Source organism: Capnocytophaga gingivalis ATCC 33624 (genome assembly GCF_000174755.1).
Lineage (GTDB): Bacteria > Bacteroidota > Bacteroidia > Flavobacteriales > Flavobacteriaceae > Capnocytophaga > Capnocytophaga gingivalis.
This window is the reverse complement of record NZ_ACLQ01000035.1, coordinates 115,344-230,686: the sequence shown is the minus strand read 5'-3', so window position 1 is coordinate 230,686 and position 115,343 is coordinate 115,344. Positions and strand designations below refer to the sequence as shown.

At 39.5% G+C, this 115,343-nt stretch carries 111 protein-coding genes (2 of these 111 cut by a window edge); 53 read left to right on the top strand and 58 right to left on the bottom strand.

The genetic code is table 11. The features are described from left to right. From CAPGI0001_RS12395 to CAPGI0001_RS12365, 7 genes are all read left to right on the top strand, one after another. On the top strand, positions 1-577 hold the final stretch of the coding sequence (locus CAPGI0001_RS12395) for an NADH:ubiquinone reductase (Na(+)-transporting) subunit B (protein ID WP_002670331.1). 650 nt of this gene lie to the left of the window's left edge; 577 of the gene's 1,227 nt are visible here — the last part of the coding sequence; its start codon lies beyond the left edge, outside the window; its stop codon occupies positions 575-577. A 2-nt stretch (positions 578-579) separates the two neighbouring features. Further along, on the top strand, positions 580-1,323 hold the full coding sequence (locus CAPGI0001_RS12390) for a Na(+)-translocating NADH-quinone reductase subunit C (RefSeq protein WP_002670601.1): 744 nt from the start codon (positions 580-582) through the stop codon (positions 1,321-1,323). 4 nt (positions 1,324-1,327) lie between these two features. Continuing rightward, positions 1,328-1,975 (top strand): NADH:ubiquinone reductase (Na(+)-transporting) subunit D, encoded by a 648-nt coding sequence (locus CAPGI0001_RS12385; RefSeq protein ID WP_002670338.1) that lies wholly within the window; start codon positions 1,328-1,330, stop codon positions 1,973-1,975. A 20-nt stretch (positions 1,976-1,995) separates the two neighbouring features. Continuing rightward, positions 1,996-2,730 (top strand): NADH:ubiquinone reductase (Na(+)-transporting) subunit E, encoded by a 735-nt coding sequence (nqrE, locus tag CAPGI0001_RS12380; protein WP_002670669.1) that lies wholly within the window; start codon positions 1,996-1,998, stop codon positions 2,728-2,730. After that, positions 2,714-4,027, top strand: coding sequence for an NADH:ubiquinone reductase (Na(+)-transporting) subunit F (gene nqrF, locus CAPGI0001_RS12375; RefSeq protein WP_002670687.1), 1,314 nt, complete (start codon positions 2,714-2,716; stop codon positions 4,025-4,027). Before nqrE ends, nqrF begins: the two co-directional genes overlap by 17 nt. Before the next feature lie 138 nt (positions 4,028-4,165). Then, complete coding sequence (locus tag CAPGI0001_RS12370) at positions 4,166-4,534, top strand: CidA/LrgA family protein (protein WP_002670568.1); 369 nt, start codon at positions 4,166-4,168, stop codon at positions 4,532-4,534. Then, positions 4,521-5,213, top strand: coding sequence for an LrgB family protein (locus tag CAPGI0001_RS12365; protein WP_002670673.1), 693 nt, complete (start codon positions 4,521-4,523; stop codon positions 5,211-5,213). The genes CAPGI0001_RS12370 and CAPGI0001_RS12365 overlap by 14 nt, the downstream gene beginning before the upstream one ends. Here the strand turns inward: CAPGI0001_RS12365 and lpxB are convergent. Continuing rightward, positions 5,181-6,317, bottom strand: coding sequence for a lipid-A-disaccharide synthase (gene lpxB, locus CAPGI0001_RS12360; RefSeq protein WP_002670695.1), 1,137 nt, complete (start codon positions 6,315-6,317; stop codon positions 5,181-5,183). The two genes, CAPGI0001_RS12365 and lpxB, sit on opposite strands and share 33 nt — an antisense overlap. 76 nt (positions 6,318-6,393) lie before the next feature. Here lpxB and CAPGI0001_RS12355 point away from each other — a divergent pair, with 76 nt between their 5' ends. From CAPGI0001_RS12355 to CAPGI0001_RS12340, 4 genes are all read left to right on the top strand, one after another. After that, positions 6,394-7,146, top strand: a complete 753-nt coding sequence (locus CAPGI0001_RS12355) for a TrmH family RNA methyltransferase (protein ID WP_002670706.1) — start codon at positions 6,394-6,396, stop codon at positions 7,144-7,146. Positions 7,147-7,155: 9 nt separating this feature from the next. Continuing rightward, positions 7,156-7,437 (top strand): hypothetical protein, encoded by a 282-nt coding sequence (locus CAPGI0001_RS12350; protein WP_002670506.1) that lies wholly within the window; start codon positions 7,156-7,158, stop codon positions 7,435-7,437. A 105-nt stretch (positions 7,438-7,542) separates the two neighbouring features. Continuing rightward, the gene (locus CAPGI0001_RS12345; protein WP_248601324.1) at positions 7,543-7,914 is read left to right on the top strand and encodes a DUF6911 family protein; all 372 of its coding nucleotides are present in this window, start codon (positions 7,543-7,545) and stop codon (positions 7,912-7,914) included. 114 nt (positions 7,915-8,028) lie between these two features. Beyond that, positions 8,029-8,355 (top strand): immunity protein, encoded by a 327-nt coding sequence (locus CAPGI0001_RS12340; RefSeq protein ID WP_248601323.1) that lies wholly within the window; start codon positions 8,029-8,031, stop codon positions 8,353-8,355. A 94-nt stretch (positions 8,356-8,449) separates the two neighbouring features. On the opposite strand, the gene CAPGI0001_RS12335 is transcribed toward CAPGI0001_RS12340, so the two are convergent. Genes CAPGI0001_RS12335 through CAPGI0001_RS12305 form a run of 7 tightly spaced genes read right to left on the bottom strand, consistent with a single transcriptional unit; the run spans position 8,450 to position 14,457 of the window. After that, positions 8,450-9,022 carry a phosphatase PAP2 family protein gene (locus CAPGI0001_RS12335; RefSeq protein ID WP_002670524.1) on the bottom strand — a complete coding sequence of 191 codons (573 nt, stop codon included), beginning with the start codon at positions 9,020-9,022 and terminating at the stop codon, positions 8,450-8,452. Next, the gene (locus tag CAPGI0001_RS12330) at positions 9,015-9,242 is read right to left on the bottom strand and encodes a hypothetical protein (protein ID WP_002670689.1); all 228 of its coding nucleotides are present in this window, start codon (positions 9,240-9,242) and stop codon (positions 9,015-9,017) included. The genes CAPGI0001_RS12335 and CAPGI0001_RS12330 overlap by 8 nt, the downstream gene beginning before the upstream one ends. A gap of 16 nt (positions 9,243-9,258) precedes the next feature. After that, positions 9,259-10,635 carry an MATE family efflux transporter gene (locus tag CAPGI0001_RS12325; protein ID WP_002670406.1) on the bottom strand — a complete coding sequence of 459 codons (1,377 nt, stop codon included), beginning with the start codon at positions 10,633-10,635 and terminating at the stop codon, positions 9,259-9,261. Then, entirely contained in the window at positions 10,632-12,287 is a 1,656-nt protein-coding gene (locus CAPGI0001_RS12320) for an Ig-like domain-containing domain (protein ID WP_002670598.1), read from the bottom strand. Before CAPGI0001_RS12320 ends, CAPGI0001_RS12325 begins: the two co-directional genes overlap by 4 nt. 3 nt (positions 12,288-12,290) lie before the next feature. After that, positions 12,291-13,133 (bottom strand): aminotransferase class IV, encoded by an 843-nt coding sequence (locus CAPGI0001_RS12315; RefSeq protein ID WP_002670657.1) that lies wholly within the window; start codon positions 13,131-13,133, stop codon positions 12,291-12,293. 51 nt (positions 13,134-13,184) lie between these two features. Continuing rightward, entirely contained in the window at positions 13,185-13,712 is a 528-nt protein-coding gene (locus CAPGI0001_RS12310; RefSeq protein WP_002670514.1) for a KdsC family phosphatase, read from the bottom strand. Then, positions 13,702-14,457, bottom strand: coding sequence for a Rossmann-like and DUF2520 domain-containing protein (locus tag CAPGI0001_RS12305; protein WP_002670655.1), 756 nt, complete (start codon positions 14,455-14,457; stop codon positions 13,702-13,704). The genes CAPGI0001_RS12310 and CAPGI0001_RS12305 overlap by 11 nt, the downstream gene beginning before the upstream one ends. A 113-nt stretch (positions 14,458-14,570) precedes the next feature. On the opposite strand from CAPGI0001_RS12305, the gene CAPGI0001_RS12300 reads away from it, so the two are divergent. The 5 genes from CAPGI0001_RS12300 (at position 14,571) to CAPGI0001_RS12280 (ending at position 19,297) form a co-directional block, all read left to right on the top strand. Beyond that, positions 14,571-14,960 (top strand): lipocalin-like domain-containing protein, encoded by a 390-nt coding sequence (locus CAPGI0001_RS12300; RefSeq protein WP_002670458.1) that lies wholly within the window; start codon positions 14,571-14,573, stop codon positions 14,958-14,960. 75 nt (positions 14,961-15,035) lie between these two features. Further along, positions 15,036-15,695, top strand: a complete 660-nt coding sequence (locus CAPGI0001_RS12295) for a hypothetical protein (RefSeq protein WP_002670562.1) — start codon at positions 15,036-15,038, stop codon at positions 15,693-15,695. 71 nt (positions 15,696-15,766) lie between these two features. After that, positions 15,767-16,393, top strand: coding sequence for an acyl carrier protein phosphodiesterase (locus CAPGI0001_RS12290; protein ID WP_002670745.1), 627 nt, complete (start codon positions 15,767-15,769; stop codon positions 16,391-16,393). Next, positions 16,393-18,561, top strand: a complete 2,169-nt coding sequence (locus tag CAPGI0001_RS12285; RefSeq protein WP_002670538.1) for a PepSY domain-containing protein — start codon at positions 16,393-16,395, stop codon at positions 18,559-18,561. Before CAPGI0001_RS12290 ends, CAPGI0001_RS12285 begins: the two co-directional genes overlap by 1 nt. A 1-nt stretch (position 18,562) precedes the next feature. Further along, entirely contained in the window at positions 18,563-19,297 is a 735-nt protein-coding gene (locus CAPGI0001_RS12280) for a polysaccharide deacetylase family protein (protein WP_002670741.1), read from the top strand. A 41-nt stretch (positions 19,298-19,338) separates the two neighbouring features. Here the strand turns inward: CAPGI0001_RS12280 and CAPGI0001_RS12275 are convergent, their stop codons facing one another. The 7 genes from CAPGI0001_RS12275 to CAPGI0001_RS12245 form a co-directional block, all read right to left on the bottom strand. Further along, positions 19,339-20,904, bottom strand: coding sequence for a DUF4270 family protein (locus CAPGI0001_RS12275; protein ID WP_002670340.1), 1,566 nt, complete (start codon positions 20,902-20,904; stop codon positions 19,339-19,341). A 15-nt stretch (positions 20,905-20,919) separates the two neighbouring features. Continuing rightward, the gene (locus CAPGI0001_RS12270) at positions 20,920-22,191 is read right to left on the bottom strand and encodes an adenylosuccinate synthase (protein ID WP_002670671.1); all 1,272 of its coding nucleotides are present in this window, start codon (positions 22,189-22,191) and stop codon (positions 20,920-20,922) included. Between the two features lie 2 nt (positions 22,192-22,193). After that, positions 22,194-22,664 carry a Fur family transcriptional regulator gene (locus CAPGI0001_RS12265; RefSeq protein WP_002670702.1) on the bottom strand — a complete coding sequence of 157 codons (471 nt, stop codon included), beginning with the start codon at positions 22,662-22,664 and terminating at the stop codon, positions 22,194-22,196. An 85-nt stretch (positions 22,665-22,749) separates the two neighbouring features. Then, entirely contained in the window at positions 22,750-24,687 is a 1,938-nt protein-coding gene (locus CAPGI0001_RS12260; protein ID WP_002670453.1) for an LTA synthase family protein, read from the bottom strand. An 88-nt stretch (positions 24,688-24,775) separates the two neighbouring features. Next, the gene (gene rpsA / locus CAPGI0001_RS12255) at positions 24,776-26,533 is read right to left on the bottom strand and encodes a 30S ribosomal protein S1 (protein WP_002670473.1); all 1,758 of its coding nucleotides are present in this window, start codon (positions 26,531-26,533) and stop codon (positions 24,776-24,778) included. 180 nt (positions 26,534-26,713) lie between these two features. Further along, a complete protein-coding gene (locus CAPGI0001_RS12250; RefSeq protein ID WP_002670415.1) occupies positions 26,714-27,031 on the bottom strand; it encodes a rhodanese-like domain-containing protein in 318 nt (105 codons plus the stop codon). A gap of 8 nt (positions 27,032-27,039) precedes the next feature. Next, positions 27,040-28,230: a pyridoxal phosphate-dependent aminotransferase gene (locus tag CAPGI0001_RS12245; protein WP_002670659.1), complete on the bottom strand. Its 1,191-nt coding sequence runs from the start codon at positions 28,228-28,230 to the stop codon at positions 27,040-27,042. A gap of 136 nt (positions 28,231-28,366) precedes the next feature. On the opposite strand from CAPGI0001_RS12245, the gene CAPGI0001_RS12240 reads away from it, so the two are divergent. The 8 genes from CAPGI0001_RS12240 to CAPGI0001_RS12205 all read left to right on the top strand — a co-directional run bounded on the left by CAPGI0001_RS12240 (position 28,367) and on the right by CAPGI0001_RS12205 (position 37,572). After that, the gene (locus CAPGI0001_RS12240; RefSeq protein WP_002670376.1) at positions 28,367-29,164 is read left to right on the top strand and encodes an SDR family oxidoreductase; all 798 of its coding nucleotides are present in this window, start codon (positions 28,367-28,369) and stop codon (positions 29,162-29,164) included. A gap of 98 nt (positions 29,165-29,262) precedes the next feature. Beyond that, positions 29,263-29,580 carry a hypothetical protein gene (locus tag CAPGI0001_RS12235; RefSeq protein ID WP_002670642.1) on the top strand — a complete coding sequence of 106 codons (318 nt, stop codon included), beginning with the start codon at positions 29,263-29,265 and terminating at the stop codon, positions 29,578-29,580. Then, entirely contained in the window at positions 29,577-30,560 is a 984-nt protein-coding gene (locus tag CAPGI0001_RS12230; RefSeq protein ID WP_002670602.1) for an NAD-dependent epimerase/dehydratase family protein, read from the top strand. The genes CAPGI0001_RS12235 and CAPGI0001_RS12230 overlap by 4 nt, the downstream gene beginning before the upstream one ends. Positions 30,561-30,604: 44 nt before the next feature. Further along, positions 30,605-33,136, top strand: a complete 2,532-nt coding sequence (locus CAPGI0001_RS12225) for a DUF5686 and carboxypeptidase-like regulatory domain-containing protein (RefSeq protein ID WP_002670515.1) — start codon at positions 30,605-30,607, stop codon at positions 33,134-33,136. Positions 33,137-33,214: 78 nt separating this feature from the next. After that, positions 33,215-34,702: an ankyrin repeat domain-containing protein gene (locus CAPGI0001_RS12220; RefSeq protein WP_002670508.1), complete on the top strand. Its 1,488-nt coding sequence runs from the start codon at positions 33,215-33,217 to the stop codon at positions 34,700-34,702. A 56-nt stretch (positions 34,703-34,758) separates the two neighbouring features. Further along, positions 34,759-35,319 carry a Crp/Fnr family transcriptional regulator gene (locus tag CAPGI0001_RS12215; protein ID WP_002670604.1) on the top strand — a complete coding sequence of 187 codons (561 nt, stop codon included), beginning with the start codon at positions 34,759-34,761 and terminating at the stop codon, positions 35,317-35,319. A 116-nt stretch (positions 35,320-35,435) separates the two neighbouring features. After that, positions 35,436-36,857, top strand: a complete 1,422-nt coding sequence (locus tag CAPGI0001_RS12210) for a TolC family protein (protein WP_002670409.1) — start codon at positions 35,436-35,438, stop codon at positions 36,855-36,857. 85 nt (positions 36,858-36,942) lie between these two features. Continuing rightward, entirely contained in the window at positions 36,943-37,572 is a 630-nt protein-coding gene (locus CAPGI0001_RS12205) for a murein L,D-transpeptidase catalytic domain-containing protein (RefSeq protein WP_002670704.1), read from the top strand. A 63-nt stretch (positions 37,573-37,635) separates the two neighbouring features. Here CAPGI0001_RS12205 and CAPGI0001_RS12200 read toward each other — a convergent pair whose 3' ends face one another. From CAPGI0001_RS12200 to CAPGI0001_RS12185, 4 genes are all read right to left on the bottom strand, one after another. After that, complete coding sequence (locus tag CAPGI0001_RS12200) at positions 37,636-38,205, bottom strand: DUF4291 domain-containing protein (protein ID WP_002670495.1); 570 nt, start codon at positions 38,203-38,205, stop codon at positions 37,636-37,638. Positions 38,206-38,242: 37 nt separating this feature from the next. Next, complete coding sequence (locus tag CAPGI0001_RS12195) at positions 38,243-40,561, bottom strand: ATP-dependent helicase (RefSeq protein WP_002670718.1); 2,319 nt, start codon at positions 40,559-40,561, stop codon at positions 38,243-38,245. Between the two features lie 115 nt (positions 40,562-40,676). Continuing rightward, on the bottom strand, positions 40,677-41,339 hold the full coding sequence (folE, locus tag CAPGI0001_RS12190) for a GTP cyclohydrolase I FolE (RefSeq protein ID WP_002670425.1): 663 nt from the start codon (positions 41,337-41,339) through the stop codon (positions 40,677-40,679). Between the two features lie 112 nt (positions 41,340-41,451). Beyond that, a complete protein-coding gene (locus CAPGI0001_RS12185) occupies positions 41,452-42,672 on the bottom strand; it encodes an HD domain-containing protein (RefSeq protein ID WP_002670612.1) in 1,221 nt (406 codons plus the stop codon). A gap of 208 nt (positions 42,673-42,880) precedes the next feature. On the opposite strand from CAPGI0001_RS12185, the gene CAPGI0001_RS12180 reads away from it, so the two are divergent. The 4 genes from CAPGI0001_RS12180 (at position 42,881) to CAPGI0001_RS12165 (ending at position 50,043) form a co-directional block, all read left to right on the top strand. Beyond that, a complete protein-coding gene (locus CAPGI0001_RS12180; protein WP_040360386.1) occupies positions 42,881-44,218 on the top strand; it encodes a dihydroorotase in 1,338 nt (445 codons plus the stop codon). A gap of 63 nt (positions 44,219-44,281) precedes the next feature. Then, positions 44,282-45,310 carry a ferredoxin--NADP reductase gene (locus tag CAPGI0001_RS12175; protein WP_002670342.1) on the top strand — a complete coding sequence of 343 codons (1,029 nt, stop codon included), beginning with the start codon at positions 44,282-44,284 and terminating at the stop codon, positions 45,308-45,310. Positions 45,311-45,321: 11 nt separating this feature from the next. After that, positions 45,322-48,312 carry a tetratricopeptide repeat protein gene (locus tag CAPGI0001_RS12170; RefSeq protein WP_002670613.1) on the top strand — a complete coding sequence of 997 codons (2,991 nt, stop codon included), beginning with the start codon at positions 45,322-45,324 and terminating at the stop codon, positions 48,310-48,312. Positions 48,313-48,318: 6 nt separating this feature from the next. Beyond that, complete coding sequence (locus tag CAPGI0001_RS12165; RefSeq protein ID WP_002670760.1) at positions 48,319-50,043, top strand: TonB-dependent receptor; 1,725 nt, start codon at positions 48,319-48,321, stop codon at positions 50,041-50,043. A gap of 76 nt (positions 50,044-50,119) precedes the next feature. Here the strand turns inward: CAPGI0001_RS12165 and CAPGI0001_RS12160 are convergent, their stop codons facing one another. Together CAPGI0001_RS12160 and CAPGI0001_RS12155 are read right to left on the bottom strand one after the other, a co-directional pair. Continuing rightward, positions 50,120-51,037: a metallophosphatase gene (locus CAPGI0001_RS12160; protein WP_002670707.1), complete on the bottom strand. Its 918-nt coding sequence runs from the start codon at positions 51,035-51,037 to the stop codon at positions 50,120-50,122. Positions 51,038-51,041: 4 nt separating this feature from the next. Continuing rightward, on the bottom strand, positions 51,042-51,809 hold the full coding sequence (locus CAPGI0001_RS12155) for a 5'-nucleotidase C-terminal domain-containing protein (protein WP_002670420.1): 768 nt from the start codon (positions 51,807-51,809) through the stop codon (positions 51,042-51,044). A 77-nt stretch (positions 51,810-51,886) separates the two neighbouring features. On the opposite strand from CAPGI0001_RS12155, the gene CAPGI0001_RS12150 reads away from it, so the two are divergent. After that, positions 51,887-52,399 carry a DUF6913 domain-containing protein gene (locus CAPGI0001_RS12150; RefSeq protein WP_002670633.1) on the top strand — a complete coding sequence of 171 codons (513 nt, stop codon included), beginning with the start codon at positions 51,887-51,889 and terminating at the stop codon, positions 52,397-52,399. A gap of 5 nt (positions 52,400-52,404) precedes the next feature. Further along, a complete protein-coding gene (gene dapA / locus CAPGI0001_RS12145; protein ID WP_040360410.1) occupies positions 52,405-53,277 on the top strand; it encodes a 4-hydroxy-tetrahydrodipicolinate synthase in 873 nt (290 codons plus the stop codon). 5 nt (positions 53,278-53,282) lie between these two features. Here dapA and CAPGI0001_RS12140 read toward each other — a convergent pair whose 3' ends face one another. The 9 genes from CAPGI0001_RS12140 to CAPGI0001_RS12100 all read right to left on the bottom strand — a co-directional run bounded on the left by CAPGI0001_RS12140 (position 53,283) and on the right by CAPGI0001_RS12100 (position 63,564). Continuing rightward, positions 53,283-54,215, bottom strand: a complete 933-nt coding sequence (locus CAPGI0001_RS12140) for an aspartate carbamoyltransferase catalytic subunit (protein WP_002670459.1) — start codon at positions 54,213-54,215, stop codon at positions 53,283-53,285. Positions 54,216-54,247: 32 nt separating this feature from the next. After that, positions 54,248-54,790, bottom strand: a complete 543-nt coding sequence (gene pyrR, locus CAPGI0001_RS12135) for a bifunctional pyr operon transcriptional regulator/uracil phosphoribosyltransferase PyrR (protein ID WP_002670603.1) — start codon at positions 54,788-54,790, stop codon at positions 54,248-54,250. Positions 54,791-54,950: 160 nt separating this feature from the next. Beyond that, entirely contained in the window at positions 54,951-55,466 is a 516-nt protein-coding gene (locus tag CAPGI0001_RS12130; protein WP_002670391.1) for a hypothetical protein, read from the bottom strand. Further along, complete coding sequence (locus CAPGI0001_RS12125) at positions 55,466-57,091, bottom strand: OstA-like protein (RefSeq protein ID WP_002670579.1); 1,626 nt, start codon at positions 57,089-57,091, stop codon at positions 55,466-55,468. The genes CAPGI0001_RS12130 and CAPGI0001_RS12125 overlap by 1 nt, the downstream gene beginning before the upstream one ends. Before the next feature lie 252 nt (positions 57,092-57,343). After that, on the bottom strand, positions 57,344-59,740 hold the full coding sequence (locus CAPGI0001_RS12120; protein WP_002670705.1) for a TonB-dependent receptor: 2,397 nt from the start codon (positions 59,738-59,740) through the stop codon (positions 57,344-57,346). Positions 59,741-59,973: 233 nt separating this feature from the next. Then, complete coding sequence (gene purD / locus CAPGI0001_RS12115) at positions 59,974-61,245, bottom strand: phosphoribosylamine--glycine ligase (RefSeq protein WP_002670697.1); 1,272 nt, start codon at positions 61,243-61,245, stop codon at positions 59,974-59,976. A gap of 34 nt (positions 61,246-61,279) precedes the next feature. Continuing rightward, entirely contained in the window at positions 61,280-62,233 is a 954-nt protein-coding gene (locus CAPGI0001_RS12110) for a phosphoribosylaminoimidazolesuccinocarboxamide synthase (protein WP_002670684.1), read from the bottom strand. 128 nt (positions 62,234-62,361) lie between these two features. After that, positions 62,362-63,057: a YiaD family glycine zipper/OmpA-like lipoprotein gene (locus CAPGI0001_RS12105; protein WP_002670772.1), complete on the bottom strand. Its 696-nt coding sequence runs from the start codon at positions 63,055-63,057 to the stop codon at positions 62,362-62,364. 12 nt (positions 63,058-63,069) lie between these two features. Beyond that, positions 63,070-63,564, bottom strand: a complete 495-nt coding sequence (locus CAPGI0001_RS12100; protein WP_040360384.1) for a lipocalin family protein — start codon at positions 63,562-63,564, stop codon at positions 63,070-63,072. A 655-nt stretch (positions 63,565-64,219) separates the two neighbouring features. On the opposite strand from CAPGI0001_RS12100, the gene CAPGI0001_RS12095 reads away from it, so the two are divergent. The 4 genes from CAPGI0001_RS12095 (at position 64,220) to CAPGI0001_RS12080 (ending at position 71,185) form a co-directional block, all read left to right on the top strand. Next, entirely contained in the window at positions 64,220-64,540 is a 321-nt protein-coding gene (locus tag CAPGI0001_RS12095; protein WP_002670389.1) for an HU family DNA-binding protein, read from the top strand. Positions 64,541-64,759: 219 nt separating this feature from the next. Continuing rightward, complete coding sequence (locus CAPGI0001_RS12090) at positions 64,760-66,301, top strand: Rne/Rng family ribonuclease (protein ID WP_002670550.1); 1,542 nt, start codon at positions 64,760-64,762, stop codon at positions 66,299-66,301. Positions 66,302-66,668: 367 nt separating this feature from the next. Continuing rightward, positions 66,669-69,746, top strand: a complete 3,078-nt coding sequence (locus tag CAPGI0001_RS12085; protein ID WP_002670475.1) for a SusC/RagA family TonB-linked outer membrane protein — start codon at positions 66,669-66,671, stop codon at positions 69,744-69,746. 11 nt (positions 69,747-69,757) lie between these two features. After that, on the top strand, positions 69,758-71,185 hold the full coding sequence (locus tag CAPGI0001_RS12080; protein WP_002670714.1) for a RagB/SusD family nutrient uptake outer membrane protein: 1,428 nt from the start codon (positions 69,758-69,760) through the stop codon (positions 71,183-71,185). Positions 71,186-71,255: 70 nt separating this feature from the next. Here CAPGI0001_RS12080 and CAPGI0001_RS12075 read toward each other — a convergent pair whose 3' ends face one another. The 9 genes from CAPGI0001_RS12075 to CAPGI0001_RS12035 form a co-directional block, all read right to left on the bottom strand. Next, the gene (locus tag CAPGI0001_RS12075) at positions 71,256-72,131 is read right to left on the bottom strand and encodes a DMT family transporter (RefSeq protein ID WP_002670491.1); all 876 of its coding nucleotides are present in this window, start codon (positions 72,129-72,131) and stop codon (positions 71,256-71,258) included. 18 nt (positions 72,132-72,149) lie between these two features. Continuing rightward, entirely contained in the window at positions 72,150-73,172 is a 1,023-nt protein-coding gene (gene rfbB / locus CAPGI0001_RS12070) for a dTDP-glucose 4,6-dehydratase (protein ID WP_002670773.1), read from the bottom strand. A gap of 2 nt (positions 73,173-73,174) precedes the next feature. Continuing rightward, on the bottom strand, positions 73,175-74,044 hold the full coding sequence (gene rfbD, locus CAPGI0001_RS12065) for a dTDP-4-dehydrorhamnose reductase (RefSeq protein WP_002670682.1): 870 nt from the start codon (positions 74,042-74,044) through the stop codon (positions 73,175-73,177). Between the two features lie 12 nt (positions 74,045-74,056). Further along, positions 74,057-74,623, bottom strand: a complete 567-nt coding sequence (gene rfbC, locus CAPGI0001_RS12060; protein WP_002670525.1) for a dTDP-4-dehydrorhamnose 3,5-epimerase — start codon at positions 74,621-74,623, stop codon at positions 74,057-74,059. A gap of 12 nt (positions 74,624-74,635) precedes the next feature. After that, positions 74,636-75,508 (bottom strand): glucose-1-phosphate thymidylyltransferase RfbA, encoded by an 873-nt coding sequence (gene rfbA, locus CAPGI0001_RS12055; protein WP_002670763.1) that lies wholly within the window; start codon positions 75,506-75,508, stop codon positions 74,636-74,638. Between the two features lie 158 nt (positions 75,509-75,666). Further along, positions 75,667-76,590 (bottom strand): hypothetical protein, encoded by a 924-nt coding sequence (locus CAPGI0001_RS12050; protein ID WP_002670635.1) that lies wholly within the window; start codon positions 76,588-76,590, stop codon positions 75,667-75,669. A gap of 13 nt (positions 76,591-76,603) precedes the next feature. Continuing rightward, the gene (locus CAPGI0001_RS12045; protein WP_050769257.1) at positions 76,604-77,680 is read right to left on the bottom strand and encodes a DUF4625 domain-containing protein; all 1,077 of its coding nucleotides are present in this window, start codon (positions 77,678-77,680) and stop codon (positions 76,604-76,606) included. 31 nt (positions 77,681-77,711) lie between these two features. Further along, positions 77,712-80,018 (bottom strand): TonB-dependent receptor, encoded by a 2,307-nt coding sequence (locus CAPGI0001_RS12040; protein WP_002670637.1) that lies wholly within the window; start codon positions 80,016-80,018, stop codon positions 77,712-77,714. Positions 80,019-80,130: 112 nt separating this feature from the next. After that, positions 80,131-80,481 (bottom strand): hypothetical protein, encoded by a 351-nt coding sequence (locus CAPGI0001_RS12035; protein ID WP_155813492.1) that lies wholly within the window; start codon positions 80,479-80,481, stop codon positions 80,131-80,133. 152 nt (positions 80,482-80,633) lie between these two features. Here CAPGI0001_RS12035 and CAPGI0001_RS12030 point away from each other — a divergent pair, with 152 nt between their 5' ends. The 3 genes from CAPGI0001_RS12030 to CAPGI0001_RS12020 are packed head-to-tail and all read left to right on the top strand — an operon-like array spanning position 80,634 to position 83,291. After that, complete coding sequence (locus CAPGI0001_RS12030) at positions 80,634-81,182, top strand: hypothetical protein (protein WP_002670591.1); 549 nt, start codon at positions 80,634-80,636, stop codon at positions 81,180-81,182. Continuing rightward, positions 81,172-82,356 (top strand): DNA ligase-like domain-containing protein, encoded by a 1,185-nt coding sequence (locus tag CAPGI0001_RS12025; protein ID WP_002670451.1) that lies wholly within the window; start codon positions 81,172-81,174, stop codon positions 82,354-82,356. The genes CAPGI0001_RS12030 and CAPGI0001_RS12025 overlap by 11 nt, the downstream gene beginning before the upstream one ends. Continuing rightward, the gene (locus CAPGI0001_RS12020) at positions 82,353-83,291 is read left to right on the top strand and encodes a phosphatase domain-containing protein (RefSeq protein WP_002670750.1); all 939 of its coding nucleotides are present in this window, start codon (positions 82,353-82,355) and stop codon (positions 83,289-83,291) included. Before CAPGI0001_RS12025 ends, CAPGI0001_RS12020 begins: the two co-directional genes overlap by 4 nt. Here CAPGI0001_RS12020 and mreD read toward each other — a convergent pair. From mreD to CAPGI0001_RS11995, 5 genes are all read right to left on the bottom strand, one after another. Beyond that, on the bottom strand, positions 83,288-83,797 hold the full coding sequence (mreD, locus tag CAPGI0001_RS12015) for a rod shape-determining protein MreD (RefSeq protein ID WP_040360381.1): 510 nt from the start codon (positions 83,795-83,797) through the stop codon (positions 83,288-83,290). The two genes, CAPGI0001_RS12020 and mreD, sit on opposite strands and share 4 nt — an antisense overlap. Next, positions 83,790-84,632, bottom strand: a complete 843-nt coding sequence (gene mreC / locus CAPGI0001_RS12010; protein ID WP_002670477.1) for a rod shape-determining protein MreC — start codon at positions 84,630-84,632, stop codon at positions 83,790-83,792. Before mreC ends, mreD begins: the two co-directional genes overlap by 8 nt. Further along, positions 84,633-85,661, bottom strand: a complete 1,029-nt coding sequence (locus tag CAPGI0001_RS12005; protein WP_002670762.1) for a rod shape-determining protein — start codon at positions 85,659-85,661, stop codon at positions 84,633-84,635. Between the two features lie 200 nt (positions 85,662-85,861). Then, positions 85,862-87,433 (bottom strand): NAD(P)H-hydrate dehydratase, encoded by a 1,572-nt coding sequence (locus tag CAPGI0001_RS12000; protein WP_002670739.1) that lies wholly within the window; start codon positions 87,431-87,433, stop codon positions 85,862-85,864. A 20-nt stretch (positions 87,434-87,453) separates the two neighbouring features. Beyond that, a complete protein-coding gene (locus tag CAPGI0001_RS11995; RefSeq protein WP_248601322.1) occupies positions 87,454-87,801 on the bottom strand; it encodes a hypothetical protein in 348 nt (115 codons plus the stop codon). Between the two features lie 221 nt (positions 87,802-88,022). Between CAPGI0001_RS11995 and CAPGI0001_RS11990 the strand changes: the two genes are divergently transcribed. From CAPGI0001_RS11990 to CAPGI0001_RS11955, 8 genes are all read left to right on the top strand, one after another. Further along, positions 88,023-89,396, top strand: coding sequence for a TlpA family protein disulfide reductase (locus CAPGI0001_RS11990; protein ID WP_002670587.1), 1,374 nt, complete (start codon positions 88,023-88,025; stop codon positions 89,394-89,396). A 423-nt stretch (positions 89,397-89,819) separates the two neighbouring features. Next, a complete protein-coding gene (locus CAPGI0001_RS11985) occupies positions 89,820-90,263 on the top strand; it encodes an SMI1/KNR4 family protein (RefSeq protein WP_002670589.1) in 444 nt (147 codons plus the stop codon). Between the two features lie 194 nt (positions 90,264-90,457). Continuing rightward, positions 90,458-90,949 carry a dihydrofolate reductase gene (locus CAPGI0001_RS11980; protein WP_002670343.1) on the top strand — a complete coding sequence of 164 codons (492 nt, stop codon included), beginning with the start codon at positions 90,458-90,460 and terminating at the stop codon, positions 90,947-90,949. Between the two features lies 1 nt (position 90,950). Beyond that, on the top strand, positions 90,951-92,195 hold the full coding sequence (locus CAPGI0001_RS11975) for an alpha/beta hydrolase (RefSeq protein ID WP_002670387.1): 1,245 nt from the start codon (positions 90,951-90,953) through the stop codon (positions 92,193-92,195). Between the two features lie 110 nt (positions 92,196-92,305). Then, complete coding sequence (rpsF, locus tag CAPGI0001_RS11970; protein WP_002670395.1) at positions 92,306-92,647, top strand: 30S ribosomal protein S6; 342 nt, start codon at positions 92,306-92,308, stop codon at positions 92,645-92,647. Between the two features lie 3 nt (positions 92,648-92,650). Continuing rightward, complete coding sequence (gene rpsR, locus CAPGI0001_RS11965; RefSeq protein ID WP_002670530.1) at positions 92,651-92,944, top strand: 30S ribosomal protein S18; 294 nt, start codon at positions 92,651-92,653, stop codon at positions 92,942-92,944. A 16-nt stretch (positions 92,945-92,960) separates the two neighbouring features. Continuing rightward, the gene (gene rplI, locus CAPGI0001_RS11960) at positions 92,961-93,410 is read left to right on the top strand and encodes a 50S ribosomal protein L9 (protein ID WP_002670708.1); all 450 of its coding nucleotides are present in this window, start codon (positions 92,961-92,963) and stop codon (positions 93,408-93,410) included. A 105-nt stretch (positions 93,411-93,515) separates the two neighbouring features. Next, on the top strand, positions 93,516-94,190 hold the full coding sequence (locus CAPGI0001_RS11955; RefSeq protein ID WP_248601321.1) for a ComF family protein: 675 nt from the start codon (positions 93,516-93,518) through the stop codon (positions 94,188-94,190). Positions 94,191-94,194: 4 nt separating this feature from the next. Here CAPGI0001_RS11955 and thrC read toward each other — a convergent pair whose 3' ends face one another. The 6 genes from thrC to CAPGI0001_RS11925 form a co-directional block, all read right to left on the bottom strand. After that, entirely contained in the window at positions 94,195-95,472 is a 1,278-nt protein-coding gene (gene thrC, locus CAPGI0001_RS11950) for a threonine synthase (RefSeq protein ID WP_002670352.1), read from the bottom strand. A gap of 77 nt (positions 95,473-95,549) precedes the next feature. After that, the gene (locus CAPGI0001_RS11945) at positions 95,550-96,482 is read right to left on the bottom strand and encodes a Dyp-type peroxidase (RefSeq protein ID WP_002670575.1); all 933 of its coding nucleotides are present in this window, start codon (positions 96,480-96,482) and stop codon (positions 95,550-95,552) included. Between the two features lie 91 nt (positions 96,483-96,573). Continuing rightward, positions 96,574-97,221, bottom strand: coding sequence for a hypothetical protein (locus CAPGI0001_RS11940; RefSeq protein ID WP_002670332.1), 648 nt, complete (start codon positions 97,219-97,221; stop codon positions 96,574-96,576). Between the two features lie 105 nt (positions 97,222-97,326). Beyond that, a complete protein-coding gene (locus CAPGI0001_RS11935; RefSeq protein ID WP_155813488.1) occupies positions 97,327-98,091 on the bottom strand; it encodes a hypothetical protein in 765 nt (254 codons plus the stop codon). Between the two features lie 130 nt (positions 98,092-98,221). Then, positions 98,222-98,707: a hypothetical protein gene (locus tag CAPGI0001_RS11930; protein ID WP_002670737.1), complete on the bottom strand. Its 486-nt coding sequence runs from the start codon at positions 98,705-98,707 to the stop codon at positions 98,222-98,224. Positions 98,708-98,756: 49 nt separating this feature from the next. Then, complete coding sequence (locus tag CAPGI0001_RS11925; protein WP_002670478.1) at positions 98,757-100,286, bottom strand: GH3 auxin-responsive promoter family protein; 1,530 nt, start codon at positions 100,284-100,286, stop codon at positions 98,757-98,759. A gap of 83 nt (positions 100,287-100,369) precedes the next feature. Between CAPGI0001_RS11925 and CAPGI0001_RS11920 the strand changes: the two genes are divergently transcribed. Further along, positions 100,370-101,167, top strand: coding sequence for a DUF2797 domain-containing protein (locus tag CAPGI0001_RS11920; RefSeq protein ID WP_040360378.1), 798 nt, complete (start codon positions 100,370-100,372; stop codon positions 101,165-101,167). Position 101,168: 1 nt separating this feature from the next. Here the strand turns inward: CAPGI0001_RS11920 and CAPGI0001_RS11915 are convergent, their stop codons facing one another. Then, positions 101,169-103,490: a TonB-dependent receptor domain-containing protein gene (locus tag CAPGI0001_RS11915; RefSeq protein ID WP_002670639.1), complete on the bottom strand. Its 2,322-nt coding sequence runs from the start codon at positions 103,488-103,490 to the stop codon at positions 101,169-101,171. Between the two features lie 430 nt (positions 103,491-103,920). Here CAPGI0001_RS11915 and CAPGI0001_RS11910 point away from each other — a divergent pair, with 430 nt between their 5' ends. The 5 genes from CAPGI0001_RS11910 (at position 103,921) to CAPGI0001_RS11895 (ending at position 106,299) form a co-directional block, all read left to right on the top strand. After that, complete coding sequence (locus CAPGI0001_RS11910) at positions 103,921-104,358, top strand: SMI1/KNR4 family protein (RefSeq protein ID WP_002670590.1); 438 nt, start codon at positions 103,921-103,923, stop codon at positions 104,356-104,358. A 47-nt stretch (positions 104,359-104,405) separates the two neighbouring features. Then, complete coding sequence (locus tag CAPGI0001_RS11905) at positions 104,406-104,924, top strand: DUF4303 domain-containing protein (RefSeq protein ID WP_002670455.1); 519 nt, start codon at positions 104,406-104,408, stop codon at positions 104,922-104,924. Between the two features lie 287 nt (positions 104,925-105,211). Further along, complete coding sequence (locus CAPGI0001_RS11900) at positions 105,212-105,457, top strand: hypothetical protein (protein ID WP_002670645.1); 246 nt, start codon at positions 105,212-105,214, stop codon at positions 105,455-105,457. A gap of 97 nt (positions 105,458-105,554) precedes the next feature. Further along, the gene (imm9, locus tag CAPGI0001_RS13555; RefSeq protein ID WP_002670411.1) at positions 105,555-105,791 is read left to right on the top strand and encodes an Imm9 family immunity protein; all 237 of its coding nucleotides are present in this window, start codon (positions 105,555-105,557) and stop codon (positions 105,789-105,791) included. A gap of 19 nt (positions 105,792-105,810) precedes the next feature. Next, positions 105,811-106,299 (top strand): SMI1/KNR4 family protein, encoded by a 489-nt coding sequence (locus CAPGI0001_RS11895; protein WP_002670445.1) that lies wholly within the window; start codon positions 105,811-105,813, stop codon positions 106,297-106,299. 86 nt (positions 106,300-106,385) lie between these two features. On the opposite strand, the gene lysS is transcribed toward CAPGI0001_RS11895, so the two are convergent. From lysS to CAPGI0001_RS11865, 7 genes are all read right to left on the bottom strand, one after another. Continuing rightward, positions 106,386-108,071, bottom strand: a complete 1,686-nt coding sequence (lysS, locus tag CAPGI0001_RS11890) for a lysine--tRNA ligase (protein WP_002670712.1) — start codon at positions 108,069-108,071, stop codon at positions 106,386-106,388. An 85-nt stretch (positions 108,072-108,156) separates the two neighbouring features. After that, the gene (locus CAPGI0001_RS13020; protein WP_002670532.1) at positions 108,157-108,294 is read right to left on the bottom strand and encodes a hypothetical protein; all 138 of its coding nucleotides are present in this window, start codon (positions 108,292-108,294) and stop codon (positions 108,157-108,159) included. A 23-nt stretch (positions 108,295-108,317) separates the two neighbouring features. Continuing rightward, positions 108,318-109,343: a Holliday junction branch migration DNA helicase RuvB gene (ruvB, locus tag CAPGI0001_RS11885; protein WP_002670759.1), complete on the bottom strand. Its 1,026-nt coding sequence runs from the start codon at positions 109,341-109,343 to the stop codon at positions 108,318-108,320. Between the two features lie 63 nt (positions 109,344-109,406). After that, positions 109,407-110,117, bottom strand: coding sequence for a DNA repair protein RecO (recO, locus tag CAPGI0001_RS11880; RefSeq protein WP_002670540.1), 711 nt, complete (start codon positions 110,115-110,117; stop codon positions 109,407-109,409). Further along, complete coding sequence (locus tag CAPGI0001_RS11875) at positions 110,114-111,256, bottom strand: hypothetical protein (protein WP_002670372.1); 1,143 nt, start codon at positions 111,254-111,256, stop codon at positions 110,114-110,116. The genes recO and CAPGI0001_RS11875 overlap by 4 nt, the downstream gene beginning before the upstream one ends. A gap of 69 nt (positions 111,257-111,325) precedes the next feature. Further along, positions 111,326-111,673 carry a DUF2853 family protein gene (locus tag CAPGI0001_RS11870; protein ID WP_002670565.1) on the bottom strand — a complete coding sequence of 116 codons (348 nt, stop codon included), beginning with the start codon at positions 111,671-111,673 and terminating at the stop codon, positions 111,326-111,328. A 96-nt stretch (positions 111,674-111,769) separates the two neighbouring features. Beyond that, positions 111,770-112,348 carry a PhnA domain-containing protein gene (locus tag CAPGI0001_RS11865; RefSeq protein ID WP_040360376.1) on the bottom strand — a complete coding sequence of 193 codons (579 nt, stop codon included), beginning with the start codon at positions 112,346-112,348 and terminating at the stop codon, positions 111,770-111,772. 399 nt (positions 112,349-112,747) lie between these two features. Here CAPGI0001_RS11865 and CAPGI0001_RS11860 point away from each other — a divergent pair, with 399 nt between their 5' ends. Together CAPGI0001_RS11860 and CAPGI0001_RS11855 are read left to right on the top strand one after the other, a co-directional pair. Continuing rightward, positions 112,748-114,514 carry an outer membrane beta-barrel protein gene (locus CAPGI0001_RS11860; protein ID WP_002670569.1) on the top strand — a complete coding sequence of 589 codons (1,767 nt, stop codon included), beginning with the start codon at positions 112,748-112,750 and terminating at the stop codon, positions 114,512-114,514. A 13-nt stretch (positions 114,515-114,527) separates the two neighbouring features. Beyond that, on the top strand, positions 114,528-115,343 hold the 5' portion of the coding sequence (locus CAPGI0001_RS11855) for an OmpA family protein (protein WP_002670383.1). It continues 351 nt past the right edge of the window; 816 of the gene's 1,167 nt are visible here — the first part of the coding sequence; its start codon is at positions 114,528-114,530; the stop codon falls past the right edge of the window.

Below are 115,343 nucleotides of genomic sequence, written 5' to 3'. Positions count from 1 at the left end.
AGGTGGAGCACAGCTTGATGCCGTATCTGGAGAGACCATCTTAGGAAACTTAGCTCAGGGGCAGACAGGTACTTACCAACTATCTGACCTTTTCTATGGGTTTATCCCAGGTTCAGTAGGGGAGACCTCTACCTTGCTTATCCTCTTAGGGGCTTTGTTCCTTATCTACACCAAGATTGCTTCTTGGCGTATTATCCTCAGCACCTTTGTAGGAGCTTTTGTAATGGGAAGTATCTTTAACTGCTTGGCACCAAGTATGGAAGGTACCCAGTTCTACGCCTTGTGGAGCCTACCAGCCTATGAGCATCTGCTTATCGGAGGTTTGGCTTTTGGAGCTGTCTTCATGGCTACCGATCCAGTAACTGCAGCACAAACCAATACAGGGAAATATATTTACGGTTTCTTGGCAGGATTTATCGCGATTATGATACGTTGCTTCAACCCAGCTTATCCAGAAGGGGTGATGCTTGCTATCTTGCTGATGAATGTGTTGGCACCAACCATAGACCACTTTGTGGTACAGGCCAATGTGTCTCGCCGTAAAAAACGCTTAAAACTAACTACTAAAACCGCATAATTATGGCAATCAAGACAGAAAGTAATTCGTATACCGTGATTTTCGCCATTGTGATGGTGGTAATCGTAGGGGCTTTGCTTGCGGGGGTTTCTTCCGCACTTAGCGGCCAAATCAGTGAAAATAAGAAATTGGAGAAGAAGCAAAATATCCTTTATGCCATGGGAGTGAGCCATAACGAAGGTGCTCTTGGTGAAGGGGAAGTAGCTTTCCTCACTACCAATGAGGCCAATGCTGAGTTTGATAAATATGTAAAGGCACAATACCTAATAAATCCAGCAGATAACTCAGCTAAGGAAGTAAAGGGAGCAGAAGACCTTATCAACTTCAATGGACATCGCGCCGGACTTCCCCTCTATGTAGGAGAGAAAGATGGTAAGACTCTCTATATCATTCCTGTAAACGGACGTGGATTGTGGGATGCCATTTGGGGTTATATTGCTGTAGACAAAGACCTTATCGTACAAGGAGTATTCTTTGACCACAAAGGAGAAACTGCCGGTTTAGGGGCTAATATTAAGGAACGCTTCTTTATGGACGATTTCATAGGAGAGCACTTATTAGACGCAGCTGGAAACTTCCAAAGTATCCAAATCTCTAAAAGTAATGGAGACCCTGAAAATACACGTAAAGAAGACGGAAAAGTAGATGCTATCGCAGGAGCCACTCTTACCGGAAATGGAGTAGCCGAAATGATTCAGCATGGACTTTCTCCTTATGTATCCTATATTAAAAGTTTAAACCAATAAGACTATGGGACTAACAAAAAAAGATATCAAATTAGTAACTGATCCCCTATGGGATAATAACCCCGTAACGGTACAGGTATTGGGGATATGCTCTGCTTTGGCTATCACAGCACAGCTCAAAGCGGCTATCGTAATGAGTCTTTCCTTTACCTTCGTATTGGCCATGGGGAACGTAGCCATTTCTCTACTTAGAAATGTGATACCCCCCAAGATTCGTATCATCGCCCAGCTGATTGTAGCAGCAGCTTTGGTAATTGTAGTGGATTTCGTGCTTAAAGCCTTTGTATATGATCTGAGCAAACAGCTATCAGTATATGTGGGGCTTATCATCACCAACTGTATCCTGATGGGACGCTTTGAAGCATTTGCCTTGGGGAATCCTCCAGGAAAATCCTTCCTTGATGCTCTTGGAAATGCTGGAGGGTACTCTATTGCCTTGTTGATTGTAGCATTCTTCCGTGAACTTTTGGGTTCAGGAACCTTACTTGGCTTCCAAGTATTGGGAGATCCTATCAAGAAAACAGGTGTGTATGCTTTAGGTTATGAAAACAACGGCTTTATGCTTTTGGCTCCTATGGCATTGGTAACCTATGGTATTGTAGTATGGGTACAGCGTTCACGCAACAAAGCCCTTATAGAAGAAGGTCATTAATCACTTAAAACGAAAAGAACATGTTAGAATATTTAACACTGATATTTAAATCTGTATTCTCAGAGAATATGATTTTCGCTACCTTCTTGGGTATGTGTTCGTACTTGGCGGTATCCAAAAAGGTATCTACCGCTATAGGTTTGGGAGCAGCCGTTATATTCGTGCAAACCCTTACAGTACCTATGAACTGGTTGCTTAACCAATATATCCTTAAAGAAGGTGCTTTGGCTTGGTTGGGAGAGGAATACGCTTCTTATGACTTGAGCTTCCTTACCTATATCCTCTTTATCGCCACAGTAGCTACCATGGTACAGTTGGTTGAGATTATTGTAGAGAAGTTTTCTCCCTCCTTGTACAACTCCTTGGGGATTTTCTTGCCTTTGATAGCGGTGAACTGTGCGATCTTAGGAGGTTCCCTATTTATGCAATCTCGAGAAGAGACCATCCACACCTTCGGGCTTTCCGTAGCCTACGGAGTAAGTTCAGGTTTGGGTTGGGCTATTGCTATCTTGGCTTTAGCTGCCATTCGTGAGAAAATACGTTACTCACATGTACCTGCACCTTTGCGAGGCTTAGGGATTACCTTCATTACCACAGGGCTTATGGCTATTGGCTTTATGAGCTTTGGAGGTATGCTCACTGGTGGTAGCAGCAAAAAGGAAGAACCTAAGAAGGAGACAACCGTTCAACAAGAAGTTAAAACAGATAAATTGGCTAATAATACAAAAGACTTAAGTAATGATTTTAGCAAGTGAAATATTAACAACTATTACGGTAACGGTGGTAGGATTATTAGTAGTAATCCTCTTGTTAGTAGCGATTTTGCTTTATGTAAAACAAAAACTAACCCCATCGGGGCCAGTGAAGATTACCATCAATAATGATAAGGTAATAGAAGTACCTCTTGGAGGGAGCTTGCTTTCTACCTTGGGTAATGAGAAGATATTCTTGCCATCGGCTTGTGGTGGTAAGGGATCCTGCTTGCAGTGCGAATGCCACGTGTACGAGGGTGGGGGAGAAGCACTTCCTACCGAAACCCCTCACTTTACCAAAAAGGAACTCAAAGAGGGTGTACGCTTGGCCTGCCAAGTAAAGGTAAAACAAGATATGAAAATCGGGGTACCTGAGCAAGTATTTGGTATCAAGAAATGGCAAGCTACCGTAGTGAGAAACTACAATGTGGCTTCCTTCATCAAAGAGTTTGTAGTGGAAATTCCAGAAGATATGGATTACAAACCAGGAGGATATATCCAGATAGAAATCCCTCCTTGTGAGGTTAAATACTCCGATATCGATATTACTGCTCACCCTGTAGAACACCCAGGTGAGCCAGAGAAATTCAAGATGGAATGGGATAAGTTCAAGCTATGGCCGCTAGTGATGAAGAATCCAGAGCCTGCAGAGCGTGCTTACTCTATGGCCTCTTACCCAGCTGAAGGACGTGAGATTATGCTTAACGTACGTATCGCCACCCCTCCTTTTGACCGAGCTAAAGGCGGCTGGATGGATGTAAATCCAGGGGTAGCCTCCTCTTACATCTTCTCTCGCAAACCAGGAGACAAGGTAACCATCTCAGGACCTTATGGAGAGTTCTTTATCAACGAATCCAACGCCGAGATGTTGTACGTAGGTGGGGGAGCAGGTATGGCACCTATGCGTTCGCACCTATACCACCTCTTCAAAACATTGAAGACAGGACGTACTGTAACTTACTGGTACGGAGGTCGTTCTAAGCGTGAGTTGTTCTACGTAGAGCACTTCCGTGAACTAGAACGAGAGTTCCCTAACTTCAAGTTCTTTATCGTGCTTTCTGAACCACTACCAGAAGACAATTGGAAAGTGAAGAAAGACATACATGACACTGAAGGTGATGGTTTCTTAGGCTTCGTACACAATGCGGTAATAGAACAATACCTAAGCAAGCACGAAGCACCAGAAGATATTGAATTGTACTTCTGTGGTCCTCCGATGATGAACAAGGCTGTTCAGAAAATGGGACAAGACTTCGGTATGCCAGACGAAAACATTCGTTTCGACGACTTTGGAGGTTAAAACAACTTTTTCCATAATATTAAAAATCCGACTCAGCAATGGGTCGGATTTTTTGTTGATAGTGAAAAAGATTTGTTATTTATCATTGGTCATTTGTCATTAAAGTTGTAATTTTGCGCCCGTTTTAATCACTATCCTATGTTAATCAGATATTGTGCTATTATTTTTGGCTGTTTGGCCTTAGGAGAATTGATCGTTTATCTTACAGGGATTCACTTTCCTTCCAGTATTATAGGAATGATACTACTGACCCTTTTTCTACACTTAGGCTGGATCAAGCTGCATTGGGTCAAGGCTTTTTCAGATATGTTGATCTCTCATTTGGGACTGTTTTTCGTACCGCCCAGCGTGGCTATATTGGCTTATTTTGATCTTATAGCTAAAAATTTTTGGTCTATCAGTGTGGCTATTGTTGTCAGTACCATTATTGTGATGGTGGTAACAGGCCATGTATATCAGTTTATCCGCAAAAGAACCAAACATCACCATGACCATGAAAATATTTGAAAATCCTTTAGTCCTTTTAGCCATCACCTTTGGTGTATATTACGGAGTTCTTATGCTCCAACAGAAATACAAATCCGTATTCCTAAATCCTGTCATGCTTGCCGTTTCGGTTCTCATAGGGTATCTGATGATCTTCAATATTTCCTATGAGACCTATGAGCAGAATGCAGGAATGTATATTGATTTTTGGCTTAAACCTTCTATTGTAGCCATGGGAGTGCCTTTATACCAACAACTCTCCAAAATCAAGAAACAACTTTTGCCGCTGTTGGTATCCCAGTTTGTGGGCAGTTTGATAGGGATTCTCTCGGTATGCTATATTGCTAAGGGATTAGGTGCGGATGAGCATATCATTCGATCTTTAGCACCTAAATCGGTAACTACCCCTATTGCGCTTGAAGTGTCCAAGACCCTACACGGAATTACCTCCCTTACGGTAGCCGCTGTGATTGTTACAGGGATATTGGGATCTATTTTAGGCTTCAAGGTACTCCAATGGACAGGTATCAAAAGCCCAATGGGGAGAGGTATTTCTTTGGGAACGGCTTCCCATGCCTTGGGGATTATGGCCGCCTTTAACCTTAGCGAAAAACACGCTATCTATGCCAGCTTAGGAATGATTTTCAATGGTATCTTTACGGCTGTTTTAGCTCCTATTGTAATGCCTTTTATTTTGTAATGAAGTATAGATAGCCTGAGCAGTCCTTTCGCTTGCGCCTTCTTTGCCTAGCTTTTCTCGCAAGGCTTCGTAATTGTTAAGAAGTTTTTCTCTATAATCAGGATTAAGGAGTTTGTTTAGTTCTGTTTTGAGGTTTCGGGTATTGAGGTCTCCCTGAATGAGTTCGGTCACTACAGGAGCATCCATGATCAGATTCACCAAAGAAATATACTTGAGGCTGATTACTCGCTTGGCTATCTGGTAAGAAATCCAATTGCCACGATAACAAACCACTTCAGGAACACGGAATAAAGCCGTTTCCAAGGTAGCTGTACCACTGGTAACCAACGCTGCATGTCCATGAGAGAGCAGGTCGTAGGTTTTCCCACTGACAAAATGTACATTTTCTTCCTTGATAAACTGTTTGTAGAAATCATATCCTAAAGAAGGCGCCCCTGCAATGACAAACTGATACTGATGGTAGCTTCCTACCACTGAGAGCATCACAGAGAGCATCTTGGCAATTTCTTGCTTACGACTACCAGGTAGCAAGGCAATAATAGGACGCTCATCTAAGCCGTTTTCTCTTTTGAATACTTCCTCACTAACCTCCTTACGAGCTGCAATAGCATCTAACAGAGGATGTCCTACAAAGTGTACAGGATATTGGTGCTTCTCTTCATAGAAATCTTTTTCAAAAGGTAAGATTACATACATGGCATCTACATCCCTTTTGATTGCTTTGATACGGTTTTCTTTCCAAGCCCATATCTGTGGAGAAATGTAATAATGGGTAGGAATCCCTCGCTGCTTAGCCCACTTAGCGATACGCATATTGAACCCAGGATAATCGATGAAGATAATCGCATCGGGCTGAAATTGTATGATATCTCGTTTGCAAAAATCAATATTTCGAAGAATTGTTCGAAGATTGGTAACCACTTCCCAAAATCCCATAAAAGCCAAATCGCGGTAATGCTTAATGAGTTTTCCCCCAACAGCCTCCATGCGATCCCCTCCCCAGAAGCAAAACTCTGCCTTGGGGTCTATCTGCTGTAGGGCGCGCATAAGGTTAGCCCCATGTAAGTCGCCAGAGGCTTCCCCTGCGATAAGGTAGTATTTCATAGTGATGAATATTTTTGCAAAGATACTATATTTTCCGAAAATAATTGTATATTTGCCTTGCAATTATTTATCCTATATGCTAAGCAAAAACCAACTCAAGTTAGTACAAAAACTCTCTCAAAAGAAGCATCGTAGCGAAACAGGCCTCTTTGTGGTAGAGGGGAAGAAGAGTATAGTAGAGTTTGTCGAAGCAGGCTACAAAGCTGAGGTAATTTATGCTACAGATACCTTCTCTGCAAGTCTTGGGCAGCAACCCTTAACCCTTGTTAGCAAGGAGGAACTCTCTAAGCTAAGTACTCTAAAGCATCCTGATGAGGGGGTGGCTATCTTTCGCCAGCCCAAGAGAAAGGGGATACTTCAAGAAGGGCTTATCTTGGCCTTAGATAATATTCAAGACCCAGGTAATTTGGGAACGCTTATTCGTCTGTGTGATTGGTTTGGGATAGAAACTCTTCTATGTAGTGAGCAGACAGTGGATTGCTATAATCCGAAAGTAGTGCAAGCCTCTATGGGGTCGCTTTCACGGGTGGAGGTGCATTACCTGCCCTTGGCGGGTTTCTTGGTTACTTGTGACTTACCTGTATATGTGGCTACCTTGGCGGGGGAAGACCTCTATACGACTACTTTTCCAGAGGATTGTGTGATTGTTCTTGGTAATGAAGCCAATGGGGTAAGCCCAGAGGTGGCCGCCTTGGCCAATGGAGCTATTACTATACCACGCTTTGGCAAACGCCAACAAGCAGAAAGCCTTAATGTAGCTATGGCGGGAGCGATTATAGTGAGCCAGATAAAAGGTAAAGCCAGCGAGGGCTCACAGCTGGGTATGTGATAAAGTAAGATGGCAGTAGAGAGCTTTTTTGTGATAGAGACTTCTTTTAGTGACTTAAAAGAAAAGCTCAGGGAAGAAATAGTGCGAGTAGATAAGGAATATGATGAAAAGACTATTTGTTATGAAGGCTTTTTCTCCTGGATGTATTTTTATAAGGAAGGAGAAGCCTATATAGATGAAGAAGAACAAGCGCAGTTATTCGTAAATATCAAGCACGAATCGGCAACACCACCTAGTGTTATTACAGCTTTTAGGGAAAAACTTTTATCTTTAGGATTTTGTGAGATATAAAAATATTTGATAACAAAATAACAGTATAGATGGTTTTTACGCCAATGATGAACTTACTCCTAAAGGAAAAATATTGGAACTGCTTATAGATATTTTGAAAAATATATGATGCTAACAATTGATAATCAGGTGTATATGGTTGATTCTGTAGAAGAATTAGTGCATCACCTTATTCCCCTTTCTAATAAGATAGAAGCAATGCTTCGGTTATCTTTGGAGGATAGTTGGGATTCGGATGCACTCTCTTGTCAAATAGATAAGGGCAAATATTTGTTGCTTTATTATACTACAGATCTTGATAACCCTACTGAGAAATATCCTCGCAGCTATCATAGAGGACTTCAAACTCATAAAAAAGTAGAGATAAGGGGAAACTTTTATGATGAAAATACCATTTGCTATGACTATGGATTGGTATTGATGTTGTTCAAAGAGTTTTTTCAGCAAAAACAAATTCCTTTGTATATCTTATCTTAATTATAAGAGGGGAAATCGGTGAATCGCATAGCTATTGTAGCCTTTTTTAAATATTGAAAATTAGTAAGAATGATGTACTTAAATGATTTTAGTCAAGAATACCTTGTAGATTCTTTGGAAGAATTAGAAATATTACTAAAAAAACGTTTTTTAGAGGAGGTTAATTTTTTTATTTTAACTTTTAAGGAAAATGGATTCCCCCAATTATCTGCATTTGTCAGGGGAAATAAATGTGTTATCTACTATTTAGAAGAAGAGGTACAATACATTAGTAAAGGAAAAGCAAGTGAAGGGATAGAGGTATTTGTTGAGGATATACACGGGACAGAGGTGTTCCTTAGCAAGGACAAAGTGTTGACCATTGATAAGTTTTACAAAGTAGCCCAATCCTTTTTCGAGATACAGGCAAGGCCTGATTTTATTGAATGGGAAAAGATATAAAAACAATCGGATGTAAAAAATGCGAGATTGTCCTAAAATCTCGCATTTTTTTTTATTTTTATTTCAGAAGTAAACCAATTGGAATAATAGCCAATTATTTCACTCTCTTGACAATTATTTTCTGGTAAAAAAAGTACATACCATAGCCTATAGCAAGTCCTATACTCAGACCTGTAAGCACATCGAAGGGGTAGTGTACCCCTAAGTAGATACGACTATAGGAGACCACTGCAGCCCATAGCAAAAGTATTATAAGAAGCCTTGGGTAGAGAGGTCTTAGCACCTGACCTAAGAACATGGCCAAGGCAAAGGTATTGGCGGCATGGGCAGAGAAATAACCGAATTGGCCTCCACAGCGAGTAAAACGCAGTTGTCCATTAATCAATGGATTATGGCAGGGACGCAGACGGTGAAACTGAACCTTGAAGAGATTGGAGAGCTGGTCAGTTAGGGCAATCATCACCGCCACACACAGAAGAATAAAGAAAAATCTCTTGAGAGAATGATGCTTATAACACAGCCAACACAGCCATGCATACAAGGGAATAGCCGCCCATTTGTTGGTGACAAAGAGCCAGAATCCATCCCATAGGGGGGTGCCTAAGCCATTGAGAAAGAGAATCATCTCTTGGTCAAGGCTATTTAGAGTATCTATAAAGCTATTCATAACGGCTTATTTCTCGGTCATAGAAAGCGATAGCCTCCTGAATAAGACTCTCAGCAGAGGCTTCGAGTTCTTCTTCATCCTCCTTGTCGAACTCCTCCAACCATTCTACCTCATCGTCAGCAAGGTTGAGGATAAAGCGAGGAAATTCTGTGTGAATGATAAAAATAGCGTCGGGATAATCGGTATTATCACCGAGCAAAAATTTAGGGAATGATGCCATAATTAGTTCTTAGTTTTTAGTTCTTAGTTTGATTATTCCTTATCAGTCTGCTTGATAGTATTAGAAAACGAGTGGTTTGTAATAGTGCTGAGAAAGTCAGTCCTACCAGAAGCCCTATCCAGATACCAGTAGTCTTCAGTGAGGTATGCAGTCCTAAGTAGTAGCAAATAGGAAAAGCAATTACCCAATAAGAAATAAAAGAGAGGATCATAGGTATCTTGGCGTCTTGTAAGCCACGAAGCGCTCCCAAGGCAACTGTCTGCAAGCCATCTACTATTTGGAAAAGAGCGGCTATCAGGAGCAGATGAGCAGATTCTTCTATCACAAGAGCAATATTGTCCACGGTGTCGAGCTTCTCTGTATTGAGGAAAAATTCTGGTAGCTGGTAGCGCAATAGCCCTATAAGCCCCCCTAAGACCACTTGTGTCAGGAGTATGAAAAGGAAAATAGAGATGGCTACACGGCGCAGGGAGATATAATCCTCCATGCCTTTGTAGTTACCTACTCGTATCATAGCTACTACACTCATTCCATTGGCAATCATAAAGGTCAAGGTAGCTATACTCAGGGCAATTTGATTGGCCGCTTGATAGATCTGTCCCAGTACCCCACTAAGCCAAGTGGCAGCAATGAATACTCCTGCTTCGAAAACCACTTGCAGACCGGAGGGTACCCCTATATGAATGAATTTTTTGATCACGGTACTATCTATCTTGGGCATAAGATTTTTCATATATTGGGTCATACGAGTATCCTTGTATAAGATGCCCCATAGTAGGATAGGCATCACCACTCGTGAGGCCAAAGTACCGACCGCAGCTCCCAATACCCCCATACGAGGACAGCCCCAATTCCCATAAATAAAGAGATAATTGAGGAAAATATTGAGCAAATTGGCGGTAATAGTTACATAGAGTGAATACTGAGTGATAGAGAAACCATCCGCAAACTGCTTGAGTGCTTGAAAGAACATCAAGGGGATAATCGAGACAGCTACCATATGTACATAAGGAACCGCCAAGGCGATAACTTCCTCCTTCTGCTGGGTGTAGACCATTAAGGGCTTAGAGAGAAAGAGCCCAGCAAAGATAATTACTCCTAACAAGGTATTGATTAGTAATCCATGAGTAAGTATGGATTTTGTCTCGGCTGTATTATGTTTTTTAACCGATTCGGCAGTAAGGGTAGTAATCACTGTGGAGAAACCAATACCAAAGGACATCAGTAGGAACACATAGCTATTGCCCAGCGAAGCTGCTGCCAGTTCTAGGGTGCCAACCTTTCCCACCATAGCCGTATCAATCACTCCTACTAAGGTATGTCCTAGCATGGAGAGTATAATAGGGAGCGCTAAGCGAAGATTGTAACCAAATTCGTTGATGTATTGTTTCATTCTTTCACAGATTTTTCTTTGGGTTGTTTGGGCTTTTCTTCAGCCTGTTTGGCAAAGGAAATATCCTGTTCTACTTCCCAATTGGCACGTAATTCTATTTCTTTAGCAAAGTAGCGAATGATTTCTGGTTGTTTTCTTTGGAGAAAGTTTCCAGTATCCCATTTTTTGTTGTGGTTCTTGTCCTCTACAATGCGCAAGAGATAGTTCCCTGCCTTCAGGTAAGGGAAATGATAAGTAGGACTGCTTTTTTCTATGTATTGACTGTATAGCACATTCTTTCCGTCCTTATCTGTAAGTTCTATAATAAAAGGTAAGGATAAAGAATCCTTGAAAGAGACTTTTAGAGAAGCAAAATCCTCAGCCCGCTTGGCAGAAAAAGATTCTTTGAGGGTGTCACTCTTCTGGTGATAGAAATCCTCAAAGGCACTTAGAGCCGTAAGATGGTATTTTTCCCCTTCTTTCACAGGAAAGGTAAGGGATACTTTCTCTGAGTTGGGAGTAAAATCTACTTTGTAATCGACCAATGTACTATCTTTATCCCTGATTTGCAAGACTTTTGGGTTGAAAGCAACCAGAGGGATATTGGAGAGAAAAGTAATTTGTTCCTCTGTAGGGGAGAGGCTTTTGTGTTCGCTGGAGATGGTCAACTTTTCTCCCTTCATTTTTCGATACTTGACAGTAAAAATATCTGTCTTTCCAGTTCCCTTCACTTGTAGTCTTAGGGAGTCCTTTATATCAGGGTGATACCATAGCCATAATGTATCCTTCTTAGGTTCTTTGGTTATAGCCCATTTGAAATCCGCAGGGAGAGGGTCAAGGGGCTGAACCTTGATACTATCTTTTTCCCCTTGGTAACCTATACTAATACGCTTTTCCGCCGAAAGGAAAGGGCGGGATACCTTCATAGGGAGTTTTTCCTTGAATAAGGAAAGTACAAAGGAACTATCTGTGGTCGGAAGGGTGATAAATTCTTGATGGAAACCTATTTTATCTGTCTTAGGATCAAATAGATAGTTGTTGTCCTTATCCTTCATAGCAACCAATAGATACTTTCCTGCCTTCAGGTGGGTGAGCTTGAAGGAGGTAAGACTATCTAGGGTATTGCTCACATACATAGGCGGTTTCTTGTAGACAACAGAATCGGAGAATTTCTCCCCTACTTCATAGAGCATGACATTTACATAGTTGTCCGCTTTGGGACTTTCAGCATCTACAATGTGTCCCTTTAGTGAAAGAGAGTCTATATACCCCCCTGTGGAGAAGGTATAGGTATAGAAATTCAGTGGGTTTCCCTCGTTGTTGTCCTGTATACTTTTACCAAAGTTGAAAGTATAAGTAGTATTGGGTTTTAGTGTGTCCAATATCTTGATATCTATATATTTAGAAGCATTCCCTGTAGGGGTAATATTGGGGAATATCTCCATAGGGGGAGAGATAATTAGTTGCTTTCGGATATCCTTAAGGGTCACATATTCATCAAAATAGATACGAATATGATTTCCGGTAAAGTGTAACGAACCATTCGCCGGAGTGGTACGCAATACTTTTGGAGGGGTCTTGTCTTGTTCTCCTCCCGTAGGAGATCCAATACGAGCACAAGCTATGCATAAGATATTGATACAGAGAGCTTTGATAAAATAAGTGTGTTTCATAATCTATCCTAATCGGGCAAGAGTATTTAGTTTTCCTAATAGTTTGACAGCTATAGTGTTAGGAAATTCTTTCTTGCGGTATTTGGTTACAGACTGTATTCCTTCACGGGTATTGGTAAGGAAAAGTTCATCTGCCTTTTGCAATTCAAAAGGAGAGACACTGCGCTCTTCCAAGGAGAAATCCTCTGTTTTTCCAAGCGCTTCTATTAGTTTCTTACGAGTAATCCCATTGGGGGCTCCATCGGATAGAGGAGGAGTTACTATTTGGTTTCCAAAAACTAAGAAGAGGTTACCATCCAGGAAGCTAACAACATTCTTCTGAGTATTCATTAGGATACAGTTCTGATAATCATTCTCCTTGGCAAAAACACTTCCGATAATATGGAGCATTCGATTGGTTGTATTAAGCGTAGAGAGTAAGTCAGCCTGAGTATAGTAATCCTTGAAAAGTTCTACTTCGTAAGGGATGTTAAGGTTTTGGTAGAAAGGTGTAGTAATCCCTTCTATATCCATACAATAGTTCACTTCTTGGCTCTGTGGGGTATATCCGCCCCCTTCCTTGCGAGAGATCGTGGTACGTACTAGCACAGGCTTGCCGGAAAGGGCATTACCTTGGATAGTTTTTTGGATTTCACTCTCCAAGAACTCAAGGGTAAAGCTATCGGGGATATCCATACGTGAGATACGCATGGTAGCCATTAGCCTAAGGTAGTGTTCCTCCCAGAAGATAAGTTTTCCTTCTACATATTTAACAAGGTCAAAGACGCCATCTCCATAGAGGAAACCGCGATTTTTAGCCGAAAGAGCAGGGGAGGTTTGTTGTATTTCTCCGTTATAGTTTATCATTTAGTTACAAAATTATATAAGCACAAAGGTACAAATTATTTTTGGGATCACCTAAAGCCTATGAGTAAGTTCGGTTAGCCATTTGCCTTGCACCTTCATTACCTGCTCTATGACCTCTCTTACACAACCTTGGCCACCTCCCAAATGAGAGATATATCGAGCTACTGCCTTCACCTCAGGGACCGCATCCTGAGGGCAAGTAGGGAGGCCGACAAGCTTCATAGGAGCTACATCGGGGATATCATCACCCATATAGAGAATTTCCTTGGGATGGAGGTTATATTTGTCCATATAATCCTTTAGAGGTTCTATCTTGAGGTGGTTGGCCATATATACATCAGTTACGCCTAATTGTTCGAATCTCAGGCGGGTACCAATGTTGTTCCCTCCTGTAATAATAGCGATACGATACCCTTGGTTGATCGCCTGCTTGATGGCATAGCCATCTTTTACATTGAACGAACGTAGTAAGTCTCCTTCATTGGTTACCAAGACTTGGCATTGGGTAAGCACTCCATCTATATCAAAGATAAAAGTGGTGATATCCCTGAGGAGCTCTTTGTAATTTTTATTGTCCATAAGTTGTTAATATAGAGGTTGATATATCTTTGTAAATGTCTTTTTCTATACCTTGTAACAGTTGTAAATGTTTCTCTATCACTGTTCTATCGCCACGCTTGGCAGGTCCTGTTTGTCCTTCGAAGAAATTGTGTTGTAATCCCTTGCGACAGGTCTCTTCCAGTAGCGGCTGGAGTAGCTCAAAAGGGATCTGCTGGTTAGAGCAAAGCTGCTGACTAAGATACCACATGTGGTTGGCAAAATTATTCAAAAAGACAGCAGCTACATGCAAATACTGCCGCTGGAGGCTATCTATAGCATAGCACTTGGGAGAAAATTCCTTAGCCAAACCTTTCAAAAGGTCAAAATCACTGGCTTCTTCAGTTTCCAAACAAAAGGGGATTTTGGAAAAATCTATTTCTTGTTCTTTGGAAAAAGATTGTAAGGGGTAGCATACTCCTCTCCGTTGCCTATCACTTAAGTCCTTCATAGGGACACTGCCAGAGGTATGTACTACCAATCGTCCTTCAAAAGGAAGAGAGGAAGACAAAGGCGCAATCGCCTGGTCTTTTACCGAAAGAATGTAAATATCGGCAGGGAGTAGCGCCTCCATTAGGGAGGTCTTCTTCACAGGAATGGTATCAAACTCATGGGATAGGGGACTGCGGTTGTATATCTGTATAAGCTGATATTCAGTACTTTGACTTAGCTTTTTAGCTAAGTGGTAGGCTACATTCCCTCCTCCTAATAGGACTACTTTTTTCATCAATAGCAAACAAATGCCAAAAGTACTACATTTTCACGAGACTAAAAAGATTTATTTTATTTTTTTAGGTCAATTCAAAGAAAAGCTGTACATTTGCACTTAAAATTACATTCATGAGAAGACTTATAGGCATCACTGCCCTTTTAGCACTACTAAGTGCTTGTTCTGACAAAAAAGGCTCTCTTTCAGGAGATTGGAGAATGGAGAGTATCACTGTAAATGGGAAACAACAACCCTTGGATGATTGCACTAAGAAGACCTATCTTAACTTCGGGAAGGATTCTATCACTTATCACACTTTCATGCCTCAGGCTGATTGTAAGGAGACTGTCTTCCACTTAGCCTACAAGGCTACCAAGGATAGTCTAAAAGTAACTAATGAGACAGGACGTATAGAGCGCAGCTACTACGCTGTCAAAGGAGATACCCTAACCATTACAGATACAGCGGAGATGGGAGGACAGAAGTTCACTTCAAACCTTATCCTGATAAAGAAAAAATAATTCCTAATAAAGGGCTGCCAGAGAATACTTTAGGCAGCCCTTTTATTTGGCATAATTTTTGCTCGTTCCCCTTATATGAGAACATTTTTATTTTTATTCTTTGTCTTTTCTATCCAGCTATATGGGCAACCTGAAAAACTCTCTTCAGGGAAATTTATCCTTGTGCCCAAGAAAGAAGCACCTCAACAGCCTAAAGGTAGTGAGGAAAAAACCTCAGAAGTATCTTCTTGGCTAAAGAACTATCAGAAAGATCACCCTACTCCATCTTTTTCTTCAGAGGATAAAGGGGTGGACTTCACAGGGCAATATCGTAAACAGTACGACAAGAAAGAATTTACCCTTCCACAGAGCCAGACCGACCTGAAGCTAGATAAAGAGCAAGACCTTTCTGCTCTCAGAGGAGATAAGTCCTATGGGGAATTCAACAGCACAGCCGATGCAGTGGGAATCTTCTGTAGGGACTATGCCGATGTGGATGGGGACTTAGTGGATATATACCTCAACGATGAATTGGTTATAAGCAATGTGTATCTCAGGGGCGACTATCAGCGCCTACATATTCCCCTAAAGGTAGGGTTTAATAAAATAGAAATCAAAGCTCTCAATCAAGGGCTCTATGGCCCTAATACGGCCGAGTTCCGCGTGATAGATGATAATAATCAAGTCCTTATCAACCAAACGTGGGCTCTTCTGACAGGTTACAAAGCCCGTTTTGTGATTGTTAAAGATAAATAGTAATGATTAATGATTAACGCCAATAATGATTATTTCATAATTCGTTAATCATTAATCATTAATCATTGAAGATGAATTTTTTAGCGCATATTTTTTTATCAGGAGAAGGGGATGATTTACTAAAATTAGGGAACTTTATGGGGGATACTGTGCGAGGAAAACAGTATTTGAACTATCCTAAAGAAGTACAACGAGGGATTCTTCTACATAGACAGATAGATACTTTTACAGATGCCCATCCACTTTTTCGACAAAGTAAAAAGAGGTTGGTGCCTTTTTATGGACATTATGCAGGAGTGATTACTGATGTTTTTTATGACTATTTCTTGACTAAACACTGGAAAAACTTCTCAACAGAGGATTTAGATGGCTATATTGAGCGTTTTTATACCCTTATACAAGAGAAAAAGGAGGTGTTAAACCCGCAAATGCAGTCCATTGCCAGCTATATGATGCGAGATAATTGGCTCAAAGCCTACCAAAGTTACTCAGGTCTTGCTCAAATTCTCTATCAGATGGATAAGCGCACTGACTTTCGTTCTCAGATGCAGTATGCAATAACCTCCCTACAAGCGGAAGAGTCTCTTTTTGAAGAGGAATTTCTCCCATTTTTTACTCAATTGCAAGAATTTGTAGATAAAAAATCTGATTATCAATTTTTAGAAACTCAAAATTCAAAACCTGAAATTCAAAACTAATGATACGTTATATCCATTTACTATTGGCTATTGTAGCCTCTGTATTCTTTGCTTTGGCAGCTGTAACAGGGATTGTCATAGGAATCAATAATATAGATCGGCAATATCCCTCTTATAGAGCAGAGAATCTTGATCAAATTACCTTAGCGCAATCCATAGTTGGAGTGAAGAGTGCTTATGTCGATGTCAGCTCTCTTACTATAGATCCACGAGGCTTTGCTGTGATCAAGGCTACAGATATGGAAGGAAAAGAGGTGAATGCTCATATAGATCCCCTTACAGGAAAGGTATTGGGAAAGATTGAAGAAAAGTCTGCTTTTGTTAAGAAAATGGTTTCTCTACATCGCTCTTTGGAATTGAAGAATGTAGGGCGTATTATTATGGGATTCATAGCACTATTCTTAGTTTTTAGTTCTGTTTCGGGGCTTATATTAATCTTTAAGAAGCAAAATGGGGCTAAGAATTTCTTTAAAAAGACAGTGAAAGATGGGTTCTCTCGCTACTATCATACTCTTTTGGGTAAATGGGTGCTTATTCCTTTGCTAATATTAGGGCTTACAGGTACTTATCTTGTATACAATCGTTTCTTAGGGGCAAAAATAGAGGCAAATCATCAGGTAGATTATGCCATAGAGGAAGCCTATGACGGAGAAGACCCTATGGATGTACAACAGATAGCTATATTTAAGCAGATCACTTTGGACAAGGTGGTGAGCGTAGAGTTTCCTTTCGATACCACTCCTGAAGATACTTATTTGGTAAAGCTCAAGGATAAGGAGCTGGTAGTGAGTCAGTTCACGGGAAATGTGCTCAGCGAGATTACTTATTCTAAGACACAGGTTTTTGCTCGTTTCTGTAAGGATTTACACACAGGGCGTACCAGTGTGTGGTGGGCGGCAGTTTTGGTGTTTTCCTGTGTGGGCATGCTCTTCTTTATCTATACAGGATTTGCCATCACCTTCTCTCGCAAGTCGGTAAAGGTACGCAATACTTGCACTCCTACCGAGGCTGAGTACATCATACTCTATGGTTCAGAGGGGGGGAATACCCTTGTGATAGCCCAAAAGGTTCTTATTCAGTTGCAGAATTTGGGAAAGAAGGCTTATCTTACCCCTCTCAATAGCTACCAGACCTATCCTAAAGGAAGTCATTTACTTATATTTACCTCCACCTATGGTGTGGGGAATCCGCCGAGTAATGCCGATAGGTTTCTTTCTTTGCTCCATAGTATACCACAGGAGCAAATGTCCTATACTGTGGTAGGTTTTGGCTCTAAGCTCTATCCAGATTACTGTGCTTTTGCTAAGGCTATAGACCAAGAACTCAAGGGGCAATCATGGGCGCAACCTTTCTTGCCCCTGTATACAGTTAATGATCAATCTATAGAAGAGTTTCTGGAGTGGGTAAAGAGTTGGAATACACATAGTGAACTTCTCCTAAGTGAGCAGAAGAGTTCTTATGAGGGAGAAAGAGCGCCTTTGTTCTCTCTAAAAGTTCTCAATACCATTAAAGAAACAGAAGAGGGACATATATTTACCCTACAATTGCAGACAAATAAAAAATATACTTCTGGAGATCTTTTAGCTATTTATCCAGATGGCAAGCAGGAACGCCTCTATTCGATAGGAAAAGTAGGGGGACAAATACAGCTTACTGTGAAGCTACATCCACATGGATTGGGGTCTAACTATCTGTATCATTTGCAGAAAGGGCAGCAGTTGAAGGCACGCATTATTTCAAATCCCTCTTTCCATATACCTAAGGAGGCTAAAAAGGTGATTTTTATTAGTTGCGGAACAGGGATTGCTCCTTTTTTAGGAATGGTTGATCAGAATAAAAACAAAGAGCTCCATATATATGCCGGATTTGGGCATAATAATGACAAATCCAAGGAATATAGTGCTTTTTTTGATGAGCAAAAAAGAAAAGGAAAGTTAAGAGAATACCATTTTATCTTTTCAAGAGAGCAAGATGAAAAGAGATATGTGACTGATTTGCTTAAGAGAGATGCTGCATTTGTCAAAGAGACTTTGGATACAGGGGGAGTGATCATGATCTGTGGTATGTTATCTATGTATAAGGATGTAGCCCAGTGGATAGATGAATCTATGCCTTTTTCGACAGCATATTATAAAGCCAGTGGACAATTTTTAGTAGATTGTTTTTAAAATGACCAAACATACCTATAACTGCCTCTTCTTAGCCCTTGGTATAGGGATAGGTTATTATTTGCATCAAGGATGGTGGTATTACCTTGGGGTGATACTGCTTTTTGTTGGAATACTCTCTTGGGGAGTGTTTGATATTCGATTGTCTTATTTTATTCCAACTATTTATCACTTAAAGAATAGAAAGGTCAAGCAGGTAGTGCTCACTTTTGATGATGGCCCTACCGAACTTACACCTCGATTTTTGGATTTGCTCAAGCGCTATGAAGCTAAGGCAGTTTTCTTTTGTATAGGATATCAAGTAGAAAAACATCCTCAGATTCTCCAGCGAATTAAGGAAGAAGGACATCTGATAGGCAACCATACCTACAGTCATATTCCTCAAAACTGTTTTGCCTCCACCGCTACTATGATCTGTGAGATACAGCGTGTAGATAATATATTGGCAAAGGAAAGGGTAACTACTCCTTATTTTCGTCCACCCTATGGGATTACTAATCCGCATATAGCAAAAGCGGCAATACAGACAAATAAAAAAGTAGTAGGTTGGGATATTCGTTCGTTGGATACAGTGATTAAGGATGAGGAAAGGCTGTTTAAGCGTATCGTATCCAAGCTGTCACAAGGTAATATTATCCTAATGCATGATACTTCAGAACGTACCCTTAGGGTGCTTGAGAGGCTCTTACAATACTTACAAGGCCATCATTATAAAATAGTAAACCAAATAGAATAACAAAAGAGGCTGTCCGAAAAGGGTAGCCTCTTTTTAGCTTTCTATTCTGTCAGAGTATAGTAGACAATAAGTTTGAGCTTCTTAGCTTCAGGCACAGAAGAGCTGTTGCCATAAAGTACAGTATATAGGGTGTTTTCAGCTGTTCCTAAGACAGTTTTCTTTTCTTGGTTATTACTATCTTTGTACTTAATACTCTTCATAGCAGAGATAGTTGTTCTACTATCCTGAGAAAGGTGAGTGGATACTGCCAATCCTATTTTTACATTATCTGCATTGTTTTTGATAAGAGTTGTTAGGTGGTCAGTAATACGTATGTGATAGTAGTAATTACCTGCCTTATCTTTCTTTAATTTTCCTATAGAAGAAATGTCTGCAGAAATTTTATTGGTAAGTTCTCCTGCATAATCACTCAATATAGTCCCTTTATCCGCATTATAGGGTAATACATAAGAAGGCAATTGGCTTACATTTACTTTAGAAGTATCCACATACAAAAGCAAATCGGCCTGGTTGATAATAGGTTTCTTTGTCTTGAGCATTTGGAAGATACGGTTGTTCTCAGGGATAGTAATCTCAGCAGTATATCCTTGCCCTCCTTTGAGATAAATCGAGTCATCAGATAGGGTTACATTCTGGTTGGTGACCTCATATTTGTTAAAGTAAATACCATTGAGAGATAATTCAAAGGAATTTCTTTTGGTATAATCACGATTGTCTTTTTTGTAAAGATAAGTGTAGATGACCTCAATCTTAGCATTCTTGAGATTGATTTGAGCCAAGAGATCTTGAGAAAAATTAGAGGATGAAATTACAATTCCTTTCAAGACCTGAGAGAAAGAAGCACTTGAGCTAAGAGAGGAGTCCCCTTCTTTATCTAATAGATAACTTTGGAATAGAGTAGGGGAGAGTTCTATACGAAAGCCAGGAGAAAGCTTGTCTTTTTCCTGAGTGGATTCGTCCTCAGTGGTAGTAGGATCATCGAATTTCTTACGAACAATAGCCTGATTGGAAGCTCCAGCTACAGTCACTTGAGCTAAGGTTGTAGCAGTAGGAAGTGAAGTGTTAGAATAATAGACTTGATTCTCTAAATTACTGTCTATATTTCTTAGATTATAGTTGAGTTCCTCTACTTTCATAGAGAACTGAGCACTTTTATTTCCGTAGATGGAGTCCAACTTATAAGTTTTGACAGTCTTGGAGGCATCATTAGGGTCTTTTTCCGTTTTTTCTGTAGCATAGAAAGGTAAGTATAAGTATACTTTTTCTACTGTTTCATTTTCATTATAAGAAGAAGTTTCTACTGTTTTGTTTTTCTCTCCAAAAGTAGGATTGGCAGTGCTCAACACCACTTGGCTTACGATGGAGACATTGGTAGTTCCTAAGTTTCCTTGGGTAAGCTGTCCGAAGATAGGATTATTCAGGTCGTTGGTCTGAATAGCACTTTCTTTTATATTATTGAATTCTAAAGGAATAGAATCCTTTTTAGGTGTGAAGAGAGGTTCTCCTAAGATATTGCTTCCTACCTGCTGAATGTCTCCATCTGTATTGCAAGAAGGAGTTAGCACACAGGCAGAAAGGAGTAGAAGGTAGGTATATATATGCTTCATTCTTTTATATGTTAGTTAAAATAAAATAGTTTGTGTACGATCCGCACCGACAGAAACCAAAGTGATAGGCACTTCCACTTCTTTTTCGATAAAGCGGATGTAATCCAAAAGTTCTTTAGGTAAGTCATGTGCACTTTTTATAGCAGAAAGGTCAGAAGACCAGCCTTTAAGCTCGGTATAGATAGGGGTTATCTCCTCGGTTTCAGTTGCATAAGGGAAGTGCTCAATGGTCTCTCCTCTGTAGAGATAAGCGGTACATACCTTTAGGGTATCAAAACCACTAAGTACATCTGCTTTCATCATCATCAGTTGAGTAACTCCACTAAGGCGGATAGCATAGCGTAGTGCTACTAAGTCGAGCCAACCGCAACGGCGCTTACGCCCTGTAGTTGCTCCTACTTCTCGTCCTATCTGAGCGATTTTTTCTCCTGTCTCATCGAAGAGTTCTGTAGGGAAAGAGCCACTACCTACACGAGTGGTGTAAGCCTTGAAGATTCCCATAACATTCTTAATTTGGTTAGGAGCGATACCTAAGCCAGTGCAAGCACCAGAAGCAGTTGTATTGGATGAAGTAACAAAGGGATAGGTGCCAAAATCAATATCTAGCATAGACCCTTGTGCGCCTTCGGCGAGAATCTTTTTGCCTTCCTTCTGAGCATGGTAGAAATAATCTTCGCTATCGATGAAGGTGAGCTGTTTCAAGGACTCAATAGCTGCAAAAAATTCCTCTTCTAACTTCTTAAGATCATACTCCAAAGACACCTTAAAGAAGCCAATCATAGAGAGGTGTTTATCGGTTAATTCTCTATAAAGCTCAGGGAAATTGGGGTGTTCCAAGTCTCCTATTCTAATTCCATTACGCCCAGTTTTATCCATATAACAAGGACCTATTCCCTTGAGCGTAGAGCCGATCTTAGCTTTCCCTTTGGAGAGCTCAGAAGCTTGGTCTAAAAGACGGTGGGTAGGTAGGATGATATGAGCCTTGCGAGAGATTAGTAAGCGTTGCTTGATGTCGATCCCAAAAGGGGCTAATGCTTCTATTTCCTTTTGGAGAATGATAGGATCTATCACTACTCCATTACCAATAACATTGATAACATTGGGGCGGAAGATACCCGAAGGAATGGTGTGTAATACATGCTTTACCCCCTCGAACTCAAGGGTATGTCCTGCGTTAGGCCCTCCTTGGAAGCGGGCAATGATATCATATTTAGGAGTAAGAACATCTACTATCTTCCCCTTTCCTTCATCTCCCCATTGGAGACCAAGTAGCAAATCTACTGACATGATTATTGATTTTGAGCTTCGTTAGTGTTTTCTTTTTTGTTGCGCCTACCATAGAAATAAAGAGAGTGGTTGTCAATAGTGATATCAAAAACCTCCTCTATAGTTTGCTTGATAGCTTGGATACGAGGGTCACAGAACTCCACTACTTCTCCTGTGTCGGTAAGAATCACATGGTCATGTTGGCGGTCAAAGTATGACTTCTCATAGTGAGCCTGGTTTTGTCCAAACTGGTGACGACGTACCAGCCCACAATCCAAAAGAATTTCTATAGTATTGTAGAGTGTAGCACGGCTTACACGATAGTTTTTGTTTTTCATTTTGATATAGAGAGACTCAATATCAAAATGTTCATTACTATCATAGATTTCCTGAAGTACAGCATATCGCTCGGGAGTCTTGCGATGTGCATGCTCTTCTAAATATTTAGTAAAAACCTTTTTAACTATTTCTTGATTTTCTACATTTGTTCCCATAAAAAAGTATCTATTTCGCGACAAATTTACAAAATAAAAACAGATGGACAAAATTATTTGTTGTTTATTTGCAAATTATTGAACATCAATTGTTGTTAGGGTCTAATTTGTGATGGATAATTCTGTTCATATAGTCCTGAACGAAAGCCTTTAGGTCTTGGATTCCTTTTTGGATTTCAGGATTGTCTTCCTTGCCTAAGAGGTTATTTTTCATGGCTCTATCTTCTTTTTTATAGATACCATTGACCTTGCCATTTTCATCAAGGATATAGAGATAGTTTCCTTGCATAGAACGATAGTTGTGCCCATCAGTGATATAGGCTTTAGGTTCTTCAGTGTGAGAAAATAGACTGCGCCCCCATGAGCGGAAGGGTTTGTTATATCCCATCAGGTCAACTAAAGAGGGATAAATATCTATTTGTTGGGCAATATCGGAAGATCTTCCTGGTTTTAATAAGGAAGGATTTGGACTGAAGAACATAATAGCGGCTCCCATATTGGTAATAGGTTCTTTGTAGCGATCATAATAAGTTTGATTTGGGTGATCATTTACAAATGCAAAAATAGTATTCTCAAACCAAGGTTCTTTCTTAGCGCTTTCGAAGAATTTTTTTAGCGCATAATCTGTATAACCAATACACTGATGGATTTCTAAGTTTCCTTTGTCAAATTTTCCTTCATATTTTTTAGGGATATGGAAAGGATGATGGGAGGAAACTGTGAATATAGTAGAGAAAAAGGGTTCTTTTTTCTTGCTTAATATTTCATTCATATACTGAAAGAAAGGTTCATCCCAAATTCCCCAAATACCGTCATAATCGGCCTCATTGTTATATTCTGTTTTTCCGTAATAATGATCGATTCCTAAAATATTAGAGAAACCTAAGAATCCCATAGAGCCATTGGGCGCAGAATGGAAGAAAGAAGTATCGTACCCCATTTCTTTGGCTATAGAAACTAAGGATTGGGTAGGTTGTTTTACATAAGGAGAGGAGGTGTAGGCAACCTTTAGAGTAGGAATACCTGCTAACATTGAGGACATCCCATGGATAGATTGCCAACCATTACAATAAGCATTATCAAATACATAAGAATGTTGTGCTAAGGAGTCCAAGAAAGGAGTATAAGATTTGTAGTTAGGAATATTTTCTCTTGTATTCATACATCCCCAATATTCCTTTCCAAAACTTTCTAAAATAAACAGAACTATGTTAGGCTTTTGATTGACTTCTCGGTGATATTCTTTGATAGGTTTGATGTTTTTTTCAATATAATCCTCAGATACGAAATTATATTCTCTGAATCCCTTATTTTTACCAATAGTCCGAATTAAGGTAAAGGGAGTGTTCAGTATCATATCAGCTTGTGCTGCTATAGTAACATGCCGGCTAGCATCTAAAATATTAATAGGGCGAGTAGAAGTAGCCAAATCTCCTCCTCTAATTCCAGCTAAGGTGAGTAGGCCAAAAAAGATAAAAAAGAATAAAGAAGAAATGAAATAGCTTTTCTTACCTATTTTAATAGGTCTAATTTGAATTTTTTTATAAAAATATACCCATATAGCAACCAATAAGAAAAATAGGATAAACATATACCAATACATTCCCAAAAAAGTTAGCAATAATGTTCCTTTGTTATTCTCATTTTCAATAACAGCAAACGAAGCTGTAGTAAGACGAGTCTTGCTAAAAGGATAATATAACATATCAGGAAAGTTTGTACTATAAGCTATGATATTGGTAATAAAATAGATGTAGAATACAATCTTTTGATAGTTTTTGTTTGTATTGATCCACAAGGGTAATATACTCAATAGTATAAAAAGTAGGTTCACATATAAAATAGCTGTAGTATCAAAGGCAATTCCGTAATATAAAAAAGAAAGAAATTCTGAAGTATTTTCAATAGGGATAATATCTCTATTGAACAAAAAGAATAATACTCGAGCTATCATATAAAAAGCATAAGCTAAAAATATACGATATAGAAATACCAAATATTCGTTGGTGCGAATGTGTTTCATAAGAAAATAGGTTTGAAAAAGTAAAAAAAGGTACTACTTTAGAACAAAGTAGTACCCTAAAACAAAAATTATGAAAAAAACTAAACCACTATTGTTCCTTTTCCATTTTGTCTTTGAGTTCTTGGAGTACATCCAAGTCTCCTAAAGTGGATTTTTCCACTTGCTGTGTAGCCTGGGTAGCTGCTTCTTTCACATTTTTCTCCTCTTCTTCTTTGAAGATAGCGGTGTGAGAAGCTACTACACGCTTGAATTCCTTACTGAACTCAATGATCTTGAAATCAGCAGTATCTCCTTTGCCTAATTTCTTGCCACTTTCTGTTTCTAAATGACGAGAAGGGACGAAGGCTAAGATATCTTCATTGAAAGGAACAGTAGCTCCTTTGTCTGTAATCTTAGAGATAGTACCTTGGTGGATAGTACCTACACCAAATTCATTTTCGTATTTATCCCAAGGATTAGCCTCCAATTGTTTGTGACCTAAGGCAAGCTTACGTGTATTTACATCAAGCTCAAGTACAACTACTTCCATCTTGTCACCTACAGCGCAGAACTCAGAAGGATGTTTGATTTTCTTAGTCCAAGAAAGGTCAGAGATGTATACAAGACCATCAATACCTTCTTCTAATTCTACAAATACACCGAAGTTGGTGAAGTTGCGAACAGTTCCTGTGTGGCGAGATCCTACAGGGTATTTGGCTGTGATGTCAGTCCATGGATCTACAGTAAGCTGTTTGATACCCAAAGACATTTTTCTTTCATCACGGTCTAAAGTAAGGATTACAGCTTCTACTTCATCACCTATGTTTACGAAGTCCTGAGCAGAACGCAAGTGAGTGCTCCAAGACATTTCAGAAACGTGGATAAGTCCTTCTACTCCTTCAGCTACTTCTACGAAAGCACCATAGTCAGCGATAACTACTACTTTTCCTTTTACTTTGTCACCTACCTTAAGCTCGTCAGAGAGAGCTTCCCAAGGATGTTTTTGGAGTTGTTTTAGACCCAATTGGATACGGGACTTGTTATCATCGAAATCAAGGATTACTACATTGATCTTTTGATCAAGCTCCAATACTTCGGTAGGATGGTTGATACGAGACCAAGAAAGGTCTGTGATGTGGATAAGTCCGTCTACTCCCCCGAGGTCTACAAATACTCCGTAAGAAGTGATATTCTTCACGATACCTTCGAGTACTTGACCTTTTTCGAGTTGGCCAATGATTTCTCGTTTTTGTTCTTCTATATCAGCTTCGATAAGAGCTTTGTGAGATACTACCACATTCTTGAACTCATGGTTGATTTTCACCACCTTGAATTCCATAGTTTTATTTACAAACTGGTCGTAATCGCGAATAGGTTTTACATCGATTTGAGAACCTGGTAAGAATGCTTCTATACCGAATACATCTACAATCATACCACCTTTGGTTCTGCATTTTACGAAACCATTGACAATCTCTCCACTTTCGAAAGCAGCATTGACTCTGTCCCATGCTTTGATGGTACGAGCTTTTTTGTGAGAGAGTACTAACTGACCAGTTTTATCCTCACGGATATCCACCAATACTTCCACTTTGTCACCTACCTTTAGGTTAGGATTGTAGCGGAATTCATTGAGGGAGATAACTCCTTCACTTTTTGCATTGATGTCAATAATAGCTTCGCGGTCAGTAAGGTGAGTTACAGTACCGATGACAAGTTCATCAGCTTGAGTGTCCACGAAGTTGTCTTTTACAAGGCGTTCGAACTCATTGAGTTTGTCTTTGTCTACTTGGTCAATACCTTGTTCGTACTTAGTCCAGTTGAAGTTGTCCAACTGTTCTTGTTGTTCTTTAGTAATTTCAGCCATGTGCTGATAGGGATAAATTAACTATGCCATAAGCCAAGGGAGAGAGCACAGATAGCATAGGTTAGTGATACATTAATTTATTTTATGTAATATCTTTCCCTTGATGGTTTGCTCAAAGATTTTGCAAAGGTACGACTTTATTTTGAAATACAAAATAAAATAGTAGATTTATTTTACGGTTTATATAATAGGTAATCCTGCTTCTTCCCAAGCGAGGATACCTCTCTCTAAGTTTGCCAAATGGGTATAACCTTGACTCAAGAGGAAGTCAATCGCTTTCTGACTTCTTACTCCTGATCGGCACCCGATAATAACCTTTTCATTGGTCGGAATTTGACTGAAATTCTCGGGCAAAGTCGAGAGAGCAAGGTGTAGGTAACGAGAGGTATCATAGCGTTTTTGACTCACTTCATCTGTTTCTCGTACATCTACAAGAAGAGTTCCTTGTTGGGTAAGTTCCCAAGCTTCTTTTGGGGTAACATGTTGTATTTCTGTCATAGTTGTTTTTATAAAGTTAGGGCTTCTTTGATACGGCGTAGTGCCTCGCGAAGGTCTTTTTCACTGGTAGCATAGGAGAGTCGCAAGCAGCGAGCATTGCCAAAGGCTTCTCCTGTTACGGTGGCTACATGGGCTTCTTCTAAGAGGTACAGGGCTAAGTCTCCTGCATTATGGATGGTTTTTCCTCTCAGGGTCTTGCCAAAATAGTAAGATACATCAGGGAAAAAGTAGAAAGCTCCTTCAGGGAGATTGGTCTTGAATCCTTCTATTTCGTTGAGTAATTCATGTACTATATCCCGACGGTGACGGTACTCGTCTATCATATATTGTATTTTGCTCAAGGGAGCTTTCAGGGCGGTGATACTAGCGCGCTGAGCTATACAGTTGGCGCCGCTGGTGATCTGTCCTTGCATCTTGGCACAGGCTTTGGTAATCCAAGCGGGAGCTCCCATATATCCCATGCGCCAACCGGGCATCGCAAAGGCTTTGGAGAGGCCATTAACAGTAATAGTACGCTCATACATCCCTTCTATTTCAGCCATGGAGGTATGTTGTCCTATATAGTTGATATGTTCGTAGATCTCGTCGGAAAGGAAGAAGATATGAGGGTATTTGCGGAGTACCTCTGCTAAGCCTTCTAGCTCTTCGCGAGAGTAAATGGTACCACTAGGATTGCCAGGGGAGCTAAGCCATACCATTTTGGTACGTGGAGTGATAGCTGCTTCGAGCTGTGCGGGAGTAATCTTGAAGTTGTCTTCCAGTGTAGTGGGTATATCCACGGGCACTCCCCCAGCGATTTTAGTAATATCAGAATAACTCACCCAATAGGGGGTAGGAAGGATGACCTCATCACCAGGGTTGATCATCACTAAAGCAACATTCGAGAGACATTGCTTAGCACCTGTTGATACAATAATCTGATCAGGGGTGTAGTTCAGGTGGTTGTCTTTCTTGAATTTCTCACAGATGACTTCTTTTAGTTCCATGTAGCCATCCACGGGCGAATACTTGTTGTAATTCTGCTCAATAGCTTCGATGGCTGCTTGTTTTACAAAGTCAGGTACCGCAAAATCGGGTTCACCCAAGCTAAGGCTGATGATGTCCTTTCCCTGTGCCTTTAGTTCACGAGCCTTGGCGGCCATGGCAAGGGTGGCGGAGAGTGCCATATTATTTACACGATCGGATAAAAACTCTTTCATAGGTTTGTCGAAATTTAGTAGGATGTGTTTCAAAAAACAAAAGTACGATTTTTTTTGGCAAGTAGGTCAAGAACTATTAAAAAAATTTGCGTATCTTTTTTTTAAGACTACTTTTGTCCTTTCTAACAAAAAAAACATGAAAGAAATCGTACTTATTACAGGTGCTTCCTCTGGGATAGGGAAGGCTACTGCAGAGCTTTTAGCTAAGGCAGGATATATAGTATATGGGAGTGCAAGGAATCCTCAAGAAGTTCTACAAGGAGTTACTATGTTGGCTATGGATGTGCGAGATACTGCTTCTGTGCAGCAAGCCATAGCTACTATTATAGAGCGCGAAGGACGTATAGATATCCTTATTAACAATGCTGGAGTAGGCATCACAGGAGCTATAGAGGAGACTCCTATAGAGGCCTTGGAGAATGCCTTTGAGACTAACTTCTTTGGGGCTGTACGCACTATTCAAGCAGTACTTCCTATCATGCGGAGTCAGTGTAAAGGATTGGTTATCAATATTACTTCTGTTGCATCCTACATGGGCTTGCCTTTCAGAGGGGGGTATTCGGCGAGTAAGGGCGCCCTATCCCTGCTTACAGAGACACTACGTATGGAAACACAACAATTTGGTATTACCTTCTGTAACTTAGCTCCAGGTGATGTAGCTACCGATATTGCTTCTCGGCGCTTTCATACTCCAGCCATAGAGGGCTCTCCTTACAAACAATATGCCGAGGCACTGCCACTGATGAATGAGGATGTAGACAAAGGAATGCCTGCTGAAGCCATAGCTCAGAAGATTGTCCAAATCATAAGAAAAAAGAATCCTAAGGGACACTATGTAAAGGGAAAATTCATAGAACGACTCTCACTATTGTTAAAGGCCATATTACCGGCTAAGTGCTTTGAGAAATTGCTCAAGAAACATTATAACCTCTAAGGAGGAAAGTTGTTAAAAGTCAATAGGATAAAAGAATTGTTAATAACTTATTAGAGTAAGTATTTTTATATTTCGTAGAAAAGACTTATTTTTGCCCCATGAAAACCATAGGAATTTCAAAATATTATCACATCTACCAAAAGCCAGGAGATCGCCGGTTTTATGTACAGATGCCTGAACAGACTTTGGAGTTTCGCTTCTGTGAACTCTTGGAGTTTCGCGGCAAAGTACAGGCCATAGACCTCTCTGCTCATTTTGACTACTCTCAGCCAGGTATAGAGATACTTACTTTCTGTGGTGGTAAGTACCTATGTGTATTCACTACAGAGCAAATAGTAGACTTGCAAAAGTTGCTTTTTGAGATATTTGAAGGGGTATCTGAGAAAGAAATCTTTACCAAATATGTACTATTATGATTGTGGTTACAGGAGGCACAGGGCTGGTAGGAGCTCATTTGCTCTATGAACTACTTTGTGCTGGTGCTACTACTATAAGAGCCCTTTATCGCAAGAGTAAAAACACTTCTCTTTTAGAAAAAATATTTCAAACATATAATCCTAATGCCTTGCCCCTTATCCAAAAAATAGAGTGGGTACAGGCTGATATTTTGGATGTTCCAGCTTTAGAAAGGGCACTACAAGGGGTAGACTTCCTTTATCATTGTGCAGGTATGGTCTCCTTTGACGATTCAGATGCCCAACTACTTTATCAGAACAACGTAGAAGGTACTGCAAATATAGTGAATATAGCCCTATATCGGGGAGTGAAAAAACTTTGTTATGTGAGTACTATTGCTACTTTCTCAGCAAAAGAAGGAACAGAGGTTACCGAACAAACTCCACAAGAGCTATCTGTTGCCAATGACAAAGCCTATGCTCTGAGCAAATACAGTGCAGAAATGGAAGTATGGAGAGGAGTACAAGAGGGCTTGCCTGCGATAGTCGTATATCCTTCAGTAGTGGTAGGAGTAGGAGTGGAACAACATTCGGCAATGAATATTCAAAAACTATGTAGAAGTCGATATATTACCCAGGGGGGGACAGGTTTTGTAGCAGCTCAGGATGTAGCCCATGCTATGCGACTACTTATGGAATCCTTTGTAGAGAATCAGGGGTTCATCCTCAGTGGCGAAAATCTTTCCTATCAGCAGTTTTTTCAATACCTCAGCGAAAGTCATCCTAAGCTTCCTAAGAAAAAAATGCTATCCACTAATGCCTTGCGTTGGCTTTCCTATGCAGATACTTTTTTATCCTTTTTCGGGAAGAAGCGACAACTCTCGCCTAAGATGGTGCAAACACTACAATCTGTCTCCTTTTACAATGGAGAGAAGATAACCCATACCCTTCCTTTTACTTATACTCCCATACAAGAAGTACTGAAGAGGTTAGTATTATAATTTTTAACTACTTAATAACCAATAAATTATTAAAATCAAGGATTATGATGTTACACAGAAAAATAATCGTTATTACCTTACTTTTATTCTTAGGAGGGGGATTGTTCGTACAGGCACAAACACGTGTTTCCGGTCAAGTGATAGATGAGCAAGGAGAACCGATTCCCTTTGCTAATGTTATTTTTAAAAACACTCATATAGGAACCGCTTGTGATGAGAACGGTAAGTTTTCTCTTTTCTCTCAGAAAAATTATACCACTATTGAAGTGTCTTCAGTAGGGTTTACCACTAAGGAAGTAAAGCTCAAAGGGCATGATACCGAAAAGTTGAAAATAGTGTTGGCTATAGAAGAGTTGGAGGCCTTAGTCTTTGTGGAAAAACCTAAGAAGAATCTTTCGAAAAAGGAGAATCCAGCCTATCCTATTCTACAAAAAATATGGGCTAATAAGCATAAAAATATACTTACCCAAACCAAGGCTTATCAGTACAAACGCTATGAGACGGTGGAGTTGGGATTGAACAACTTAGACTCTGTTTTCCTAAAAAAAGCCTTACAGTCTGAATATAAAGAGATAAGAAACATTCTTTCCGAGAAAAAGTACAAGCAATACTTCTCTATGCCTATGTATCTTAGAGAAGAAGTCTCACAAGTGTATGGGGATAACTTGCGTAAGCTCCAGCGTACAGATATAGAGGCAGAACGTACGCAGGGGGTTATACAAACAGGTTTTGGTTTGGAACGATTTACACGTAATTTTAGAGAATTCGATGTGTATGATAATTCTTTCTATCTCTTAGATAAAACCTTTGTTAGCCCACTCTCCGAATATGGATATGGAGTATATGCCTATGTGCTGAATGATACTATAAGAAGGGATGGGCGTGAGCTGTATTCTATCTATTTCTTCCCAAAACAAGATCAAGATTTGCTTTTCAAAGGGAATTTCAAGGTGGATAGCAAGACTTATGCTATCACCTCTATACAGATGTATACAATCAAGGAAGCTTCTTTGAACTTTGTGAGAAACCTATCTGTAGAGAAAGAATACCAATGGGTGAATGATAGTCTGTTACTACCCAAAAGAGATTATTACGAAGGGGATTTTACGGTTCTGACCAAGTCCGAAGAGGAAAAAGGAATGTATGTAAAGAAGAATGTTACTTATTCTGATTACCTGCTGAATGCTCCTAAGGAAGAGGCCTTTTATTTGGCCACGATTGAGAAGTATAAGACCAATCAATTCTTCCAGCCACAAACTTATTGGAATAAAATGTCCGATGGAGATTCATTAATGACAAAAACTCAAAATCTCATACGTAGGGTAGGTGATAATAGGCGAATCAAAGGAATTTCGGATGCCCTAAATATTGTTACCTCTGGTTATATTCCTATAGGAAAATATGTTCAATTTGGTTCGTTGTGGGAGTCCTTTACCAACAATGATGTAGAAAAAAATCGTTTTCGTTTTGGATTGAGGAGTTTTGTGAGTAATGATGATCGTTTTCGTACCTATTTGTATGGAGCTTATGGGACTTTGGATAAAAAGTTCAAGTATGGTATGAGTGCTAAGTATCTATTATTTTACAAACCAAGAGTAGTCATAGGAGGGCTTTACCAGAATGACTATTCACAATTGGGCAGTATGCTTCAGAAGGACGATGCTCGCTTAGACCTTAAAAATGCCTCAAATTTTCTTTTAGCTCGTGGGGAGAACTATTATCTTACTCAGAACAAGCGTATTCAAGGAGTTGCTGATATAGGATTGTTTAAGAGCAATTTGCACATTACTCTATCGGGTACTTATCAGCAGATGAAATCGGCAGATCCAGACCATTTTTCTATAGGGTATCGTTCACCTGAAGGCGGTGTTTTTGATAAGTATTCAGATGCCAATGCCTCTTTGACACTTACCTATACACCTACAAGAAATGTTTATGGCTATGGGGTAGAACAATTCTATGGAAAGAATATTTTTCCTACTTTCCGAGCTAAGTATACAAAGGGATTTTCAGGTATACGCAATAGTCAGTTTGATTATTCTCGCTTGGAAGGGATGATTCACTATCCACAACCCCTATGGAGTATAGGAATCCTTCATACAGTGGTGGAAGGAGGGAAAGTATTTGGAGCAGTACCTTTGCCACTACTTACTCCTACTCCAGCCAACCAGACCTATGCCACCTCTCAGCGAGAGTTCAACCGGACTTTCCAATTGTTAGACTATTATGACTTTGTGACAGATGCTTATATTAATGTATATGCAGAACATCATTTTAATGGTTTCCTACTGAATCGCCTGCCGCTGATTAAAAAGACCAAATGGCGCAGCTTGCTCTTAGCCAGAATGGCCTATGGTACTCTCAGGGAGGAAAATAGAGAGGTGAGTGCTTCCAATATCTACTACAATGCTCCAGAGAAACTCTATTGGGAGTATGGATTTGGAATAGAGAATATAGGAATAGGAAATTTCCGTCCTATACGTGTTGATTTCATCTGGAGAAGTAGCTTTAATGATCGCAATGGAGTGAAAAATCCTTATTTTGGCATCCGATTTGGGATCAAGCCTGAATTTTAAGAAAGAAAATAAAATTAATTTAGATTATATCTAATTATTTTCTTATATTTGCCCTCTGTTACTCTAAATAAAATTTGTATGAAAAAGTTGTTTGTTATAGGGAGTCTTTTGAGCGTCATGTCCCTTTTCTCCCAACAGAAGAATGTGTTCTGGGATCGTAATTTTTGGAATGAGCATACGACCATTGCACAAGTAGTAACAGAGATAAAGAACGGAAATAGTCCTTCTGAGCTCAATGAAGCGGCTTTTGATGCTCCTTCTTTGGCAATTCTGGGGAAAGTGCCAACCCCTACAGCTATCTACCTTATAGAACAACAAGGTAATGGGGTACATAAGACTACTCATGATGGTCGTACTTATCTCTTTTGGGCAGCTAGTCAAGGCAATGTAGAACTCATTCACTACCTGCTTGAACAAGGCAGTGATATACATGCCAAAGATAGCAAAGGGTATACTCCTATTACCTTTGCAGCGCTTTTTGGGGTAACTAATCCCAAGTTATACGAAGCTTTTTTTAGAGCAGGTATAGATCCTAAAGCTACCTATGAACAAGGAGAAACCTTACTGATGAAGGTGGTGCCTTTTGATGATAATAAGCTTAGCTTGACCCATTATTTGGTTGAGAAAGGATTGAAAATCAATCAAAAAAGTCTTAGTGGAGCTACGCTTTTTGATTATGCTGCTAAAAAAGGGAATATAGACTTGCTTAAGACACTTCGTAAGAAAGTAAAGCCTACACCCCAAGCCTTGCCTATGGCTGCCGAAGGGATTGTACGCCAGCCTAATAATCCTATAGAAACTTATAAGTATCTGGTAGAGGTACAAAAAATTCCTGCTAACGCTACCGATTACAAAGGAGCTAATGCGCTTCATTACTTGGCACGCCGTCAAGACCTCCCAGCCATTGACTATCTTATCCAAAGAGGAGCTGCTACCGATGTGGTAGACAAACAAGGAAATACCGCCCTAATGAATGCTTGCTATGGCACCAATCTTGAGATTGTAAAACTTCTTGAGAAAAATAAAGAACACCTCAATCGAGCTAATCATAAAGGAGAAACCGCCTTATTAATTGCCTTGCAGCGTAGTAATAGTCAAGTGGTTGGTTTTCTCTTGGAAAAAGGAGCGGATACACGTGCTACCAATCAAAAAGGTGTGGGAGTCATAGAGGCACTTATAGCTAGCTATAATCCTCGAAAGAAAAACAATGAAGAGGATTTTGATCAAAAAGTGGCCTTACTCAGGAAATACTTAGTTGCCCTACAAGCGCCTAATTCGATAGGAGATACAGCACTCCATATGGCAGTAGTTAAGGGGGATAAGGCTCTGGTCAAAAAAGTACTCTCTTGGGCTTCTGTGGATATCAATAGCCAAAATGAGGACGGGGAGACTCCTCTTATCAAGGCTGCACTAACGGCAAAAGATACTACTTTGTTGCAATACCTTGTTGAGCATGGAGCAGATAAAAAGCTCACTACTTCCTTGGGAGAAACAGCCTATGATTTGGCAAAGGAAAATGAAGCACTCAAAAAAAGTGGAGCCAATATAGAATTTCTCAGAGAGTAAAAGAGCCAATAATGAAAAGTGACTACTGCTCACTATTACCTATTCCCTAATAATTGATGTCTCTTATAGATTACATACAACAACAAACACAAATAGAAAAAGAACCCCTTGAGGCTTTGGATGCTATTTTTCAAGTAAGAGAATATAAAAAATACAGTCTCTTACTCAAGGAAGGCAGTCTCTCACAAGAAGTTTTCTTTATAGAAGAAGGAATTGTCCGCCAGTTCTATACCAAGGAAGGCAAGGACATTACCCATGCTTTCTATGCAGAGAATAGTTTCTATACTTCTTTGGACAACATCTATTTTCATCAACCCAATCATTTTGGTTTGGAGGCTTTGGAGACATGTAGGGTACGTGTAGCAGAGTTTGTCCAAGTAGAAGCTATTATCAACAATTATCCTAAGTTAGAGCGCTTTATGCGGATGCTCTTAATATCTTTTCTCAAGAACCTATCCGATAGGCTCTATGCTATAAAGTTTCAGACGGCACAGGAGCGTTATGAGCTCTTGCTGAAGAATTATCCTCAGATACTTTTGAGAGTCCCTCTAGGACATGTGGCTTCTTTTTTAGGCATTACCCAGCAAACTCTTAGTGTGATTCGTGCAGGCAAATGATACTTTTTTAATCTATCTTAAAAATTTAGCTTGGTAAAAGCTATTTTTTTTGCCTAAAGTGTTATAATTTTGCATGCTGAAAAATAAGAAAAGTTATTTACTAAAATAATATAGAAATGAAGTGTATCTATACTGCTATTTTCCTATGTATAACCTCAATAGGACTTGCGCAATCCCTTTCCTTTTCAGAGGCTTTAGACCGTATGCGAGGGGCTAATCAGAAACTCAAAGGAATGGAGAAACAAGCTGAGGCCTCACAATATGGAGAAAAAAGTTACAAGGGCTTGTATCTTCCTCAGTTGAGTATCAATGCAAGCTATACTCGCCTGAGTGATCCTCTTTCTCTGAGCTTTGATAAATACAAAGCTCCCATACAAGCACAGTTAGGGCAGTTGGCCAATGCTATACCAGCACCCTTAAAGCCTACTTTGGGACCTGTATTTGCTCAAATGGCGGGTAGGTTTCAACCACTTTTTGCTCAAGAGTGGCGCTATGAGTTTCAAGAGCAAGATATCTGGCGACTCTCCGCCGATCTCCGTTGGGTAGTCTTTGCTGGAGGGAAAGTACGTGTGGGTAATAAGGTAGGCCAGCTCAATCATGAGATAGCTAAGATAGAAACTCAGAAAACAGAAAATATGCTCATATCAGAACTGGCAGAGCGTTATTTTCAGGTACAACTTGCCCAACAAGCCTTGCAAGTGAGAGAAAAGGCACTGCAAACTGCTGAGCAGCACTATTCTAATGCTCAGAAATTAGAGAAAAATGGCATGGTGGCTCCAGTGGAGACCATGCAGGCCAAGAAAGCTGTTACCGATGCCAAGCGCGAAGTACTTGCCTGCCAGAAGGATATAGAGTTGGCGCAAACAGCCCTTTCCGGTGTGATAGGCGAGGAGACTTCCGCCCTAACCACTCTTTCCTCTCCTCTTTTTGAAGTAGCTCCCTTACAATCTTTGGATTATTATCAGGACTTGGCTAAGAAAAATTTCCCATCCATAGTACAAGCACATCTAAAAAAAGAACTTACAGAGCAGAATATCAAGGCACAGTGGGCGGCTTTCTTGCCTGATGTAGCCCTGATAGGGAAGAAATATCTCTGGTCGAAAAACCTTCCCCTTACTGAACCTGATAATTGGGCAGTAGGTGTAGGACTCCAATGGAATATTTTCAATGGTTTCTCTGATAAGAATAAAGTGGCACAAGCCAAAGCACAACGGGAAAGTGTAGAACAACTTACCGCTCAGGCGGAAAAGTATGTACAGACCTTGGTCAAGAAACATTATACCGAGATAGAAAAGCAGCGTGAACAGCTACAGAGCCTACAGGAGAGCTTAGAGTTTGCCCGTGAATTGGTACGAGTACGCAACCAAGCCTTCTCCGAAGGACTGTCCTCTTCCACCGATGTAGCCGATGCCAACCTATACTTAGCTTCTATTGAAATCAAGTGTTACCAAGCCCTCTTCGAAATGGATAAGGTACTTGCCCAGCTTTTAGAGACTTGCGAGCTTAGCGGGGAATATACTAATTATATGAAGAAATAGGGGTTAGTTACTACAAAAAAGCATTGGAGGTCCTTTGAAAAACTTGGTAATATAAGATAATCTTACTAAATCAATAATGATAAAGATGTTTTTACAAAAAAGGAAAGTAAAGAATAGAAACTTTTTCTTTTATTTAGGATTGTTGTTTTGTATTGCTTGTCAGCAAGGAAAACAAGTGGGAGCTCAAGAATTACCTAAGGATTATACTACTCAGCACTCAATTGCTTTAGCCTATTGTAAGGCTCATAAGATGAATGAAGATTTCTATTTCCTAATTGATTTGAGGTTGCATTCGGGCAAAAATCGGTTCTTTGTATACGACTTCAAGCAGAAAAAAAATCTCTACGAGAAATTAGTTACTCATGGTAGTTGTGATGTGTTTTCCTCCAATCCTGATAAATTTCAAAAAGCCCAATATAGTAATCAAGTCGATAGTCATTGTTCTGCCAAGGGGAAATATAAAATAGGGAACCGTGATTATAGTTCATGGGGGATTAAGGTAAAATATTGGTTAGAAGGGCTGGAAGAGAGTAATAACAATGCACAAAAACGATTGATTGTATTACATTCTTGGGAGGCAGTATCCGATAGTGAGATTTATCCTCATTATAGCCCTTTAAGTTGGGGATGTCCTGCTGTTTCCAATGCTTTTATGGAGCTTTTGGATACTCTACTACAACAAAGTAAGAAACCAGTATTGTTGTGGATTCTTTAGATAATTAAAAAGGCAAAATACCCTCTTCTAATTATAGGTAAATTTCTCTTAGGATGAAGAATTTTATGGGATTATATACTCTTGTTCCTTAGGTAGGAGGTCTTTAGTGAAAGTTCCTTTGTCAATATGTTGCTTTATTCTTTTGACTTCCTCGGTGATATCGGTAATCTTTACAATCCAGTCATTTACATATTTTTCTACAAAGGCTCCTCTGATACCAAGTTGTATAGACCTTCTACCTATTGGTTTTCCATAGATGTCTCTTTCAGGATCCCATTGACATCTTACCAATGAATTTTTGACATCTTCTTTCCATTGTTCTTCTGTGATACCCAAATCAGCTTTATAGGAAGAAAGTACCGATTTTCTAACAATTTCATCAAAGGCTTCTCTTTTGATGTCAATAGCTAAGACTCTTTCTTGATTTTCTTTTTCAGCCCATCCACATCTGTACATCATCCATAGAAAGGAAGGCTTGATCCATGTCATTCTCGTTAAGCTAAAATGTGATCCGAAGGTTCCTAATTTCAGGGCTTCCTCCGCTATCTCAGCGTTATATGCTTGGTATACTCTTATCGTATTATTATCATAGAGTGCATAGATTTTTCTCTCTTCTTGGGTTATATCTTTCATAGTTTTTTGTTTTGATAGAAAAATTCTATAGGTAAGATTAAAGAATTTTAAACTTAGCAAACCGCAATATCAGTGTTTTCTCTCCTCCGTTTTCGAACCGTACTTTTGCTTTGCGGTCAGCACCACTACCTTCTACTTCTATGACAGTTCCTTTTCCAAAGCGCTCATGATCAATGATATTGCCGACGGCTACCTTGGGAATATCACCTGTGGCTATAGGTTTGGCTTGTTCCGGTTTCTGTAGGCGGAGCTTCTTGAGCTGGTCTTCATTAGGCTTTTTGTAGGCAGGCGGAGGGCTGTTGGTAGGTTTCTGTTGGCGCAGTTTGCTCTTGTCCACAGGTGCAAAGGCATCAATATCTACAAGAGGGCGGTAGCGATAGTTGTCCTTAGGGGTAAGGTATTCCAAGTAGCGTTCTTCTATTTCGTCGATAAAGCGACTGGGTTCGGCATCCATCAGCTTACCCCAGCGGTAACGACTTTCGGTATAGGTTAGGTAGGCTTGTTTCTCAGCACGGGTCAGGGCTACATAGAAAAGACGGCGCTCTTCTTCCAGCTCTGTCCGTGTATTCTGGCTCAGCGCAGAAGGGAAGAGATCTTCCTCCATACCTACAATAAAAACATGTGGGAACTCCAATCCTTTGGCCAGGTGTATGGTCATCAGGGATACACGATTTTCGTCCTCCACTTCCTTGTCCATATCTGTAGCCAAGGCTACATCTTGGAGAAATTCGGCTAAGGAATTACCCTCTTCTTCTACCTGTTCTTGTCCTTCTACAAAGTCTCGAATCCCATTGAGAAGCTCTTCTATATTCTGCATGCGCTCTACTCCTTCGGGGGTACCATCTTTCTTGAATTCGTTGAGAATACCGGTACGCTTAGCGATATGTTCGGCAAGGGTAAAAGCATCCTGAGTCTCCATCATGATACGGAAACTGAGAATCATGTTGGCAAACTCCAACAGGCGGACTCGGGTAGCGGAATTGATTTTCAGTCCGTAATCCATTACCTCTAAGTTCTTAATAATCTCAAAAATAGGTAGCTTGAACTCATTGGCACAGAGGGTGAGTTTTTCCATGGTGGTGTCTCCGATACCACGAGCAGGAAAGTTGATCACACGTTGTAGTGCTTCTTCGTCATTTTCATTGATTACCAAGCGGAAATAAGCCAAGATATCCTTGATCTCCTTACGCTGATAGAAGGATAGTCCTCCGTAGATGCGATAAGGAATATCTCGCTTGCGTAGAGCATCTTCTATAGCACGAGATTGCGAATTGGTGCGATAGAGTACTGCAAAATTTCCATAAGGGAGTTGCTCTTGCATAGCACTCTCAAAGATAGTTCCTGCCACAAAGCGTCCCTCATCAGCATCAGTAGGACTACGATGTACCTTGATACGATTTCCACTTTCGTTGTCCGTCCATACGACTTTTTCCAAGCGTGCTTTGTTATGTTCAATAACATTGTTAGCTGCCTCTACTATATTCTTGGTAGAGCGGTAGTTTTGCTCCAAACGGTAGACACCTACATTGGGATAATCTTTTTGGAAGTTAAAAATATTATCAATATTTGCTCCACGGAAGGCATAGATACTTTGAGCATCATCCCCTACCACACAGATATTTTGGAATCTATCGGCAAGAGCGCGTACGATAAGGTATTGAGAGTGGTTGGTGTCCTGATACTCATCTACCAAGATATAGCGAAACCTATGTTGGTACTTAGCTAAAACTTCAGGGAATACATTCAGTAGTTCATTGGTACGTAGTAGCAAATCGTCGAAATCCATAGCCCCTGCCTTGAAACATCTATCTACATAATTGGCATAGATATCCCCTAAGCGAGGGCGCTTAGCCATAGCATCTGCTTCTTGGAGTTCAGGATTTTCATAATAAGCCTTTACAGTGATAAGATTATTCTTATAGGAAGAGATACGAGAGGCTATTTGCTTATACTTGTATACCTCCTTATCCAGCCCCATTTCCTTGATAATAGCCGATATTAAGCGCTGAGAATCTTGCTGGTCATAGATAGTAAAATCCCTTGGAAAGCCCAGCTTACTAGCTTCTTCTCGGAGGATACGTGCAAAAACAGAGTGGAAGGTACCCATCCATAGGTTGCGTGCTTCACTGGGGCCTACGATACGTCCGATACGCTCCTTCATCTCTCTTGCGGCCTTATTGGTAAAGGTAAGGGCTAAGATATTAAAGGGGTCTACTCCCTGTTGTATAAGGTAGGCAATACGGTAGGTCAGTACACGAGTCTTCCCAGAACCGGCACCCGCAATTACCATCACAGCGCCGTCCTTATGCACCACAGGTGCCCGTTGAGCCTCGTTGAGTTCGTTTAAGTAGTTCAATGGAGTTTTGAGTTTTTAATTTTGAGTTTTGAGTTAAGAAATAGATGTATCATGGAAATAGAGTAGTAGATAGTGGAGAATAACTAAAAACTAAGCACTAAAAACTAAAAACTCTCTAATATTTTGTTTCCATCTTAATATACTCCAAGAACTCTTTTCTTACGATGGGATCTTGGAACTTCCCTCCATATTCAGCCGTTACGGTGCTGCTTTCTATATCTCGGATACCACGAGAGTTCACGCAGAGGTGCTTGGCATCAATCACACAAGCTACATCTTCAGTACCGAGGATACGCTGCATTTCTTGAACGATCTGCATGGTAAGGCGTTCCTGTACTTGTGGGCGGCGTGCAAAATAATCCACAATACGGTTCATTTTGGAGAGTCCCAACACTCGCCCATTGGAGATATATCCCACGTGAGCACGGCCTACGATAGGTAGGAAATGGTGTTCGCAAGTGGAGTAGAGGACTATATTTTTTTCTATGAGCATCTCCCCATAGTGATAATTGTTTTCAAATGTAGAAGAACTGGGGCAGCGCTTAGGGTCAAGACCTCCAAAGAGTTCTTTTACATAAGCCTTGGCTACCCTTAGGGGAGTACCCTTGAGGCTATCATCGGTAAGGTCAAGACCAAGTGTTTCCATAATATCAGCCATGGATTTCTCAATACGGGCAATTTTCTCCTCATCAGAAAGAGAAAAAGCATCCGCTCTTAGAGGGGTCTTAGCTGAGGTGCTGATGTGGTTTTCACCTATAAAATCGTCAGAGTGATTCATTTGATTCTTATTTATTCAAGGGGACAAAAATACAAAATAATCATTAATGATTAATCATTAATGATTAATTTTTTATACTCAGATTTTAGAACTTAATTATTGTTGGTATTAATTATTTGAGAGAACATAGATAATACTTGGTTACCTTAGTGGACAGCGCATCTAAGTTCATTTGGTCAGAGGCTTTGGTGACATCTACAATTTTATTGTTCTTAGTATAGATGAGGATATTCTGCTCATCCTTACGGTAGGCAGTATTGGAGATTTCTCCTGTAAAGACGAAATAATGTGCCAAATCTTCCGATATATTCAGCTGTTGGGCAGTCTCTTGTAGGAGTTCCTGTACCTTATCCTTCTCGACAGGGCTTTTGTATAGTTTTACACGTAGCAAATCTCGGTTGAGAATCATTTGGCTAAGCTTGGCTAAGACCCAATCATCTCCATATTGCCATTCCTTGAGTCCAGAGATAATATCATAATCGTCCAATTGCGCAAAGAGGTGTAGTGCATGGCGATCAAAGGTTTCTTTGGTGATGTGATTCTCAACAAAGAAGCGCAGAGCCGTGGTCATGGGAAGTTTTTTACCTTGTTGGGTAAGTTCCTTTACACGAGCTAAGATTCGAATAAGGACAAACTCCGCACCTATACTTGTCTTGTGCAGATATACTTGCCAATACATTAGTCGGCGAGCGACTAAAAACTCTTCTATGGAGTAGATTCCTTTTTCCTCAACAATCAGTGTGTCATCCTTCACGGTGAGCATCGCGATGATACGCTGAGAGTTGATATTGCCCTCACTCACCCCTGAGTAGAAACTATCTCGCTTGAGATAATCCAATCTGTCCATATCCAGCTGACTGGATATGAGTTGGTTCATGAATTGTTTGTGATATTTTTTTTGAAAAATTTCAATAGCAATGGAGAGCTTTCCCTCAAACTGGCGATTGAGCTCCTCCATGAAAGCTAAGGAAATCTCCTCATGGGAAATTCCCTCTACGATACTATGTTCCATAGCATGAGAGAAAGGGCCATGACCTATATCATGTAGGAGAATGGCGATGTATAATCCTTCTTCCTCCTCAGGGGTGATTTCCACCTGCTTATAGCGGAGGGTCTGTATGGCCTGCTGCATAAGATACATACAGCCTAAGGCGTGATGGAAGCGTGTATGCCGAGCGCCAGGATAGACCAAATAGGAAAGTCCCATCTGAGAAATGCGGCAAAGCCTCTGAAAATAAGGGTGTTCTATGAGGTCGAGGATAAATTCATTGGGAATATGAATAAACCCATATACAGGGTCATTTACTATTTTAAGTTTGTTGCGTGATTTCATTTTTTAAGTTTTAACCCTCTCTTTGTTGGGTGTCAGGGGTAATAGAGAGGCGCTTAAGTTGCCTTTTTAAGTGCAAAGATACGAAATAATGATTAATGAGTGATAAAAAATGATTAATTTTTTGTTTTTCTCTTTTCTTTTCTCACTTTAATATGTATCTTTGCATCGCCGTTGTCTCTGTCGGATAACGGTTAAAATCCTGACAATGATGAAAACACTGCTAAAAAATGGCAAACTTATCTCAGATAATCGTATTCAAGAAGCAGACTTACTTATTGAAAACGAGCGTATTGCAAAAATAGCGACGGATATATCTGCTAAGGAAGCCCATCGGGTGATCGATCTGGAGGGAATGCTTGTGCTTCCAGGAGTTATTGATGATCAAGTACATTTCCGAGAGCCAGGTCTTACTCACAAGGCTACTATTGCCACAGAAAGCGCCGCTGCCGTGGCTGGAGGGACAACCACTTTCTTTGACCAACCCAATACAATTCCTCAGGCAACTACTATTGCTGCTTTGGAGGACAAGTTTGCCATCGCAGCTCGTACTTCTTTGGCCAACTTCTCCTTTCTCTTGGGGGGTACGAATGATAATATAGAAGAACTCAAGCATATTAATCCTAAAAATACTGCAGGAGTAAAACTATTTTTAGGTTCTTCCACGGGGAATATGTTAGTGGATAATGAAAAAACAATCGAAACGATATTTAGAAATGTATCTACCCTGATTGCTGCTCACTGTGAGGACGAGCAGACCATTCGTCAGAACTTAGCTCATTATTTATCCCTTTATGGACCGGAGATTCCTGTAGCATGTCACCCTCTGATTCGCAGTGCAGAGGCTTGTTATCTCTCCTCCTCACGAGCGATTGCTTTGGCTCGGCAGACAGGAGCAAGATTTCATGTTTTTCATCTCTCTACAGCCAAGGAAACTGAGCTGTTGGACAATACCTTGCCGCTCTCTCAGAAGAAAATCACCGCAGAGGCATGTATCCATCACTTGTGGTTCACCGATAAGGATTACCAAGAAAAAGGAGTGCTGATCAAATGGAATCCAGCGGTAAAGACCGAGCAGGATCGAGAAGGAATCTGGCAAGCTCTCTTAGACAACCGTATCGATGTGATTGCCACTGACCACGCTCCCCATACACTGGAGGAGAAGGGACAGAAGGAATACCAGAAAATCCCTTCGGGAGCTCCCTTAGTACAACATGCCTTAGTGGCAGCCCTGACCATGTTTGCCAAAAGGGGAATTCCTTTGGAGCGATTGGTGGAGAAAATGTGTCACAATCCTGCCATACTTTTTAGAATACAAGAGAGAGGGTTTCTCCGAGAAGGCTATTATGCCGATATCGCCTGTGTATCAGAGCACACTCCTTGGCAAGTTTCTAAGGATAACATCCTTTACAAATGTGGCTGGTCTCCTTTGGAGGGAACTACCTTTGATTACAAAGTGGCATATACCTTTGTCAATGGGCATTTGGCCTATGAGAAGGGAACGCTCCATCTGGAGGAAAAAGGACAAAGAGTGCTATTTAATGATTAATGCCAGTAATGATTAGTTCTCTTCATATGGCTATCATTGACAATTAACGATTAACAATTAAGAATGAAATCAGTATCCTTAGCCGTCTCTCAGATAGAGAGAGTTACCGCGGATTCGGTTAAAATATCTTTTGTAATCCCTCAAGAATTGAAGTTTTCCTTTGATTTCTTTGCAGGGCAATATATTTCTTTAGAAAAAGAAATAGAAGGGAAGCTTGTACGCCGTGCCTATTCTATCTGTTCATCTCCTTATGAAGATGTTATCAGTGTGGCTATCAAGCAGATACCCAATGGTCTGTTCTCTACTTATGCTTGTGAGCAGTTACAAGTAGGAGACCTCTTGGAGGTATTCCCTCCAGAAGGAAAGTTTGCCTACATTCCTGAAATTTCTCCAGAGAACTTAGGCCTTTTTGCGGCTGGGAGTGGGATTACTCCTATGCTAAGTATCATCAAGGTAGCCTTGGAGAGAACCACTTGTAAGATTCTTCTTGTCTATGGCAACAGGACTCCTCAGACGACCATGTTTGCCCCTGAGATTGAACAACTCCACAAACAATATCCTGATAGGTTCTTTGTGCAGTATGTATATAGCAAATCCCATGAGAAAAATGCGCTTTTTGGACATATAGATCCCGCCATGGTACACCATTTGCTTGAGAGTAAGTACCAGGAGGTGGACTTTGGTCGCTTCTACATCTGTGGGCCACAGCTGATGGTTGAGGCCGTTCGCGATGAGCTCCAGAAGAATTATGAGAAAAAGAAAATCCATACAGAACTCTTTACCGTAACTGAAGCTCCTAAGAAAGAGTATAAGGGAACAGCAGAGATTACTGTTCGCTTAGGCGGAAAGGAACAGATCCTTACAATAGAACGAAAGCCAACAATTCTGAGTGAATTGTTGTCCAAAGGCTTCGATGTCTCTTACTCCTGCCTTACAGGAGCATGTAGCAGTTGTATAGGCAAGGTAACAGAAGGTAGCGCCGAGATGGATAACAATCAGGTACTCTCCCAAGAAGAAGTAGAGAAGGGGATGATACTCACCTGTCAGGCACATCCTACTTCTTCGCATATCAAAGTAGAATATAATTATTAAAAATGTAGATTATGAAATATAAATTCGTTTCAGCCTTAACCATAGCACTCCTCTCACAGCTGTCTTGGGGGCAGAGCACGGCTCAGTATACCCATGAGAGCAAAACGCTACAAAAGGCACTTTCTCTGTATTATCAGAAGCAATACAAGGCCTCGTCTCACTTTTTTAGAAAAGAGTTACGACGAGCGACCACACAAGCCCAGAAGGAGCAGTGTAGCTACTATATAGCCTCAGCAGCCTTGCAAGGGCGCCAAACAGGAGGCGATGTACTTATGCAACAATACCTAAAGGACTATCCCACTTCTCCCTATGCTACTCATGCCAATTTCGAGATGGGGAATTACTATTTTGACAAAGGGGATACCAAGACTGCCATAGCTTGGTACGACAAAGTACAGATTCCTACTCTCTCTGCAGAACAGCATGAGAAGTTCAACTTCCAATATGGATATGCCCTCTTTGCTCATGGAGACAAGGAGACAGCACAGCAATACCTTTCCCAAGTGAAGGACTCCAAAGAGTATGGCAAGAAGGCTGCTTATTACTTGGGCTATATTGCCTATGATGCAGATGATTACCAGCAGGCCAATCAGTTTTTTCAACAGGTAGAACAGGAAAAGGAGCTGAGCAAAAACCTCTCTTACTATCAGGCAGATATGAACTTCAAACAAGGAAACTTCCAAAAAGCCTTGGAGGAAGGATTACACCAGTTAGAAAAAACCAATAATCCCCAGTACCGTTCCGAGATTAACAAGATCATAGGGGAGAGTTACTTTAACCTCAAACAATATACTAAGGCGATTCCTTATCTGGAGGCTTACAAAGGAAAGAATGGCACCTATACCGATACAGATTTGTATTACTTAGGTTTTGCTTATTACCAACAGGGCGATTACCAAAAGGCAATAGGTCAGTTCAATAGAATTATCAATGGCAAAAATCAGGTAGCTCAAAATGCCTACTATCACTTAGCTCAATGTTATCTTAAAACAGGGCAGAAACAGCAGGCACTCAATGCTTTTCGTAATGCTTATCAGATGAATTTCTCGTCTGAGATTAAGAAAGATGCTCATCTGAACTATGCGCGCTTGAGCTATGAAGTAGGGAATGCCTATGAGTCCACTCCTACCGTAATACAAGCATATATAGATACTTATCCTAATGACCATACACAGGAACTTAAGGAGTTGTTATTGGATTCTTACATCACCTCAGGGAACTTCCCTTCGGCACTGAATATGTTGGAGAAATCCACTTCTCCTGATCCAAAAATCTATCAGCAGGTTGCCTTCTTATATGCTCTGCAACTCTATGGGGATGGCAATTTTAAGGAAGCACTTCCTTATTTTCAAAAGGCTAAAAATAGTAAAGCACAATCTCAGGTACAAGCAAGAGCTACTTATTGGTCAGGGGAAACCCACTATCAGCTACATGAATACCCAGAAGCACAGAGGGATTTTTCAGCATTCTTAGCTCTTAAGGAAACGACTCTTGCGGAATATCCCAATGCACTCTATGGCTTAGGGTATGCTCTGTTTAATCAGAAAAAATATGTAGAGGCTGCTGAGTATTTCTCTAAGTATATACAGACACAACCAGAGGCTTCTCGCCTTGCCGATGCCAATTTGCGTTTAGGTGATAGTTACTTTGCCGCTGGTAAGTATTGGCCTGCTATGGAAGCCTATGATAAGGTCATTACAGCCAATGTGAGCAATACCGATTATGCTGCTTTCCAGAAAGCGATTAGCTATGGTATAGTAGATAGGGTACCTAAGAAGATAGAAGCTCTCAATGCCTTTATCACCCATTATCCTAAGTCCAACCTCAGAGAGGATGCCATCTATGAACTGGCCAATACTTATGTAGGACAGGGGAAAATGGAAAAAGCCTCAGAACTCTATGAGATGTTACAGTCTCAGTATCAAGAAGGTACCTACACTGCTCGTGCTATGCTTCGTGAAGGACTGATGCTCTATAACAAGAATGAAAATCAAAAAGCATTGGCTATTTTCAAGAAGATTACTCAGAAATATCCTTCTTCGCCTGAGGCTATGCAGGCGGTCAGCTCGGCTAAGAATATCTATGCTGAGATGGGGAAGATGGAGGAATATGCCGCTTGGGCTAAGGCCTTGGGCTATGTGAAGGTATCCGATAGCGAAATAGACAGTGCCGCTTTCGATGCAGCCGAACGCCTATATGTTCAGAATAAAAAGCAAGAGGCTAAAGTAGCACTTGAGAAATATCTTAAGGATTATCCTAAGGGAACAGGGGCCTCTCAAGCAGAGTTTTATCTAGCACAAATATACTTTGATGAAAATCAAAAAGATAAGGCATTGCCACTCTATGAGAAAGTCTTAGCTCAAGGGCGTAATGAATACTCAGAACAGGTGTTAGTAAGGCTCAGTAATATATACTTGGAGAAAGAGGACACAGATAAAGTACTTCCTCTACTCGAAGAGATAGAGAAGACTTCTTCGGTGGCACAAAATCTCATTTTTGCACGCTCGAACCTGATGAAGGCCTTCTATAAGAAGAAGGAACATGCCAAAGCTATAGTGTATGCTAAGAAAATATTGGCAGAGAAAGGTGCTGATAACCGCCTAAAGAATGATGCTCGTGTAATCATGGCACGTGCTTATATGGCTACTGGAGATGAAGCTGAAGCCGAAAAACAATATGCAGAGGTGCGCAAAACTGCCTCCGATGCCCTCATGGCAGAAGCTCTCTATTATGATGCCTATTTTAAGAACAAAGCTGGGCAATATAAAAAATCAAATGAAGTAGTCCAAAAATTGGCTAAGGAGTACGGAGGTTATAAGGAGTTCTCTGCTAAGGGATTGATAGTTATGGCTAAGAACTTCTATGGACTTAAGGATCTCTATCAGGCTAACTACATTCTCAACAGTGTATTAGAGAATTTTAAAAACGATCCAGAGATTACCGCTCAGGCCAAGGAGGCTTTGGCTGAGATAAAAGCAAATGAAAAAAAATCTAATAAATAATTGATAATGAGTAAAATATATAATATATCTTTGATGGCATTTTCTCTCTTTGCCTTTGGGGGATATGCTCAGGTAAAGGACAAGGATAAGCTGGAAACTATATCTGTGGATATTGTAAAACCTTATACTCCAACTATAGCCGATGTACATAAGGATAGGGAAGAGACTCCTAAGAAGGATTCTGTTACAGTAGCCAAGAAAAAGGTGACCTATACAACACACTCAGTACCAGTGGCTTCTACCTTTGTCCCAGAGAAAGGAAAGGCGGTACGCATGTCGGTATCGTCTGTACGGGATACCTTATACCAGTCCTATGCAGCACTTGGCTTGGGGAACTATGCGACACTTTTTGCCGATGCCTTTGTGGCTCTACCTATCAGTGATACGGACGATTTTCTTGTGGACTTCAACCATCATTCCTCCCGTGGAGATGTCAAAGGGATTACTTTGGATAACAATTTTGCCAATACCCAACTCCAAGCAGGGTATCATTCTCTACAGAAGGAATATCAGTGGGGGCTATCGGCCAATGTACAACACCGTATGCTACATTGGTATGGGGTAGAGGATGTTAGTCTTTTGCCTATAAGTGGCTCTCTCAAACAGAGTTACCTCGATGGAGGACTTAGTGGAATGCTAACCCTAAGCAAGGGGGCATTCGAGGGCTTGGATTTCTTTGTACAAGGGATGAAGGACGACTTCAAAAGTTCTGAACTGCATCTGAACCTACGCCCCTCTATGAGGTTTGCCCTCAAGGAAGGACAGACTATTCGTCTGAAAGCAGAAGCAGACTTCCTCCAAGGCTCTTTCGATAGGGGCTTTTCCACCACCGAAGGAGTATTCTATAAGTCGGCACTTTTAGGGTTAAGACCTTCTTATACCTATGCGACAAAAGAATTCTCTCTGAGAGTGGGGCTGGGAGGATATTATGCTAAAGAGAATGATAACAGCGGAGATAAGTTCCGAATTTTTCCAGATTTAGAATTTTCTTATGATCCTCAAGGGAAAGGCGTGGTATGGTATGGAGGGATTACAGGGGATCTCAAGCAGGTTACCTATAGAGAGCAGAGTGTAGAGAATCCCTATATTTCCCCAACTCAAGAGCTACACCCTACCTATACTCCTTATGACATCTTTGCAGGAGTCAGAGGGCGTGCGTTCAAAAGCTTTTCGTATGATGTAAAGGCTTTCTATACTCGAATAGAACAAATGCCGCTTTTCCGAGCTAATGAAAAGTATACTTTGACCACTCGCTTGCCTTATCACTATGATAATACCTACCGCATTCTCTACCAAGATGCTATGTCCTTCGGAGCTAAGGCTTCCCTACTTGGAAAACTCTCTGAAAAATTCAGTATGGATTGGACTCTTAAGATAGCTACTTACTCTTTTGATGAAACAGACCAAGAGGCATGGAACTTACCACTCTTTACTTCTTCTTTTTCAGTACTTTATCAAGTACTTCCGCAGTGGAATATAGGAGCATCATTCTTCTATGTAGGAGAGAGAAAAGATATAAAGCACCCTTTGGCGGCACAACCTGTAGAAGAGGTAACAATGAACGGTTTCTTTGATCTGAATTTCTCTACAGATTATACCTTCCTGAAGCGATGGACGGCTTTTGCCTCTTTGCACAATGTCACAGGAGATAACTACCTACGCTGGTCTACCTATCCTGTACAAGGATTCCAATTCCTAATAGGAATGAAGTATCGATTCAATGTAAAGTAAAATATCAGCAGAATAACAAAAAAAGGCAATTCAAGATGTTCCATCCATGAATTGCCTTTTTCTTTTAGTACCTTAGTTATACCAAAATCTGAGTACCACTACTGGTAATCTTATTGTCCAAATAGAAATCAATACGGCCTAAATTGATTCCATAACACCCTACTTGATTGACAAGAATCTCTCGGTTGCTTTTGTTTTTGACAATTGTAGGTTCACCAAGGAAAGTATGCGTATGTCCTCCTATGATAAGGTCGGTGTTATAGGTTCTTTTAGCGATAGTGATATCACATACTTTATCTGTACGATATTGATAACCAAGATGAGAAAGACAGATAATAATATCACACTTCTCATTTTTCTTGAGCTTATTTTCCATATCAATAGCCAGTTCTATAGGATCGAGATACTTAGTTTCTCGGTAATTTTCTTTGGTAACCAATCCTTTGAGCTCTACTCCTAAGCCATAGACTCCGACACGTACTTCATCTACTACAAATACTTTGTAAGGTTTAGCCTTTCCTTCCAAAATAGTATCTTTGAAGTCATAATTGGAGTTGATAAAATCAAACTTGGCATGGGGGAGTTGCGAGAGCAATCCCTCTAAACCATTATCGAAATCGTGATTACCAAAAGTAGCAGCATCATACTTGAGCATGGACATAAGGCGAAACTCTAATTCGCCTCCATAGTAGTTGAAGTAAGGAGTACCTTGGAAGATATCCCCTGCATCAAAAAGTAGGGTGTTGGGGTTCTCCTTGCGTACTTGATTTATCAAGACTGCACGGCGAGCTACTCCTCCCTTGTCAGGGTAGTGAGGGTCATCCACAGGCAACGGGTCTATATGGCTATGAGTATCATTCGTATGAAGGATAGTGATATGTTTTCTATAATTTTTGGCAGGAATTTCTTTCTTGCCAAGAGCAAAAGAAATCCCTCCCATTCCTAGCAAGAGTGCACCAGCGCCTATATTTTTTACAAAATTACGTCTTTCCATAAGTTTATTTTTTTAATCTAAATCGCTCATCAGTTTTGAAATCCAAAGTATCTGTTTTTCTAAGGAAATCAATGATGGCATCTCTTGAAGTATAGTCAATATTGGTGACACTTAGTGCATCCTTGAAAAAGTTCATTTTGTCACCTCCGTTGTAAAGGTAGTCAAAGGTACATACAAAGTAACGTTTTTTACGTTGCACAGGCTTTTTATTGATAAGAAAGCTTACCACCTCACCTCGCTTATTGATAGTCAGTTGTACTTGCTTGGAAAGGGGATGAGGAAACTTACTTTCTACTAAATATTTGGCCATGTTGTAGAGCATATCCCCAGTGAGTTCCACTACGACTAACTGATTTTCAAAAGGCATGATTTGGAATACCTGACGGATGGTAATATCTCCCTGAGGGACTTCAGTTCGGATTCCTCCCCAATTGAACATAGCAAAGTCAATATGTTTCTTTCTCTTTTTGAGAAAATAAGAATCAGCTTGTTCACACTGGGAGTCAGCAAAGAAATTTCCTATAGGCATATTCATTACCTCTGGGTCAATGACTTTGAGCATGGGAGTCTTATTGTAGGAAAGTACTTTGTCCAAATATTTGTTCAGATGATAACGGAAAGGGGATAGATAATCCTTAATCTGCTCATCCTCTTCGGCATCCTTGGTAATCTGGAGCTGCTCTCCATCGATAGCTTGCGGAAAGTAACCGTTTGATTTACAAGATGATAAAAATGCAGATAGGAGGAATAATCTTAAAAGAAAATTTTTCATGTAAAATGTTTTAGTTTCAGCGTGCAAAATTAATAAATATTCATTAAATTTGCAGTGAAATCCTTAGAAAAATTATTTTGAAAATATTTAAGAATATAGCAATCAAGAATAGGATTCGGAAGAATCTTAGAAATAGAGCTAATTATCTAAATGGTAATAAGTTACAAATTGCTCGTATAGGTTGTATCGTCGATATAGAGCAGGTAGCGAAGGTAGATTTCTTGAAAGATTTCATCAAAGGATATGGTATCAATTCTGAAAACTATGTGATTTTGGGTTATGAAGAAAAGGGAACTGATATTCAAATAGAAGGGATTCCACTATTCTCTTGGCAGGATATTAATTATTCGGGAAATATACGTAACTATCATGCTGATAGGCTGTGGGAACTGGAGTATGATTTGCTAATCAATGCTTTTTCCACTCCTAAGTTGCCACTTCTCTTGCTCTCTTCGGGAGTAAAGGCTAAACTACGTATAGGAGTCAGTGGGATAGATCCTGCTTTTAATGATATTATCATTGATACTCCCTTAGAGTCTGGGACTATTTTTATCCAAGAAGCAAAAAAACTGATAAACACACTACAATGAAAACAATGAAAATGTTACAGGGTACAGGGGTAGCTCTTATTACCCCCTTTAAGGCAGACAAGTCTGTCGATGTACAAGCACTTGAACAATTGGTACATTATCAAATAGATAATGGGATTGATTACTTAGTGGTCTTAGGTACCACTGCGGAGACCCCCACTCTTTCGGCAGAAGAGAAAGAGTTGGTCAAACAAACTGTAAAGAAAGCCAATGCTGGGCGACTTCCTATGGTACTTGGGGTAGGAGGGAACAATACTCAGGCACTTATAGAACAAGTACAAGAAGTATCTCCAGAGGATTATGTGGCGATACTTTCAGTCTCTCCCTATTATAACAAGCCTTCTCAAGAGGGTATCTTTCAGCACTATAAAGCCTTGGCACAAGCCTCCCGTGTGCCTATCATGCTCTACAATGTGCCCTCTCGTACTGGAAGTAATATAGACTATCATACTACACTGCGATTGGCCAAGGAAGTGCCTAATATTATAGGGATTAAGGAAGCTTCGGGTAATATAGTCCAGATTATGCACCTTTTGCAAGGGCGTCCTGAAGGCTTTTTGGTTATCTCAGGCGATGATGCCACAGCCCTCCCTACCGTACTCTTGGGAGGGGATGGTACCATTTCAGTATTGGGACAGGCTTTTCCTAAGCGCTATAGTCAAATGATACGTCAGGGTTTGGAGGAAAATTGTAAGGAGGCTAACACTATTCAGTATCAGCTCTTAGAAGCGATGGAGCTAATTTTCAAAGAAGGAAACCCTGTAGGAATCAAGGCGCTCCTATCTCTCTTGGGAATAGGTTCTCCTGAGGTACGCCTGCCCTTATGCACAGCCTCTGACTCTCTACAACAACAATTGAGAGCGTTCTTACAAAAATAAAAAATCTACTGCATCTTAATCTGTGAGGCCAATAGGTAGATGACAGCCATGCGAATAGCCACCCCGTTTTCTACTTGATCAAGGATAATGGATTGTGGGCTGTCGGCTACTTCACTGGTGATCTCTACCCCTCGGTTGATGGGGCCTGGGTGCATGATGACTATTTCCTTGCCCAAGGAATCTAGGATTTCTTGGGTAAGTCCGTATTGTTGCACATATTCGCGAGTAGAAGGAAAGTAAGGAATATCCAAACGTTCATTCTGAATACGTAGCATATTGGCAACATCGCACCATTGCAGCGCCTTTCTAAGATCTGTCTCTACCTGTACACCCAATTCATGTATATATTTAGGAATAAGTGTTTTAGGGCCACATATAGCTACTTCAGCACCCTGCTTGTGTAGGGCAAAGATATTGGAAAGGGCTACCCTGGAGTGTAGAATATCTCCTACAATAACTACTTTTTTTCCTTTTACACTTCCTAAGCGCTCACGAATGGAATAGGAATCCAAGAGAGCTTGAGTAGGGTGTTCATGAGCACCATCTCCAGCATTGACGATGGGGACTTTTACATGTTGGGAGAGGAAAACCCCAGCCCCAGGGTTGGGATGACGCATCACCACCATATCTACTTTCATGGCCAAGATATTATTGACAGTATCGATGAGTGTTTCTCCCTTTTTTACAGAAGATTGTGCCGCAGAAAAGTTGATCACATCGGCAGAAAGTCTCTTTTCAGCCAGTTCAAAGGACAGGCGTGTACGGGTACTATTCTCAAAAAACAAATTGGCAATAGTGATATCCCTTAGGGAAGGAACTTTCTTGATAGGGCGGTTGATGACCTCCTTGAACTGATCAGCAGTGGTGAAGATAAGTTCTATATCTTCAGCAGTGAGGTACTTGATACCTAATAGGTGGTTGACACTTAGTTGATTCATTGTGATGTTTTTTAGATTGTGATGTGGTGGGATTATACTTTTTCTATGAGGTAGACAGCATCCTCATTGTCTTGTTCTTTCCAATATACTACCACCCGTTCCTTGTTGATAGCATCTACAGCCTTGCCTATATAGTCTGGCTGTATGGGGAGATCTCGACTAAAGCGTCGATCTATCAGTACCAAGAGCTCCACTTTGCTGGGGCGTCCAAAGGATTGTAAGGCTGTAAGTGCTGCGCGGATACTGCGCCCTGTATAGAGCACATCGTCTATGAAGACTACTTTTTTATCCTCGACCAAGAAAGGAATATCAGTGGTATTAGCTGTCAAAGGCTTTTCTCCACGGCGGAAATCATCTCGGAAAAAGGTGATATCTAAGGTTCCATATTGTATTCCCTTTGCACCATATTCTTCCTCAAGCATCTTCACTAAGCGCTGGGCAAGTAACACTCCACGGGGCTGTATACCTATGATTACTGTATCGGAGAAGTCCAAATGGTTCTCTATCAGCTGACAGGCTAAGCGGTGCAGAATCACATCTAATTCTCTACTGCTGAGTAATTGTTTTCTTTCCATGTTAGGTTTCAGGTGTTATTCGTTATCAAACATTTATATACTTTCACGAACAGATAGTTCGTGCTTACTATCAATAGAGCTTGCGCTTTTATAAGGAGCTAAAAAATTCCCCTTATGATAAGCGACAGTTGCAAACTTGCACCAGTGAAGATACTAATTATTATTTGTTTCGTATAAAAAACACTTCTCTTTCCTGCTCTTTGCGGATGAAAAACAAAGCAAAAGAAAAGGTATCTATTACTACACTAAAGGCTTTATTTTTCAATAATTGTTTGTAAAAAATCTCATTTTCCCTCTGGTGAGGTGCAACCATTACCAATAGACTATCATTGTGCATCTGTGAGAGTAATTCCTTCGCACAAGGAAATTCTTTGCATTGATAGAGCAATAGAAGATCCTTCTCCTTGGAGGTCTCCTCTGTGTTATCTATAGGGAACAAGGAGGAAAAATCCGCTATGTCAGTATATATTTTCAGACTTTTAGGCTTTAGGTACGCTATAAGTCGCAATAAGAACTGTCCTTTTCTTTTTGAAATTCCTTTGGGATAATGCTTACAAGGAATTTTTTGAGTATTATAGAAGCACTGAGTAACCAATCGGTATACAAAGGGAGAGTGTACCCCATGCTGATTGGTAGACTTCCATAAAAAAAGCAAATATTTTTTCCAAAGCGCCATTAGTTACCTATCTTTGGTTGTAATTTTTCTTCAATCAGATCTATCTCTTCGGATTTTATACCGCGGATAGGGACGAGTTGAATATTCTTCTCCTCTTCAGGGAAAATATCTTCTTTGCTTTTGAGCATCTCATCTCCACGCCAATTAAAATTGGGGAAGAGGAGCTCTTTCTTACTAATTTTGTCTTCAGGATAGATAGCCCCATCCACATCCTTGTAGAAAGTAATGGTCTCTATCTGCTGAGTAGGAGCGAAATCTATACGGATTTGGCTACATTTGGACTTGTTGATTCCCACCAGGGAGTGCTCATCATTGTAGGCATAATAGATAACCTCCGTATTCTGATATAGATTGACGTTGTTTAGTTTGTTTTCCTTGAATTTTCCTTTTAGGAGTTTTCCTTTTACTTGATTAAAGCCCGTGCCCAGTGTATCTTTTTCTATGAGGAAAGCATTGTCAAAGACCCTCAGGGAGTCCAATTTTTCCGTTTGCTTATTGGCTAAAATATGGATATTATCTCCTGTCATCTGGCTTTTTCCACTCCATACAATAGGATTTCGGATCATGCGAGTAAGTCCTGTAATCTGACTTGAGTGTATGGAATCACATTTTCCTTGTATATCAGTTTTGTAGATACGAGCCCCTGTATAGGCACGAATGATACGCGATCCAGTCTTTCCAGTGACCAAAATCTTTTTAGCATGAATGTAGATGGAGTCTTTACCCTTTTCTACCTCACTGATTACCAGTGCTTTTTTTGTAATATACATGGAATCCTGAGCCTTGTAAACTTCCCCATAATGTCCTTTGACAAGGGTCTTATTCAGCGTATCCCTGATGATCAGATTGTTAGTCCCTGATGCAAAACTCTTAAACCGATCGAAGTAGAGGCTATCCCCTGTGAGTATTTTGTTATCATAATCTATACGGGCATGATCCATGAAGTAACCTTTCTCTGTCTTGGAATCATAATAGCCTTTCTCACCATAGGCTACGTATTCTTTTCCAGTGATGGTGGTAGGTCCAAACATATAGATATGTCCTGTAGCATGGTAATAATCCAAGGTAAGCGAGTTTACCACAAAGTCTGCATTGGTGATTTTCACTTGTGTGGTGAATTGACTTTTCTTAGGCCCCACGAAGTAGCGCCCCTCCTTGCTGGTGAGTACATTCTCTTCATCGAAGATTTTGCCATAGTTAAGGTAATAAGCCTGTTGGGTATTGCGGTCGAAGAACAGTTCTTGTGTCTCAAGGGTCATTTTTTCATTGCGGAGCTTTACATTCTCTTTGGCAATAGCCACTTTGGTATCCCCATTGTATTCTATAAATTCACTATTCATTTTTAAGGAATCCCCCTGTTGGATAAAGACCTCACCGAAAGCTTTCACCTGATTGGTTTTCTGGTAGAGGACGGCCACATCGCACCAAATATCCATTCCCTGATGGCGGAACTGTACCTTGCGTTCCTGATCAGAATTGAAGATTGTCGCTCCAGGGTACTTATCATTGTCAATAGTAAGTGTACCGGCATAGACAATCTCAATCTTCTTAGAAGGATTCTCTTGAGCAAAGGTCGCATGTAATAAAAGAAAAAAGGTAATAAATAGATAATATATCTTTTGCATAAAGGGTTTGTCCTAATATAAGAATTTTTTGCAAAGATACATATTTAAGTGAAAAGTGAAAAGTGAAAAGTGAAAAAAATTGTTCTATTCTAAAGCTTGTATTTTATAAGAGGTTTTTTTGTATTTCAACTTTTTATTTGTCTTATAGTAATGAAAAAAGAGGCTGCTAAAAAATTGGATAACTTCTCATAAAAAAGGCTACCCGAAAGTGGTAGCCTCATTCATAGTTATTATTTTGTTGAAAGAACGCAATTAATTCAGAGAAAGTTTCAGTCCCATGAAGTAAGTACGTGGGTGTTGTGGACCATAGATGTAATCGGCATCACGGTCTTTACCCTTGTCAAAATCTTTTTGATATTGGTCAAAAATATTCTTCACACCAGCAAATACCTCCAGTTTGTAATTGTCTGTGAGGGAGAAGGTATAAGCAGCTCTGAGGTTTTGTTCATAGAAGTTAGGAGACTTTACTATAACTTGTTCTCCTGACTGAGCTTCAATCACGTGGGGAACATACATCTGTCCGGTAAATACTCCATTATAGCTGAGTTTTAGTGCTGCTATAGGGGTATAGGAAAGGGTAGTATAGCCATATAGTTCAGGAGAACGCATTACACGGTCGGAAGAGATTTTCTTAGGATCTGTAGGATCTTCATTCTCCCAAATGGTTTGCTGCTCGGAAAAGCGAGATTGCTGATAGGTGAATCCTGTCTGCCATATCCACTGAGAACCGAAAGCAAAATTTGCTTCTACATTTACGCCCATGATCTTGAGATGGTCTGTTGCATTGGTCTTTAACTTGTGCTTGATATTGCCTATATCGGTAAGATCTTGGTTGATAAAGCGGTTGTTGATATGGGTGTAGAATCCTTCCAAGATAAGGTTAGCTTGGGTATTTCCTTCTCTTTTAGTATAGTTCAGAGAAGCTGTGTAGCTATTGGATGTTTCACTGGTGAGGTCTTTGTCCAATTCCACAAAGATAGGATCTCCGTCCAACACTTCGGTGTGTAGGTCTTCGTCAAAAGCTTGTGGAGCTCGATAGCCTTGTGCAAAGGAACCTCGTAGCTTGAGTGTCTCAGTAATATCATACATGGCGGTAAGGCGTGGAACAAATTTGGATATTTGTTTGTTAGAATCCTTATCCGCCCCTGCAAAGCGGTAGCTACCTTTGATATCTACATAGTCATAACGGCTTCCACCCAGCAAAGTAAGTTTTTTAGCCGGATTCCATTCCACCTGTAAGTAGTTGCCATAGGTACGTACTACTTGGTCTACAGAACGATTTTGTCCTATATAATTGTCATTTACCTTATCATATTTGTATTCACTACCTAAAGAGAGATTCAGCTCAGGAGTGATGGTGTAAGCATACTGAGCACCTCCTACTCCTACCAGCTCTGTAGTATGTCCATACTTGGCCAATGCTTTGAAGTATTCTTCTTGGTCATCTGCACTGAGGTTATCGAAATCAGCTTTACTATTGACAGCATAACCTAAACCACCTCCATAATATCCATCTCTATCGGTATATTGTGCAGAGGTATATAGGGAAAATTTATGAGCAAGATCATCAGAGAATCGTTCGAAAGCTAAATCTCCTGCAAGAATACGGTGACGTAATTGCTCGGTAATATCCGATTCATGAGGGAGTAGATCAAATTTGTTTCCTCCACGTCGAAACTCATTGATACTGTTCAAATTGAGTTTTACTTTGCTGTTTTCTGTAGGGTTCCAAAAAGCATCTGCACCAAAAGTGGTATTGTGTAGTTTGGTGATTTCAGAATAACCATCCTCATTACTATCATAAGGTTTACGATTGCGTTGATAGGCAAAGAGGGTGAGTCCTTTGTCAAAATCATCAGAAACAACAGAAGCATTCGCAAATAAGGTGTTATCAGGAGAGCCATCCTTGAGTAAGGATAGACTATTGCCTACAGAGAAAGTGTTGCGAGTAGGATCTTTGGTAAGAATGTTCACTGTACCTCCTATGGCATTTCCTCCATAGAGTACAGAGCCAGCTCCTCTGACAACCTCCACACGGTCAATCATATTGGCAGGAATCATCTCTAATCCATAAACTCCTGCCAATGAGGAAAATACAGGTCGACCGTTTACTAATATCTGAGAATAAGAACCTTCTAATCCATTAATACGCAGTTGGTTAAAACCACAATTTTGGCAATTGGTTTCAGTGCGCAATCCCGGTGTGAAGTTAAGCCCTTCAGCAAGGCTTAGTGACTGGGTTGTCTCAAAGATATGCCCAGTTACCTTACTTACGACTACAGGAGATTTATATTGGGGGATAATATTACGAGTTGCAGTGACTACTACTTGGTCTATCTCCAACAGGTCTTTCTCAAGAGAGAAATTTTTGGAAAGTACCTCGTTTTCAGTTAAGGAAATGTCCTGAGTAATAGTCTTGAATCCTACTGAAGAAATGGTAAGCTTGTAGGTGCCGGCAGGTACCTTTACCTGATAATCCCCAGAGGCTTGGCTGGAGGTACCTTTTACCTCTTGCCCTTTGCGAAGGATAACATCAGCGCCTAAGACAGGTTTCCCTTCAGCAGAAATTTTTCCTTTAAAAGTAGCCTGTTGTGCTAAAGTTAATGTAGATGTAAATAAAAAACAGATGCAAAAAACAATCGTTTTCATGTCTAAAATTTTAAAATGATATAATAATTAAATTTTAGACAAAGGTAAAAAAATATTTCAATATACAAAAATAAATTATTATTATTTTTATTGAATATAAATAACTGATTTTTAGATAAGTGTATTTTTTTTAGTGTTGAGAAGCAGTATATGACTAAAAAAATAAAGCAAAGACAAGCTTATGCCGGTCTTTGCTTTATGAAAAATGTTCTATATTTTAGGTTTGACGAAAATTATAGATCCATTCCGATATCTTTACGATAATACATACCCTCGAAAGAAATTTTTTCTATTTGCTGATATGATTTTTTTAGAGCTTCTTTAAAATCATTATCTAAGGAAGTAACCGCCAACACCCGTCCGCCTGAGGTGAAAATCTTTCCTTCTTTTTGGATAGTACCTGCATGGAATACGAGACTTTCTCCCTGAGTATCAAGTCCATAGATCATTTTTCCTTTTTGGTATTCTTCAGGGTACCCACCGGAGACGACCACTACGGTAGTAGCACTTCTGGGGTCTATCGAGAGGGAGATATCCCTGAGTTTCCCTTTTGCTGTAGCTTCCAAGAGAGTCACCAAGTCCGTTTGTATACGGGGAAGTACCACTTCTGTTTCGGGGTCACCCATACGGACATTGTATTCTATTACATAAGGGTCTTCTCCTACTTTGATAAGACCAATGAAGATAAACCCTCTGTAAGTGATTTTTTCCTTTTTGAGTCCCTCAATAGTTGGTTTTATGATGCGATCCTCTATCTTCTTCATGAAGGAGGCATCGGCAAAAGGCACAGGAGAGACAGCTCCCATACCTCCTGTGTTCAGACCAGTATCCCCTTCGCCTATACGCTTGTAGTCCTTGGCGGTAGGGAGTACCAAGTAGGAATCTCCATCGGTCAGGACAAAACAACTGAGCTCTATCCCTCTTAGAAATTCTTCTATGACCACTTTTTGGCTTGCGTTGCCAAATTTTTCTTCTAGAAGCATTTTCTTCAGTTCGGCTTGGGCTTCTTGTAGATTCTCTAAGATGACAACCCCTTTGCCAGCTGCCAAACCGTCAGCCTTGAGCACATAAGGAGCCTGCATGGTTTCTAAAAAGTGTAAGCCCTCAGTGATAGTTTCCTTGGTAAAGCTGGCATAGCGTGCCGTAGGAATCTGGTGTCGTTGCATGAATTCCTTAGCAAATTCCTTGCTACCCTCCAGGGTAGCCCCCCTCTGGGTAGGGCCTACGATGGCTATATCGGAAAGAGCAGTCTCTTGGCTAAAAAAATCTACAATTCCCTTTACCAAAGGGTCTTCGGGGCCTACTACCACTAAAGAAATTTGTTTGTCCAAACAGCACTGTTTGATAGCTGCAAAGTCGGTTGCGGCAAAGGCAAGATTTTCTCCCACTAAAGCAGTACCAGCATTGCCTGGTGCTATATAGAGTTTTTCACAAAGAGGGCTCTGTGAGAGACTATGGGCAAAGGCATGCTCTCGACCTCCGGAACCTAATAGAAGTATATTCATGGGTGTAAAAAGATTAAGCGTGAATAGTAGAATATTAGAGTAAGCTGCGCAAATATTCACTTACATTTTTATAGATACGTTCTTGTATATTAGTGGTATCGGATTTGATAAATTTCTTTCCTAATAGGTGTTCGTAGAGCTCTATATATCGCTCAGAGATGGAAGCCACATGAGCGGCAGTCATTTCAGGGATTTTCTCCCCTGGGCGACCTTGGAATCCATTCTCAATGAGCCATTGACGGACAAACTCTTTTGAGAGTTGCTTTTGTGGCTCCCCTCTCTTGAGGCGTTCTTCATATCCATCAGCATAGAAGTAGCGGGAAGAGTCTGGAGTATGAGCTTCATCTATGAGAACTATAGTACCTTCCTTAGTCTTGCCAAATTCGTACTTAGTGTCTACCAAAATTAGTCCTCTTTGTAGTGCTAGCTGACTTCCTCTTTTGAAGAGATCATAGGTGTATTTTTCTATAACAGCATAATCTTCTTCCGATACGATACCTCTTTTGAGAATATTCTCACGGGAGATATCCTCATCGTGTAAGCCATTCTCCGCCTTGGTAGAAGGGGTAATGATAGGGGAGGGGAAAGGGGCATTTTCTTGAAGCCCTTCAGGGAGAGTTACCCCACAGAGAGTACGCTTACCAGCTTGGTACTCACGAGCAGCATGTCCTGCCAAGTAGCCACGGATCACCATTTCGACCTTGAAGGGAGTACAGCGCATACCCACCGAGACATTGGGGTCGGGAGTAGCTAAAAGCCAGTTAGGAACAATGTCCTTGGTCTGCTCCATGCACTCGCTGGCTATCTGATTGAGAATCTGTCCTTTGAAAGGAATTCCCTTGGGAAGAATAACATCAAAAGCCGAAAGCCTATCAGTCGTGATCATTACCAAGAGGTCTTCCCCTATGGAGTATACATCACGTACTTTTCCTTTGTAGAGCGATTTTTGATTTTCAAAAGAAAAATCGGTGGAAGTAATACTATTCATATAGTTCTATTTTTTGGCAAATGTACGAATAAAAATTTATTTCTCATAAAGAAATATAACAAAAAAAGAGGCACATTGCTGTACCTCTTTTCAAATAGAATAACTAAAACAATAATAACTATGAAAATTTACTCTTGAGCTTGTTTTTTTGCATCTTCCTTCATTTTTTCATTAGGAACGATAGCAATATTTACACGACGGTTTTTAGCACGTCCTTCTTCGGTAGAGTTGTCATAGGCTGGCTGAGTGGCTCCAAACCATTTGGTAGTGAAGCGAGAAGCTTTGAGTCCACTGGCAGTGAAGAAGTTAGTTACCGCTTTGGCACGTCTTTCAGAAAGTCCCATGTTGTAAGCTGGTTTTCCTTTACTATCAGTGTGACCTGCTACAATCACATTGGTATCAGGATATTCTTTGAGTACACCTGCCATTTTGGTAAGTAAGGTCTTTGCTTCTGAAGTAAGGTCAGCTTTGTTGAACTCAAAGGTAACGCCACTTTTCTCATCGAAAGTAACTACGATACCATCATCTACACGTTTTACTTCAGCTCCAGGAATCTCTTCCTCGATTTTTTTAGCCTGTCTGTCCATTTGATTCCCGATGACAGCTCCAGCGGCACCTCCTACAGCAGTACCGATAACAGCCCCAAGTTCGCTATTACCTCCGCTACCTACATTGTTACCAAGGATAGCTCCAAGGATAGCTCCACCAGCAGCTCCGATTACAGCCCCACGCTGGGTCTTGTTGGAGTTGTTATACGCTTCACAGCTTACTAAAAGAGAAGCTGCTACTAAGAATAATGTTATGTTTTTGAATACTTTTGTCATAATAGTTTAGGTTTAGTTTTTAGTAAAGTTCATTGTAATTACGAAAGGCTTACCATCCACACGAACGGTCTGTTCCCAACGCATTTCATTTTCAGAAAGATATGCTAAGTGTAAGCGTACTCCAGCATTGGTTTCTGACTGATATTTCTCATTGGTCGGTTTGAGCAAGAAATCATAGTAGCCTGTAGTTTTGTCCATCTCCTGTACAGTGAAGATAAAGTGACGATTTCCGCTTGCACAGCCTGTATTGTTGATGGTATAGATACCTCGATAGTTGTTTGGAACAAATTTCCAATAACTTCCTTCAAAGCATTCTTTAGAAGTATCATTAAGTAAAGTAATTTCATACTTTCCTTTTTCATTGTAAGTAATAGAAGAAAGCGTCCATTCTCCTTTGATTACTTTGTTGGCTTGACGAGTCCCTTGTGTACTCTTAGCAATGGTTCCTTGAGTTTTACAAGAGACAGCCATAAGGCCTGCTACGAGTAGTAATAAAATCTTTTTCATAGGAATTAACTTATGTTTTCGGGGCAAAATTATTAGTTTTTTTATATGCACCTACTTTTTTTATCATGTTTAACATTAAATAAATGATTTTTTCTCCATAATAAAGTTTAATATATTGATTAATAGCATATTATATTTTTTTAGTAAGGAAAAAAAAATGAGTAAAATATGGCATTTTAACAAATAAGCGCATTTTTTTCTATGATAAAGCAAGTTTGATATAACAAAACACTTTCTACAGATTGTGAATTATATACGTTTTTTGTGGTTATGGATTATTTAGGTTGTAAGTTTACTCGAAATATCGAACTCATCATAATAGTTCTGATTATAACTAAGCAATATACAAGAAGTGTAGATTGTAGTGTTATATTTTAAAAAGATATTTTTATGGTTTTATTTTCTAATAATAATTGATTTAATAGTAAATATTTTTATTTATTAAAGGGATATATCGAAGAAGCAAGGTGAGGATAAAAAAATTTTTTTATTAACTTGTTGGTTTGTAATTTATTCGTATATTTGCACTCCGAAAACAACGATAAAAATAAGGTTGTTATTTTTGAATAAAACAGCCTGATATAGATTGGACATACTATAGATATACTATAGATATTAATTGTATATAAGAAGAGGTCTTTAAAAATAAAGAAATATGACAAAAGCAGAAATTGTAGCAAAAATCTCAGAAAAGTTAGGGATTGAAAAAACAGAAGTGCAGAATGTAGTGGAGCACTTCATGGAAGGAATCAAGGATTCTTTAGAAAAAGGAGATAATGTATATCTAAGAGGTTTTGGAAGTTTTATTGTAAAAACCAGAGCGGAGAAAACAGGAAGGAATATATCTAAAAACACTACTATTACTATTCCTGCACATAATATTCCTGCTTTCAAGCCAGCAAAAGTGTTTGTACAATCTGTAAAAACTAAGGTGAAAGTAGAAACAAAAGCGAAAGCGAAAGCAAAGAAAAAATAACTGAGTATTAATTTTTAATTTTTAGCAATATGCCAAGCGGAAAAAAAAGAAAAAGACATAAAGTAGCTACGCATAAACGTAAAAAAAGAGCGAGAGCTAACCGACACAAAAAGAAAAAGTAGTTTTATAACTACTTTTTCTCGTTTTTTCGTTCTTTGAAAACATGAAATAGATATTGATATATCTTAACTGAATTTATAATAATAAAATCATAACAGAATGACCAAAGAATTAATTATTCGTTCTGGGGCTTCTGATGTAGATTTTGCTTTACTTAAGAATGGTCGCTTAGTAGAACTTCACAAAGAGGAAGATGCTAATGGACTTTCGGTAGGGGATATTATGCTTGCTAAGATTCACAAGCCTATTCAGGGACTGAATGCGGCTTTTGTGAATGTAGGGTATGAAAAAGATGCTTTCTTGCACTATCACGACTTAGGTCCTCAACTGCTCTCCTTGCTCAAATTTATCAAGGAGGTTTCCTCTGGGAAGATTAAGGATTATTCCTTGAAAGATTTCAAACAAGAGCCTGATATTAATAAAAATGGGGCTATTTCGGAGGTGCTCAAGGCAGGACAACCTATCTTGGTACAAATAGTCAAGGAACCCATCTCGACCAAAGGACCTCGTATAAGTTCTGAGCTTTCCATAGCTGGGCGTTATTTGGTATTGGTGCCTTTCTCAGAAAGGATTTCTATTTCTCAGAAAATAGAAAGTAAGGCTGAGAAAGAACGACTAAAGCGTATAGTACAGAGTATCAAACCCAAAGGGTTCGGTGTGATTATCCGTACCGTAGCTCAGGACAAGAAAGTAGCGGACTTGGATAAAGACTTACAAAATTCCTTCGAACGCTGGATACAAATGTGTAAAAAAATAGCGCAAGGAACCTTCCCTTCGAAGATTCTTAGTGAAATGAATAGAACAGGAGCGCTACTACGCGATATGTTCGATGATTCATTCACCGGAATCCATGTGGATAATGAGTCACTCTATACCCAGATTCGAGATTATTTGCAAGAAATAGCTCCCGATAAGCTTAATATTGTTAAGCTCTACAAGTCCTCAGTACCTATTTTTGAAAAGTTCCATATAGAAAGACAGATAAAAACAGGTCTAGGACGTACCGTCTCCATGACCAAAGGTGCTTATTTAGTTATAGAACATACTGAAGCACTTCATGTAATAGATGTCAATAGTGGAAACCATTCTAATAAAGCAGAAAACCAAGAAACTACTGCTTTCGAAGTGAATCTCATCGCAGCTACAGAAATTGCACGCCAATTGAGGCTAAGAGATATGGGAGGAATCATCGTGGTCGATTTCATTGATATGAGCAACGGAGAGAACCGACAAAAGTTGTTCGATGCACTACGTGAAGAGATGAAGGACGATCGTGCCAAGCATAAGATACTACCTCCAAGTAAGTTCGGGCTTATTCAGATCACACGCCAAAGAGTACGTCCTGAAATCAACATCAAAACAAAAGAAGAAAACCCTAGCAAATTAGATGAGGTAGATGCTCCTATCACCTTGATAGAACGTATGACTACCGATTTGGAAGAAATTATTTATCAAAGCAACTACAACGGAAGGATTACCCTGAACCTACATCCATTTATTGCCGCTTACCTTACCAAAGGTATTTTTTCGATACGTTTTAAGTGGTTCCTTAAGTATAAAAGATGGGTGAGCATTCTCCCAAGAGATGCCTACTCCTATTTAGAATATCGTTTCAAAACAAAAGAAGGAACTCCTTTGTAATAAAAAAGAAAGCTATCATCTCGATAGCTTTCTTTTTTTGTATTATACTGAGAAAAAAGGATAATAAAGTATTTGTTTCTATATTATTCATTATTTACATTTATAAAATGAATAGTTGTTAATTAATTATTTATAATTATATTTTTTATTTAATAAAGTCAGTTTCTCATTCGTAATTAACGCTTTGTAACTTTTGTAAATGCTTATATATTAGCCAAATAAAGTTAAAAATAGGTATTAATCAATGAATATTCTTTATAATTGATAAGAATATAATTATTAATCTATTTAGTTAAATATAATTTAAAAAATATTGTTATATAATTTCTTTTTGTAACTTTGCATGGTCGTTAAAATAAATTGATGTATGAAAACAAACGTAGTTTACTTTATGCTCTTTTTTATAGGAGTGTTACAAGTGTCCTTCGCTCAGAAGAAGACCCTAACAGGGGTAGTGAAGGATGAGAATCAGGAACCTATGCTTGGTGTCTCTGTAATTATCAAGGGAACAAGTGAGGGAGTCTCAACAGATGAGAAAGGGGTGTATGCCCTGAAAGTAAAAGATGGAGATGAGGTAGAAGTCTCCGCTATGGGGTACAAAACCCAAGTCCACAAAGTAACGGCCAAAACTAAAAAATGGGATGTGTTGCTTGCTTTGGATGTGGAGGAAATCCCCGAATTTGTCTTTGTAGGCTTCGGGCAGAAGCAGGCAGTCAAGGAAGCTACAGGTTCTATCGGTAAGGTGGATAATCTTTCTAATAGTGCCTCGGCTTCTGTTGATAAAGCTCTTACGGGGAAAGTAGCAGGAGTCCAAGGAGGAGTGACCACAGGTCAACCAGGAGGGGCGGCTAACATTCGTATACGAGGAATTGCCTCTGTCAATGGGCGTACCAATCCTATCTATATTATAGATGGTGTGAGGGTTAATCAAGGAAGCCTTACTTCAGGGGCTACATCTTCTAACATATTAGCCAATCTTAATGATGATGATATCGAAAGTATCACAGTGCTAAAGGATGCGGTCTCTACAGCAGCTTATGGAGCTGATGCGGGAGCTGGTGTGATCATCATCACTACCAAATCTGGTAAAAAAGGAGAGGCAAAATATAATTTTAATAGTGAGGTAGGGGTCGTATCACGAGCACTCAAAGGAGAAGAAAACCTTTCTACTTCTGAGTGGTTTGGTCTGCTCTATGATGCTTATTTGAATACAAGAGAAGGAACAAGACTATTCCCCAATAATGATAAAGCAGCTCTCTTGGCAGCCCTTGAAGCAGGAACATTGAGTACTGCTGCTACAGGAAGAAGCCTCCAGGCCTTATACAAAAATAGAAATATTAGTACTGATTGGCGCAAAGAATCAGAAAACAGTATGGCTCTTGTGCAAAAACTAAATGGATCAGTATCAGGAGGAACAGATAGAATAGACTATTATTCTTCCTTGGGGTATTATAAGCAAGATGGTATAGTAAAACAGACAGGATTTCATCGTGTAACTAATAGTAATAAAATCACTTATAGGGCTAATGACCGTTTGACTTTAGCTACAGATATACAGCTTTCTTATAGCCAAACAATGACTATGCCTAGTGGAGGAGATTATGCGAATCCTATCTTAGGACAGTATCTATTGCGCCCTACAGATCGTGCTTACAAAACGGATGGAAGTTTGAATTATGGGGGTAGAGGAGGAAAACTTTCCAATGGATTCTATAATGTAGTAGCTCTTCAAAATCTTAATTATATACAATCACAAACAACAAGAGCTTTTGGAAATTTTCAAGCAGATTACAAAATATTAAAGAACCTTACCTACAAATTCGTCTTCGCTCCAGAATATGTGGATATTATGGAGGATAAATACCTAACACCTCTTCATGGTGATGGTAAAGATGAAGGTGGATTGAGTAACTGGTATGCAAGTCGTTATTTTAGCTTTAATGTGCAAAATATACTTTCTTATGATTTCAAATATAAGGAGAAAAATAATTTTTATGTAAATCTTATACAAGAAGCCTATAAGTCAGATGTCAGAAGACTTTCTGCTTCAGCGAGTAATGTAGGACCTAGTGGGCTAACTACTTTGTCAAACTTCATAAAACCTCGTGATGCATCAGGAACAAAGGCTGTAAGTTCTCGAGGCGGATATGCACTTACTTTCCATTATGATTATGATAAGTTGTTCCTTTTAGACCTTTCTGGTCGTCAGGATCGTGTATCTAATTTCTGGGAAGAAAATAAAACAGGATATTTTGGTTCTGTAGGAGTAGGGGTAGATTTTGCTCGTTTGGAAGCTCTAAAGAAATCTAAAGCTCTTTCTCAATTGAAATTGTCTGCCTCTTATGGTTCTGTAGGAAATATGGTGGATGTATTCCCTTATGCGACTTATTCTTATTTGCTTAATTATAATGAACAGGTGGGAGGAAATGTCAATGGAGTAGAGAATAGAGATCTTCGTTGGGAAACCTTGTCTCCTCTGAATGTTGGTTTGGATATCGGATTCTTAAAGGATAGAATTACTCTATCAGCAGCATATTTCTATAAGAAAACCTCTGACATGATATTTGCTGTACCTCTTTCCAGAGCACAAGGCTCTTCTGGAGGAAGTGTATATAAGAATATAGGTGAGATGGTTAACAAAGGATTAGAGCTTACCTTCAATGCTAAAGTAGTTGAAAATGAAGGTGATGGATTCAATTGGAGTGTGGGAGGAAATTTCACCACGCTAAAAAATGAAGTAACCAAACTTTATGGAGACAAACAAGAGATCATATCTGGTAGTCGTATCATACGAAAAGGAGAAACAGTTAATTCATTTTGGATGAAAAAATGGGCCGGTGTAGATCCTGATAATGGAGATCCTTTGTGGTATATCAATGGAGAAGGAGGAGAAACAACCAAGGATTATAACAAAGCAGGGTATGCATTGCAGGGAAGCCCAATGCCTACTTTCTATGGAGGTTTTGATACAAAGTTCTCTTATAAGAATTTTACTCTTTCTCTTGACTTTACTTATTCTGGAGGAAATAGAATAATAGACGTGTTCGCTTCTTATGTCAATAGTGATGGAGGATTGTTGTTAAATTATCCAGGTTATAGGTCTCAGATAGGAAACTATTGGACTCCTGAAAATAAAAATGCAAGGGATCCTAAACCTGTATTGAACGAAGGAAACAAAAATGCAACAGGTTTTTCTACCCGTTATCAATACAAAGGAGATTTTGTGAGATTACAAACACTAAGATTCTCTTATAAGCTCAAACCAGAATGGCTTGAAGGAACCTATCTTAGAGGATTAGAATTTTATGTGTTAGGAAACAATGTATGGACACATAACTTTGATAAAAATTTCAAAGGAGATCCAGACTTGAACATAAGTGGAGAAACTTCCTTTGCACTTCCTTCCCTAAGAACATATAGTTTTGGGGTAAATGTTAACCTATAAAATGTAGAAAAATGAAAAAAATATTATATACTTCTATTTTCCTTATGGGAGGATTAGCACTGATCTCTTGCAGTAAGGATTTTACAGAGACTAAGTTTTATCAGTCTAAAAATGCAGAACCTCTTACCTCGGTGGAGGAATTGACCTCATTTGTCAATGGTGCTTATGCTGGAATGCGTAATATGAATTATTTAGGAGCTTATTATTTGGCTTATGGAGAAGTACGTTCTGATGAGATGTATAACAACTTGGCCGTAGGACGCTTTAGAGGGGAAAGCACCTATACGATGGATGCCAATAACGGAAATGCTCGTGGGACTTGGGATGCCATTTATAGGGTGGTGGCCAATGCAAATATCGTTATTAATTCAGCTAATAATCTTACTTGGCTACAGAGTAATGATGCCACAAAAATAGCTAATGAGGTTAAAAGCCTTAAAGCTCAGGCTTATGCTATTCGAGGACTTGCTTTCTTTGATTTGCTACGCCTTTATGGACAGAAATATGCAGGAGGTGATTTAGGGGTTCCTCTTCCTTTGGAATACAACCCTACAGCTTCCTCTTCTCGGGCAACTATTGCACAGACAGAAGCCCAAATAGAAGCAGATTGGAAAAAAGCGCTTAATTTGTTCCAAGAAGTAGCTGATTCTCAAGGAACAACGCTTGTTGATTTAGTAGATACTACAAATAAAACTCAATTATCTCCTTTATCAGTAAAGGCTTACCAGTCTCGTTTTTATCTCTATAAAGAAAATTGGGATAAAGTAATTTCTCTTTCTCAGGAGATCATTACCTCTGAGAAATATTCTGTAGTACCGGCGGCGGATCTGGAGACCTCCTTTACTAAACCAAGCGCTACCAATAGTGTATTTGAATTGGCTGTCGGTGTTAATGGCTCTCTTGGTGCTGAATCTTATGAATATCTGTTCAATAGTAGTGGTTATGGGACAATCTTACTGACAGATTATGCTTATGGCTTGTATGAAGATGATGATGTAAGAAAAGGTCTTGTCGTAGGAAGTAGCGATGATGGTTATTATTTAGATGGAAAATTCTCTGACTTGCAATCCAAATCCAATGTAAAGTTGGTGCGTTATGAGGAGGTATTGCTCAATGCAACAGAAGCTTATCTGAAAAAAGGAAATGCAGGCTCTGCGCTTACTTATTATAACAAACTTAGAACACAAAGAGGGCTTACTGCAGCAGCAACTGTAACTTTGGATGAACTCAAGAAGGAAAGACTCAGGGAACTTTTAGGAGAAGGTCTTCGTTATTGGGATTTGCTCCGTTGGGGAGATCCTGTACCTTATTATAGCCGAACAGGAGCGACTAATCCAGCAAATAACCGAACTGTACCTAATAATCTATTCGTTTTCCCTATTCCTCAGTTAGAAAGGAATAGTGAATACAGCAACGTCACTCAGAACGCTGGATACTAAATACTCTTTGTATATTTTAACGAAGGAAAACCATTCTAATTGCGGAATGGTTTTTCTTTTTTGCCATAGATTACTTAGGGTGTTTCCTAAAGAGGATATCTATCAATACTCCTGTGATGATTACCATACCTCCTATCACCAATGAAGGGGTGAGTTGTTCTCCAAAGAGTCCTACACTGATAAGCACAGCTACAATCGGTTCAAAAGCTCCCATAATAGCTGTAGGAGTGGAACCTATATAGCGAACAGCATAGACTAAGGTTACCAAAGATAGGGAAGTGGTGATAATGGCAAATAAGGTTAGATCTCCTGCTAATACCCAAGAGGAAATGATGATGCTTTCCCGCAGAAGAAGGGACTTGATCAAGAAGTAAAGGGAGGAAAAAAGCATGGAGTAGAAGGAAATCTTCACTCCTGAGGATTCTATACGTACTTTATTGACAATGAGGATATAGAGGGCATACACCAAAGCACCTAATAGGGAAATACCTAAACCTATATAGTTTAGAGCTTCTCCCTTTTTGATACTGAGTACCCCCACACCAACCACAACTAATAGCAGTGAAAGGAGCGTAGGGATCGTGAGTTTCTCTTTGTAGAAAAGGATCAATACTAAGGCAACAATGATGGGATAGCTAAAAAAGATAGTAGAGGCAATACCAGGCGAAAGGTAGTCATAGGCCAGAAAGAGAAACTCTGCTGAGAGGGCATAGAGTATTCCCAAGAGGCTCATAATCAATCCTTCCCGAAAGGAGATACGCAATCTTTCCTTTTGGTAAAAGAGGAAGAAAACAATAGCTCCACTGGCGATAAGGAAGCGATAAAAAAGAGTTGCATCTACCGAGAAAGATTCCTCTTTTTTGATAGGAATCATAAAAAGAGGAATCAATCCATAGGTAAATGCTGAAATAAAGGCACATAAATACCCTTTTACTATGTCTTTCATAATAGGAATTGCCTTAGGCTATAGCAAATCTTTAAAATAAGAGAGATACCAGTCAATAGTTTTTACAATACCTGTCTCAAAATTCTCTTGTGCTCTCCAGCCCAATTGTGTCTCTATCTTAGTCGCATCAATAGCATATCGGCGATCGTGTCCCGCGCGGTCTTGTACAAAGGAGATGAGGTCTTTGTAGGATTTACCATTGGGGAGTGGACGCTTTTGGTCTAAGATCTCACAGATGTGTCCTGCGATAAAGAGGTTATTACGCTCATTGCGCCCTCCTATATTGTAGGTTTCTCCTGCCTTGCCTTGATGGAATACAAGGTCAATCCCTATACAATGGTCTAATACATAGAGCCAGTCGCGCACATTTTTTCCATCTCCATATATAGGGATGGCTTCTCCCTGTAGTGCCTTGCGGATAATGGTAGGAATGAGTTTTTCCTTATGTTGCTTAGGCCCATAGTTGTTGGAACAATTGGAGGTGGTTACATTCATCCCATAGGTATGGAAGTAAGCGCGAACAATCATATCCGAAGAAGCTTTGGAGGCACTATAAGGGGAGTTAGGTGCATAGGGAGTGGTCTCTGTAAAAAGACCTGTTTCGCCTAGGGTACCATACACCTCATCGGTGGAGATATGGTGGAAGCGAGCCTCTTTGTAGGCTTCTTTCACTACGAAAGGTGCCTCCATCCAGTGATGGCGCGCTACATCCAAGAGGGTAAAGGTACCGTGTATGTTGGTAGTGATAAAAGCATCGGGGTTAGCAATAGAATTGTCTACATGAGATTCCGCAGCAAAGTGAATCACTCCTTGGAAATGATATTTCTCAAAAAGGGATTCCACCAGTGCCCTATCACAAATATCGCCTTGTACAAAAGTATAATTACTAGCTTTTTCAACCTCTACAAGGTTGCTTAGGTCTCCTGCATAGGTGAGTTTATCTAAGTTTACTAAGTGATAATCAGGGTATTTATTGGCGAAATATACAACAAAGTTAGCTCCAATAAATCCAGCACCTCCAGTGATTAAGATGTGTTTCATAGTTATACTAACGAGGTATTATTTGTCATTAGGGCAATGAGAGAATCTCTCCAATAGGGGATAGGAAAGTTAAAATCGGTTTTGATCTTGCTTTTGTCCAATACAGAGTAAGCAGGGCGGGCTGCTGGAGTAGGGAACTCGTGTGTTTTACAAGGGATTACCTTGCAATCACTGCCAGCGAGTCTGAGTGTTTCTACAGCAAAATCGAACCAAGAGCATACTCCTTCGTTGGAGAAGTGATATACATCCTGTCGGCCTCGGTATAGCTTATTTTCAATGACAAAGATGATGAATCGGGCTAAATCCTTGGCATAAGTAGGAGTGCTTACCTGGTCAAAAACCACCTTGATCTCCTTGCGTTCTTTGCTCAGGCGTAGGATGTTCTTTACAAAATTGTTTCCAAAGGCAGAGTATAACCAAGAGGTTCTTAGGATAAGGAAGTCAATATCAGAATGTTGCAAGGCACTTTCTCCTAATAGTTTTGTCTGTCCGTACGCTCCCAGAGGAGAAGTAGCATCGGTTTCAGTGTAGGGGGTATTCTTTTCTCCAGCGAATACATAATCGGTAGAGAGGTGGATACAAGCACTTCCTTGTTCAGTACAAGCATTGGCTATGTTCTTTACAGCCAGATGATTAACCAGATTGGCGGTCTCCTTATCTATCTCAGAACCATTTACATTGGTATAAGCGGCACAGTTGATAACCAACTCTATTTCATTCTTTTTAAAGAAGGCTTTGATAGCAGCTGCATCAGTGACGTCCAATTCGTTTTTAGTAGTGAAAATATAATGATTGGAAACAGAATTGTGTAATTCTTGTTTGATTTCCAAAGCCAACTGTCCGCTGGCTCCTGTAACGAGTATATTTTTCATATAATGGATGTTTTAATATAATTTTTCTTTGTAATCAAATTCCCATACCTCTTGCAAGAGAGGTCCTTGTTGGTCTTTTTGGGAGAGAATAATATCATTGTGAGGAATCTTCCAATCTATTCCTATAGTAGGGTCATTCCATAGTACACTTCCCTCATGAGTAGGTGCATAGAAAGAATCACACTTGTATTGGAAGATAGCTTCTGGGCTGAGTACCACAAAGCCATGGGCAAATCCACGAGGGATAAAGAACTGTCTTTTGTTTTGTTCGGTAAGTTCTACACCTATATATTGACCAAAAGTAGGGGAGCCTCGGCGAATGTCTACAGCTACATCCCAGACAATCCCTTTGACTACACGAACTAATTTAGATTGTGCATAAGGAGGTCTCTGGAAGTGTAAGCCCCTGAGCACTCCATAGGAGGATTTAGATTCGTTGTCTTGTACAAAGGTGGTATTGCAGACTTCCTCTACAAATTTCTGTTGGGAGAAGGACTCAAAGAAGTATCCTCTTTCGTCCGAGAATACCTTAGGTTCTATAATAACCAATCCCTCAATAGCTGTTTTGATTGTATTCATTATATATAGATTTTATTTTACAAGCTCCAAAAGATATTGTCCATATCCGTTTTTGAATAGTTCTTGACCTACCTTGGTGACTTGTTCTTTGGAGATCCATCCACGGTGATAGGCTATTTCTTCCAAGCAGGATATCTTCAGTCCTTGTCGTTTCTCTAAGGTTTCTACAAAGTTGGTGGCTTCCGTTAGGGAATCATGAGTGCCTGTGTCAAGCCAAGCAAAACCACGACCTAGGAGTTGTACTTTGAGTTCTTTGGAAGATAAAAACTCCTGATTGACAGAGGTGATTTCCAACTCTCCTCTCTGTGAAGGTTTTATTTTCTTAGCAATCTCTACGACCTTGTTCGGGTAGAAGTATAACCCTACAATCGCATAGTTGGACTTGGGGTCTTTGGGTTTTTCTTCTATAGAAAGGACATTGCCCTCAGGGTCAAACTCGGCCACACCATAGCGCTCTGGGTCTTTTACATAATAGCCAAAGACAGTTGCTTTTCTCTCTTCTTTGACATTGGCTACCGCTTGGGAGAGCATTTTGGAAAAAGACTGCCCATAGAAGATATTATCCCCTAAGATAAGGCATACATCATCTTCTCCAATAAACTCTTCTCCGATAATAAAGGCTTGTGCCAGCCCATCAGGAGAGGGCTGTACGGCATAGGAGAGTTGCACACCGAACTGACTTCCATCCCCCAGTAGGCGGTGGAAAGAATCTGCATCCTCCCTGGTGGTGATGATGAGAATCTCCCGAATACCAGAGAGCATAAGCACTGATAATGGATAGTAAATCATGGGCTTATCATAGATAGGGAGTAGCTGCTTGGAAATACCCTTAGTGATAGGATAGAGTCTTGTTCCAGACCCCCCTGCTAAAATAATTCCTTTCATGAAAATTTTTTCGCAAAAGTAAAATAAAAAAATGGAATTCTCATCGATTTTAGGTTTTATTTATGAATAAAATTAAAGAATTTTTAGAAATAAAAATAACCAATAACAAATATTTGTGAGAGATATTTGTCATTGGTCATTATTTTTTTTGATTCTTTCTACATCCAGTAAGTAGCTTCATCGTGTTTGTCACGAGCTTCATCTATGAGTTGTTTCACTCTCTCAGGAGTGATTCCATAATAATCAGCTACATCCTTATAGTAACGATTTTCTTCTTCTCCTCCTCCAGAGGCGATGGAAGTAATCACATATACGGGTATTTTTTGTGAAAAATCCGTAGTACTACGAGCTATTAGTTCACTGCCAGGAGCATTGAAAGGATAGAATACTCCTTTTTCGTTATTCTTATTTTTAGTTCCTCTTAGTACATGAAAAAGACTTACTCGAATATCATACTTAGCATAAGCTTTTGTAGGAGAAAAATATCCTTTGAGTCCTAATGGATTATCGGTAAGTTCGGATTTTTTAGTACTGTTTTTGGAATCAATAAAATCACCTACAGGTACATTTTCAGGATTTGTATCACGGTAAGTATAAGAGAATAAAGAACCTGTATCAGTGTCTTTTTTAGTGGTCTTTGTATTGGTATATTCTCTTACTTCAAAAAAATGTTGGTGAATAGGCAACATTTGTTCGGAAGTAAACTCATAGTTCATGCGTTGTCCTTTGGAGTTGTAGTAGATAATTTCCATTGCATAGTGAGCACCCTCGATCATTACTACAGGATTTTCTTGAGTTAGTATCTTTCCATCCATATCCTTACGAACCCAATTCTTGGTCTGCTCGTCCAATTCAAACTTGAATTTTTGTATAGGAGCAATGATACTTTCTGGATCACCATGGAAACGAACGCCATGTAGATGTCCTCGACGAATGACAAATTCTACTTTAGCAGGGTCTTCATGACCTTTGTCTTCTTTTTCATTGGTCGGAGTAGCGGCTTCTTTGCTACAAGAAGTAAGAACAAAACCTAAGGCAGCAGTAGCCAATAGGGTTTTAAAAGTGTTGGTTATACGTTTCATATGCTAAGTGTTTTTAATTTTGTTTTAGGTTGTTATTATAATCATTAGGGCGATTGAATTCTAAAGAAATTTCATAGGTGTGGTTTTCTCTTTTGTATTTGATTTTTACAATAGGAGTATTTTTTGCCTTAGAACTTTCGGATGCAGGTTTGTTCGGATTTGCATTCCATAGGATAGAAGCATCGGTTTCCTTTAGTTCTGCATTAGAGAAGGTGTTGTAGAATTCTTCTTTTTTAAATCTTTTTTCGGAATATCCTTTGTCGTCATCTTCTCGAATGTATTGGTAAGGTTTTTTGCTAAAAGAAGAGATATAATCTTCAAAATATTCAAAAACTTCCTTGGGCTGGTTGTTGGTTACCTCTTGTCCATTAGCATCTACAGGAATAATGGTAATGCTATCAACACCTTCGTATGATTCATAAGGAAGTTTGTCCAAATCAAATACATTGCCAAAACTTACTTGTATTTTGTATCTTTGGAAAGGAGCTTCTTTGTTAGTAGCATAATATACTAATGGGTCAAACGGACTATCTTGTTCATAAGTGACATTTCCATTGCTAAATTTTGCTATAAAATCTTCTTTTTTTAGACCTATATATTTATTTAGGATACCTAATTGTAGAGAAGATAACGGAAGAGCCTCATTTTCAGTGAAAATTCTTTTCTTAACTACCTTTAGTGTCTCTTTTATGGAAGTTGTTTTGTTATTCTGATCAGTAACAAAGAGTTGAAAATCATAATTTCCTTCTTTAGCATCTGTAGGAATATCTACATGTTTGTGTATTTTTCCTCCTTTTTTTCCTACAAAATCAGCAAAAGCTTCCTCTATCTTGAAGGAGGACTCCCCATTTTGATAAGTAATTTGTAGTTTTGCTTGTTGGATGGTTCCTTCTGCGGTAAGGGTTGCTTCCACATGTAACTCATCACCTATATATCCTATTTTGGAATTTGCTTCTCCTAATTCCACTCCCTCAATAGTAGGGGCTGAGGTATCTGGGCTTGTGTTTTCGTCCTTAGAACAAGAGAATAAAAGGACAGAAGAAAACATAGCCAATGAGATATTTTTTAATAAATTAGTTATTTTTTTCATTTTTTCTAAAATTAGTGTTCAACAATATTTTCTAAAAATTATAATTCAATCTCAAATATATATTCCTACCCAAGTCATGGGCGTAATAGCGAAAGCGGTTGGTGTATTCCTTATAGAGCTTATTCAACAGATTTTCTCCAGAGAGCCGGATTCCGAGGCTTTGGTGTGGCCCTATGTTTATAGTACCCCCTATGGCTGCTTCAAAGAGATGATAGGCTTCGGGCGTGGTGGCAACCAGTTCCTGAGAGGGCTCAAAGCGAGTTTGCTTGGCAACAAAGGTATGTCCTATACTTGCCTCGAGACTTTGAAAAATACCTCGGGGAGCACTTTTCCACAGCAATGATTGGCTCAGCCTTGGAGCGGGAATAAAGGGAAAATACCGACCAGTCTTTAGCTCATTGGCAAAAACGAGAGCGCCTCTGAACTCGTAGGATAGGCTTTGTGAATGATCATGCCATTGGGCAAGCCTTATCAGTGCCTCCAAGTCAGCCCCTCGAAAGAAAGCATCTGCTTGGGTGTATTGGAATATAGGGTATACTCCAGAGAATAGGGTGCGTGTCTCTCCAGTGGGGTAGTCATAGATGTAGCCCTTGATCACTTGAGCATAAGCATCTACACTGAGGTCTATCCCCTTGTCAGGGTTCTTATAGTCAAGAGCAGTAATCCACTTCACACCTGTTTCTGGATGTAAAGAGGGATCTCCTAGATTGTAAGTCCCTGCTCCATGGTGTAAGCCACTGCTGTAGAGCTCATTCACCTGTGGTGCTCGCCAAGCGACTCCTATATTGCTGCTCAGTGATAGTTTGTCTGAAGCTTCCCACGATCCTCCTAAGCTATAGGTGATATTGTGGAAGTTATGCTCTCCTCCATAACGCTGAGAATACATATCATAGCCATCAGCATTGAGGTACTTATAGTCATACCTAATGCCTGCTTCGCCAGTCCATTTCCCTTTGTGGTATTTCTCAATGGCAAAGGCGCCATAGCTAATGGAAGCAAAGTTAGGAATAACAGGTACCACTCCTGTCCCTGGCTGGTTATAGTTGTCCTGATGGGAGAAACTTCCACCGATGGTTGTTTTCCAGAGGGGGCTGTCTATACTTTCCCAATAGGCTTCGACCAAGTGAGTAGTAAGCCACATATTCAGAGCAGGGATACGGGTTCTATCCAATCGTCGTAGGCTGAACTCCTGGCGGATATCCTTTTGGAAGGCATATTGGGTGGTGAACTTTCCTCCAAAGGGGGCAAGGTAGTAGGCCTTGGCCTTGAACAGGTGGTGTATAACCTTCTGCTTTGGAGCTTCTATATTATAGGAAAAGGGGTAGGTGGTCAGGGGGCGACCAATCTCGAATCGAGCCAAGAGGTCATCCAAATTTCCTATATGAGAGCCATAGAATACACTACTTTCGTTTTCATATCGGCTATAGAAGGCCTCCACAGCACCTACTTCTTTTTGTACCCCTGTAGCTATAGCAAAGTTAGCTTCCCGAGCTGCTGTATTGTTCAATACATAATCGGCAGTTTGTATATCTCCAGAACGCTTGAGGGAACCCTGTATACGCCAAGCCCAGTCGTGGAGTTTGGGTACGGAACTTTCTAATTTTACCGAGGTGGCTGTTTTTCGTCCGTTAGAAGCAAAAGATGGAGCAATCTCTCCATGGAGACCATCTCCGTAAGGGAGCTTATTAGGGGCGATGACAATCACTCCTCCTAAGGCATCAGAGCCATAGCGTACAGCATCAGCACCTTTGATCACAGTAATCTTGTCTGCTACACTGGGATCTATCTCTGGGGCATGGTCAGCACCCCATTGTTGTCCCTCCTGGCGGACTTCGTTGTTGAGGATTAGGATACGATTGCTGTGTAGCCCATGGATGACAGGCTTGGCTATAGTGGCTCCTGTTTGTATCATGGAAACTCCTGATACAGAAGTGAGTACCTTGGCCAATTGCTCTCCGGAGTTCTCCTGAAGCTGAGCTTTGTCGAGGGTTGCGGTTGCCTTCAGTGGCTGGGATGCTTTTCCTAAAAGAGTTGTTCCAGAGAGTAGGTTGACTTCTTCTTGCAGAGTAATTATATAAGGATTTGCAGCAGGAATGCTGATAGTAGCCTCATAGTCCAAAAATCCTAAGTAGTTTACCTTGATAGGGTATTTCCCTTTGGATAGCTTTGGGATACTTACTCGCCCGTTGTTGTCACTTACATAGTGCTTTCCCATGAAGTGCACTACGGCACTGGGGAGGGGTTGCTTCTGACTGTCTTCTATACTTAAGTGGAGTGTTTCTTGTCCGTACAAGGAAAAAACACTGACAAAAAGGAAAAGACATAAAATCTTTCGCATGGTATAATAAATGGTTAATAATCAGTGATCTGTGAAGAGAACACAAGGGGAAGACACTATATAATAGCGCCTGATAAGGGTAAGAATTTTTAATTTCTTACCATGTTGATAATCAACAATGAATGGAAGTGGTAGGAGGCCCTCTGGAGAGAGTGGTAGAGGAGGTAAGGACTGTTGTCTTTTCACTAAAGAAAAATACAAAACTGTCATTTACCTCAAGCAGATGATAGCTAAAAGTAGAGAGAACAAAACTGTGGTGTAGCTGTAGGTATACACAATCATGGTGCTTTTCTGCTTGGGAGATATGAGTGCTGTGATCGCACTTTTTCCCATTGACATGAGCACATACTTCCTTCTCTGATAGGTGGTTATGGAAGAACTCACCTACAGGAAAAGCAACTTTCAGCATGCACACAAGCAGCAAAAAAGCAAAGAAATGAATATGTATTTTGCTTTGTCTCATTCAAAGTACAAAATTACAAAAAGAATATGAAAAAAACAATATTGTCTAAGGGTAATTTTCGAAGTAAAATCGTTAAAAATAACTTAAAATATTTCTTACGTAAGAACATTGCGTAGTCCTATCGTATCTTTGCACTCGTAAAACAAAGAACAATGGATGAAAGGCGCTTAATCTCTCAGGCATTTCCATCTTATCTGATACAAGAGGCTACAGCGTTGGCTGATTTTCTTCTCAAAAGAGAGGCTTGTTTTCATGAGATGGTGGGACAGGAGAGGGTGGTACTCTCAGGGGAATCTTTGGTGATTCCCAAAAGGGTGTATTTTGGTAAATATAATCCGAAATCGCTGACTTTCCAAGAGGAACTGATGCTCTACTGTTTGTATCTGTGTCATGACAATGGACACTTCAGGGAGCAATATCTCCAAGAGGTATTACAGTCAAAGGAGGATTTTGTGTTGCCTTATGTAGCCCTGCTCTTGGGAGACTATGTGTATGAGATATTGGAGGTACTTGCTAAAAACCTTACAAAGGAGATGAAGGGCAGGTTAAAATCTTTCTTGGCTGAAAATCCTCAACTGAAAATGCGTATTGAGAGCCGTATCGTTAGTTATTGGGATTGTTATTATAGGGGTGCTTGCCCTGATCTGAAACAATATATAGGATATCAACTTTTTAAAAATATAGACAAATATGGAAGATAAAACATTGATAAAAAAACGAATAGATTGGTTTTGTAAGAATAAGATCAATGCTTTTTCCCCTACCATCTCTCCTGCACCTAAGTCCGTAGAGCGCAATGAGATAGAGAGCTTATATGAGGGGATTTTGTGGTTTGTCCTCAATGGGGTAAAGGAGATTGTGATTGAAAAGAAGTACATGGGTTCTTATTGTGATATTTATCTGCATAGGCGATTGGAAGATACGTATTTGGTCAGTAGGAACGGATACAAAATCAATCACTTAGACCAAGAACAATGCTTGCGAGCTTTGCAGGGGTTACATGATAGATTCTCTTGGGATGGGGTGGAGCTTCGTATCATTCAGTCGGAGTTGATGCCATGGTCTATTCTGGGGAAAGGGCTTATAAATAATGAGTTTTCAGCTTATTACATTTCTCATGAGATTCATGCTGAATATTTGGTACAGAGTTCGTTATATGAAAAATTGCAAAAGATTCAACAGGAACCAGCCTATCTTTCTTTTGTAGCTGATGCTAAGGTGCTTTCTGCCAAAGAGCTCAAGGACAAATATCCTATGCATATCATTCGTCAGTATCAGTCGATAAGGGATTTTAAGTTCTTGGACTTGCCTCACTACCAGCAGAATATACAGCTTTTCAAGCGTCAGTTGGATATTTTTGGCAAGGAAGCTGCGCCATTCTTTAAGCCTTTTAATATTCTCAAGGAGGTATATACTGATGGAAGAGAGCACTTTGTGAATGACAATTTGAGTTTTCAGCAAATAAATGATGATGATTTTCTCCATTACCAGTTTGCTGATAGGGAAGATTTCGAGGCTAAGTACCCCCAGATACGTGCTTGGGTGGATCAGGTTAATCAAAGTGATGAGGAAGGGGTAGTCATCAAGCCTCGTACGGCTTTCCTTCCTGGGATGCCTCCAGCTTTCAAGGTGCGTAACAATGATTACCTGACACTGGTCTATGGAGTGGATTTCCAAGATAGACTACAGGAGCAAATCGCAAAACGAAATATCAAAGGAAAGCTCCGTTGTTCTATCAATGACTGGGCGATTAATGCCAAACTCTTGGCTATTCCTTATAGTGAACTTGGTGAAGAGAACTACGAACTGAAAAACTTAGTACTGGATCGTATATTAGGTGAAGAAATAGAAAATCAATTAGATAGCAGATTATGAGTGCAAAAAATAATACACATCACTTTCCTAAGCTCCTTATCTTAGTAGGAGCACCAGGGTCGGGGAAATCTACCTTTGCCCGCTATTTTATTCGTACAGAGGATAATTGGGTACGAGTCAATCGAGATGATTTTCGCCTGATGCAGTTTGGCGATTCTCTGATGTCTCCTTTCTATGAGGAACGGATTACCAAGATGGTGGAGGCTTCCGTAATTGCTCTTTTGAAGAATCGTACCAATGTGATTATAGATGCAACCAATAGCTCCTTGCGCTCTTTGCAGGATATGGTACACACTTATACGGAGTATGCTGATATTTCTTTTAAGGTGTTTGACCTGCCTGTGGAAGAATTAGTTAAGCGCTGTGATAAGCGCTGTGAGCAAACGGGTAAGTTTATCCCCAAAAGTGCCATAGAAAAACATGTAACCCAACTACAATATACCAAGGAGAAATTTGATTTCAAACCTATTCCCAGAGCACTGAAGGAGACTTCTCTTACTTATGCTGATCAAGACACCTCCTTGCCAAAAGCAGTGATCTGTGATCTGGATGGGACTCTTTCCTTGCTCAATGGAAGAGATCCATATAACGCCTCTACAGCGGATCAGGATTTGCTCAATACTCCAGTGGCTATGGTACTGAAGATGGCAAAGCAGCAGGGGTACAAGGTTATCTTGCTCTCCGGAAGGGAGAATGCTTACCGAGAGCCCACCGAACGCTTCCTTGCAAAGTATCAGATAGATTATGATTTATTGCTTATGCGCGATACCAATGATTATAGAAAGGATAACATCATCAAAAAAGAACTTTTCTTAGAAGAGATCCAAGGAAAATATTTTGTAGAATTTCTTTTGGATGATCGTAATCAAGTGGTCGATATGTGGCGACGAGAGCTCGCTTTGCCTTGTTTTCAAGTAAACTATGGTGATTTCTAATATTTTTCCTCCTTGCGGTTACCAATAAGTTGTTCCACCAATAGGCAAACAATCGTGGAGAGTAGGATAGTGATCAAGGTCTTATGAAGGGTGAATATCCATAGTTCCCATTGAAAAGTTTCCAAAATAGAAAAAATAATATGGAAAATAAAGGTGAAGGAAAGAATATAAAGCAATCGTAGGGTAAAGCTCACTTGTAGGAGCTTTATGGGTTGCTCGTCAAAGTTTTGCCCAAAGAACAGACGAATCAGTAGCGGACGCAGAAAAACAACACAAAGGGTAGCACAAGTATAAATGCCTCCTGTCTGCGAAAAAATATCAATGACAAGTCCCGAAAGAGTCGCCAAAACAAGCAAAGGTGTCTTATTCTCCATTGAAGGATAGGTCATGAAGAAGAGTAAATACAAAGCAGGGTCAGCATACCCAAACAAATTTATATTGTTCAGGACGATTCCCTGTAGGAGTACCCAACCTGTGAGCTGAAAAATGTATGTTAAGCTATTCATCTACTTGGGTTTGTATTTGCTCTTCTATTTGTTTTATAGGAACTTGTTCTTTGTTCTTGATGATGTATATATGCTGTAATTGCTGCATATTGGTGAACAATTTCACCTGTGAGAGCAGAGAATTATCACGAGTATTGGCATTGACACTCTTGACCTTTCCTATAGGAATCCCTTTTGGGAAGATACTCGAATGCCCAGCAGTGACAATCGAGTCTCCTACGGAGATGGTCGCAAGGCTTGGGATATCACTGAGTTGTACCACAGTAGGGTCTTTGCCATCCCAAGAGAGAGTGCCATAATAGCCTGATTTCTGGTGGGTAGCGCTGATTTTTGAAAGCGTATTGAGTACAGATTGGACCGATGAGAATCGCTCAGAGCCCTTGTCAATAATCCCTACAATGCCTTGAGGAGAAACCACTCCCATATCCTCATGGATACTATCGCGAGTTCCCTTGTCGATAATTAGATAGTTTTTGGACAGATTGTAGCTGTTCTTGATAACTTCCCCTCTGTACACGCTATAGCTCTCAGGAGAGAATAGCAAAATAGGATCTTGGGAGAGTTCTTCTAATTTTTTAGCTTTTACACTGAGTAATTCCTTGTGGAGTCTTTCATTCTCCTGTGTGAGAAGCTCATTCTGCTGGCGAAGGTTGAAGTACCCTTCTATACCACTTCGCAGCATGTACACATCTCCCATTACCCCTGTAGCTACGTATAGAAATTTTGATTTTTGAAAAGAATTTCTATCTAAAACAAGGGTAAAGGAAAAAATGAAAAGCAATAGGAAGACCAAAAAATCCTTTTGACGCTTGAAAAATAATAAAATCAGCCGCATCTATTTCATTAGGATAGTTTTGAATTTATCTATATTCTTCAGAGTGATACCCGTACCCCTTACTACAGCACGCAAAGGGTCTTCTGCTACATATACAGGTAGGTCAGTACGCATGGAAATACGCTTATCCAAGCCACGAAGCATAGAACCACCTCCGGCCATATAGATTCCGGTATTATAGATATCAGCTGCCAATTCTGGAGGTGTCTGTGAAAGGGTTTCCATGATGGCATCTTCTATACGGAGAATTGATTTGTCCAAGGCTTTCGCCACTTCTCTGTGAGAGATCTCTACCTGCTTAGGTTTTCCTGTCAGTAGGTCTCTACCTTGTACCAACATAGGATCAGGTGGAGAATCTATCTCTTCAATAGCTGCACCGGTATTGATTTTAATGTTCTCCGCAGTAGTCTCGCCAATATATAGGTTGTGGCGTGTACGCATATAGTAGATAATATCATTGGTGAATACATCTCCAGCGATTTTCACAGATTTATCACATACGATACCTCCTAAGGAGATTACCGCAATCTCTGCCGTACCACCTCCTATATCGATAATCATATTTCCTTTGGCTTGCATGATATCCAAGCCTATCCCAATAGCTGCCGCCATAGGTTCATAGATTAGGAATATCTCTTTACCATTGACCCTTTCACAAGATTCACGCACAGCACGCATCTCCACTTCGGTAATTCCAGAGGGGATACATACTACTATTTTAAGAGAAGGAGAGAAAAAACGTCTTTTCAAAGGTGGAATACTCCTTATGAAGGCGTTGATCATCTGCTCAGAAGCATCGAAGTCAGCGATGACCCCATCTTTTAAGGGGCGTACCGTCTTGATACGTTCATACGTTTTTCCTTGCATGAGTTGAGCCTCTTTCCCTACGGCGATGATTTTGTTGGAGCTTAAGTCTCGCGCCACTATAGAAGGACTATCTACCACTACTTTATCTTTGTGGATAATAAGTGTATTGGCAGTACCTAAGTCAATGGCTATTTCTTCTGTTAAGAAATCAAAAAATCCCATGATAATATCTTTTATTTATATTAAATATCTATATTTTTTTAGCAAAAAAATAACATGAATAGAGGTTTGAAAAAAGTACAGACTTTTTAGCCGTCAAAGGTATGAAAAAAAAATGAAAGAAAAACTTATAAAAATGTTTTTTTACCTAAAAAAATGCTGTCACATGTGTGACAGCATTTTCTAAGTAATTATATAGGTGTTTAGAACTGTAAATAATCTATAATATCACTGGCAATCATGGTGTTTTTCTTGGTATTTCTCACATAAGTATCTGCGGCTTTACCATGTATATAGGTTCCTACAATAGCGGCATTCAGGGGAGTGTACCCTTGAGAGAGCAGGCCAGTGAGTACTCCAGTGAGTACATCACCACTACCCGCAGTAGCCATAGCAGGGTTGCCGGTGGAGTTTACCCAAAAATGATCTCCATCAGTAATCATAGTGAAAGCTCCTTTAACGATGAGTATCACTTTATGTTTCTTAGCAAATTGCTTTACTTTCTCTTGACGTTCTAAGTCATTTGCCCATTTTCCAATAAGGCGCTCAAGTTCTTTAGGATGAGGGGTGAGAATGGTGTTTTTAGGTAAGGATCGCTGAAGGTCTTCGCTGGAGGCTACTAAGTTGAGCGCATCCGCATCGATGACAAAAGGTACATTGGCAAATGTCCTAAGCAAGGAAGCTAAGGTGCCTTGCGCATAAGCGGAGGTGCCCATTCCTACTCCTATTCCAATAGCGCTGGGCTGGAAAGGAATTTCGGTAGGGGAGAGCGCTTCCTCTTGGGAGGAGGTAAGTACCATCGCTTCAGGGAGGGCTGTTTGTGCTATATTATAGCCACACTTAGGTAGTAGCAATGTTAGCATCCCTGCACCGCTTCTGAGGGTAGCCTTCCCACTGAGAATAGGCGCTCCTATCTTCCCATAGCTTCCTCCTACCAATAGGGCATGTCCGTAGGTACCTTTGTTAGTAAAACGGTGTCGTGTGCGTAGTAATCGCTTGATTTCTTTGTCGGTAGTATAGTCATATTCGGTAGCTACATCTTTGAGATAGTCAAAGGATAAAGGAAGTGGTAGCACTTCCCAATAAGGGATGTAGCGTCCTGTCTGTGGAAGGAGGAAAGGGAGCTTAGGAGCGAAGAAGGTAAGCACTACATGAGGGGTTACAAAGAGGTCTTTCTCATGTCTGTCCTCTCCTAAGTAAAGTCCTGAAGGTGTGTCTATACTGATGATGAGTCCTTTCTGGCGGTTTACCTCTTCGAATACGCGCTGTACCCATGGAGATACACGGCGGGAAAGCCCAATGCCGAAAATGGCATCGATAGTAATAGGCTGAGTACCATTATATTTGTTAGCAACAAACTCCTCAAAACCTTTGGCAGGCTTGCCTTTGAGGGTTGGGAAAGGTTTTTCATTAGCTTGTAGGAAGTCTTCAGAGGTCTCTGGTTGGCTAAGAGTATGGATCTCAATAGATGGTATCTCTTTGAGTAAGTTCAAGTTCTTGATAAAATCTTCGGAATGAATCTCGCTGAAAGGAACAATGGTTACCTTCACTTTCTTACCCATTTGGGCGAGCATTCTCCCTAAGGCAAGTCCATCACCTCCATTGTTACCCACACCAGCATAGATGTGATAAGGGTTGTCTCCTGGGAGGTTCTTCTTGATCCAAGCCAAAATGTTTGAAGCGGCTTTTTCCATGTGATCCCAAGAGGTAATCTGTTGTTCTTCAATAGTCTGCTGATCGGCAGCGTGCATTTGCTCATTAGTAAGTATTTTCATAAGTGTACTATATTATTTTATTAGGGTTTGGTTGGTAAATAATCCATTTTTATGAAATAGGAAAGGATAGCTTCTTTCAAGAGGCTTTTTTGTTGCTGTTCACTTAGGGAGAGGTGATCTTTAGTTCTTCTATAGAAAGGCCAACCTTCCTTGTCTTTGTATTCAAAAAAGTAATATCCATAGGGTTCTAATACTTTACAAGTGCCTACATGTATGAGGTTGATTTTGTCATCTCTCGAAAAAGTATCATGAAACTTACCTACTTCCTGTAAGCCTATCAGGTATAGTATACTATCTATACTCAGTGTCCTGCCTATGGGAAAATCCTTCAGGAGCTTAGTGGTAAGTTCCTCCCACAAAGTATCCATTGTTTTATCTGTTGTCACTGGGTTGTTCTAAGAGAGAGCAAAGATAGTGAATTTTACTCAATTTTCAAGATATGAACAAGGAAATTTATTTTGTTAAAAACTTTTATGTATTGAAAAACAATGAATTAAAATATTTTCAATACATTTTTTCTTATTAATAGTTGTTTTTTCAATTGTTTTATCTAATTTTGTAGTTCAGTTTCAGAAATAAAGAAGAAATAATGAAAAAAATTTTTATTACAAGTATAGCTGCCTTTAGCTTATTGTCAGCCTGTAAAGATAAGACTGCCCAAGGGAATGTGGATTATGCAGTGATCTCAGGAAAAGTATTCTTACCAGGAGAAAGCCAAAAAATAGTTTTGGCACACAATGATGAAATATACAAGGAGATTCCTGTTCTTTCAGATGGGACTTTTCGTGATACGATTCGTCCTATAACTGATAATCATTTTTTCTATCTTATAGAGAATATGACTGTACAGGTGCCTTTGTATTTGGATAAAGGTACCAATATAGAACTTTCTCTCAATGAGGATATGACCAAGACAACAGTATCAGGAACTGAAACAAAGAAAACACAGTATTTGATAGAAAAAGAGAATTTTATCAATGAAAAAATAAATGGGGCTGACTCTAATCTCTTTGGACAAAAACCACAAGAGTTCAAGGAGAATATAAAATCCATTTTTAATGAACTTGATTCCAAGCTAAAGGCTTATAATTTTGATAATGATTTTGTAGAAAATCAGCAAAAATGGGCTAAATATAAGTATGTAGAATATCTTATCGCTTACCCTACTTACCATGCTTATTCTATGGGTAAAGAGGCTATCCTTCCTGATGGTTTCTATGCAGAAAGAGATCAGATAGATTATGATAACGCACAAGAGTATGCTGCTGTAGATTCTTATAGGGATTTGGTGCGCAGTAAATACTTTGAAATGCTTGGAGATGCCAGTAACCCAGAACAGATAGAAGGTTTCCTAAAAGTGGCTTCATCTATCAAATCAGATAATATTCGTACTGATTTGGCTAAAGCAGTAGTGAGTCTTATCGCTCCTGGTAACAGTAAAAACAAAGAGATATTGGACTTCGTTCTTAAGAATGTAAAAGAAGATGACCTCAAGCAAGTGGCACAAAAATCTTTCGAAGTAGCTTCTCGATTGGTTGCTGGTAAGGATTCTCCTGTATTTACCAATTATGAAAAGATAGATGGTGGCACTGCTTCTTTGGCCGATTTCAAAGGAAAATTAGTATATATAGATGTATGGGCTTCATGGTGCAAACCTTGTGTGGGTGAGATTCCTCATCTAAAAGAATTGGAAGCTAAGTTCCATGGTAAAAATATAGAGTTTGTAAGCATTTCTATCGATGAAGACAAAGAAGCTTGGAAGAGTGCTGTAAAAGCTCATGATCTTAAGGGAGTACAACTCATTGCTGATAACGCTTTCAAGTCTCAGTTTATTTTGGACTATGATATTAACCAGATTCCAACTTTCCTTCTTATAGATAAGAATGGTAAGATTGTAGATCCTAATGCACCACGTCCTTCTGATCCACGCTTGGCAGAAGTCTTAGAAAAGCTCTTAAAATAAAAGCTTAATGTCAAGGTCAAACAGAATTTTAGTCAGTTTGCCAATTTTGTAAAGAAAGAATATGCCGAAAATATCTGTTATCCCAAGAGGAAACAAATATTTTCGGCTTTTTGATTATTACAGAAAGGTTGTGCTAAAGCTACCCCTCCTCACTTTAAGTGCTAATAATTATGGTATTGGTTTGATAACGAATATTTTAGAAAATTCCTCCGTAGGGAAGGAAACCATAAATAGGTAATTAGGTAGTTTTATAGTCAATCAGAAGTGGTTTGCGAAAAATAGGTATAAGTAGGCGGAGGGAGATTTGCAAATCGCCCTTGAAAAAAGTAAATTAAGAATTAACTTTTTGTTCTATTTATTTGTATTCTAAATATGTTTGACTATAAAAGAGAGAATATAATTAAGGTAATAATATTATAGAAAATGATACAATCTATTATTGAAAAGTATAAAGATAGAATAGCTGTAGGAACTAAAGATTTTATAAATATAACTTGGATAGAGCAAACCGAAAAGAAATTGGGATTTTCTTTGCCCGATAGTTATAAAGAGATGTTATTAAACTATGAATTTATCTCTGTTTGTGGAATTGATTTTAAAACTATTGCTCCACCTGAATATCAAGAGGATGCTGATATTGATATTTATTATACTTATCAAGTAAATTTGCAAAATAATCTATTCCAAAAGGATGAATTGGCTTTCTTAGAGATGGATGAAGAGACTTATTTCTTTAAAATTGAGGAAGCAGGTCAAGCTAATGAATATCCCGTTTACATTCGGGATTATATGATGAATGAAGATCGTCTATATGCCAATAACTTTCAAGAGTTTTTGGAACATTTTTTTGGCATACTATTGAAATAGTAAGTTTATTTATAACCAAAGAGAAATGGTTTGCGAATTTATCAAATCGAAATAGAGAGGCTGTTCGAAAAGTTTTTTCAGGACAGTCTTTTTTATTTGGAGCTAAATATTTTTCAAATGGATGAAATTTTAACATTTTAAAGAGTTAAAAATAAATAAATAATTGTACTTTTGCCTCGTTCAAATAGCATACAATGTCTTTAACACTTATAGCCGCTTTGGATTTGGAAAATGGGATAGGGAAGAACAACCAGCTTCTATGGCATCTTCCTGATGATTTTGCACGTTTCAAACAACTGACTATGGGGCATTGTGTGATTATGGGACGAAAGACCTGGGAGTCCTTACCAAAACTGCTACCTAAGCGAACTCATATTATTATCTCAAGAGAGGAATTACCTCAGAGGGAACATTGTGTTGTTACCTCCTCTATAGAGGAGGCTATTATAGAAGCAAAAAAGAGAGATGCTTCACCCTTTGTCATAGGAGGAGGGGAGATCTACCGGCAAACGATTTCCTTGGCTACCACCTTAGAGCTTACTCGTGTACAGGTACATATAGAAGCAGATACTTTTTTCCCAGAGATAGATCTTACCCAATGGGAACTGATAGAGCGTGTCTTTCACCCCAAAGATGAGAGACATGCGTATGATTTTTATTTTGAAACCTATAACAAACATTTATAAGATGAAAAAGTTTTTACTGATTCTTCTAAGTGCTTATATGACAAATGTATGGGCACAGATTACTACAGAGAATTTGGGGTCGAAATCCCTTGATGGAACACGTAAGGTTACCATAGTCCTTCCTGATGGCTATGATAAGCGGGAAAGATATCCCTTATTTGTCGTACTCAATGCCAGTAGCCTTTTAGAGCCTACCGTAAGTAGTATGCGTTATTTCAACAAAACAGGGGAAGTACCACCTGCAATTGTCGTAGGTATCTATAATACTGAGAGTGATGTTACTATCCCAGAGGAAACCGGAATCCCTTTCAATGACACCGCCAATTTCTTTGAATTTGTAGGACAAGTCGTTGTTCCTCATGTACAGAGTAAATATGCTGTAAACTCTTTCAAAGGAATTATAGGCGATGGGGAAGCAGGTAACTTTATCAATTACTATTTACTAAAAGAAAATGCTCTCTTTGATGCTTATATCTCTCTTTCTCCTAATCTGACAGAAAAAATAATTCCTTCTATGCCAGAACAGGTGGATTCTTTCAAAAGACCCATTTTTTATTATTTAGGTTGGGCGCAGATAGATGATAATGCTAAGTTGAAGAAAGTGAAAGAGTTACACAACCTTATGAATACTAAGGAATATACGAATGGTTTTTATTATTATCAAGAATTTCCAAGAGTTTCTATCAGTGCAGTCCCAGTATCAGGAATTCCAGAGGCTTTAAATTTGTTTTTTGAGCTTTATCGTCCTATTACTATGCGTGAATATGCCGAGAAGGTGGTGAGAGTGCAAACCAATACCACTCAGTATTTGCAAGATAAGTATAAGAGTATCAGGGATTTGTATGGAATAGATAAAGCTCCCTTATTGGAAGATGTCAAGAGTATTTATGCTGCTATACTCAAGAATGCCGATTTTGAATCTATACCTATATTGGTTAAGTATATAAAACCATATTATAAGGATACTGCCCTACCTGATTATTTAGAAGGGGATTACTATCTACGTATCCAAGAACCTCAGAAGGCTTTCCGTGCACTACAGCGTGCCTATGGTGCTAAGGAAATAGACTTTGTGACTAAGGAATTGATCAGTCAGACTCTCGAAAGGCTCCAAAAAGAGGCAAGAGGGAAGCTCAAAACCAAGAAGGGAGATGTAGTTATCCCAGAAAAAACAGAGCAATCTGCTGAGGGTAATTCAGCAGAAAATGCAAAAGACACAGAAAATAATACTTCCAAAACGGAGTAAAAAGTACTGATTTTCACAGAGTTGTGTTAAAAATAAAAATATAATAAATATTATTTGGTGCAAAGGTAAAAATGTTTTATCTTTGCACCTCAATTTAAATAAAAGTTTTTATGAATCATTACGAAACTGTTTTCATTTTGAATCCCGTTTTATCTGAAGCACAGATAAAGGAAGCAGTTGAGAAATTTGAAAATTTCTTAACCTCAAAGGGTGCTGAAATGGTGGCAAAAGAAGATTGGGGCTTAAAGAAATTAGCCTATTCCATCCAAAACAAAAAAAGTGGATTTTATCACTTATTTGAGTTCAAAGCTCCAGGCGATATCATCGAGAGCTTCGAAGTAGAATTCCGTCGTGACGAGCGTGTAATGCGCTATCTCACTGTAAGGCTTGAAAAAGAAGCTATTGCATGGGCAGAGAAAAGAAGAGCAAAGTTGAACAGTAAAAAAGCTTAAACAATGTCAATCGAACAACAAGCAAAAGGAAAAAAAGAAGGAGATATCAGATATCTTACTCCACTGAATATTGATACTAATAAGAATAAAAAGTATTGCCGATTCAAAAAATTAGGTATCAAATATATTGATTATAAAGACCCTGATTTCTTATTGAAATTCATAAACGAACAAGGTAAATTATTACCTCGTCGTATTACAGGTACTTCTCTGAAGTTTCAAAGAAAGATCGCAGTGGCTGTTAAGCGTGCTCGTCACTTAGCACTATTGCCATATGTAGCGGATTTGTTAAAATAATTAAACAAAGAAATCAATGGAAATTATACTTAAAAATGATGTCCCTAACTTAGGGTTCAAGGACGATATAGTAACCGTGAAAAACGGTTATGGGCGCAATTATCTTATCCCTCAAGGCCTTGCTATCTTAGCAACTCCTTCAGCTAAGAAGATATTGGCTGAAAATCTTAAACAAAGAGCTTTCAAGGAAAAGAAAATCATAGAAGACGCTAAAGAATTAGCCAAAGCTATCCAACAATTGGAAATCAAAATACTTGCTAAAGCAGGTGCTGGTAACAAATTGTTCGGTTCTATCAATCATGATGACCTCGCTGAGGAACTGCTCAAAGCAGGACACCAAGTGGATAAAAAATATATCTACATAGCTGGAGGTAATATCAAGCAAACAGGTAAGTATGAGGCTTCTGTACGCTTACACCGAGAAGTTATCGTATCTCTTCCTTTTGAAGTAGTTGCTGAGAACTAATAGTTTTTATTCATAGATTTTGGATTATATAATGAAACCATCTCTTACTCAGAGGTGGTTTCTTTATCTTATATAGCTATGCGTTTTTCTATTTTTAAGGATATAATGGCGGTACTATTTCCTAAGTACTGCTTGGGCTGTACTCAGATTATAGGGGATAACCTGCCTTTTCTCTGTGTAAATTGTCGCCACGAACTACGACAAACTCATTTTGATACTTTGCCAGATAGTGAAAACCCTATGATAAAGAAGTTCTGGGGAAAGGTCTCTGTAGAGAAAGCAGCAGCATTACTTTATTATGAAAAAGGTACAGTGAGTCAGCGGCTTATACATGCCCTAAAATATCATAACAGAGAGCAAGTGGGGCTGTGGCTTGGGCAATGGTACGCCTATGAGTTGGCACAATCTCACTATTTTCAGGGGGTAGAGTTGGTGATTCCCGTACCTCTGCATCCTAAGAAAAAGAAAAAAAGAGGTTACAATCAAGTAACACTCTTTGCGAGGGAGATAGCCACACAGCTACAAGTACCCTATATGGAGGATATTTTAATCAAGCAACAATACAATTCTGCTCAGGCAAAAAAGCACTGGTTAGAGCGACAAAAATCGTCCAAAGAACAATTTGTCCTCAAGGATACTACAACTATAGCAGGTAAGCATATTCTCCTTGTGGATGATATAGTGACTACAGGAGCTACCCTCACTCAATGTGCTACCTTGCTCATAGGAGCAGGTGCAAAGGTGAGTTTTGCTTGTATGGCCTATAGCAACGATGAATAGGGGTTTAGCTAAGGAGGATTTCCTTATAGGCTTCATATGAATTGCCTATGCTCTTTTTATGACATGTGCTCAAGTCTACTTCAGGGACAGGAAAAGAAGGAATCACTTGGCGAATGACTTCGTCGAATTTCTTAGGACTGGCTGTACTCAGTACGGTTCCATACTGGGATGGTAATAGTGCTTTTTGTAAAGCCAAGTGTCCCACAGCCGAATGAGGGTCAAGAGTATATCCCAAAGTATTGTGCAGGTAGGCAATTTCGTCTAAGGTTTCTTTATCAGAGATCACCACAGCAGTAATCATCTTGCGAATTGCTTCAAGATTATTGTCAAATAGCTCTCGGATACGGACAAAGTTACTAGGGTCTCCTACATCCATAGCGTTGGAAAGAGTTGCAACCGAGGGTTTGGCCTGATAGTTACCTGTTTGTAAGTAGAGCGCAAAAGTATCATTGGCATTGTTCGCGGCTACAAACTTGCTTACAGGTAGCCCCATAGCATGGGCATATAGACCTGCGGTGAGGTTGCCAAAGTTTCCACTGGGGACGGCTACCACCCAATCCTTGCCGCCCAAGAGGTCTTTTACTTGCTTGTAAGCGAAGAAGTAGTAAAGCATTTGGGGGAGAAAACGAGCTACATTGATAGAGTTGGCACTACTTAGTACGCGTTCCCCCTTGAGGGAGGCATCAGAAAGCGCTTGTTTTACAAGGGCTTGGCAGTCATCGAAAGTCCCTTCTACTTCTACCGCTTGTATATTGGCTCCTAAGGAGGTCATTTGGTATTCTTGGAAAGGGCTTACTTTCCCTTTTGGGAATAGGATTACTACCCTTACGCCTTCCACTTTGTAAAAGCCATTAGCCACAGCACTTCCTGTATCACCAGAGGTAGCCACCACTACAGTAGTAGGGTTATCCTTGTCAGAGAATTTTCCTAAACAACGAGCCATAAAGCGTGCTCCTACATCCTTGAATGCCATGGTAGGCCCATGGAATAGTTCCAAAACAGAGGTATTACTCAAGAGTTCTTTTACAGGAGTGTCAAAGACAAATACTTCCTTCAATATTCTTTGAAGTTCTTCACGGCTGAAGCTGTCATTTACATAAGGATAAAGTGCCTCAATGGCAATTTCTATGTTGTTTTTTTGAGCAATTTCTTCAAAGAAAGAAGTAGGCAAAGTAGGGATGTGATCAGGAACAAAAAGTCCTTTGTCTTTTCCTAACCCCCTTAGGGTAGCTTCTTTGAAAGAAACGATTTCGTCCTTATGATTGATATTGTAATAGTTCATATGGTATCGGTTTTCTTGAAGGCACAAAGATAAGATATTTTTAGTCGCCTTGCAAAGTGTTTTTAGTTATTTTCAGGCTATAGTTCGGAGAAGTCGTCCAACATATCAAGAGAAGGGACAAAGAAAAGAGTTCCTGTCTCGGCAGTACTGAAATCCAATATGCGATCATAATTACCCACAGGGTTACCTACGAACATGTTAGTAAGCATTTTCTCTACCGTACTAAAGGTGTTCGCATAGCAAATAAAGTAAGTTCCCATCTGGTGGCTCGTAGGATCATGGAAAGGCATATTGTCTCTGACTACTTTTAGGTCATCACCCACATTGGCAAGGGCAGAATGGGCATTGGAAGGCTTAGTATCATCGTCCATCTCTATATCCATCTCTTTGCTGCGACCTATGACTTTTTCTTGTTCGCTTACAGGGAGGGCACGCCAAGCATTCATATCATGGACATATTTCTGGACAAATAGATAGCTGCCTCCTTGATAATGAGGATCTTCATCACCTACTACGGCAAACTGTTCTCTTTCTTCTCCTTGAGGATTTTCCGTTCCATCTACGAAGCCAATGATGGCACGCCCGTCCCAATATCTGAACCCTTGTACATTGACAATACAATCAGCTACAGAACGCAATACATCCTCAATGGTTGCGGCCATATCATAAGCTAAGCTGGGGTTATGCGCACGAATATGGAAATGAAGGTCGCCTTGGGTGGCTACTGCTGTATGCTTGCTGCCTTTGATAGGCTTAAAATCTTTGAGTTCTTTAGGGAGTGGTTTAGGTAAGCCTAAGGTAAGCCATCCACTATGACTAATGCCTAAGGTTACACTCGCACGAGCATCAGGGAAGCGGTCGGCAACAGAGTGGTTGAGGTTTCCTATTAGAGCACATATTTTTGCAAAAGTAGCTGTAAGCTGTGCTTTGTCCAAATCTTTTTTGAATACCCATACCAAAAATACTGTGTTGTTATTGGGTAAGTCTGTTACATTTTGATAATTCTTCATAGGTGTATTAATTTTTTAGGGTATAATCAAGAGTTGATACCTATTTTTATAAATTGGTAGCAGTAATTTCTGTCGGCACAAAGGTAAGAAATTATATACTACGTACCAAATATAATAGGATATTTCCATTGATTTTCTTAAAAAGATATGTGATGCTATATCCCCCTACAACATCCTTTTCCATAAAGCTGATACTTATCTGGAAAGAATCTTCCGATAGGAAAGAGAAGTCAATAAGGGTAGTTTTTTCCTTATTCCACCACTCAAATTTTTTCTCTTTGGCAATCTTCTCTATGTTTAGCCTCTCAAAAAGGGCAATATACTGCTTAGGGAATAATTGGTGGTAGATTTTTATAAAGTCTTTTCTAACAATGGGTTTGTCTTCTGTCGTGAAATCATCTTGATACACTATATCTCCGTATAGCATTTCATAAAGCGGCCCTTCGTCTTTGAGAGGATAATGTACCATAGTATCGGCAATCTTTGTGACTTGTCCTTGCGATAAGCACACCTGAAGTTCTTTCAGAAAAGAGGAGAGTTCTGTATCGTTAATTTTTTCCTCTGTTGTAATCTTATCTTCTTTTTCTTTTTCATTAGCAAGGATATTTGTAATAATAGTATCTTTTCTGAATACATTTTCATCAGACGTAGTATCAGAGATCGTTCTCTTACAAGAAAACAGAACTAATGAAAATAAAAATACGAAAATATAGTGTTTAATTCTTCTTTTTGGTAGCATAATTGCATTGGTTTATAATTATGATGAGTTGTTTCTGAAAATAATGAAGAATTATAAAATTAAAATAAGGTGAAATATTCTTATGTGAGATAATATAATTCTATTCTATGCAATCCAAGAAAAATCTATCATAGTCAGGTACCATTTCTCTTTTATTTTTGTTACGTAAAAAATAAAATGGTTTGTGTAGGTACTATTACTAAAAGAAGATACTTCTTTCCAAGCCGTCATAATACAACGGGTAGTTTTCTCTATTTCTTTAGCCTTTTTTAAGGTTCTTTGGGCTTCTTGTTTCTCTTTTGGAGAAAAAGGGAAGGTACTTAGAGAACTTGTTATGTAATAAGATAGTTTTTTCTGAGCCTCGGGGTGTGCAACAAGAAAGATACCTATGAGTGAGCTGTATTCGTCAGGGGCAATATTTTCTGTTATTTTTTCAATAGGTACTTTTCCTACGCCTATTTTTCCTGTAGCCAATACTTTTCGGTTGTATCCATCAATAAAAGTTTTTTCCTTCTCATGGTAGAGCGTGTCGAGGTATATCCGTTTTTGGTTTGCCCAATAGATATTACCCCCAGGTTTGTACAAGAAATACAAACCAATATCGGGGTGTATGAGTTTGTTTAGCGCAGTAGTATCTTTTTTGTTGTAACATTGAATAATCTCATAGACAACGGCTTCAAAATTTTCTTGATTTATGTTCTCCGAGCTATAGGAATAATACTTGGCTAATGAATCTATAGTAGGGAGACTATCTTTTTTGGGAACAATTACTTCTTTTTTGGGGAGCAAGGGGGTATTTTTTACAATTTTTGTCCTTTGCTGGTACCCCAAAAAGAAAGGTATAAGGGGAAGGTATAGGTATTTTGTCATATTTTTAATCTTAATTTCCTTGCGCCATTCCATACATAGCTATTAGTGGAATACAAAGTAATTCATAAGATAGACACCAAAAAGTATAAAGACTATTGAAATATTATATTTCCAAAAAACTTTTATAGAATTATTTATCATTAGTTATAGGTCTTTTATGGATAAATAGTGCCATCAAACAACATATAATCAAGCTAAAAATGAGAAATGCAAAAAGTCCTATGGTCATATCATTTATACTTTTCATAACATTGGTTTCTATTATATCTTGCTTACTATTGGATTTTAATCCATAGTAGTTATAAAGTATAACTGATAATTGCAGGACAATGTATGTACAAACAAAAATAGTGATAGGTTTGTTTTTTCTCTCAACTATGGTTCTCTTGTTTAGCAAAAGAATATATCCCCCCAGGAAGATAATTAAAATATTGATTATGGAAAAAAAAGCAACTTTATCAACAAAATTATATATTACATCTATGGTTTTGGAGTCAACATTATCTTCTATTAGAAATTTTACGGATACATAGCACCCCATAAGATGCATAATATCAAAAACAATAAAAAGTAACAATCCTAATGTAATTAGTATTTTGATGCTATTTTTCTTCATAGTAATTTTTATTGCATCTTAACGAATTAGGCTATACAATCATTTTCTACTATTGATTGGCATTATTATCCTTTAACTTCCAAATAGCCTCAAGATAATCACGGGTATTGGACAGGCGCGGAATCTTATGTTGGCCTCCCAACTTATCATTTTCTTTAAGCCAATCGTGGAAAAGGTTCTTTCGAGCAATATGAATTTTAGGCATGGCAAGAGTCATATCGTTATAGCGCTTGGCTTCGTAATCGGAGTTGAGTTCCTTTAGGGCAGTATCCAAGCTGCGAGTAAAGGCTTCTATATCCTCAGGGGCAGTCTCGAACTCAATGATCCACTCGTGCCCGCCGCTCTTGTTGCCTTGCATGAAAATAGGTGCTACCGTGTATTCTATCACGCTACAATGGTGCTCGTGACACGCTTTCTTGAGTGCTTCTTCCGTATTTTCTATGATAAGCTCTTCTCCAAATACGTTGATATGATGCTTGGTGCGTCCTGTGATCTTGATACGATAGGGCGAGGTGGAGGTAAAGCGTACGGTATCACCTATCTGGTAGCGCCAAAGCCCTGCATTGGTGGTGATTACCATGGCATAATTCTTACCTACCTCTACCTCCCATAGCGGAATGGCTTTTTGAGCAGGGGTGCCAAAGCTATCCATAGAGATAAACTCATAGAATATACCATAGTCTAGCATCAGCAGCATCTCGTCGCTGTTATTTCTGTCCTGTATGGCAAAAAAGCCTTCAGAGGCATTGTAGGTCTCATAATAGCGGAAACTATCGGAGGGGATCAGTTGCTTATATTGCTCTCGGTAAGGGACAAAGCTCACCCCACCGTGGAAATATACCTCTAAGTTTTTCCAAATTTCTAGTACGTTTTCTTTGCCTGTATAGGCGAGCGCTTGCCTCAAGAGCACCATCATCCAAGAGGGGACGCCTACCAAGCTGGTTACATTCTCACGTGAGGATTCGGCTATGATGGCCTTCATCTTGGCTTCCCATTCGCTCATTAGCGATACTTTAGTAGAAGGGGTACAGCTGAATTCCGCCCAGAAAGGGAGGTTGTCTATGAGTATGGCGGATAAGTCGCCAAAGATGGTGCCATTCTCCTCATACAATTCCTTGCTTCCTCCAAGACGTAGGCTCTTTCCTGTAAAAAGATTGGAGTCGGGGTTGTTATTCAGATACAAGCAAAGCATATCTTTGCCAGCCTTATAGTGGCAGTGCTGAAGAGCTTCTTCACTCACGGGGATAAACTTACTTTTGGCATTGGTTGTACCGCTACTTTTGGCAAACCACTTGATAGGAGTACGCCAGAAAAGATTTTGCTCCCCACGGCGGGCACGCTCTATCATAGGCTCTATATCCTCGTAGATAGAGATAGGGATACGCGAGGCAAAATCCTCATAGTTACGAATGGAGATAAAGTCGTATTGCTTACCCATTTCGGTACTCTGTGCCGCTTCTAAGAGCTTGGCACATACATTTTCCTGTACTTCGTGAGGGCGCTTGATGAATTCTTCTATCTGGTCTATACGCTTGCGCAAGAACCAAGAAGCTATAGAATGTATAATTGTTAAAGCCATATTTTCTTTAAAAAATGTTCGAGGTTTGGTTTATTTTTACTACTTTTGTCAATCATTATAGCGAGCGTAAAAGTACAAAAAATATGAATACCTACCAAACGGTTTTAAGAAAAATGCGAACAGAGGTGCAAACCCCTATACAGTATTACCTTTCTTTAGAAGAAGGAGAGCTACCCATGAACGACCTATTAGGACAACAACTCTCTTTACGATTTGCCGGTTACCACTGTCTGCACTGTGGGCAATCCAAGGAGATATATAGGCAGGGACTCTGTAAGAAATGTTTCTTTGAAGCTCCTGAGGTGGGGGAGTGGATCATCCGCCCAGAACTGAGCAAGGCACACTTAGGTATAGAGGACAGGGATTTGGCTTATGAACAGCAGGTACAGCTACAACCGCACTTGCTTTACTTGGCCAACTCCAGTGAGGTAAAAGTAGGTGTTACCCGCAAAACACAGATGCCTACCCGCTGGATAGACCAAGGCGCTCATGAGGCCTTGGTAATGTTGGAGGTACCCAACCGCTACTTGGCAGGGATAGGGGAGGTCGCCCTCAAAGCGCATATCTCCGATAAGACCAATTGGCGCAAGATGCTGACCAATACCCTCCAAGTAGTGGATCTCAATACGATCAAACAAGGCTTAAAGGCGTTTCTCCCTCAAGAGACCTTGTCTTATTTCAGTGAAGAAGTACCTATCTATCATATCAACTATCCCGTTCTTAGGTATCCTACCAAGGTTACAAGTCTTACCATGCCCAAGACCCTACAATATCAGGGTAGGCTTATGGGCATCAAGGGGCAATACCTCCTCTTTGAGGATAACACCGTCTTCAATGTACGCGGACATGAGGGGTTTGTAGTGGAAATTAGTTTTTCTTAAATTACATCCGGTTGTTTTCCTCCTCACTTATTTCTTTTCCTTTGTATTTACTTTGGGTAGTGTTGAAGTTATAGCTTATCCCTATCTTGAAACTAAAATTACTGTAGCTATAAGCGGTACTGTTACTGATGTATGAGTTTTGTATACGGGCATGTCGGTTTAATCCATTATAAAAGTCGGAGGCTACAGCATATACAGAAAGTGATTGGTGGAAGAATGCACGCCCTACTCCTACAAATACACCACTTCCAGGCTTGTATATGTAGGCTTCTTGCATAGATCCTTTGCTCTTATAGAGAAGCATAACTAAAAAAAGCCAATTTTCTGAAGGGGTGATTTGGTTCATCCATTCTACTGAAAAAAGTCCTTCACTTTTGTAAAACACCTTATCAGCAAAAGGCTTTTCATAGGTAAGGGTAAGTTTAGGCATCCACTTTCCTATTTGTTTTTGAGCATTAAGTGCACATTTCAGTAGGCTAAAATCGTCATAATTATGAAGAATTTTTTCTACCGCATCGGAGTTGATAGAAGAGAGTTGGTAATCGGCATAAATTCCCTTGTGAATATGGGAATAAGTAACGGAAGCTGATATAGGTCCATAGGTGGCCAGCGTATTCCACTCATCAGTGAGTTGAGGTGTAATATAAGGGTTTCCGCGATTGTACAGGAAAGAAGAAACATAGCTATTGTAGTCACTGAGATCATGGAAGGCAGGGCGCTTAATCTTGCGAGCATAGCTGAAAGTTATTTGAGTTTTCTCCCAAGGGAAAGCCACCGATACATTAGGCAACCAATCTCGATAGGTCTTACTTTTCGCTTCACTTTTCTGCTCGTTTTCATAATAATCAAAATCAGCATACTCATAGCGTGTGCCAAGTTTTAGATTTACCTTTTTGATAGGATAGGAAAAACTAAGAAAAGCATCCGAACGAGTTTCGGTATTTTTAACATTAAAAGCAGAAAGTACATTGTCTTGGTAATTCTCAGTGCGGTGTAGGTTACTTACCTCAACACCATAGCCAAGAGTCCCTTTGCCTAACTGTTGAAAGAAGGTGGTCTTGAGTCCCCACCAATCGGAAATCACATCGGAATGCGTGTGTACGTTGCGAGAGGTTGTATTAAGGAGGTTGTGCTCGACAATGTCTGAAGTATTATCAGAACGCAGACCGATATAATCCACATCAGTTTGCATTTTTAGCACATCAGTGAGTTTGCCTTCGTAATAGGCATTGACACTGAGTTTTTTGTCTTGCTCAAATTGGTCATACTCGTTGCGCCCCCGAGCAGTAAGCAATTGGTTCTTATAAGTGGTCGTTTCTTGAGTGCTAAAGTTATGTCCGATGAAAGGTATAATACTCCCTCTTATGCTCATACCCAGAGAGTGTTCTTCAGAGAATTCGTGTGCAAATCCTATCTTTGTTTTGATGTTTTTGTGCTGATTTTGACGGGTTTCATCATTGAGTACTCGCCACTGGTTATTTTGGGTAAATACTTGCAAATCCTGAGCTACATTATAGTCTTCTTGGTTAAAATGATTATCATTACTTATGCTTGTAAACCAGTCGGTTTTCCCTTTACGATAGTTGAGGCTTAGCCAAGTTTCATCCATTATGCCTTTTTTGAAGAAATAGAAGGTGTTTTCAGCTGCCCCACTAAGTCCATCTCCTGGTTTCTTTTTGAGTATGATGTAGATAACAGCGCCTACTGTATTATCGAAAGCGGCACCTGGTTGGGTTTCCATCTCTATACGCTCAATATCTTTTGGAGATAGCTGATACACTTCATCAAGGTTACGCACCCTGCGATTATTAATATAGAAGATGGGATTCCCCTTGCCAAAAACTTCGAAACCACCGCCTGTATAGGAAGTACTAACCCCAGGTAGAAAGTTCAATAGCATATCGGTAGTGGGCAATTTTTGCAAGGTAGATTGTGCTACATTGGTACTAATGCGAGTACCTTTCTGTTCCAAAATAGGACGGCGGCGAGCAGTAACAACCACAGCATCTAATTCATTAGAAGTGGGAATTAGAACAATCGTACCCAAATTACTACTTGTAGGAGGAAATACTTCCCCTTGATATTCCAAATGTGTGATTTTAATAAGCACCTTTTTGCTGTTAGCGGGATTGGGTAGTTCAAAAGAACCATGTCCATTGCTGATAACTCCCTTTACTAAGGTAGAATCAGGGAGCGACATCAGGATAATATTTGCATCACTGACGGGTTTCTGATCGGGGTTGACCAATGTGCCTCTAAAAGTAGTCTGTGCAGCAGTGGTGGCACTAATGATTAAGAGTAGTGATAGGATAATATTTTTCATCTTTATATTTTTGGTTAATGAAAATGGTAGTTAGTTTTCTATCACAAAAATACAACAAAATTAGATATTATGCAGTATGTAAAACGTTAAAAATTGTTATACATTTTTGAGAAACTTGAAGATAAACCCTAATAAATCTTTGTGATTTCCAGCTTTAGGGTTTCCATCCAATTGAACGTAAGCTAAGTCTAATTTCTTCTTGCTTAATAGATCCAACTATATTCACAGAAAGTTGCCATTTTACTCCATTGTTGAAGTAGTAATAGGACATTATTACTCTTAGATTCTCTTTTTTCTACACTTAAAAAAAATAATCCATTTATTTATTGTATCTTTGCCCAAAGTTACTGAGTTTTAGTGCTTTCTTTTTGTACCAAAATTATTAATTTGAGGAACTTTTACACCTCTAAAAAGGTTAAACAGCTTTAGTATGAGAATAGAAGCAATTAACAAAGGTAGTGAAGCAAAAACCCTTGCTTTTCAGGAGTTTTTAGGCTTTACCTTGCCCGATGATTATTTTAATTTTTTAACCCAAAATGACGGAGCTATCATTGATGAAGCCTATTTCTATGTAAAAGATATAGAGGAATACATTATGTTTGATCTTTTCTACGATATAAAAGAATGTATAGAAACCTATGAAGAGTTCAGTGAGGATTTTCCGAGCAAAAGCCTTGTCATCGGGACAGATCCAGGAGGAGGGATGCTCCTTTTAGTAACCACAGACGTGGGTGATTTCTCCAAAGGGATTTATTTTTATGACCATTCTCACTTTTTTGAGGCTTCCAATAGCGATTGCAATACCTACTTTGTATGTGATACATTTACCGAGTTTATAACCATTTTAGAACATACCACTTTGCCATAATTAGGTAATAAACCCTCAATATTTTCAACAAGTAGCATCAAATTAAAATGACAGAAGAAGCGCGAACAGAAGTATTAAGTCAGCTTATCTATAAGTGTGCTAAAGAAGCATTCTTGGAATTGTTTAAGAACAAGGAACATTATTACAATTGTGTATTACTTGCTCCTGCCGAGGGCTATGCACCTATTCTATCAGCTTGGTCTTTTGAAGCATTAGAAAGAGAGATACCTAAACATCCCAAAGAAGAAATTTGGTTATACAAATGGAACTTTGCTGATTCACCTTATTACGCTTTTGGTGAGGAATATTTCGAACCTGTTCAAACCTTGTTAGATACTTATCCTAGTATTCTTAATATGGAAGACGAAGATGAAATAGAACGAGAGTTTGAACTAAGAATCTCGGCAATGGTACAAGCGATGCAAAAATTGGATCAAGAGGGTATTTTCTCAATCAATCAGCCGAGAGAGCAAGTCTATATCAACGTTGAGTGTATTCCTAACGATAATTCTGATGTAGATAGAGCCTTTTTACTCAATGAAGCAAAGAACATTAAGAATGGTTAAAAGATAATCCCAAAGTAGAGGAATAGTTAATTTATGGAATATATCCTATCTGTTTGATGTAAATATCCCGTCTTTTTTCTTTGGAAGATAGGAATATTTTTAGAAATAAGGAACATTCAACAAACACCAATTTATCTAAATAGAAATGGATATATTAGAAATCCCTATAACTATGGTGATATATTGTCCTTCTATGTAGAAAAAAGATAAGCCGAAGTAGTTATTAATCCAACAACGGGTAAAATTATATCTGTTAATCCAACTTCAACTAAAAAAGCAAAAAGATTATGCAAAGAGTGAAATTAACGATAAAACAATATTATTTTTTGCAGGATTTGATAAAACAATCTATAATTACTAACGTTTTCTATAAGGATAATCATATAGTCATTATTGAGTTATCTGAAGATGATATGGATAAAATAAGAGATTTAGCATTAGATTATCTTGATATATATGGCTTTGATAAAGATTATGAACTGACAGAATCAGGAATATTGGCAGAGGAACTGGTAGACAAATTGTATATTTAGTCTTCATAATGACATGAATTTTAATGAGCTGACAGAAGAATAGAAAAGCTGGACAAGTGTATGTAACTAAAAGTAAAGCAAGAGGGTGTAAATCATTATGATAATAGATGTTTATAAGAATATTCTAACTATATCTATAAAAGAGACATATATAGACCAATTTTATAATTTTTCGCAAAAAGTCTATGAGAAATATTCTGTCGTAGTTCCTTTTGACTTTAATGATTACAACAATTTATCTCAATACATAGTTGATAGTTCAAAACGATTGATTGGCATATCTTTAGAAAGAACTTATACCCTTAAAGGGAAGAAAATAAAATTAGGAAAATAGCTGGTGCTCAGTTTATCTTATGCGAAAAATCAATGAAATAATTGTAGAAATAGAGAGAGACAAAGAGTGTATGGTTCAAAAATTGTCTATACCCCATAAAAATGTACCTTCAGGACTTCCTGAAGATCTGACGTTTTATTTGGAAAACTATCATTCTATTGTTTTCTTTCCAAAGGCTCCCTATTCGATAAAAATAGTGGGACTAACGGAATTTGAAAGAGCCAATAAAGTACTTATAGGAGAAGAACATAAGGAGGATATCAGCCATAATTGGTTTCTTATAGCTGATGATAGTAACTCTCAATATATCACCATTGATTTGTCAAAAGACAGATGGGGATATTGTTACGATAGCTTTTGGGATTGCTATGGAGTGGTGGGCGAGCAGGCTATTATTGCTAAGAGTTTTACAGAATTGTTGGAGCGAATCTATGCCTGCAAAGGACAACAATGGTACTGGTTGCAAGAGGATTTTATCTCATACGGAGATGCCTATGATTCCATATAATGTTGCTATGCAATGATGAAAAAACCCCAAGCTATAAGGCTCGGGGCTTTGTTATGTTAATCCGTTGGCAGTATAGCCTCTAATCACTAGCTATTAATAGAAACAAAAAGCGTTTCCCCCTCTTTGCTGACAGCTGCTACTTTCTTAGCGGTAAGTCCCTTGATAGCCTTGTCCCATTTCTTATTGGAAAATTCGGTCTTAGCCTTAAGGTCTTCCAAAGGTAATTTGTTATCCTTTTTAAGCAGGTCAAGGATTAGTTTTTCGTCCTCGGAGAGTTCTACTTCCTTGTGTTCAGGGCGCATCTGAGGGAAGAAGAGTACTTCCTGTATAGTCTCGTTGTTGGTAAGGAACATAATAAGCCTATCCATACCGATACCCAATCCTGAAGTAGGCGGCATACCATACTCTAAGGCGCGGAGGAAGTCTTGGTCTATGAACATCGCCTCGTCATCACCACGTTCGGAGAGTGCCATTTGTGCCTCAAAGCGTTCGCGCTGATCGATAGGGTCGTTCAGCTCCGAATAAGCATTAGCGATTTCCTTACCACATACCATGAGTTCAAAGCGTTCGGTAAGGTTCTTATCCGAGCGGTGTTCCTTGGTAAGTGGAGACATCTCTTTAGGATAGTCAGTGATAAAAGTAGGTTGGATAAAGTTGCCTTCGCACTTTTCACCAAATATCTCATCAATGAGCTTGCCCTTGCCCATGGTATCATCTACTTCTATGCCAATGGATTGGGCAAAAGTTCTGAGTTCGTCCTCGCTCTTTCCTGTAATGTCAAAGCCTGTAAAGCGCTTGATGGCTTCGGTCATCGTAACACGTGGATAAGGCGCTTTGAAATCCACTTCGTGCTTGCCAAAGGTAGTTTTGGTGGTGCCATTCACCGCCTTAGCACAGTACTCTAAGAGGTTTTCGGTAAATTCCATCATCCAGTTGTAGTCCTTGTAAGCCACATAGATCTCCATTCCTGTAAATTCAGGATTGTGGGTTCTGTCCATTCCCTCGTTGCGGAAGTTCTTCGCAAACTCGTATACCCCATCAAAGCCCCCTACAATAAGGCGCTTAAGATAGAGTTCGTTGGCAATACGCATATAGAGTGGAATATCCAAAGCATTGTGATGAGTAATAAAAGGACGCGCAGAAGCTCCCCCAGGGATCGCCTGAAGGATAGGAGTTTCTACCTCTATATATCCGTGGTTGTTGAAGTACTCACGCATGGCATTGAATAGGCGGTTACGCTTTAGGAATACTTCTTTCACCTGAGGATTCACTACCAAGTCCACATAGCGCATACGGTAACGCTGTTCTACATCGTTGAACTCATCGTGTACCTTTCCTTGGGCATCTACCTTAGGGAGAGGGAGTGGGCGTAGGGTCTTACACAAGACTTTGAACTGCTTTACCTCAATGGATTTTTCCCCCATATTGGTGGTGAAGAGGGTACCTTCCACCCCGATAAAGTCCCCTAAATCTAGGAGCTTTTTGAACACTTCATTATAGAGGGTCTTGTCCTCCCCTGGGCAGAGGTCATCACGCTTGAAGTAGAGCTGTACGCGACCAGAGCTGTCTTGCAAGGTAGCGAAAGAGGCTTTCCCCTGAATACGGAAGGACATCAGGCGGCCAGCTACGACCACGTCCTTACCTTCTTCGTATTGGGTTTCTATGTCTTTAGCGAGGAAGTTCACAGGGAATAGCTCTGCCGGATATGGGTTGATACCCAATTCCCTGAGCTTAGTGAGCTTCTCTCGACGGATAATTTCTTGTTCAGTCATTTTGTTAGATATTTAAGGGCGCAAAAATACAAAAATAATGAGTAATGAGCAATGATTAAAGGTTAATTATTAACAGTGTTTTTTATTATGGCAAAAATCTTTTTCTAAAAGTAGGTTTCCCCGAGCTATTTTCTCCTGCAACTACTGTGATCCCATTGATTTGTATAGCAGCATGACCAATGGCTCGGAAATTCTCTGTAACTACTTTTATATTGGATTGCATATTTTTCATTATTTATTATTCACTTAAAACAATGTTGGTTGCCCATCTTTGAATCGTACTTTCCCTAAGTGTTTGTAAGCAAGGTCGGTAACTTCTCTACCGCGGGGGGTACGAATGATAAACCCTTGTTGGATCAAGAAAGGTTCATATACTTCCTCAAGAGTTTCAGCATTTTCGGAAACGGCAGTGGCCAAGGTGGTGATCCCTACAGGGCCTCCCTTGAACTTATCAATGATAGTAAGGAGTATCTTATTGTCCATTTCGTCCAAGCCGTGAGCATCTACATTGAGAGCTTTTAGGGCAAAACGAGTGATTTCTATGTCTATCTTACCATTGCCTTTTATTTGGGCAAAATCGCGTACACGCCTTAGGAGCGCATTGGCGATACGAGGAGTGCCTCGGCTACGTCCGGCCAGCTCTATGGCAGCCTCTTCGGAGATAGGTACTCCTAATATCTGAGCACTGCGCTGGAGGATATTGGCCAGTAGTTCTGTGGTATAGTACTGCAACCTGCTCTGTATCCCAAAACGTGCTCGCATAGGAGCGGTGAGTAAGCCCGAACGGGTGGTTGCCCCAATAAGAGTAAAGGGGTTGAGACTGATCTGTACAGTACGTGCATTGGGGCCGGACTCTATCATGATGTCTATCTTATAATCCTCCATAGCCGAATAGAGGTACTCTTCCACTATGGGACTAAGGCGGTGAATCTCGTCAATAAAGAGCACATCACGTGGCTCTAAGTTGGTCAAAAGACCTGCCAAGTCCCCAGGCTTGTCCAAGACAGGTCCTGAGGTGATTTTGATACCTACCCCCAGCTCATTGGCTAAGATGTTGGCTAGGGTTGTCTTTCCTAGTCCTGGAGGCCCATGAAAGAGGGTGTGGTCAAGGGCTTCTCCACGCAGATTGGCAGCCTTGACAAATATTTTAAGATTTTCCAAAATAGCCTCTTGCCCCGTAAAGTCGTCAAAGGAAAGCGGTCGTAAGGCTCGTTCTATATCCAATTCTTGGGGAGAAAGGTTGCTTTTATCAGGATTTAGGTTTGCATTCATAGCATCAATGGTTCAATAATAACCACGCCACAAAAGTACAACAAATTTTTTTAGCAACAAAACCTATAATACGCTTTTGAGTACTTCCCAAGACTTTGGTATTTTGAAATTGGGTAGGTGCCACAGGTAGTAGTTCAGTAACTGTTCTAAGAGACCATTGCGCTCCTCCCTGCTTATTTTTAGCAGACAGACTTCCTCCAGAGAGTGAGAGAGAAAGAACTTGAGCAAGAGACTATCCTGCTCACTCATAAGCGAGTGACCATTGTGCATGGCGACAAATACTCCTGCCTCCAAGTCGAAGTAAGGAAGTTCCATGGCCGAGGTGTTGGGCAATACTCCTAAATATAGGGTGAGGTCTACCAGAAACTTTAGGTGGAAATTAGCAAAATATTCGGCTCTGTCATACCATTGTAGGCTCTCTTCCCAAAAGGAAAAGAGCGAGGGATTGGGATGTTCTTCCTGTAGGACACTACAACCTATTTCTGAGAGAAAGAACAAGACAGAACTGCGTATGACACTCTGTTGTAGCTTCTTGTAGGGGAAACATACCTTAGCCTCCTTGATGTACTCTAAGGAGCCATCATTGCGCTCGGTGGTGACCAATTCCAACTGACTTAAGGGCTCGAAATAAGCAGGGGAGAGTGCTTTTTTCTTCTGAGACAATACCCCTTTGAGCAGGTAGGAACGCACTCCCTCCAAGGTATAGCAACGTACGATAAGGCTTGTGTCTCGAAATTTTAGGTGAGAGAGCACAATGGCTTTGGTGCGTATCATTCTTGAGAGGGTGTGGGTTTTGCAGGGGTAATAGTCAGTGTATCGGGACTTCTAAGTAGGGTGCCCAACTTGTCATCAAGGTTTTCCTCATTAAGGAAATTGATATAACGGAGCACCGAAGCAAAGGCATTGCGAATGTTTAATATTCCCTGTTGTACTTCTTCCTTATTTAGATTGGGATTCTCCTTCACCTCACTGGAGAGGTTTCTTACATAGGTTTCAAAGAGCTTAAGGCGCGCCTTGATCTCGTCCCGTTGTAGCTTTTCAGGGAAATTATTCTTAGCCCATAGCTGGCGAAGTTCATCTTCGAGCTGGAAGAGCCAAAAATAAATGCTATTATATGAACTCTTGATATTTTTTTCTTTGCCAAGGAGTTTTTCTGCAGATTTTTCTATTTCTTCCTGATACTTTATAGGTAGGAGAAGTTCAGAGCGATAAAAAGAAACATAATCATTGGCAACTTCTTTGTCTTGGTAAGCAAAGCCAAAGGTATATTCCCCATATAGAGGGGTCTCAACCTGCATATCTACCTTGACCCATCCATCTTCTAATGGGGTGACTTTGGTGTAGGGTTCTAGTGTATTGAGAGAAAGACTATCCAATCGGAGTGCTTGTTCACGAATGGCCTTTTTATCCTTCTGGCGAGTGATCTCTAGTTGGATATGTTTGATGCCAGAAGAGGGGCGCACCCTCAGAGAGAAAGTGTAAGGAATGTCCTTAAGAAGAATTTCCTGCCAGGCGAACAAAGCGCTTTCCTCAGCTTTTTGCTTGACAAACTTGTAGATAGTATCCGAAGGACTTTCTATGATACCCCAATCCTGCTGTATATTCCCATTGATATGGATATTTTCATTGGTATTTGGGTAAAGGCGCTTGTATACATAGAGCGAATCAGGATTGGTATTTTGTAGAATAGAGACCGCTTGTCGCTCAGGAGAGATACTCAGCAATATCTGGTAGATGGTTTTTAGTTCATACCAATTGCGTATATTCTCGGCGGCTTCCTTGGAGAGTTCAGGATAGGTGTAATTCTTGATATACACACTCTTGGCTTCCTTTTTTTCTTCCTTTTTTTCTTTTTGTTGCGACTGACACCCTACAATAAGCAGCGGGAGCAAGCATAGAATGATTCTTTTCATTTTTCTTTCTTTCAATGAAAAAAGGCTACCTTATGATAGGGGCAGCCTCTGAAGATGTGTTAGTACAGATTAGTTATTGTAAACACTCTCTTTCTTAAAGTGTTTGGTCAATAAATAATAAACCACAGCACGATACTTGTTTTTGTTGGACTTGCCATATTGTTCTAATACGGTATTGATAGCCGTATCAAGTTCAGGGCTATCCTTTAAGCCTAATTTTTTGATTAAGAAGTTGTTCTTAACCAAGTCCAATTCTTTCTGGTCAGAACCAGATACTTTGGATGCATCGTTATTGTAGATAGAGGGTCCTAATCCTTTGGTTACTTTGGTAAGTAGTTCCACATCAGGCTCAGCAACACCACATTTTTCTTTTAGATCAGCGGTGTAAAGTTCGATTAATTCAACTTGTTTACTCATAATAGTATGTCATTAATGATTTTACAGCCGTAAAAGTAGTGTATTTTTTTCTCCCTCAATATACTTTAACAAAAGATTATCGTTTGAGACTGATTATTAGGTGGTTTTCTTTACATATTGGGTAAGGATTACAATCTGTTGTCCTTCTACTTTCCCCTCTATATATTGCGAATTTTCAGGGTCTAAGGCTATCTTGCGCACTACAGTACCTTGCTTGGCGACCATACTGCTACCTTTCACTTTTAGGTCTTTGATAAGCACCACATTGTCCCCAGCAGAAAGTACTGCCCCATTGCTATCTTTGTGGATGATTTTTTCTCCTTCTTCCAAGTGGTCATTAAGCGCTTGGGCAAAGGCCAGTTCCTTATCTGTAAGATATAGCATATTGAGCAAATCTAGCGACCATCCCTCTCCTTTGAGTCGGTTTAGCATGCGCCAAGCCACCACTTTTACCGGGAGATACTCACTCCACATACTATCGTTCAGACAACGCCAATGGTTGCTGTCCATAGTTTCAGGGTTATTTATTTGGCTGATACATGTTTCACAAGCCAAAAGGCTATCATCTACTCCTCCAACCTTGGATGGTGGTACTTGGTAGATACTTAGGGAAGCGGTGCTTCCACATAGTTCGCAACAGTTCCCGCTGCGCTTTTTTAAATCATCTAATAACATAAGGGCAAAAGTACAATTTTTAATGATTAATTTTTAATGATTAATCGTTAATTGTTTGTTAAATAAATTAAGAGTTTTAGGTTATAGAACTTTAGGCTCTATCATGATATAAGGAGCTTAAGTAAAATGTGCATTTATTTAAAGGGTCTATTTAAATATATCAATTGATTTTGGTAAAAAGGAACTAAGATTTGTAACCAAGTTAGTTTTATCTCTCTTGACTTTACTAAAAATAAAGAATTTAATTTTTATTATGTTTGTAACTTTCTGATTATCAATAAAAATATATTATTTTGGTATAAAATTATAGAATTTCTGAAGTTTTAAATATAAAATTTTTTTGTTGGAGATATAAATTTTTGTACTTTTGCCGTCGATTTTATATTGAATAATTATTTTATGAAAAGAAAAATTTTCACAAGTTTTTTTGCTATTACATTAGGTTTTAATGCAGTAGCGCAAGTTAAGGATATTAGTTTTGCTATAGCTCCCACAGCAGAATATGTACTATGGAATAAGAAATCAGCAATAGAAAATGGTTTTATGGTTGGTGGATATGTTGGTTTTGGTTTTGGTAAAAACTTAGAATTACTCGGTTCGTATAGTCAATCATTAGGATTAAAATCCAGAATTGATGGGTTTTCTGCGCCAGATAATATAAAGGCTGTATTTACCCCTACCGATGTAAACGTTCATAGCTGGGGAGGAGAACTCAAAGGCAATATACCGATGACTTACTCTTTTCAGCCTTATATTACCTTAGGATCTGGGATACAAACGGTAAAAGCAAATCAGACAACACAAGATGCCATTTATTTTGCCTTCGGCTTAGGGAGCAAATTTAATTTGACAAGACGTCTTACGCTCAATGTTCAGGCAAGGGGTACACATTTTAATTCTGATGCTTCTAATATCCTTCACAACCCTTCTGAAGCTAAAACAAGTACTTATAACCAATGGATAACAGATAATGTTTCCAATAAAAATATGCTCAATTGGTCTTTGCAGGCCGGCTTACAATTGTATTTGGGAGGTCGTAATCCTGATGAGCTTACAGAATTAGACAATTCTTATACGAATCTTAAGAATTTTAAGGTTGTAGTGGCTCCTGCAATTGGATATATTGATTTTGACAGTGATAACAACTTCCGCAACACATATTTAGCAGGAGCTTCGTTAGGTTTTGACTTTACAGAATACATAGGAGTAAGAGGATTCTATTATCAAGCAATGAAAGATGAAAAAGTATCCTTAGACTTTGATAAGCTCTCATTGTATGGAGCAGATTTCTTAGCGCGTCTTAATGTATCTAATGGTGTGGTTCCTTATATTACAGTAGGAGCAGGATATCTTAATGTAGGTAATGGCTATCAAGGTAAAGTGGCTACTGTGGAGAACAAATCAAGTATTTTTGCCAAAGGAGGTATTGGCTTGGCTATTCCTTTAAGCAAACATTTGGAACTTTTTGGAGTAGCCAATCTTTTATATACTACAGGTAATGAGAGTGCAAGTAATGCTCTAAAATCACCTAATAAGTTGCAAAGTAATGTCTTCTACAATGCCGGTATTCGTATCAAGTTCGCCAAAGAAAACGAAAAATATACTTATCAAGATCTTGCTAATGAAATCCATACCTCAGAGATTAAGGAAGGAAAAGAACAAGTAAAGGTTCAAAATAATACAAAAACAACGCCAATATCCCAAAAACAAAAAGATATAGACTATTATAATGCACAAATCGCAACTGTTGAAAAACAAATACAGCTTGCTTATCGTCAAAACGATATTAATAACGCTTCTTTATTGTTAAAAGAAAAGGAAAAATGGGAAAAATTACGTAATAATTATGTAGCTGAGCATATCCCTTATCCTTCCGAAAATCAAACAAACTTGGTGAGAATGACACCGGAGCAATTACAAACATTGATCTCTGAAATAGTTAATAAAATTGAAGAAGGAGAAGGAAAAACCCCAGATCAACGCATTGATAGACTCGAAAAATTGTTGTTAGAGATTAATAAGGATAACCAAAAGATAGAAGAACAGCAAAAAATAAATCAGTCTATACTTGATTCTGTTAAGAATTTAGAAGAAAATATCCAAAAAACAAATGTCGTTGTACCTGTAAGGAAAAAAACAACTACTACAATAAATAGAAGTAAATAAAAAGCCCAGAAATATGAATAATATCATAAAAAAGGGGATTATATTTATATTAGTGTTTATTCCAACTCTTATTTGTGCTCAAGATAAACTATACAATCAGCAGAAAGATATTGTTTTATCGAAAGAGGAACTACAATTACTCTTACAAAAGGTTGCAGAGGCTAAATTGAGAAAAATAAGAGGAGAAAAACTGGCTAATTTGCATAAATCTCAACAGAAAAAGGCTCTTTCAAACATATATGAATCCAATGAGGTGAAGAATTTTTACTATTTAGCTCAAAATGCAGACTCAGCATATACAGATATAGAGCAAGTAAATAGAAAATTGGATATCCTATTGGCTTATATGATGAAAAAAGACAGTGTATCGGTTATTCATTTGACAGATACAGTAAAGTATGTAGCTAATAGTAATCTCAATAGAGCAAAATATGCAGCTAATAACCCTAATGCAGCAAGGTATGTAGCTGGAAATGCTCCTAATAGCGCAAAGTATGTAGCTAAAAGTAGTCCTAATGCAGTAAAGCCTGTAGCTAATAATTCCAATAAGGATATTTCGCTACAAAAGCAATTGGACATGATAGATAAATCAATAAAAGATTTAAGTAATCAGCAAAAACTATTAGCAGCTGCAGTGGTTCCATTAGCTACATTGAATAATAAGGATAAGCTTGACAAAATTCAACAGCGAACAGACTCTATCTTATTACTCTCTAAAAAGCAAATGGATCATAATAATGTACAAGATCAAAAAGAATCTTCTATTGCAGTACAAAATGTAAAAACACCAGAGCATAAAGGAGATAATTTGGTTATTTCAGAAGAAAGA

What these genes read in the sequence shown, in the direction of transcription:
- CAPGI0001_RS11915 (WP_002670639.1), bottom strand. Translation starts at nt 103,490, where the DNA reads ATGAAAAATATTATCCTATCACTACTCTTAATCATTAGTGCCACCACT.
- CAPGI0001_RS12105 (WP_002670772.1), bottom strand. Translation starts at nt 63,057, where the DNA reads ATGACAAAAGTATTCAAAAACATAACATTATTCTTAGTAGCAGCTTCT.
- CAPGI0001_RS12315 (WP_002670657.1), bottom strand. Translation starts at nt 13,133, where the DNA reads ATGATAAACTATAACGGAGAAATACAACAAACCTCCCCTGCTCTTTCG.
- CAPGI0001_RS12085 (WP_002670475.1), top strand. Translation starts at nt 66,669, where the DNA reads ATGAAAACAAACGTAGTTTACTTTATGCTCTTTTTTATAGGAGTGTTA.
- CAPGI0001_RS12250 (WP_002670415.1), bottom strand. Translation starts at nt 27,031, where the DNA reads ATGACAGAAATACAACATGTTACCCCAAAAGAAGCTTGGGAACTTACC.
- CAPGI0001_RS11930 (WP_002670737.1), bottom strand. Translation starts at nt 98,707, where the DNA reads ATGAAGAAAAATAGCATCAAAATACTAATTACATTAGGATTGTTACTT.
- CAPGI0001_RS12245 (WP_002670659.1), bottom strand. Translation starts at nt 28,230, where the DNA reads ATGAAAGAGTTTTTATCCGATCGTGTAAATAATATGGCACTCTCCGCC.
- CAPGI0001_RS11910 (WP_002670590.1), top strand. Translation starts at nt 103,921, where the DNA reads ATGAGAATAGAAGCAATTAACAAAGGTAGTGAAGCAAAAACCCTTGCT.
- CAPGI0001_RS12130 (WP_002670391.1), bottom strand. Translation starts at nt 55,466, where the DNA reads ATGGCGCTTTGGAAAAAATATTTGCTTTTTTTATGGAAGTCTACCAAT.
- CAPGI0001_RS11860 (WP_002670569.1), top strand. Translation starts at nt 112,748, where the DNA reads ATGAAAAGAAAAATTTTCACAAGTTTTTTTGCTATTACATTAGGTTTT.
- imm9 (WP_002670411.1), top strand. Translation starts at nt 105,555, where the DNA reads ATGATAATAGATGTTTATAAGAATATTCTAACTATATCTATAAAAGAG.
- CAPGI0001_RS12215 (WP_002670604.1), top strand. Translation starts at nt 34,759, where the DNA reads ATGTCTCTTATAGATTACATACAACAACAAACACAAATAGAAAAAGAA.
- nqrF (WP_002670687.1), top strand. Translation starts at nt 2,714, where the DNA reads ATGATTTTAGCAAGTGAAATATTAACAACTATTACGGTAACGGTGGTA.
- lysS (WP_002670712.1), bottom strand. Translation starts at nt 108,071, where the DNA reads ATGACTGAACAAGAAATTATCCGTCGAGAGAAGCTCACTAAGCTCAGG.
- CAPGI0001_RS12335 (WP_002670524.1), bottom strand. Translation starts at nt 9,022, where the DNA reads ATGAATAGCTTTATAGATACTCTAAATAGCCTTGACCAAGAGATGATT.
- CAPGI0001_RS12240 (WP_002670376.1), top strand. Translation starts at nt 28,367, where the DNA reads ATGAAAGAAATCGTACTTATTACAGGTGCTTCCTCTGGGATAGGGAAG.
- CAPGI0001_RS11895 (WP_002670445.1), top strand. Translation starts at nt 105,811, where the DNA reads ATGCGAAAAATCAATGAAATAATTGTAGAAATAGAGAGAGACAAAGAG.
- CAPGI0001_RS12025 (WP_002670451.1), top strand. Translation starts at nt 81,172, where the DNA reads ATGGAAGATAAAACATTGATAAAAAAACGAATAGATTGGTTTTGTAAG.
- CAPGI0001_RS12355 (WP_002670706.1), top strand. Translation starts at nt 6,394, where the DNA reads ATGCTAAGCAAAAACCAACTCAAGTTAGTACAAAAACTCTCTCAAAAG.
- CAPGI0001_RS12120 (WP_002670705.1), bottom strand. Translation starts at nt 59,740, where the DNA reads ATGAAAACGATTGTTTTTTGCATCTGTTTTTTATTTACATCTACATTA.
- CAPGI0001_RS12220 (WP_002670508.1), top strand. Translation starts at nt 33,215, where the DNA reads ATGAAAAAGTTGTTTGTTATAGGGAGTCTTTTGAGCGTCATGTCCCTT.
- CAPGI0001_RS12275 (WP_002670340.1), bottom strand. Translation starts at nt 20,904, where the DNA reads ATGAAGCATATATATACCTACCTTCTACTCCTTTCTGCCTGTGTGCTA.
- CAPGI0001_RS12170 (WP_002670613.1), top strand. Translation starts at nt 45,322, where the DNA reads ATGAAATATAAATTCGTTTCAGCCTTAACCATAGCACTCCTCTCACAG.
- CAPGI0001_RS12180 (WP_040360386.1), top strand. Translation starts at nt 42,881, where the DNA reads ATGAAAACACTGCTAAAAAATGGCAAACTTATCTCAGATAATCGTATT.
- CAPGI0001_RS11995 (WP_248601322.1), bottom strand. Translation starts at nt 87,801, where the DNA reads ATGGATACTTTGTGGGAGGAACTTACCACTAAGCTCCTGAAGGATTTT.
- CAPGI0001_RS12075 (WP_002670491.1), bottom strand. Translation starts at nt 72,131, where the DNA reads ATGAAAGACATAGTAAAAGGGTATTTATGTGCCTTTATTTCAGCATTT.
- CAPGI0001_RS11975 (WP_002670387.1), top strand. Translation starts at nt 90,951, where the DNA reads ATGAAAAAGTTTTTACTGATTCTTCTAAGTGCTTATATGACAAATGTA.
- CAPGI0001_RS12325 (WP_002670406.1), bottom strand. Translation starts at nt 10,635, where the DNA reads ATGAAACAATACATCAACGAATTTGGTTACAATCTTCGCTTAGCGCTC.
- purD (WP_002670697.1), bottom strand. Translation starts at nt 61,245, where the DNA reads ATGAATATACTTCTATTAGGTTCCGGAGGTCGAGAGCATGCCTTTGCC.
- CAPGI0001_RS12185 (WP_002670612.1), bottom strand. Translation starts at nt 42,672, where the DNA reads ATGAAATCACGCAACAAACTTAAAATAGTAAATGACCCTGTATATGGG.
- CAPGI0001_RS12090 (WP_002670550.1), top strand. Translation starts at nt 64,760, where the DNA reads ATGACCAAAGAATTAATTATTCGTTCTGGGGCTTCTGATGTAGATTTT.
- CAPGI0001_RS12125 (WP_002670579.1), bottom strand. Translation starts at nt 57,091, where the DNA reads ATGCAAAAGATATATTATCTATTTATTACCTTTTTTCTTTTATTACAT.
- CAPGI0001_RS12260 (WP_002670453.1), bottom strand. Translation starts at nt 24,687, where the DNA reads ATGAAACACATTCGCACCAACGAATATTTGGTATTTCTATATCGTATA.
- CAPGI0001_RS11990 (WP_002670587.1), top strand. Translation starts at nt 88,023, where the DNA reads ATGAAAAAAATTTTTATTACAAGTATAGCTGCCTTTAGCTTATTGTCA.
- rfbA (WP_002670763.1), bottom strand. Translation starts at nt 75,508, where the DNA reads ATGAAAGGAATTATTTTAGCAGGGGGGTCTGGAACAAGACTCTATCCT.
- CAPGI0001_RS12080 (WP_002670714.1), top strand. Translation starts at nt 69,758, where the DNA reads ATGAAAAAAATATTATATACTTCTATTTTCCTTATGGGAGGATTAGCA.
- CAPGI0001_RS12050 (WP_002670635.1), bottom strand. Translation starts at nt 76,590, where the DNA reads ATGAAACGTATAACCAACACTTTTAAAACCCTATTGGCTACTGCTGCC.
- CAPGI0001_RS12035 (WP_155813492.1), bottom strand. Translation starts at nt 80,481, where the DNA reads ATGAGACAAAGCAAAATACATATTCATTTCTTTGCTTTTTTGCTGCTT.
- CAPGI0001_RS11940 (WP_002670332.1), bottom strand. Translation starts at nt 97,221, where the DNA reads ATGCTACCAAAAAGAAGAATTAAACACTATATTTTCGTATTTTTATTT.
- rpsR (WP_002670530.1), top strand. Translation starts at nt 92,651, where the DNA reads ATGTCAATCGAACAACAAGCAAAAGGAAAAAAAGAAGGAGATATCAGA.
- rpsF (WP_002670395.1), top strand. Translation starts at nt 92,306, where the DNA reads ATGAATCATTACGAAACTGTTTTCATTTTGAATCCCGTTTTATCTGAA.
- lpxB (WP_002670695.1), bottom strand. Translation starts at nt 6,317, where the DNA reads ATGAAATACTACCTTATCGCAGGGGAAGCCTCTGGCGACTTACATGGG.
- CAPGI0001_RS12310 (WP_002670514.1), bottom strand. Translation starts at nt 13,712, where the DNA reads ATGGACAATAAAAATTACAAAGAGCTCCTCAGGGATATCACCACTTTT.
- CAPGI0001_RS12175 (WP_002670342.1), top strand. Translation starts at nt 44,282, where the DNA reads ATGAAATCAGTATCCTTAGCCGTCTCTCAGATAGAGAGAGTTACCGCG.
- rplI (WP_002670708.1), top strand. Translation starts at nt 92,961, where the DNA reads ATGGAAATTATACTTAAAAATGATGTCCCTAACTTAGGGTTCAAGGAC.
- rfbD (WP_002670682.1), bottom strand. Translation starts at nt 74,044, where the DNA reads ATGAAAAATATACTCGTTACAGGAGCCAGCGGACAGTTGGCTTTGGAA.
- ruvB (WP_002670759.1), bottom strand. Translation starts at nt 109,343, where the DNA reads ATGAATGCAAACCTAAATCCTGATAAAAGCAACCTTTCTCCCCAAGAA.
- CAPGI0001_RS12270 (WP_002670671.1), bottom strand. Translation starts at nt 22,191, where the DNA reads ATGTCAGTAGATTTGCTACTTGGTCTCCAATGGGGAGATGAAGGAAAG.
- CAPGI0001_RS12000 (WP_002670739.1), bottom strand. Translation starts at nt 87,433, where the DNA reads ATGAAAATACTTACTAATGAGCAAATGCACGCTGCCGATCAGCAGACT.
- CAPGI0001_RS12370 (WP_002670568.1), top strand. Translation starts at nt 4,166, where the DNA reads ATGTTAATCAGATATTGTGCTATTATTTTTGGCTGTTTGGCCTTAGGA.
- CAPGI0001_RS12140 (WP_002670459.1), bottom strand. Translation starts at nt 54,215, where the DNA reads ATGAATCAACTAAGTGTCAACCACCTATTAGGTATCAAGTACCTCACT.
- CAPGI0001_RS12200 (WP_002670495.1), bottom strand. Translation starts at nt 38,205, where the DNA reads ATGAAAGATATAACCCAAGAAGAGAGAAAAATCTATGCACTCTATGAT.
- CAPGI0001_RS12155 (WP_002670420.1), bottom strand. Translation starts at nt 51,809, where the DNA reads ATGAAAAATTTTCTTTTAAGATTATTCCTCCTATCTGCATTTTTATCA.
- CAPGI0001_RS12330 (WP_002670689.1), bottom strand. Translation starts at nt 9,242, where the DNA reads ATGGCATCATTCCCTAAATTTTTGCTCGGTGATAATACCGATTATCCC.
- CAPGI0001_RS12365 (WP_002670673.1), top strand. Translation starts at nt 4,521, where the DNA reads ATGAAAATATTTGAAAATCCTTTAGTCCTTTTAGCCATCACCTTTGGT.
- CAPGI0001_RS12285 (WP_002670538.1), top strand. Translation starts at nt 16,393, where the DNA reads ATGATACGTTATATCCATTTACTATTGGCTATTGTAGCCTCTGTATTC.
- rfbC (WP_002670525.1), bottom strand. Translation starts at nt 74,623, where the DNA reads ATGAATACAATCAAAACAGCTATTGAGGGATTGGTTATTATAGAACCT.
- CAPGI0001_RS12230 (WP_002670602.1), top strand. Translation starts at nt 29,577, where the DNA reads ATGATTGTGGTTACAGGAGGCACAGGGCTGGTAGGAGCTCATTTGCTC.
- CAPGI0001_RS11900 (WP_002670645.1), top strand. Translation starts at nt 105,212, where the DNA reads ATGCAAAGAGTGAAATTAACGATAAAACAATATTATTTTTTGCAGGAT.
- CAPGI0001_RS12305 (WP_002670655.1), bottom strand. Translation starts at nt 14,457, where the DNA reads ATGAAAAAAGTAGTCCTATTAGGAGGAGGGAATGTAGCCTACCACTTA.
- CAPGI0001_RS12300 (WP_002670458.1), top strand. Translation starts at nt 14,571, where the DNA reads ATGAGAAGACTTATAGGCATCACTGCCCTTTTAGCACTACTAAGTGCT.
- CAPGI0001_RS12110 (WP_002670684.1), bottom strand. Translation starts at nt 62,233, where the DNA reads ATGAATAGTATTACTTCCACCGATTTTTCTTTTGAAAATCAAAAATCG.
- pyrR (WP_002670603.1), bottom strand. Translation starts at nt 54,790, where the DNA reads ATGGAAAGAAAACAATTACTCAGCAGTAGAGAATTAGATGTGATTCTG.
- CAPGI0001_RS11875 (WP_002670372.1), bottom strand. Translation starts at nt 111,256, where the DNA reads ATGAAAAGAATCATTCTATGCTTGCTCCCGCTGCTTATTGTAGGGTGT.
- mreD (WP_040360381.1), bottom strand. Translation starts at nt 83,797, where the DNA reads ATGAATAGCTTAACATACATTTTTCAGCTCACAGGTTGGGTACTCCTA.
- CAPGI0001_RS12290 (WP_002670745.1), top strand. Translation starts at nt 15,767, where the DNA reads ATGAATTTTTTAGCGCATATTTTTTTATCAGGAGAAGGGGATGATTTA.
- CAPGI0001_RS12205 (WP_002670704.1), top strand. Translation starts at nt 36,943, where the DNA reads ATGTTTTTACAAAAAAGGAAAGTAAAGAATAGAAACTTTTTCTTTTAT.
- CAPGI0001_RS12320 (WP_002670598.1), bottom strand. Translation starts at nt 12,287, where the DNA reads ATGAAACACACTTATTTTATCAAAGCTCTCTGTATCAATATCTTATGC.
- CAPGI0001_RS13020 (WP_002670532.1), bottom strand. Translation starts at nt 108,294, where the DNA reads ATGCAATCCAATATAAAAGTAGTTACAGAGAATTTCCGAGCCATTGGT.
- CAPGI0001_RS12225 (WP_002670515.1), top strand. Translation starts at nt 30,605, where the DNA reads ATGATGTTACACAGAAAAATAATCGTTATTACCTTACTTTTATTCTTA.
- CAPGI0001_RS12020 (WP_002670750.1), top strand. Translation starts at nt 82,353, where the DNA reads ATGAGTGCAAAAAATAATACACATCACTTTCCTAAGCTCCTTATCTTA.
- CAPGI0001_RS12005 (WP_002670762.1), bottom strand. Translation starts at nt 85,661, where the DNA reads ATGGGATTTTTTGATTTCTTAACAGAAGAAATAGCCATTGACTTAGGT.
- thrC (WP_002670352.1), bottom strand. Translation starts at nt 95,472, where the DNA reads ATGAACTATTACAATATCAATCATAAGGACGAAATCGTTTCTTTCAAA.
- CAPGI0001_RS12295 (WP_002670562.1), top strand. Translation starts at nt 15,036, where the DNA reads ATGAGAACATTTTTATTTTTATTCTTTGTCTTTTCTATCCAGCTATAT.
- CAPGI0001_RS12100 (WP_040360384.1), bottom strand. Translation starts at nt 63,564, where the DNA reads ATGAAAAAGATTTTATTACTACTCGTAGCAGGCCTTATGGCTGTCTCT.
- mreC (WP_002670477.1), bottom strand. Translation starts at nt 84,632, where the DNA reads ATGCGGCTGATTTTATTATTTTTCAAGCGTCAAAAGGATTTTTTGGTC.
- CAPGI0001_RS12235 (WP_002670642.1), top strand. Translation starts at nt 29,263, where the DNA reads ATGAAAACCATAGGAATTTCAAAATATTATCACATCTACCAAAAGCCA.
- folE (WP_002670425.1), bottom strand. Translation starts at nt 41,339, where the DNA reads ATGAATCACTCTGACGATTTTATAGGTGAAAACCACATCAGCACCTCA.
- CAPGI0001_RS12030 (WP_002670591.1), top strand. Translation starts at nt 80,634, where the DNA reads ATGGATGAAAGGCGCTTAATCTCTCAGGCATTTCCATCTTATCTGATA.
- CAPGI0001_RS11955 (WP_248601321.1), top strand. Translation starts at nt 93,516, where the DNA reads ATGGCGGTACTATTTCCTAAGTACTGCTTGGGCTGTACTCAGATTATA.
- CAPGI0001_RS12210 (WP_002670409.1), top strand. Translation starts at nt 35,436, where the DNA reads ATGAAGTGTATCTATACTGCTATTTTCCTATGTATAACCTCAATAGGA.
- recO (WP_002670540.1), bottom strand. Translation starts at nt 110,117, where the DNA reads ATGATACGCACCAAAGCCATTGTGCTCTCTCACCTAAAATTTCGAGAC.
- CAPGI0001_RS12095 (WP_002670389.1), top strand. Translation starts at nt 64,220, where the DNA reads ATGACAAAAGCAGAAATTGTAGCAAAAATCTCAGAAAAGTTAGGGATT.
- CAPGI0001_RS11920 (WP_040360378.1), top strand. Translation starts at nt 100,370, where the DNA reads ATGAATACCTACCAAACGGTTTTAAGAAAAATGCGAACAGAGGTGCAA.
- CAPGI0001_RS11980 (WP_002670343.1), top strand. Translation starts at nt 90,458, where the DNA reads ATGTCTTTAACACTTATAGCCGCTTTGGATTTGGAAAATGGGATAGGG.
- dapA (WP_040360410.1), top strand. Translation starts at nt 52,405, where the DNA reads ATGAAAATGTTACAGGGTACAGGGGTAGCTCTTATTACCCCCTTTAAG.
- CAPGI0001_RS12345 (WP_248601324.1), top strand. Translation starts at nt 7,543, where the DNA reads ATGATGCTAACAATTGATAATCAGGTGTATATGGTTGATTCTGTAGAA.
- CAPGI0001_RS12165 (WP_002670760.1), top strand. Translation starts at nt 48,319, where the DNA reads ATGAGTAAAATATATAATATATCTTTGATGGCATTTTCTCTCTTTGCC.
- CAPGI0001_RS12280 (WP_002670741.1), top strand. Translation starts at nt 18,563, where the DNA reads ATGACCAAACATACCTATAACTGCCTCTTCTTAGCCCTTGGTATAGGG.
- CAPGI0001_RS11865 (WP_040360376.1), bottom strand. Translation starts at nt 112,348, where the DNA reads ATGTTATTAGATGATTTAAAAAAGCGCAGCGGGAACTGTTGCGAACTA.
- CAPGI0001_RS12040 (WP_002670637.1), bottom strand. Translation starts at nt 80,018, where the DNA reads ATGCGAAAGATTTTATGTCTTTTCCTTTTTGTCAGTGTTTTTTCCTTG.
- CAPGI0001_RS11985 (WP_002670589.1), top strand. Translation starts at nt 89,820, where the DNA reads ATGATACAATCTATTATTGAAAAGTATAAAGATAGAATAGCTGTAGGA.
- CAPGI0001_RS12265 (WP_002670702.1), bottom strand. Translation starts at nt 22,664, where the DNA reads ATGGGAACAAATGTAGAAAATCAAGAAATAGTTAAAAAGGTTTTTACT.
- CAPGI0001_RS12390 (WP_002670601.1), top strand. Translation starts at nt 580, where the DNA reads ATGGCAATCAAGACAGAAAGTAATTCGTATACCGTGATTTTCGCCATT.
- CAPGI0001_RS12385 (WP_002670338.1), top strand. Translation starts at nt 1,328, where the DNA reads ATGGGACTAACAAAAAAAGATATCAAATTAGTAACTGATCCCCTATGG.
- CAPGI0001_RS12350 (WP_002670506.1), top strand. Translation starts at nt 7,156, where the DNA reads ATGGCAGTAGAGAGCTTTTTTGTGATAGAGACTTCTTTTAGTGACTTA.
- CAPGI0001_RS11925 (WP_002670478.1), bottom strand. Translation starts at nt 100,286, where the DNA reads ATGGCTTTAACAATTATACATTCTATAGCTTCTTGGTTCTTGCGCAAG.
- rfbB (WP_002670773.1), bottom strand. Translation starts at nt 73,172, where the DNA reads ATGAAACACATCTTAATCACTGGAGGTGCTGGATTTATTGGAGCTAAC.
- CAPGI0001_RS12045 (WP_050769257.1), bottom strand. Translation starts at nt 77,680, where the DNA reads ATGAAAAAAATAACTAATTTATTAAAAAATATCTCATTGGCTATGTTT.
- CAPGI0001_RS11945 (WP_002670575.1), bottom strand. Translation starts at nt 96,482, where the DNA reads ATGAAGAATTATCAAAATGTAACAGACTTACCCAATAACAACACAGTA.
- CAPGI0001_RS11870 (WP_002670565.1), bottom strand. Translation starts at nt 111,673, where the DNA reads ATGAGTAAACAAGTTGAATTAATCGAACTTTACACCGCTGATCTAAAA.
- CAPGI0001_RS11935 (WP_155813488.1), bottom strand. Translation starts at nt 98,091, where the DNA reads ATGACAAAATACCTATACCTTCCCCTTATACCTTTCTTTTTGGGGTAC.
- rpsA (WP_002670473.1), bottom strand. Translation starts at nt 26,533, where the DNA reads ATGGCTGAAATTACTAAAGAACAACAAGAACAGTTGGACAACTTCAAC.
- nqrE (WP_002670669.1), top strand. Translation starts at nt 1,996, where the DNA reads ATGTTAGAATATTTAACACTGATATTTAAATCTGTATTCTCAGAGAAT.
- CAPGI0001_RS12160 (WP_002670707.1), bottom strand. Translation starts at nt 51,037, where the DNA reads ATGGAAAGACGTAATTTTGTAAAAAATATAGGCGCTGGTGCACTCTTG.
- CAPGI0001_RS11905 (WP_002670455.1), top strand. Translation starts at nt 104,406, where the DNA reads ATGACAGAAGAAGCGCGAACAGAAGTATTAAGTCAGCTTATCTATAAG.